Source organism: Pseudomonas sp. TE9122, assembly GCF_056278925.1.
Genome location: NZ_JBWBQI010000001.1, coordinates 1541833 through 1657175 on the forward strand (window position 1 = coordinate 1541833; position 115343 = coordinate 1657175).

Annotated in this window: 69 protein-coding genes, 8 tRNA genes and 2 pseudogenes (1 of these 79 running past the window's edge); 56 read left to right on the forward strand and 23 right to left on the reverse strand. The window is 61.6% G+C overall.

The genetic code is table 11. The annotated features are described in order from the left end of the window. Positions 1–1711 precede the first annotated feature (1711 nt). Positions 1712–2065, forward strand: a complete 354-nt coding sequence (locus ACZ9BE_RS06915) for a DUF6124 family protein (RefSeq protein WP_041479078.1) — start codon at positions 1712–1714, stop codon at positions 2063–2065. Positions 2066–2237: 172 nt separating this feature from the next. Here the strand turns inward: ACZ9BE_RS06915 and ACZ9BE_RS06920 are convergent, their stop codons facing one another. From ACZ9BE_RS06920 to inhA, 4 genes are all read right to left on the reverse strand, one after another. Next, positions 2238–2708: a hypothetical protein gene (locus ACZ9BE_RS06920; RefSeq protein ID WP_052392185.1), complete on the reverse strand. Its 471-nt coding sequence runs from the start codon at positions 2706–2708 to the stop codon at positions 2238–2240. 331 nt (positions 2709–3039) lie between these two features. Next, positions 3040–4605, reverse strand: coding sequence for a methyl-accepting chemotaxis protein (locus ACZ9BE_RS06925; protein ID WP_056784262.1), 1566 nt, complete (start codon positions 4603–4605; stop codon positions 3040–3042). A 103-nt stretch (positions 4606–4708) separates the two neighbouring features. Continuing rightward, a complete protein-coding gene (locus tag ACZ9BE_RS06930; protein ID WP_150635803.1) occupies positions 4709–5500 on the reverse strand; it encodes a CPBP family intramembrane glutamic endopeptidase in 792 nt (263 codons plus the stop codon). 209 nt (positions 5501–5709) lie between these two features. Next, the gene (inhA, locus tag ACZ9BE_RS06935; RefSeq protein WP_460093818.1) at positions 5710–6396 is read right to left on the reverse strand and encodes an isonitrile hydratase; all 687 of its coding nucleotides are present in this window, start codon (positions 6394–6396) and stop codon (positions 5710–5712) included. Between the two features lie 89 nt (positions 6397–6485). Between inhA and ACZ9BE_RS06940 the strand changes: the two genes are divergently transcribed. Beyond that, entirely contained in the window at positions 6486–7469 is a 984-nt protein-coding gene (locus ACZ9BE_RS06940; RefSeq protein ID WP_460093817.1) for a GlxA family transcriptional regulator, read from the forward strand. Here the strand turns inward: ACZ9BE_RS06940 and ACZ9BE_RS06945 are convergent. The 4 genes from ACZ9BE_RS06945 to ACZ9BE_RS06960 form a co-directional block, all read right to left on the reverse strand. Then, positions 7438–8325, reverse strand: coding sequence for an alpha/beta fold hydrolase (locus ACZ9BE_RS06945; protein WP_252885669.1), 888 nt, complete (start codon positions 8323–8325; stop codon positions 7438–7440). The two genes, ACZ9BE_RS06940 and ACZ9BE_RS06945, sit on opposite strands and share 32 nt — an antisense overlap. 186 nt (positions 8326–8511) lie before the next feature. Then, complete coding sequence (locus ACZ9BE_RS06950) at positions 8512–10338, reverse strand: glycoside hydrolase family 15 protein (protein ID WP_476249095.1); 1827 nt, start codon at positions 10336–10338, stop codon at positions 8512–8514. Next, positions 10331–11131, reverse strand: a complete 801-nt coding sequence (locus tag ACZ9BE_RS06955; protein WP_016773889.1) for a glucose 1-dehydrogenase — start codon at positions 11129–11131, stop codon at positions 10331–10333. Before ACZ9BE_RS06955 ends, ACZ9BE_RS06950 begins: the two co-directional genes overlap by 8 nt. A 90-nt stretch (positions 11132–11221) precedes the next feature. Then, entirely contained in the window at positions 11222–12889 is a 1668-nt protein-coding gene (locus ACZ9BE_RS06960; RefSeq protein WP_476249096.1) for a family 2 encapsulin nanocompartment cargo protein terpene cyclase, read from the reverse strand. A gap of 192 nt (positions 12890–13081) precedes the next feature. Between ACZ9BE_RS06960 and ACZ9BE_RS06965 the strand changes: the two genes are divergently transcribed. Both ACZ9BE_RS06965 and ACZ9BE_RS06970 read left to right on the forward strand, forming a co-directional pair. Further along, the gene (locus ACZ9BE_RS06965; protein ID WP_476249097.1) at positions 13082–14254 is read left to right on the forward strand and encodes an MFS transporter; all 1173 of its coding nucleotides are present in this window, start codon (positions 13082–13084) and stop codon (positions 14252–14254) included. Positions 14255–14336: 82 nt separating this feature from the next. Beyond that, positions 14337–14594 (forward strand): hypothetical protein, encoded by a 258-nt coding sequence (locus ACZ9BE_RS06970; protein WP_476249098.1) that lies wholly within the window; start codon positions 14337–14339, stop codon positions 14592–14594. Here the strand turns inward: ACZ9BE_RS06970 and ACZ9BE_RS06975 are convergent. Next, on the reverse strand, positions 14572–15705 hold the full coding sequence (locus tag ACZ9BE_RS06975) for a cupin-like domain-containing protein (protein ID WP_476249099.1): 1134 nt from the start codon (positions 15703–15705) through the stop codon (positions 14572–14574). The two genes, ACZ9BE_RS06970 and ACZ9BE_RS06975, sit on opposite strands and share 23 nt — an antisense overlap. A gap of 135 nt (positions 15706–15840) precedes the next feature. Here ACZ9BE_RS06975 and ACZ9BE_RS06980 point away from each other — a divergent pair, with 135 nt between their 5' ends. The 6 genes from ACZ9BE_RS06980 (at position 15841) to ACZ9BE_RS07005 (ending at position 42373) form a co-directional block, all read left to right on the forward strand. After that, positions 15841–16581, forward strand: a complete 741-nt coding sequence (locus ACZ9BE_RS06980; RefSeq protein WP_252879774.1) for a thioesterase II family protein — start codon at positions 15841–15843, stop codon at positions 16579–16581. Positions 16582–16620: 39 nt separating this feature from the next. Then, a complete protein-coding gene (locus ACZ9BE_RS06985) occupies positions 16621–17604 on the forward strand; it encodes a TauD/TfdA family dioxygenase (protein ID WP_476249100.1) in 984 nt (327 codons plus the stop codon). 187 nt (positions 17605–17791) lie between these two features. Then, complete coding sequence (locus tag ACZ9BE_RS06990) at positions 17792–21193, forward strand: amino acid adenylation domain-containing protein (RefSeq protein WP_476249101.1); 3402 nt, start codon at positions 17792–17794, stop codon at positions 21191–21193. Beyond that, entirely contained in the window at positions 21190–29013 is a 7824-nt protein-coding gene (locus ACZ9BE_RS06995; protein ID WP_476249102.1) for an amino acid adenylation domain-containing protein, read from the forward strand. The genes ACZ9BE_RS06990 and ACZ9BE_RS06995 overlap by 4 nt, the downstream gene beginning before the upstream one ends. 13 nt (positions 29014–29026) lie before the next feature. Further along, positions 29027–41341, forward strand: coding sequence for a non-ribosomal peptide synthase/polyketide synthase (locus tag ACZ9BE_RS07000; RefSeq protein WP_476249103.1), 12315 nt, complete (start codon positions 29027–29029; stop codon positions 41339–41341). 69 nt (positions 41342–41410) lie between these two features. Further along, positions 41411–42373, forward strand: a complete 963-nt coding sequence (locus ACZ9BE_RS07005; RefSeq protein ID WP_476249104.1) for an alpha/beta hydrolase — start codon at positions 41411–41413, stop codon at positions 42371–42373. Between the two features lie 870 nt (positions 42374–43243). Here the strand turns inward: ACZ9BE_RS07005 and ACZ9BE_RS07010 are convergent. The 5 genes and pseudogenes from ACZ9BE_RS07010 to pvdM all read right to left on the reverse strand — a co-directional run bounded on the left by ACZ9BE_RS07010 (position 43244) and on the right by pvdM (position 51175). Further along, positions 43244–45729: pseudogene (locus ACZ9BE_RS07010) on the reverse strand (TonB-dependent siderophore receptor). Between the two features lie 115 nt (positions 45730–45844). Further along, entirely contained in the window at positions 45845–47494 is a 1650-nt protein-coding gene (locus ACZ9BE_RS07015; protein WP_476249105.1) for a cyclic peptide export ABC transporter, read from the reverse strand. A 109-nt stretch (positions 47495–47603) separates the two neighbouring features. Further along, complete coding sequence (gene pvdO / locus ACZ9BE_RS07020) at positions 47604–48491, reverse strand: dihydropyoverdine dehydrogenase (protein ID WP_122747133.1); 888 nt, start codon at positions 48489–48491, stop codon at positions 47604–47606. A gap of 36 nt (positions 48492–48527) precedes the next feature. After that, complete coding sequence (gene pvdN, locus ACZ9BE_RS07025; RefSeq protein WP_476249106.1) at positions 48528–49814, reverse strand: pyoverdine-tailoring periplasmic protein PvdN; 1287 nt, start codon at positions 49812–49814, stop codon at positions 48528–48530. Further along, a complete protein-coding gene (gene pvdM / locus ACZ9BE_RS07030) occupies positions 49811–51175 on the reverse strand; it encodes a pyoverdine-tailoring dipeptidase-like protein PvdM (RefSeq protein WP_095179475.1) in 1365 nt (454 codons plus the stop codon). The genes pvdN and pvdM overlap by 4 nt, the downstream gene beginning before the upstream one ends. Positions 51176–51382: 207 nt before the next feature. Here pvdM and pvdP point away from each other — a divergent pair, with 207 nt between their 5' ends. Beyond that, the gene (pvdP, locus tag ACZ9BE_RS07035; protein WP_476249107.1) at positions 51383–53008 is read left to right on the forward strand and encodes a pyoverdine maturation tyrosinase PvdP; all 1626 of its coding nucleotides are present in this window, start codon (positions 51383–51385) and stop codon (positions 53006–53008) included. A 580-nt stretch (positions 53009–53588) separates the two neighbouring features. On the opposite strand, the gene ACZ9BE_RS07040 is transcribed toward pvdP, so the two are convergent. From ACZ9BE_RS07040 to ACZ9BE_RS07050, 3 genes are read right to left on the reverse strand one after another with little or no spacing between them, the layout of a single operon-like run. Then, positions 53589–54983 (reverse strand): efflux transporter outer membrane subunit, encoded by a 1395-nt coding sequence (locus ACZ9BE_RS07040; RefSeq protein ID WP_476249108.1) that lies wholly within the window; start codon positions 54981–54983, stop codon positions 53589–53591. A 7-nt stretch (positions 54984–54990) separates the two neighbouring features. Then, a complete protein-coding gene (locus ACZ9BE_RS07045; RefSeq protein WP_095179478.1) occupies positions 54991–56961 on the reverse strand; it encodes a MacB family efflux pump subunit in 1971 nt (656 codons plus the stop codon). After that, positions 56962–58125 (reverse strand): efflux RND transporter periplasmic adaptor subunit, encoded by a 1164-nt coding sequence (locus ACZ9BE_RS07050; protein ID WP_095179479.1) that lies wholly within the window; start codon positions 58123–58125, stop codon positions 56962–56964. Positions 58126–58404: 279 nt separating this feature from the next. Between ACZ9BE_RS07050 and ACZ9BE_RS07055 the strand changes: the two genes are divergently transcribed. From ACZ9BE_RS07055 to ACZ9BE_RS07105, 11 genes are all read left to right on the forward strand, one after another. Further along, positions 58405–58887: a sigma-70 family RNA polymerase sigma factor gene (locus ACZ9BE_RS07055; RefSeq protein ID WP_041478511.1), complete on the forward strand. Its 483-nt coding sequence runs from the start codon at positions 58405–58407 to the stop codon at positions 58885–58887. 133 nt (positions 58888–59020) lie between these two features. Next, a complete protein-coding gene (locus ACZ9BE_RS07060) occupies positions 59021–60358 on the forward strand; it encodes a lysine N(6)-hydroxylase/L-ornithine N(5)-oxygenase family protein (RefSeq protein ID WP_041478512.1) in 1338 nt (445 codons plus the stop codon). Between the two features lie 675 nt (positions 60359–61033). Continuing rightward, entirely contained in the window at positions 61034–63733 is a 2700-nt protein-coding gene (gene mgtA, locus ACZ9BE_RS07065) for a magnesium-translocating P-type ATPase (RefSeq protein WP_476249109.1), read from the forward strand. Between the two features lie 230 nt (positions 63734–63963). Next, positions 63964–64398 carry an ANTAR domain-containing protein gene (locus ACZ9BE_RS07070; RefSeq protein WP_041478514.1) on the forward strand — a complete coding sequence of 145 codons (435 nt, stop codon included), beginning with the start codon at positions 63964–63966 and terminating at the stop codon, positions 64396–64398. 125 nt (positions 64399–64523) lie between these two features. Then, positions 64524–65156, forward strand: coding sequence for a response regulator transcription factor (locus ACZ9BE_RS07075; RefSeq protein ID WP_076567062.1), 633 nt, complete (start codon positions 64524–64526; stop codon positions 65154–65156). Between the two features lie 10 nt (positions 65157–65166). After that, positions 65167–68373 (forward strand): transporter substrate-binding domain-containing protein, encoded by a 3207-nt coding sequence (locus tag ACZ9BE_RS07080; RefSeq protein ID WP_476249110.1) that lies wholly within the window; start codon positions 65167–65169, stop codon positions 68371–68373. 158 nt (positions 68374–68531) lie between these two features. Beyond that, positions 68532–69398: a pirin family protein gene (locus tag ACZ9BE_RS07085; RefSeq protein WP_476249111.1), complete on the forward strand. Its 867-nt coding sequence runs from the start codon at positions 68532–68534 to the stop codon at positions 69396–69398. A gap of 330 nt (positions 69399–69728) precedes the next feature. Further along, a complete protein-coding gene (locus tag ACZ9BE_RS07090; RefSeq protein ID WP_476249112.1) occupies positions 69729–71171 on the forward strand; it encodes a mechanosensitive ion channel domain-containing protein in 1443 nt (480 codons plus the stop codon). An 83-nt stretch (positions 71172–71254) separates the two neighbouring features. Next, on the forward strand, positions 71255–72049 hold the full coding sequence (xth, locus tag ACZ9BE_RS07095; RefSeq protein WP_476249113.1) for an exodeoxyribonuclease III: 795 nt from the start codon (positions 71255–71257) through the stop codon (positions 72047–72049). A gap of 100 nt (positions 72050–72149) precedes the next feature. Further along, positions 72150–72983, forward strand: coding sequence for an arylamine N-acetyltransferase family protein (locus tag ACZ9BE_RS07100; protein WP_476249114.1), 834 nt, complete (start codon positions 72150–72152; stop codon positions 72981–72983). Between the two features lie 278 nt (positions 72984–73261). Next, positions 73262–74785 carry a nucleobase:cation symporter-2 family protein gene (locus ACZ9BE_RS07105; protein ID WP_024012376.1) on the forward strand — a complete coding sequence of 508 codons (1524 nt, stop codon included), beginning with the start codon at positions 73262–73264 and terminating at the stop codon, positions 74783–74785. Between the two features lie 113 nt (positions 74786–74898). Here ACZ9BE_RS07105 and ACZ9BE_RS07110 read toward each other — a convergent pair. Beyond that, positions 74899–74974: transfer RNA gene (locus ACZ9BE_RS07110), tRNA-Asn, on the reverse strand. Between the two features lie 219 nt (positions 74975–75193). On the opposite strand from ACZ9BE_RS07110, the gene ACZ9BE_RS07115 reads away from it, so the two are divergent. Then, the gene (locus tag ACZ9BE_RS07115; protein WP_024012377.1) at positions 75194–75424 is read left to right on the forward strand and encodes a hypothetical protein; all 231 of its coding nucleotides are present in this window, start codon (positions 75194–75196) and stop codon (positions 75422–75424) included. On the opposite strand, the gene ACZ9BE_RS07120 is transcribed toward ACZ9BE_RS07115, so the two are convergent. Then, the gene (locus tag ACZ9BE_RS07120) at positions 75421–75621 is read right to left on the reverse strand and encodes a hypothetical protein (protein WP_041478524.1); all 201 of its coding nucleotides are present in this window, start codon (positions 75619–75621) and stop codon (positions 75421–75423) included. The genes ACZ9BE_RS07115 and ACZ9BE_RS07120 overlap by 4 nt on opposite strands. Positions 75622–75848: 227 nt before the next feature. Continuing rightward, on the reverse strand, positions 75849–77045 hold the full coding sequence (locus ACZ9BE_RS07125; protein WP_476249115.1) for an amino acid aminotransferase: 1197 nt from the start codon (positions 77043–77045) through the stop codon (positions 75849–75851). A 337-nt stretch (positions 77046–77382) separates the two neighbouring features. On the opposite strand from ACZ9BE_RS07125, the gene uvrB reads away from it, so the two are divergent. The 13 genes from uvrB to ACZ9BE_RS07190 all read left to right on the forward strand — a co-directional run bounded on the left by uvrB (position 77383) and on the right by ACZ9BE_RS07190 (position 89198). Then, positions 77383–79398: an excinuclease ABC subunit UvrB gene (gene uvrB / locus ACZ9BE_RS07130; protein ID WP_016773919.1), complete on the forward strand. Its 2016-nt coding sequence runs from the start codon at positions 77383–77385 to the stop codon at positions 79396–79398. A gap of 277 nt (positions 79399–79675) precedes the next feature. Beyond that, on the forward strand, positions 79676–81157 hold the full coding sequence (gltX, locus tag ACZ9BE_RS07135) for a glutamate--tRNA ligase (RefSeq protein ID WP_476249116.1): 1482 nt from the start codon (positions 79676–79678) through the stop codon (positions 81155–81157). A 188-nt stretch (positions 81158–81345) separates the two neighbouring features. Then, positions 81346–81421: transfer RNA gene (locus tag ACZ9BE_RS07140), tRNA-Ala, on the forward strand. A 79-nt stretch (positions 81422–81500) separates the two neighbouring features. Beyond that, a tRNA-Glu gene (locus ACZ9BE_RS07145) sits at positions 81501–81576 on the forward strand. A gap of 53 nt (positions 81577–81629) precedes the next feature. After that, positions 81630–81705, forward strand: a tRNA-Ala gene (locus ACZ9BE_RS07150). Between the two features lie 80 nt (positions 81706–81785). Next, positions 81786–81861 (forward strand) — tRNA-Glu (locus ACZ9BE_RS07155). Positions 81862–82043: 182 nt separating this feature from the next. Beyond that, complete coding sequence (locus ACZ9BE_RS07160) at positions 82044–82583, forward strand: TetR/AcrR family transcriptional regulator (protein ID WP_041478525.1); 540 nt, start codon at positions 82044–82046, stop codon at positions 82581–82583. Positions 82584–82613: 30 nt separating this feature from the next. Further along, entirely contained in the window at positions 82614–83447 is an 834-nt protein-coding gene (locus ACZ9BE_RS07165) for an alpha/beta fold hydrolase (RefSeq protein ID WP_315436077.1), read from the forward strand. Positions 83448–83493: 46 nt separating this feature from the next. Then, positions 83494–83937: an acyl-CoA thioesterase gene (locus tag ACZ9BE_RS07170; RefSeq protein WP_016773923.1), complete on the forward strand. Its 444-nt coding sequence runs from the start codon at positions 83494–83496 to the stop codon at positions 83935–83937. 175 nt (positions 83938–84112) lie between these two features. Next, entirely contained in the window at positions 84113–85072 is a 960-nt protein-coding gene (locus tag ACZ9BE_RS07175; RefSeq protein ID WP_150635758.1) for a tRNA dihydrouridine synthase, read from the forward strand. 119 nt (positions 85073–85191) lie between these two features. Further along, complete coding sequence (locus ACZ9BE_RS07180) at positions 85192–85638, forward strand: Hsp20 family protein (RefSeq protein ID WP_016773925.1); 447 nt, start codon at positions 85192–85194, stop codon at positions 85636–85638. A 195-nt stretch (positions 85639–85833) separates the two neighbouring features. Beyond that, a complete protein-coding gene (locus ACZ9BE_RS07185) occupies positions 85834–86529 on the forward strand; it encodes a DUF1266 domain-containing protein (protein ID WP_056784370.1) in 696 nt (231 codons plus the stop codon). Next, complete coding sequence (locus tag ACZ9BE_RS07190) at positions 86526–89198, forward strand: DUF805 domain-containing protein (RefSeq protein ID WP_476249117.1); 2673 nt, start codon at positions 86526–86528, stop codon at positions 89196–89198. The genes ACZ9BE_RS07185 and ACZ9BE_RS07190 overlap by 4 nt, the downstream gene beginning before the upstream one ends. On the opposite strand, the gene ACZ9BE_RS07195 is transcribed toward ACZ9BE_RS07190, so the two are convergent. From ACZ9BE_RS07195 to ACZ9BE_RS07205, 3 genes and pseudogenes are all read right to left on the reverse strand, one after another. After that, positions 89195–90886 (reverse strand): Hsp70 family protein, encoded by a 1692-nt coding sequence (locus ACZ9BE_RS07195; protein WP_476249118.1) that lies wholly within the window; start codon positions 90884–90886, stop codon positions 89195–89197. The genes ACZ9BE_RS07190 and ACZ9BE_RS07195 overlap by 4 nt on opposite strands. A 94-nt stretch (positions 90887–90980) precedes the next feature. Further along, positions 90981–94259: a PAS domain S-box protein gene (locus tag ACZ9BE_RS07200; protein ID WP_476249119.1), complete on the reverse strand. Its 3279-nt coding sequence runs from the start codon at positions 94257–94259 to the stop codon at positions 90981–90983. Between the two features lie 63 nt (positions 94260–94322). Beyond that, positions 94323–95214 (reverse strand): annotated as a pseudogene (locus ACZ9BE_RS07205) (LysR family transcriptional regulator). 139 nt (positions 95215–95353) lie between these two features. Here ACZ9BE_RS07205 and leuC point away from each other — a divergent pair. The 20 genes from leuC to ACZ9BE_RS07305 form a co-directional block, all read left to right on the forward strand. Then, entirely contained in the window at positions 95354–96784 is a 1431-nt protein-coding gene (leuC, locus tag ACZ9BE_RS07210) for a 3-isopropylmalate dehydratase large subunit (RefSeq protein ID WP_041478531.1), read from the forward strand. 2 nt (positions 96785–96786) lie between these two features. Next, positions 96787–97431, forward strand: a complete 645-nt coding sequence (leuD, locus tag ACZ9BE_RS07215; protein WP_256811258.1) for a 3-isopropylmalate dehydratase small subunit — start codon at positions 96787–96789, stop codon at positions 97429–97431. A 132-nt stretch (positions 97432–97563) separates the two neighbouring features. Next, the gene (locus tag ACZ9BE_RS07220; protein ID WP_476249120.1) at positions 97564–98331 is read left to right on the forward strand and encodes a class I SAM-dependent methyltransferase; all 768 of its coding nucleotides are present in this window, start codon (positions 97564–97566) and stop codon (positions 98329–98331) included. A 55-nt stretch (positions 98332–98386) separates the two neighbouring features. Next, positions 98387–99469 (forward strand): 3-isopropylmalate dehydrogenase, encoded by a 1083-nt coding sequence (gene leuB, locus ACZ9BE_RS07225; RefSeq protein ID WP_016773933.1) that lies wholly within the window; start codon positions 98387–98389, stop codon positions 99467–99469. A gap of 66 nt (positions 99470–99535) precedes the next feature. Further along, complete coding sequence (gene asd / locus ACZ9BE_RS07230; protein ID WP_016773934.1) at positions 99536–100648, forward strand: aspartate-semialdehyde dehydrogenase; 1113 nt, start codon at positions 99536–99538, stop codon at positions 100646–100648. 245 nt (positions 100649–100893) lie between these two features. Further along, positions 100894–101904 (forward strand): aspartate-semialdehyde dehydrogenase, encoded by a 1011-nt coding sequence (locus tag ACZ9BE_RS07235; protein WP_041478533.1) that lies wholly within the window; start codon positions 100894–100896, stop codon positions 101902–101904. A gap of 209 nt (positions 101905–102113) precedes the next feature. Further along, positions 102114–104765 carry a motility hub landmark protein FimV gene (locus tag ACZ9BE_RS07240; RefSeq protein ID WP_476249121.1) on the forward strand — a complete coding sequence of 884 codons (2652 nt, stop codon included), beginning with the start codon at positions 102114–102116 and terminating at the stop codon, positions 104763–104765. Positions 104766–105031: 266 nt separating this feature from the next. Next, on the forward strand, positions 105032–105856 hold the full coding sequence (truA, locus tag ACZ9BE_RS07245; RefSeq protein ID WP_016773937.1) for a tRNA pseudouridine(38-40) synthase TruA: 825 nt from the start codon (positions 105032–105034) through the stop codon (positions 105854–105856). Between the two features lie 64 nt (positions 105857–105920). After that, entirely contained in the window at positions 105921–106553 is a 633-nt protein-coding gene (locus ACZ9BE_RS07250; protein ID WP_056784388.1) for a phosphoribosylanthranilate isomerase, read from the forward strand. Positions 106554–106751: 198 nt separating this feature from the next. Next, the gene (gene accD / locus ACZ9BE_RS07255) at positions 106752–107672 is read left to right on the forward strand and encodes an acetyl-CoA carboxylase, carboxyltransferase subunit beta (RefSeq protein ID WP_016773939.1); all 921 of its coding nucleotides are present in this window, start codon (positions 106752–106754) and stop codon (positions 107670–107672) included. Continuing rightward, entirely contained in the window at positions 107669–108976 is a 1308-nt protein-coding gene (gene folC / locus ACZ9BE_RS07260) for a bifunctional tetrahydrofolate synthase/dihydrofolate synthase (protein ID WP_476249122.1), read from the forward strand. Before accD ends, folC begins: the two co-directional genes overlap by 4 nt. Further along, positions 108960–109637: an SPOR domain-containing protein gene (locus tag ACZ9BE_RS07265; RefSeq protein WP_476249123.1), complete on the forward strand. Its 678-nt coding sequence runs from the start codon at positions 108960–108962 to the stop codon at positions 109635–109637. Before folC ends, ACZ9BE_RS07265 begins: the two co-directional genes overlap by 17 nt. 98 nt (positions 109638–109735) lie before the next feature. Next, complete coding sequence (locus ACZ9BE_RS07270; RefSeq protein ID WP_016773942.1) at positions 109736–110296, forward strand: CvpA family protein; 561 nt, start codon at positions 109736–109738, stop codon at positions 110294–110296. Positions 110297–110337: 41 nt separating this feature from the next. Beyond that, positions 110338–111843 carry an amidophosphoribosyltransferase gene (gene purF, locus ACZ9BE_RS07275; RefSeq protein WP_016773943.1) on the forward strand — a complete coding sequence of 502 codons (1506 nt, stop codon included), beginning with the start codon at positions 110338–110340 and terminating at the stop codon, positions 111841–111843. A 71-nt stretch (positions 111844–111914) separates the two neighbouring features. Next, on the forward strand, positions 111915–113126 hold the full coding sequence (locus ACZ9BE_RS07280) for an O-succinylhomoserine sulfhydrylase (protein WP_016773944.1): 1212 nt from the start codon (positions 111915–111917) through the stop codon (positions 113124–113126). Then, positions 113123–113899: an SDR family oxidoreductase gene (locus ACZ9BE_RS07285; RefSeq protein WP_476249124.1), complete on the forward strand. Its 777-nt coding sequence runs from the start codon at positions 113123–113125 to the stop codon at positions 113897–113899. The genes ACZ9BE_RS07280 and ACZ9BE_RS07285 overlap by 4 nt, the downstream gene beginning before the upstream one ends. A 166-nt stretch (positions 113900–114065) precedes the next feature. After that, positions 114066–114141, forward strand: a tRNA-Val gene (locus tag ACZ9BE_RS07290). 55 nt (positions 114142–114196) lie between these two features. Continuing rightward, positions 114197–114273, forward strand: a tRNA-Asp gene (locus ACZ9BE_RS07295). Between the two features lie 93 nt (positions 114274–114366). Continuing rightward, positions 114367–114443 (forward strand) — tRNA-Asp (locus ACZ9BE_RS07300). A 490-nt stretch (positions 114444–114933) separates the two neighbouring features. Beyond that, a protein-coding gene (locus tag ACZ9BE_RS07305) for a xanthine dehydrogenase family protein molybdopterin-binding subunit (RefSeq protein ID WP_056784400.1) crosses the window boundary here: on the forward strand, positions 114934–115343 show its start. Its footprint extends 2422 nt past the window's final position; the window shows 410 of its 2832 coding nt (coding positions 1–410); its start codon is at positions 114934–114936; its stop codon lies beyond the right edge, outside the window.

Here is a 115343-nt window from a genome sequence, read left to right on the forward strand (position 1 = left end):
GCGAGCCTGCTCGCGAAGGCGGCCTGACAGCCGACCTGATTCTTCCTGATGTACACCGCGCTCCTTGTAGAAGTGAGCCTGCTCGCGATGGCGGTCTCCCAGTCGACCAATCTCTACCGTTTGGACCAAATCCCTGTGGGAGCTGGCTTGCCAGCGATGGCGACCTCCAAGCCGACCAATCCCCCACTGATGTACCCGATCCAAATGTGGGAGCGAGCCTGCTCGCGAAGGCGGCCTGACAGCCGACCTGATTCTTCCTGATGTACACCGCGCTCCTTGGAGAAGTGAGCCTGCTCGCGATGGCGGTCTCCCAGTCGACCAATCTCTACCGTTTGGACCAAATCCCTGTGGGAGCTGGCTTGCCAGCGATGGCGGCCTCCAAGCCGACCAATCCCTCACTGATGTACCCGATCCAAATGTGGGAGCGAGCCTGCTCGCGAAGGCGGCCTGACAGCCGACCTGATTCTTCCTGATGTACACCGCGCTCCTTGGAGAAGTGAGCCTGCTCGCGATGGCGGTCTCCCAGTCGACCAATCTCTACCGTTTGGACCAAATCTCTGTGGGAGCTGGCTTGCCAGCGATGGCAGCCTCCAAGCCGACCAATCCCCCACTGATGTACCCGATCCAAATGTGGGAGCGAGCCTGCTCGCGAAGGCGGCCTGACAGCCGACCTGATTCTTCCTGATGTACACCGCGCTCCTTGTAGAAGTGAGCCAGCTCGCGATGGCGGTCTCCCAGTCGACCAATCTCTACCTTTTGGACCAAATCTCTGTGGGAGCTGGCTTGCCAGCGATGGCAGCCTCCAAGCCGACCAATCCCTTACTGATGTACCCGATCCAAATGTGGGAGCGAGCCTGCTCGCGAAGGCGGCCTGACAGCCGACCTGATTCTTCCTGATGTACACCGCGCTCCTTGTAGAAGTGAGCCAGCTCGCGATGGCGGTCTCCCAGTCGACCAATCTCTACCGTTTGGACCAAATCTCTGTGGGAGCTGGCTTGCCAGCGATGGCAGCCTCCAAGCCGACCAATCCCCCACTGATGTACCCGATCCAAATGTGGGAGCGAGCCTGCTCGCGAAGGCGGCCTGACAGCCGACCTGATTCTTCCTGATGTACACCGCGCTCCTTGTAGAAGTGAGCCAGCTCGCGATGGCGGTCTCCCAGTCGACCAATCTCTACCTTTTGGACCAAATCTCTGTGGGAGCTGGCTTGCCAGCGATGGCAGCCTCCAAGCCGACCAATCCCATCACTGATGTACCCGATCCAAATGTGGGAGCGAGCCTGCTCGCGAAAGCTCCCTTCCAGACGACATCAAACCACCTGCCTGTCAGAGGCAATCTCTGAACTTAAACATCATCAAATACCAATGTTTAAACTACACGACCCGTTACGCCATCCCGGCTACAACTCCTTGCGCCATTGCCTACGCCTACGCCAGAATCCGCCGGCTTACGCGCCATGAGGTTGGCTATATCGTTTCTCGGTCACTGACAGAAAGCAGTGATCGGGTTTGGTAGCCCGTCTGTAATGGCCGTATGTCTACGCCTTCAGACCGTCCTTTTTTTAGGGGCATGGTTATATGGTGGTCATGCGTGGGGCTCGTTCGCGAGCGCCGGGTTCCTATTGCAGCCGGTCTACCAACCCGCGTATGGCCGCCACCCTCGTTTGGTAGCGAAGGTGATGGCTCCTTCAGTCTGCGATAGGAGTTTCATCATGTTCAAAGTCACCCCCAACCCGCCACCCCCCCACGACCGCGCTCTCGATCCGCAAAAAATCCAGGAAGCCACCGACCGCGCCCTCGATTACTACCTCAAACCCGAAGATCTGGCCGCTCCACCAAGCTCTCCAAAATATCGCCCGATCTATGTCGTGGACCCCACGCTGGATGACGAAACCCTGTTGGTCGAGGCCTGCGAGTCGCTTTCATACGCGCATGCCATGGCCGGTAACATCGCCAACTCGATAGGCGGCCCGGAACGCAAACCACTGCTGGCGCTGCAACAGGTGATCATGCTCAACGAGCTGTTGGTCAATCGACTGCTGGACAAGCTCAAGTTGCCTCAATAATTTCGCTGGCTGTTATGGCCTCTTCGCGAGCAGGCTCGCTCCCACAGGGGATTGGTGTCTGGCACCTAATCTGTGATCACCGCAGATCCAATGTAGGAGTGAGCCTGCTCGCGAAGCGCCATACGGCTAAAAGTGCGGGGATGCAATCTGATCGAAACGTTGTCGCGAAAAATCACAAATCATCCCTAAGCAAGTTGAAAGTACCTATAGGCTGCGTTCGGTATCCATGGCTTTTGAACTTTGCTTCAAATGTACCTTTAGCAATCCCCTTGGTGGGATGGATGTCGATAGTGACCGTGGCTTCATCAGCATCAACATAAGTAAATCCATAAAACCCAGAGGGTCCAGGTGACGAGTGGCCGTGCTGGAATGTCAGCCCGTCTTCCAACGTATAAGTTTTATGGAACGGGGCGTCACTGGTATAGGGGATCGAGAAAGAGTAGAGAAAGATGTTCTTCTCCTCCAGCGTTCCTGTGGACCCTGAGATTGACCAGCTCTTTTCGCCCGTCGGAATAAAATGACGTAGCTCAAAAGAAATTATAGTGGCCGTGGTTTCAGGGTTGGTGCCGAATTGCCAAGTGAAGACATTAGACTGTTTTGCAATGGCACCTGGTTTTGGGATGAGGATGCTATGTTTACTCATTTTTTAGCTCCTTGGTCATATCGTGATAACAATGAAAACCATCTGTTCAACGATTTATAGATATGCCCCTGAAGCTTGAATGTCTACTGTAAGACCTGACAGTAGACATACGCTGTGTTCTGTGGATTTTCGCCAGGATTTCCGAATGTGCAGCGCAAAACTTTCTGATGAAGTTCAATATTAGATGTCTCGGTTTGGCAGGCGGCGCAATGCATGACTGAACTACTCAAGCACAGTCTCAATCTACTCAAATCCTATTGAGTAGTTCATTGACACAACAAAAAACCCGGAAGGCTCACGCCATCCGGGTTTTTTCATTCCAGCCTTCCAATCAGCGGTTAAACCGCGCCACCAACGAATACTGCGTGTTGGCCGTCTTCGTCAGTTCTTCACTGAGCAACGCCGAGTTGTGCGCTTGTTCCGAGGTCTGATCCGCCAGTTCCGAAATATTGCTGATGTTGCGGCTGATCTCTTCAGCCACGGCACTTTGCTCTTCGGTCGCGGCGGCGATCTGGGTGGTCATGTCGGTGATGTTGGCCACCGCTTCGCTGATGCCGACCAGTGCCTGATCCGCTTCCAGGACCCGCGCCACGCCTTCTTCAGCCTGGCGATGCCCGGCTTCCATGGTTTGCACGGCGCTGGAGGCAGTCTGCTGCAACTTGGCGATCAGGGCGTGAATCTGCCCGGTGGATTCGCTGGTGCGTTGCGCCAGTTGGCGGACTTCGTCAGCCACTACCGCAAAACCACGGCCCATTTCACCGGCACGCGCTGCTTCAATCGCAGCGTTGAGGGCGAGCAGGTTGGTCTGGTCGGCGATGCCTTTGATCACGTCGACCACGCCGCCGATTTCGTCGCTGTCCTTGGCCAGTTGCGTCACGGTCAGGCCGGTTTCGCCGACGACCACCGACAGGCGCTGAATCGCTTCGCGGGTTTCGCCGGCAATGTCGCGGCCGCGGCCGGTCAGGCGGTTGGCTTCCTGGGTGGCGTCAGCGGTGCGCTGTACGTGGCTGGCGACTTCCTGGGTGGTGGCGGCCATCTGGTTGACGGCGGTGGCGACCTGTTCGGTTTCCACGCGCTGGCGTTCCAGGCCGGTTGAGCTGTTGTGTGCCAGGGCGTCGGACTGCTTGGCCTGTTCGGTCAAGTGCTCGGCGGTGTCCTGCAGGCGGGTCAGGCAGGTTTTCAGGCGCGCTTCCTGGCTGAGGATCGACATTTCCAGACGCGCCTGGGCGCCACGGCTGTCGGTGTACATCTGCGCGATCAGCGGGTCGGAGGTGGTCTGTTCGGCCAGGCGCAGCAGGCGCTTGAGCCCGCGTTGCTGCCATTGCAGGCCCATCAGGCCCAACGGCACCGAAAGACCGGCGGCGAGGGCGAAGCCCCACTGCGAGTTCAGCGTCGCGCCGATCATGAAGCTCAGCTGGCTGACCAGAATGAACGGCAGCCAGTCCTGCAGGAGCGGCAGCCATTTGTCCGTCGATGGAATCGCCGACTTGCCCTGGTTGATGCGTTGGTAGAGCGCTTCGGCGCGGCGGATCTGTTCGGCGGTGGGCTTGACGCGCACCGACTCGTAACCGATCACCTGGCTGCCATCGAACACCGGTGTGACATAGGCGTTAACCCAATAGTGGTCACCGGATTTGCAGCGATTCTTGACGATGCCCATCCATGGCAAGCCTTGTTTCAGTGTGCCCCACATGTGCGAGAACACCGCCGATGGCACGTCAGGGTGGCGGACCAGATTGTGCGGCGCCCGGATCAGTTCCTCCCGCGAAAACCCGCTGATCTCGACAAAGTCGTCGTTGCAGTAGGTGATCACGCCCTTGGCATCGGTGGTGGAAATCAACCGTTGCTGAGCTGGAAAGGTCCGCTCGCGTTGTGTAATGGGCTGGTTGTTACGCATGGTTTTTCAATCCGCAAGGCTTTGAATGGTTGTCGGCGCCGACAGGTTTTTTATTGAAGTTTTTTTTCAGATTTAAGTACGCCGTCGCAAAACCGCGCTTGCGTCAACTGGCCAGCATCGGATAGGTGAACAGGCCGAAGTGCAACAGGTTCAGGCCGAAATGGGTGGCGATCGCCGCGCCCAGTCCGCCGAAACGGTAGGCCAGACCATAGCCGACCCCGGCCAGTCCCGCCAGCAACACCCAGGTCCAGCCAGCGCCGGCATGCACCAGACCAAACAACAGCGAGGCCAACAGCAGCGCGAGGTTGTCGCCGTAGGGCAGGTGCTTGAGGCGACGGCTCAGCCCGCCCTGTATATAGCCGCGAAACAGCGCTTCCTCGACCAGCGTCACCAGCAGCAGATTGTTCAGCACCCACAGCCAGGCCTGATCCGGCCATTTCGGTGCCCAGGCGATCACGCCAAGTAAAAGCGCGCCGCCGAGGGCGAGAATCGCGCACAGCGTCAGGGCGAGGGCGGTGGCATAGACCGTCAGGCGCAACGATCGCCGCGCGACGATCCACGGACAAACCAGCAGCAACCAGAAGCCCACCAGCGGTTTGTCGAGATTGAAGTACATCGCGAACGGCACGGCGTTGTCAGTGAAACGTTGCGGATTGATCACCCGGCCGTTGGCGAAGCCCGGCAGCCAGTGCAGCGCCAGTGCCACCGCTAAAACAATGAACAGGCCATGGCCGAGCCAACGCGCGACCGGCACCTCTTGCTGACGCACGGCGAATGCGGCGAACAACAGAAGCCCGACGGAGATCAACGCCAGCCAACCGAGCTGGCCGTAGCTCAGGGCCAGTCCGTAACCGAGGCCGAGCAGCGCGAGATAGAGCCAGGGCAGCGCCTTCATCGAAAGTCCTTGTGCGAGATTTCTGGAAGGGGCTTTCTACACGGGCGAGGGAGGTGGGACAAGTGAAGGTGTGGCAGTCATGCCAGACACAAATCAAATGTGGGAGCGAGCCTGCTCGCGAATGCGGTCTTCCAGATGACGTCACTGGCGCCTGACACTCCGCCTTCGCGAGCAGGCTCGCTCCCACAGGTTTTGCATTCGGCTGGATATCAGCGCAGGCCCAGTTTGGCCGCTGCGCGTTCGGTAATCTCGGTACGCAGCTTCAACGACGGCGCCACGCGCAACCGCGCTTCATCGACCACCGCACTCGGTGCCACGTCCGGGCTGCCGGCATTGAACGGCGGTGCCGGGGCATATTCCAGTTGCAACTGCACCAGTTGCGCCGTGTCGGCATCGACCAGTTCCGCCGCCAGCACCAAGGCGAAATCGATCCCGGCGGTGATTCCGCCACCGGTAAACAGATTGCCGTCGCGTACCACCCGATCTTTCACGGCAATCGCGCCCAGCGTCGGCAGCAACTCGTGATAGGCCCAGTGCGTAGTCGCGCGCTTGCCCTGCAGCAGGCCAGCCGCGCCAAGCACCAGCGAGCCGGTGCACACCGAGGTCACGTAACGTGCCTGGGCGGCCTGGCGTTTGATGAAGTCCAGCGTCTGCTGATCTTCCATCAACGGCCCGACGCCGCCACCGCCGGGTACGCAGATTACGTCCAGATCCGGGCAATCCTCGAAAGTTGTAGTCGGTTTCAGCAGCAGCCCGGTGCTGGATGTCACTGGCATCAGATCCTTCCAGATCAGGTGGATCTGCACGCCGGGCAACGAGGCGAGGACGTCGTAGGGGCCGGTGAGGTCGAGTTGCTGGACCTGCGGGAATAACAGAAAACCGATCTGCAGCGTCATCGTTCTTGCTCCGTTGAAAGAAGTGGACGACTTCACTGTAGGCGGGTAGGTTCTGGCGCATACGCCAATCACCCCACGAATTACGCCAAATGCCCAAATCCATTCACGTCCTCGCGTTTGCCAATATGCAGATTCTCGATGTCACCGGGCCGCTGCAGGTGTTCGCCTCGGCCAACGATCTGGCTCGCCAGCGCGGTTTGCCCACACCCTATGCGCCGAGCGTGATCGCCAGCGGCGGCGGGGCGGTGATGTCATCGGCGGGGTTGGCGGTGCTGGCCGAACCGTTGCCGCAGACGCCCAGCGATACCTTGATCATTGCCGGTGGCTGGGGCATTTATCCCGCCGCCGAAGACTCGCAACTGGTTGATTGGGTGCGCGAGCACGGCACTCACTGCCGGCGCGTGGCTTCGGTATGCACCGGGGCCTTTCTGCTCGCGGCCAGCGGCTGGCTTGATGGTCGCCGCGTGGTCACGCACTGGACGCGCTGCGAGCAACTGGCCGCGAAGCATCCGAATCTGCACGTGGAAGCCAATCCGATTTTCATCAACGACGGCCCGGTGTGGACTTCCGCCGGGGTCACGGCCGGTATCGATCTGGCGCTGGCCATGGTTGAAGAAGACCTCGGCCGCGACATCGCCCTCGACGTCGCCCGGCACTTGGTCGTCTTCCTGAAACGCCCGGGCGGGCAGTCGCAGTTCAGCGTGACGCTGTCGCTGCAACAACAGGGCAACCGCTTCGATGAACTGCACGCCTGGATCGCCGAGAACCTGACCTGCGACCTCGGCATCCCGACCCTCGCCGAACAGGCTGGCATGAGCGAACGCAGCTTCATCCGCCACTACCGCGCCGATACCGGCCAGACCCCGGCGCGGGCGATCGAATTGATCCGCGTCGAAACCGCGCGGCGACTGCTCAGCGATACCGGTTTGCCGGTGAAACGCATCGCCGCCAATTGCGGGTTTGGCAGCGAAGAGACGCTGCGGCGCAGTTTTCTGCGAGCGATTGGCGTGACGCCGCAGGCTTATCGGGAGCGGTTTTCGGTCAGCGTTGCAGCAGATCCAGTATTGCCTTGAGGGTTTCCTGCGGCGCTTCTTCGGGAATGTTGTGGCCGACACCCGCGAGCACGCGCCGCTCATAAAAGCCGCTGAAATGCTCGGCATCTTCATCAATCAGCGAAGGCGGGCCGACGCCATCATCGCCACCGCACAGCGAAATGCTCGGTACGCGGATCACCGGCTGTGTGGCCAGCGCTTCTTCCATCCACTCCAGGGCTGGATCGCCCGGGGCGTAGCCGAAGCGATGCCGATAGGAATGAATCACCACGTCGACAAAGTCAGGATTATCAAAAGCGCCAGCGGTCAGCGGGTAGCGTTCGTCCTTTCGCGCCCATGTCGGCGACCACAGCCGCCAAAGCAACTGACACAACGCCCGGCGATTCTGCTTAAGTCCTTCGACGCCACGCGGCGTGTGGAAGTAGTACTGATACCAGAGCCGATGCTCGTCTTCCGGGTCCAACGGCTGGTTCGCATGGGCGATGTCCTGCACGAGGTAGCCGTCGCCGCTGACCAGTCCGCGCACCCGCGCCGGAAACAACGCCGCGACAATACACGCTGCCCGACCGCCCCAGTCATAACCGCAAAGCGTGGCCTGTTCGATGCCCAGCGCATCCATCAGATCGAGCAAGTCCTGCGCCATCGCAGCTTGCTGACCGGAGCGCAGGGTTTGCGCACTGTTGAACCGGGTCGGCCCGTAACCGCGCAAGTACGGCACGATGACGCGGTAGCCTCGCGCGGCCAGCGCCGGGGCGACTTCGTCGAAGGTGCGCGGGGAATAGGGGAAGCCGTGGAGCAGAATTACCGGGGCGCCGTTGTTCGGACCGTGCTGTTCGTAGGCAATGGTCAGGGTTGGGGTAAGAACGCTCTCGATCATGACGAACCACTCCGTTTGAATCGTATTCAGACACTCTGGATCTGCGAACGGAATGCGGGTCACCGCTGCGCAGGTTTCACCATGAATATGGGCCTGAGCCAGTTGTCTGGCATGCAGGCCCGTTGTGGAAACATACCTGTCGATCAGAGATCGGTCTGACAAGCGCTGGCGAAAAAGCGCTCAACGCTACGGCTGCCAGGAACTCTTCTCGCCACTCAGCTTGCGATCAAGAAAACTCGCCGCACTGATCAACGCCAGATGCGTCAGCGCTTGCGGCGTGTTGCCCAGGTGCCGCCCATGGCTGTCGAACTCTTCGGCGTACAGCCCAAGCGGATTGGCATATCGCAACAATTGCTCGAACTCCAGGTGGGCTTTTTCCACCTGGCCGGCGCGGGCCAGGCATTCGACGTACCAGAACGAACACGCGGCGAACGCGCCTTCGGTGCCGCTGAGGCCATCGATGTTGGCGTCTTCGTTGCGATAGCGATAGACCATGCCGTCACGCACCAGGGTTTTTTCGATCGCTTCCAGAGTCGACAGCCAGCGCGGATCCTTGGCGCTGACGAAGCGCACCAGCGGCATCAGCAGCATCGAGCCATCCAGTGCGGTACCGCCCTTGTACTGGACGAAATGCCCGCGTTCTTCGTCCCAGAAGTTTTCCCAGATGTCGGTGTAGATCGCTTGCCGGGTGTCATCCCAACGGGCGAACGGCGCCGGCAGCGAACGCTTGGAAGCCAGACGGATCGCCCGGTCCAGCGCCACCCAGCACATCAGCCGCGAGTGCAGGAAATGATGAGTCTCGCCGCGCATTTCCCAGATGCCGACATCTTCGCTCTGCCAGTTTTCGCAGACCTGATCGACCACTTCGCCGACATGCCGCCAGCCTTCGTGGGAGATCGCATCACCGTACTTGTTGACCAGATACACCGCGTCCATCAGCTCGCCGAAGATGTCCAGTTGGACCTGATCGTAGGCACCATTGCCGATGCGCACCGGTTGCGCGCCGCCGTGGCCGGCCAGATGCGTCAGTTCGGTTTCCGGCAATTCCTGCTGGCCGTCGATGGCATAGAGGATGTTGAGTTTCATCGGTTTGCCGCAGCAATCGCTGACCCGTCCGCGCAGCCATTGCATGTAATGGTTGGCCTCATCGACGAAGCCCAGGCGCATGAACGCGTAAACGGTGAACGAGGCATCGCGGATCCACGTGTAGCGGTAATCCCAATTGCGCTCGCCGCCGGGAGTTTCCGGCAGGCCGAAGGTGGCGGCGGCGAGAATCGCACCGTGGCGACGCGAGGTCAGCAGTTTCAGGGCGAGGGCGGAGCGATTGACGATTTCCCGCCAGCGCCCGCGATAGTTGGATTGGCCGATCCAGCCGCGCCAGTATTTCAGGGTGCGCTGCATGCACAACTCGCCGGCGCCTTCGGCAAAACGCGGATCGTCGCTGCCGCCGAGCATGAATGCGGCGGTTTCATTGTGCTTGAGGGTGAACTGCGCGACGGCCGCTTGCGCATCGATCTGCATTGCCTGATCTGAAGCCAGGCGTATCGACGGCTGGCCAGCGGCGTGGAACGTTACGTCTTTTTCGTCCATTTCTGCCCGGGTGTCGGCGCGGCCGTAGTCGTGGCGCACCGCGCAACGCAGATTGAACGTTGCCGAACCGCTGACCACGCGCACCCGGCGCATCAGCAGCGGCAGGGCGTCGACATCGTCACCGATGGGCAACAGATCGGTGATTTCCACCACTGCGTGTTCGCTTAGCCAACGGGTCTGCAAGACGTTGGTGTCGGGCAGATAAATCTGTTCCCGGCGCGCATCCGGCAAGTCTGGCGCGAGCTGGAAAATCCCTGCTTGCGGGGTGTCGAGCAGCGAGCAGAAGATCGTCGGGCTGTCGAACTCCGGCCAGCAGAAAAAATCCACGCTGCCCTTGTCATTGACCAGTGCGGCGCTGCGCATGTCGCCGATGATGCCGTGGGCACCGATGGGACTTTGTTGTTCCACTTTAGGCTCAGCCATTGCCGCGAAACTCCGGATAGAGGCTCATCCCGCCATCGATGAACAGGGTGGTGCCGACGATGTAATCGGACAGGTCGGAAGCGAGGAAAACCACTGCGTTGGCGACATCCTCGACATCGCCGATGCGCCCGTACGGAATCAGCTCAAGAAGTTTGTCGCCGGCCGCGCCTTCAGTGGCTTCTGTGTTGATAGCCGTGCTGATCGCACCGGGCGCGATGCTGTTGATGCGGATGCGCTGGTGGCTGACTTCCTGGGCGAGGCTCTGCATCAATTGATCGACGCCGCCCTTGGACGCCGCGTAATTGACATGCCCGGCCCATGGAATGCGCTGGTGCACCGAACTCATGTGAATGATCTTGCCCGCCGCGCGCGACACGCCTTCGCGCACGCCCTGACGCTGGAAAATCCGCAACGCCGCCCGTGCGCAGAGGAACTGCCCGGTGAGGTTGACGCCGATCACCGTGTTCCAGTCGTCGAGGGTCATGTCCACGGCGGCAGCGTCTTTTTGCAGACCGGAGTTGGCCACCAGAATGTCCAGCGAGCCGAAGGCTTCGACGGTCTCGGCGAACAGCCGCTCGACATCTTCTTCTTTCGAAACATCGGCGCCGATAGCGAGGGCCTTGCCGCCCTCAGCGTTGATTTGCGCGGCCAGTTCTTCGGCAGGTTCGGCGCTGCTGTTGTAGTTGATCACGACCGCAGCACCGGCCGCAGCGAGTGCTTTAGCTGCGGCATGGCCGATGCCGGAGCTGGCACCCGTGACCAGCGCCACCTGATGAGCGAGGGAAATCTGCATGACGATTCGCGCCTTGGTTCAAGAGACTTAAGTAGCTGACTGATGGCCCGTGGCGAGAGTTCATCTGCAACCATGAAAAGTTCGCCAGCTTCAGACCTGATAGCGGCCACTGCTGCGATGCCATTCGACGTTGCCGGCCAGCCAGCTCTTGAGTCCGCGCAGGTAGCGTTGGAGTAGCGGCGAGGCGTGCGGCAATACCGCCCGTTCTGCCGCCTCATACAGATGCATGATGTCATCGTGAACGGCAGCACTTTGCGCCATGGCCTGCGCGGGGGAGCAGCCCTGTTCTTGGATCAGCAACAAAGGCAGGTTGAAATCGCCGATACCGGCCTGCTGTTCCTTCAGCGCGGAAAACAGATCATTGGCAATGATCGTGGCGCTGGCGGCCAGCGCCGTGACGCGCCTCACCTCAGGTGCGCTGTATTCATTGGCGGGCAATTCATACCCGCCGATGATGTCGATCAGCGACAGGCACGGCAGAAAACTGTTGACCTGACGTTGAGCCAGATATTCCCAGAGCGCGGGCGTTAGCCCTTCGATACGCCAGGCCGCTTCGGCGGTCATGGTGACGAACATGGCAATGATTTCATGGCGTACGCGGGCAACCTGCGCCGCGGTCGCGAGTGTCTCGACCCGCCTCAGATAAGCACGCAGCGCGACCAGCACCGGATCGCTGTTCAAGGCCTGCTCAAGCCCCGGGCGGAACCGTGCGCTCAGGTAAACCGGTTCCAGCGCCGCCAGCGCCAGGGAGAGGCGCGGCCCGACCATTCTCGGCTCGGACCCGGTTCGCTCATCGTCGCAGTAGTAGTCGTCCACGGCGAACAACGCGGCGAAACATTGCGCCGCGAGCAACAGCCGATCGGGCTCATCGGTGTCGGTATGACAGAGCATGGCGAAGCGACCGAAACCCATGGCGCGGACTTTGTCGAGTTGGCCCGGAAATATCCCGACCTTCTCGATCCATGGCATGAGCAGATCATCCACCCCCCTGGCCAGCGCCCCGTCGACCCGAAACGGCGCCGGACAATTCAGCGGCGGGACGCCCCAGGATGATCCTGTCTTCGCACCAGAAAGGCTTGGCATTGATCGTGCCGCTGAAGCTTTACGGACGGACTCGAACCACTGCCGGACACCCTCTATACCGAACTGTTCGACCATCCGGCGAAACCAGATCGTGAACATGTCGGGTGTGTGTTCGATCTGCTCGGCGACCTCCTCCAGCGACAGCCACTGCCAACTTTCGGCTTCCTCGGGATTGGCTACCGGATCGGTCTGGCTGATGCCGGCAAACACATGGTCGAATTCATGCTCGATGAGCTGATCGGAGACCTGTTCGTGGTAGAGCATCGAGGCAACTTTCTGCAATTTGCAGCTCATGCCCATTTCTTCCTGCAATCGGCGGTTGGCAGCCACCGCCGTTCGTTCGCCTTTGAGTGGATGCCCGCAGCAGGTGTTGGTCCATAATCCGCCGGAATGATATTTGCCGAACGCGCGTTGCTGCATCAGCAGCCGTCCTTGTGGATCAAACAGCAGAATCGAAAACGCACGATGACGCAGCCCTTGGTGATGCACCTGCATCTTGGGGGCTACGCCGGTCTGGCGATCCGTTGGTGAGACGAGAATCAGCTGTTCTTCCATGGCGGGGCTCCCGAGCGTGTGCGCTAGCGGATGGTGGCCAAGAGCAGTTGCCTGTTCGTCCAGGTGAACTGCGCAGTTGAGCGAAGGCGTTATGAGAACTCCGGTGACCAGAAAAGACACCTGTCAGATCTGACAGGTCTGCGCGATTTTCGACAGATGGTCATGTGATTTCAGAGGTTGGCGGGATGCTCAATTGGAGGATTGAAGCGCAGATTGCAGAGTTGTACACCTTCACACTCCACCAACAATTCCCCGCTTCCCCGACCCCCCGACGCTATGGCAACGTGGCGGCCCCTGATGAGGCTGCAGTTCATGGCAAACCCCTACCGCGAGTTATTCACTGCCCCCGGCGCACGCAATTTTGTCCTGGCCGGGATGATCGCGCGCATGCCGATTTCGATGACCGGCATCGGCGTTATCACCATGCTCTCGCAACTCAAGGGCGGCTATGCTTTGGCCGGTGCGGTGGCGGCGACCTTTGCCTTGGCCACGGCGTTTTGCGCGCCGCAGGTATCGCGGTTGGTGGACCGTTATGGGCAGGGGCGGGTGCTGCCGATCGCAGCGCTGACCGGTGGCGGCGGGTTATTGATGTTGCTGCTGTGCACGCGTTTGCAGGCGCCGGACTGGACGTTGTTCGTGTTCGCCGCGCTGGCCGGGTGCATGCCGAGCATGTCGGCGATGGTGCGCGCGCGCTGGACCGAGATCTACCGTGGCCAGCCGCAATTGCAGACGGCGTATGCGCTGGAGTCGGTGCTCGACGAAGTGTGTTTTATCGTCGGGCCGCCGCTGTCAGTAGGCTTGTCGGTTGCGGTGTTTCCCGAGGCCGGGCCGCTGGCGGCGCTGTTGGCCTTGGCCATTGGCGTGACGGCGTTTGTCGCCCAGCGCAGCACCGAGCCACCGGTGCACGCGCAGGAGTCGCAGCATCAGGGCTCGATCATTCGCTCGACCGACGTGCAATGGCTGCTGGCGTTGATGCTGGCGATGGGCGTGATCGTCGGGGTGATTGATGTGGTCAGCGTCGCCTTCGCTCAACATCAGGGGCAGCCGGCAGCGGCGAGTATTGTTTTGTCGGTATACGCGATCGGCTCATGCCTGGCCGGCATCGCCTTCGGTGCGATGCGTTCGAAACTGCCGCTGCCGCGCCTGTTTCTCTACGGCGGCGTGGCGACGGCAGTGACCACGCTGCCGCTGCTCTTGGCGAGCAACATCCTCGGCTTGTCGATCGCGGTATTTATCGCCGGACTGTTTTTTTCGCCGACGTTGATTGTGGCGATGGCGCTGATCGAACGCATCGTGCCACCTGCAAAACTCACCGAAGGCCTGACCTGGCTGGTGACCGGGCTGAGCATCGGCGTGGCGATCGGCGCCGCCGGTTCCGGCGCGCTGGTCGATGCGTTTGGCGCGCGCAGCGGCTTCTGGCTGGCGATTGCGGCGGGGGCGGTGGTGCTGATTTCCGCGTTTCAAAGTTTCCGTCACTTGAAATAACAGTCCTGTTGTAGGAGCTGACGAGTGCAACGAGGCTGCGATCTTTTGACTTTGACTTTGACTTTGACTTTGACTTTGGATTTTGAGGATCAAGATCAAGATCAAGATCAAGATCAAGATCAAGATCAAGATCAAGATCAAGATCAAGATCAAGATCAAGATCAAGATCAAGATCAAGATCAAGATCAAGATCAAGATCAAGATCAAGATCAAGATCAAGATCAAGATCAAGATCAAGATCAAGATCAAGATCAAAAGATCGCAGCCTCGTTGCACTCGTCAGCTCCTACGCTCCTACGCTCCTACAGGAAATGGGGTTACCAGCCTCGGCCGGAGTTGACCCAGAAGTTGACGGATAGCGACGTCGACACCGACTCCACCTGATGGAACCAGCCCTCGGGCAGGAACAGCAGATCCCCAGCCTCCAGCGTTACCCGCAAAAACGTCACCTCCCGCGCTGCCGGGAAGCGCTCATAGTCCGGCGCATCGGGGTTGAAATCGCAGCCATCCAGACCACCCTTGGGCGCGGTCGACCAGGTGCCCAGCGCTTCGCGGTGATGCGGCGCGGCAAGGGTGAATTTTTTCTGCCCCCAGACCTGCGCGAAGAGATTGTCGGTGTCATCGCGGTGCAACGGCGTCAGCGTGCCCTTGGGGCCGATCCAGATGCGTGGCGGGATGAACAGCGACGTGTCGAAGTAGGGCGGGTACTGGATCTGCTGCAACAACTGCGCTGGCAGGATGTTGTTGCCCATGTACGCCGGCGGCTCGCCGTCCGCGCCTTTGACTGCCGGGCTGTCCAGCGAGGCGATGAACTCGGCCATTGAGGTCGAGCGGAAATCACGCTCGGTGGAAAACGTCTTCTTCACATAATCGCCATGGCGGGTGATGCCCTGCAGTTCAGCGAAATGCACCAGCGACTCCTCGCGGCTCAGGCTGAACAATGGCCAGTCGCGCAGGGCATTGCTGATCACCAATGGAATGCCGTTGGGCAGATAACGGGTTTCGAATTCGTGCCGGCTCAACCCTTCGCGCGCACGGCGTTCGACGCTGGTCTGCCGAGGCAGCGCGGCAGTGAGCTTTTCGCTGAAGCGCGGTGGCGTCGGGTAGCGCTTGTTCATGTCAACCTTTTCCACCGTGCCGCCACCCTGGCGAGCGTGGTCGATGATCTGCGGCAACATCGTCGCCAGGCCCATGTTGCCGCCAATCTTCAGGCGACCGCTGGCGAACAGTTCCTCGACATTGACCACGCCGGCCATGATCCCCAAAAAATCCTTTTCCGCGACTTCGATGGTCACGTCCGGGCTGGGGTGGCGACCGGCTGCCGTGCGCTGGCTGGTCTTGATGTCATACCAGTACGCCTGTTGCGCACTGAAGATGAACTGGAAAACCCCCTCGATGCCGACCGCGCCGGCGTTGGCGAACAACTTGCCCAGAATGCTCTGCAGGTCCACGGTGATTCCTCGCGATTGTTGTTTTTTTCCTGAACAGGCAACGAGCGGCTGGCGGGGTAATTTAGCGACCGGGCGACTAATTTGTCCGGCCAGTGATCCGTCTTTCTTGCAGACACATTTTTCAAGGAAAGCGCGGTGACCAAGCTGACATTGCTGTGCCTGCCCTATTCGGGCGCCAGCGCCATGGTTTACAGCCGCTGGCGGCGTCAACTGCCGACGTGGCTGCAATTGCAACCGGTGGAACTGCCGGGACGTGGCGCGCGGTTCGATGAACCGCTGCAAACCGACATGCGCGCACTGGCGCGGCAACTGGCGCGCGAGCACAAGCCGGGGTTGCAAGGCCCGTATGCGTTGTTCGGGCATAGCCTCGGTGCGTTGCTCGCCTGCGAACTGGCCCATGCCTTTCGCGAATTGGGTGTGCCGGAGCCGCTGGCGCTGTTCGCCTCCGGCACCGCCGCACCGTCCATGCGCAGCGATTACGACCGCGGCTTTGCCGAACCGCGCAGCGATGAGGAACTCATCGAACAGTTGCGCACCTTTCAGGGCACCAGCGAAGAAATCCTCGCCAATCAGGAATTGATGAGCCTGACCCTGCCGGTGCTGCGCGCCGATTTCATGATGTGCGGGCGCTTCACGCCTGCCGAGCGGCCCTCGCTCAATTGCCCGGTGCACGTGCTCGGTGGCAAGGAAGATCGCGCCACCACCGAACAATTGATCGGCTGGAGCAAAGAGACCCTGGGCAGTTTCTCGGTGGACATGATGACCGGCGGGCACTTCTTCATTCATGAGCACGAAGCGCGGGTCATTCGCACGATCAAGACGCATCTGGAAGTGCATCACCGGCGCCATGCGCAGGCCGCGCAACCGGCGTTCTGAGACGCGACTCATCTATCACGCATATTCAGGAGGCCAGTCATGGCTGTTGCTCTGGGATTTTCCGTTCGGCCATTGCTGCCGCAGCGCGGACGCTTGCCGCTGTTGATCGAGGCGAGCGATGCCGACACTGATCTGTTGGCGGTATTCGATGAATTGAAGGAGCTGGTCGACGAGCATCTGCTGCGTGACGGTGGGGTGCTGTTTCGCGGTTTCCGCCTCGACGGCGCCGAGCAGTTTCGCCAGTTTGCCGCGAGTTTCGGCCATCCATTGCTCAACTACGAGTTCGGCTCGACGCCGCGTACCAACGTCACCCAAGGCGTGTACACCTCCACCGAATACCCGGCGCACCAAAGCATTCCGCTGCACAACGAGCAGGCCTATTCCCGCGACTGGCCGATGAAGATCTGGTTCTACAGCATGATCGCTGCCAGGTCCGGAGGCGAGACGCCGATTGCCGACAGCCGCGAAGTGTACCGGCGCATCCCCGTGGCGATCCGCGAGCGGTTCGTCAGCAAAGGCCTGATGTACGTGCGCAACTTCGGCAATGGCCTCGATGTGGCCTGGGAAGACGTGTTCAACACCGAAGACCGCGAAGTCGTCGAGGCCTACTGCAAGGCCCACGGCATTGTCTGCGAGTGGAAGGACGACGGTGAGCTGCGCACGCGCCAGACCTGTCAGGCGGTGGCGGTGCACCCGGTCACGGGCGACCACGTCTGGTTCAATCAGGCGCACCTGTTTCACATCTCCAACCTGCCAGCGGACGTGCGCGAAAGCTTGCTCGACATCGTCGACGAAGAAGACCTGCCACGTAACGTCTACTACGGCGACGGCTCGCCGATCGAAGACGAGGTGCTGGCTCAGATTCGTGCGGTGCTCGACGACTGTGCGATCAGTTTCCCCTGGCAGGAAGGCGATGTGTTGATGCTCGACAACATGCTCTCGGCTCACGCGCGCTCACCGTTCGAAGGGCCGCGAAAAGTCATCGTGGCGATGGCCGAGGGGCATTCGCAGGACGCGCGCTGACCTGTTCGCAACTCTTCAACTCAAATGCCGAATCCGGGCCTGTACCGGCTTCGGCATTTGTCTGTCTGGCCTTTGAACCGTCGGGCCGTGATTGCCGCTGGCGCGCTAAATCATCGCGCGGGCCATTCGTTCTTGTTGATACGACCGGGTCTCCAGGTCACGCCGCCGATCAGCAAGGACTCCACGCATGAATGCCGCAGACGCACAGAAACTAGCCCGCCGCTTTATCGAATTGCCCCAGGACAAACGCCGTCTGTTCCTCGCCGGCATGGCCCGCGAAGGCATCGATTTTGCGCAGTTGCCCATGACCGCCTGCGACGGCATCGCCGAGCGAGACGGCCTGTCTTACGCGCAACAGCGCATGTGGTTTCTCTGGCAACTGGAGCCGACCAGCGCCGCCTACAACCTGCCGATGGCGGTGCGTCTGGATGGTGAGTTGCAAGTCGAGGCACTGGAGCAGGCCTTCAGCCGTCTGGCGGCGCGCCACGAATGTTTGCGCACCACCTTCGGCCAGGATGGCGAGCGGGCCTTCCAGCGTGTGGCCGAACCTCAGCCTCTGAAACTACCCGTGACTGACCTGAGCGAGTTGCCCCAAGCCCGGCGCTGGCCGCTGGCGCAGCAGCACATGATGGCCGAGGCGACGCAGGCCTTCGACCTGCAGAATGGCCCGCTGCTGAGTCTGCGTCTGTTGCGCCTGGCCGAGCAGGAACATGTGTTGCTGCTGACCTTGCATCACATCATCGCCGACGGCTGGTCGATGAACATTCTGATCGACGAATTCATGCGCACCTACGACGCGTTGGCCGCCGGGCGTGAACCGACGCTGGCGCCCTTGACCGTGCATTACCGCGACTATGCGCTGTGGCAGCGCAGCTGGCTGGAGGCCGGTGAGCGCGAGCGGCAATTGGACTACTGGCGCACGCAACTGGGCGACGAACATCCAGTGCTGGAATTGCCCACCGATCGCGCCTATCCGGCGCAGTCCAGTCATCAGGGCGCACGCCTGGAAACGGTGATCGACGCAGCCCTGCGCGAAGAGCTGAAAAACCTTGCCCAGCGTCAGGGCGTAACCTTGTTCGTGGTGTTGCTGGCAGCGTTCAAGACCCTGTTGCATCGCTACAGCGGCCAGACCGATATTCGTGTCGGCGGGCTGATCGCCAACCGCACCCGCAGTGAAACCGAAGGGTTGATCGGCTTCTTCGTCAACACCCAGATTCTGCGCAGCGTGGTCACCGCACAAACGCCCTTCACCGAGTTGCTGCAGAACCTGCGCCAGGCCGCCCTCGGCGCCCAGGCCCATCAGGATCTGCCGTTCGACGCCCTGATCGAAGCCCTGCAACCGGCGCGCAGCCAGAGCCACAATCCGCTGTTCCAAGTGATGTTCAACCACCAGCCGCTGGTCACCGATCTGCACCAGGCGCAACTGGCCTCGGGTTTGCGCGTGGGCTATTTGAGCGAGGAGCAACTGGCCGGCAGCGGCCGGCAACATGCGGCCACCAGTGACCTGATGCTCGACACTCGCGAGGAGGGCGAGCAACTGTTTGCTGCCTTCACTTACGCCACGGATATTTTTGATGCTTCAACCATCTCCGCGCTGGCCGGGCATTGGCGCAACATTCTCCAGTCGGTGTGCCGCGATCCGCAGCAGTTGATCGGCGAAGTGGCGATGCTCGCCGACAGCGAACGCCACGGGTTGATCCAGGCCACCGCGCCAGCGCCTCGTTTCACTAGCGTGCAAAGCCTGTTCGAAGCGCAAGTAGCACGCACTGGGCAAGCGCCGGCGGTGCGGTTGGCCACAGCGCCTGCGCCGGCATTCAGCTACGACGAACTCAACACCCGCAGCAATCGTCTGGCCCATCAGTTGCGCGCACAGGGTGTCGGCCCGGACGTGCTGGTCGGTGTTGCGCTGGGCCGCTCGCTGGAACTGGCGGTGGCGCTGCTGGCGGTGCTCAAGGCCGGCGGCGCCTATGTGCCGCTGGATCCGCAGACGCCGGCCGAACGCTTGCGCCATGTGCTCGCTGACAGTGGTTTGCAACTGTTGCTCGGCGACCAGCAAAGCCTCGCCAGCCTGCCGCCGCTCGACGGCATCGAATGCCTGTGTCTGGAGCAATTGCCCGCCAGCGAACAGAGCGACAATCTGCCGGTCACGGTCGAAGCCGACAACCTCGCTTATGTGATCTACACCTCGGGTTCCACCGGGCGGCCGAAAGGCGTGGCGGTCAGTCATGGCGCGCTGAGCGAGTTCATTGCCCGCGCCATCGATTACAGCGATCTGCGCGAAGGCGACCGTGTTCTGCAATTTGCCACCAGCAGTTTCGACGGTTTCGTCGAGCAGTTTTTCCCGCCGCTGTGCCATGGCGCCAGCGTGGTCATGCGCGATGCGCCGTTGTGGGACAGCGCGACGCTGCATCAGGTGATCATCGATCAGGGCATCACCCTGGCCGATCTGCCAGCGGCTTATTGGTATTGGCTGGTGCAGGAATACGCGGCGAAACCGCCGGCAAGTTTCGGCGCGCTGCGGCAGATTCACGTCGGCGGCGAAGCCATGGCGGTGGACGGTTTGCGCTTGTGGCAACAGGCCGGGCTCGTCCATGTGCGCCTGCTCAACACCTACGGCCCGACCGAGGCCACGGTGGTCTCGACGATTCATGACTGCACCGCGCTGACCGCGCAGGACGTGTCGTGGCGCGGCATGCCGATCGGCAAGCGCCTGGCGGCGCGGCGTCTGTACGTGCTCGACGATGATCTGAACCTGCTGCCGCAAGGCGCGGTGGGCGAGTTGTACATCGGTGGACCGGGTCTGGCGCGCGGTTATCACCGCCAACCGAGCCTCAGCGCCGAGCGTTTCATTGCCGACCCGTTTGCCGACGGCCAGCGCCTGTATCGCACTGGCGACCGTGCGCGGCTGCGCGGCGATGGCGCGCTGGAGTATGTCGGCCGGGTCGATCATCAAGTGAAGATTCGTGGCTTTCGCATCGAACTGGGCGAGATCGAATCGCGCCTGCAGCAATGTCCGGGCGTTCGCGAAGCGGTGGTGCTGGCGGTGCCATTCGCGGGTGGAGCGCAACTGGTCGCTTACGTGGTGACAGAACCTGCGGTGCTCGCCAGCGCGGCGACGCAAGCGGCATTCCGTCAGCAGACCCGCGCTGCGCTGCAAGCCAGCCTGCCGGATTACATGGTGCCGGGGCATCTGCTGTTGCTGGCGAACCTGCCGCTGACGCCGAGCGGCAAGCTCGACCGCAAGGCCTTGCCGACGCCGGATCCTGCGCAGTTGCAGGGCGATTACCGCGCCCCGCAATCGCCGGCCGAGCAGTGTCTGGCGCAGGTCTGGGCCGAGGTGCTGCACGTGCCGCGTGTGGGCCTGGACGATCACTTCTTTGAGCTGGGCGGCCATTCGTTGCTGGCCGCGCAGGTGATTGCCCGGGTCAAGGAGCAGATGGGCGTGGTGCTGCCGCTGCGCAGCCTGTTCGAAAAACCGCTGCTGGCGGATCTCGCCGAGGTGCTCGGGCAACTGGCCGAGGCGAGCGGCGACGACGACTGGTCCGACCTGGATCAGTTCATGAATGCTTTGCAAGGAGAAGAAGTATGAGCGGCACGATGGCGGAACGTATTGCAAAAAGGTTCGTCGGCTTGCCGCTGGAACAGCGTCGGCTGTTTCTGGCCAAATTGCGCGAGGAGGGCAAGGATTTCAGCCTGTTGCCGCTGCCGGTCAGCCGCCACGACTGTGCGCAGGTTCCCCTGTCGTTCGCCCAGCAGCGCCTGCTGTTTCTCTGGCAACTGGAACCGCACAGCGCCGCATACAATATGGCCGCTGGCTTGCGTCTGAAAGGCCGGCTGGATGAGTCGGCCCTGAGCCGCTCGTTCGATCATCTGCTGGCGCGCCATGAAGTGTTGCGCACGGTGTTTCACACCGACGGCGATCAAGCGCATCAGCTGATTCTCGAGCAACAAAGTATTGCGCTGGAACGCTTCGATCTGACCGACGTCGCCGTGCAAGAGCGCGAAAAAGTGCTCGCGCAACACGTGCAAGACGTCACCGCGCAACCGTTCGATCTGCGCCACGGCCCGTTGCTGCGCGCCAGCCTGTTTGCTTTGGCCGACGATGAGTTCGTGCTGGTGGTGAGCATGCATCACATCGTCTCCGATGGCTGGTCGATGGACGTCATGGTCAAGGAATTCGTGCAGTGCTATCAGGCGTTCAGCTTGCAGCGCGAGCCGCAATTGCCGGCGCTGCCGTTGCAGTACGCCGACTATGCGATCTGGCAGCGGCGCTGGCTGGAGGCCGGCGAGGGCGAACGCCAGCTCGACTACTGGCGTCAGCAACTGGGCGACGAGCATCCGCTGCTGGAAGTGGCAGCGGACTTTGCCCGACCACCGACCCAGAGCTTCGCCGGGCAGACCCTGAGCTTTGATTTCGGCACCGACCTGTCGCAACAGCTCAACGTCTTCGCCCGCAGCCAGGGCATCAGCCTGTTCATGCTGGTGCTGGCCGGGTTCTCGCTGTTCCTTTCGCGTCTGGCCGGCGAGCGCGACATTCGTGTCGGCGTGCCGAATGCCAACCGTGGCCGCGCCGAAGTCGAAGGGCTGATCGGTTTCTTCGTTAACACTCAGGTCCTGCGCTGCCAGGTCGATGAGCGCGGCAGCTTCGCCGATTTGCTCGCGCAGGTGCGTGAAGCGGCGTTCGGCGCGCAGGCGCATCAGGAATTGCCGTTCGAGCAACTGGTCGACGAATTGGTCGCCGAACGCACCCTGGGCCACAACCCGCTGTTCCAGGCCAAATTCAACCAGAACGTCGGCATGCAGAAACAGCGCTCGATGGCCTTGCCCGGCCTGACCGTCAGCGAATACCCACTGGCCAAGGACGGCACGCACTTCGATCTGGCCCTGGACATTACCGACGACGGCGCACTGATCCACGGTCAGATGACCTATGCCAGCGATCTCTATCAGGCGGAAACGGTCGCCGGTTTTGTGCCGATGTTGCTGGATCTGTTTGCACAGTTGCTCGACTCGCCGCAGGCGCCACTGCACACCGTGGCCACGCGGCAGCCTGCTGCGCTTGCCATTCACCGCGAACCGGCGTTGACGGTGTTGCAACACTGGGCGCGTGAAGTGGCCCGGCAGCCGCAGGCGCTGGCCGCTCGGGATCTCAAGCAAACGGTGACTTTCCAGGCGCTGGATGAACAAGCCAACCGTCTCGCCCATTATTTGCGTGCGCAGGGCGTCAATGTCGGCGAACCGGTGGCCGTACTGCTGGAACGTTCGCTGGACTGGCTGACTTGCCTGCTGGCGATTCTCAAGGCTGGCGCGGTGTACATGCCGCTCGACGTCAAGGCGCCAAGCGCGCGCCTGAAGCAGATGCTCGGCGCTGCCCAGGCGCGGGCGCTGATCGGTGCTGAAGGCGACGCACGGCTCAGCGAACTGGCGGCTGAGGGCTGTCAGGGTCTGGAGTTTGCACCAGGGCAATGGCACTCGCTGCCGACGTCCGCGCCTGAGCTGACGCTGTATGCGCAGTCGCCGGCCTACGTGATTCACACCTCCGGTTCCACCGGGCAACCCAAGGGCGTGCTGGTCAGCCACGGCGCGCTGGGCAGTTATGTGCGCGGTGTACTCGAGCGTCTGGCGCCGGCGCCCGAGGCGAGCATGGCGCTGGTCTCGACCATCGCCGCCGACCTTGGCTTCACCGTGCTGTTCGGCGCGTTGTGCTCCGGTCGTTTGCTACATGTGCTGCCAGAAGAACTCGGCTTCGACCCGGATCGTTTTGCCGAATACATGGCCCGCCATCGCGTTGGCATGTTGAAAATCGTCCCCGGGCATCTCGCCGCGCTGTTGCAGGCGGCCAAGCCTGCCGATGTGCTGCCGGAACACGCACTGATCGTCGGCGGCGAAGCCTGTTCGCCGGCGCTGGTCGAGCGCGTTCAGCAACTTAAACCGGGCTGTCGCCTGATCAATCACTATGGCCCTAGCGAAACCACCGTGGGTGTGCTGACCCATGAGGTCGAAGAACTCCCCGCCCAGGCGCGTAGTGTTCCGATCGGCGCAGCGCTGGCCGGTGCCCATGTCTATGTGCTCGACGATGTGCTCAACCCGGTAGCCGATCAGGTCGCCGGTGAGCTGTACATCGGCGGCGACAGCGTTGCCCTTGGTTACCTGAATCAGCCGGCGCTGACCGCCGAACGCTTCCTGCCCGACCCGTTCGGCGCAGCGGGCGCGCGGGTCTACCGCAGCGGCGACCGGGTCCGGCGCAATCGCGAGCAGGCGCTTGAGTTCATCGGTCGTGCCGACGATCAGGTCAAAGTTCGCGGCTACCGTGTGGAGCCTGCGGAAGTCGCGCGGGTGTTGCTCAGCCTCGATGACGTCAGCGAAGCCGCCGTGCTCGCGCTGCCACTGGATGACGATCCGGCGCGCCTGCAACTGCTGGCATGGTGCGTGCCGGCAGTGGGCGCGAAGGTGCAGGCGCAGGATCTGCGCGAGCAATTGCAGGCGCGGCTGCCGGATTACCTGGTGCCGGCGCAGTTAGTGTTGCTGGAAAAGCTGCCGCTGACCGCCAACGGCAAGCTCGACAAGCGTGCGTTGCCAGTGCCCGGGGTGGTCAGCCAGCAGTTCGTCGCGCCGGTCGGTGAGATCGAGGAGAAACTCGCCGCGATCTGGGCCGAGGTGCTCAAGCTCGAAAGGGTCGGCAGCAGCGATAACTTCTTCGAACTGGGTGGCGACTCGATCCTCAGCTTGCAGATCATCGCCCGGGCCAAGCGCCAGGGCATCAAGCTCAGCCCCAAGCAGTTGTTCGAAAAACAGACCATCGGCCAACTGGCTGCCGTGGCCAAACTGATCGAAGCCAAACCGGCTGCCGTCGCGGCACCAGTGGCACGCGGGCCGTTGCCGTTGCTGCCGATCCAGGTGCGCTTCTTCGAGACGCCGATTGCCCAGCGTCAGCACTGGAATCAGTCGGTAATGCTGCAACCGACCCTGGCGCTGGACGCCGTGCATTTGCGCAAGGCGCTGGCGACGTTGGTCGAACAGCACGAAGCGCTGGCCTTGAGCTTTGTGCAGTCGGGCGATCACTGGCAGGCACTGCCGCAGCCGCAGGGTGATGCCGAATTGCTCTGGGTACGCGAGCTGGACAGCCTCGATGCCTTGCCGGCCGTGGCCGACGCGGCGCAGCGCAGCCTGGATTTGCAACGCGGGCACTTGCTGCGCGCGGTGCTGGTCAACCTGCCGAACGCCGAGCAGCGTTTGTTGCTGGTCATCCATCACCTGGTGGTCGATGGCGTGTCGTGGCGCATTCTGCTCGAAGACTTGCAGCAGGCTTACCTCGCATGGGCGGCGGGGACGGCGCCTGTGTTGCCGGGCCAGAGCAGTTCGCTGCACAACTGGGCCGAGCAGTTGCACCGTTATGCACAGAGTGAAGCGCTTGCCGGCGATCGCGATTATTGGCGCCAGACTCTGGCGGCGGAAGACGCGGCACTGCCACAAGATTTCGCCGAGGACAGCCAGACCCGCGCCCATGCTGCCCGCGCCAGTACGCGCCTGAGCCAGACATTGACCGACAAACTGCTGAAAGTCGCCCCGGCGGCCTACCGCACGCAAATCAACGACCTGTTACTGACCGCATTGGCGCGGGTGTTGTGTGACTGGAGCGAGCAGCCTTCGGTGTTGATCCAGCTCGAAGGCCATGGTCGTGAAGACCTGTTCGACGACATCGACCTGAGCCGCACGGTCGGCTGGTTCAGCAGCCTGTTCCCGGTGCGCCTGACCCCGCAGGCCAATCCCGCTGCGTCGCTGTGCGCGATCAAGGAGCAACTGCGCGCCGTGCCGGGCAAAGGCATCGGTTATGGCGTGCTGCGTTACCTCACGCGTGCTGCCGAGTTGCAGACGCTGGCGCAACCACGGGTGACCTTCAATTACCTCGGTCAGTTCGACGGCGCGTTCAGCGCTGAGCAGGGCGCGTTGTTCTTGCCAAGCAGCGACGGCACTGGCGCCAATCAGGATGGGCAAGCGCCGCTGGGCAATTGGCTGAGCGTCGACGGACAGGTTCTCGGCGGTGAGCTGGAACTGACCTGGACCTTCGGCAGCGGCATGTACCGCGCCGAGACCATCGAGGCGTTGGTCGAGGCTTATCGCCGCGAACTGCAACGCCTGGTCGAACATTGCTGCGCGAGCGGCGCAGGTGGCGTGACTCCTTCGGATTTCAACCTCGCCAACCTGACCCAGGCGCAGCTGTCGGCATTGCCGATGGCGCCGCGTGACATCGTCGATCTGTACCCGCTGTCGCCGATGCAGCAGGGCATTCTGTTCCACAGTCGTAACGAGCCGGACAGTCCGGCTTACACCAATCAGCTGCGCGTCGACGTCGAGCAGCTCGACGCCGAGCGCTTCCGCCAGGCCTGGCAGCAGACTGTTGATGCTCACGATATTCTGCGCACGGCGTTCGTCTGGCCGCAGGATGCCGCCGCGCCGGTGCAGGTGGTCCGCAGCCGTGTGCAGATGCCGTGGCAAGTGCAGGACTGGCGCGGTCGCGCCGGTCTTGATTCAGCACTTGATCATCTCGCCACTGAAGACCTGCACAACGGTTTCGATCTGCTCGACGCACCGCTGTTGCGCGTGACGTTGGTGCGCACCGATGAGCACACTCATCACCTGATCTACACCTGCCATCACATCCTCATGGACGGCTGGAGCACTTCGCAGTTGTTCGGCGAAGTGCTGCAACGCTACGCCGGCATCACGCCGAGCGCAGGGCAGGGGCGTTATCGCGATTACATCGAATGGCTCGGCCAGCGCGATCAGCAGGCCAGTCGGCAATTCTGGAGCACGGCGCTGGCGGATCTCGAAGAGCCGACGCGACTGGCCAGTGCCATGCCGGTCAGGCACGCGGCTAGCGGCTATGCCGATCACGAGCATGTGTTCAGCGAACCGCTGACCGCAGAACTGAACCGCTTCGCCCGCGAGCAGAAAGTCACCCTTAATACGCTGGTGCAAGCGGCGTGGCTGTTGCTGTTGCAGCGCTACACCGGCCAGGATCACGTGGCGTTCGGCGCGACGGTCGCCGGACGGCCGACGGATTTGCCGGGTGTCGAGCAGCAGATCGGTCTGTTCATCAACACCTTGCCGGTGGTGGCGGCGCCATCGCCGGAGATCGGCGTCAGCCAATGGCTGCAACAGGTGCAAGACCTCAACCTGGCCTTGCGCGAGCACGAACACACGCCGCTGTATGACATTCAGCGCTGGGCCGGGGCGGGTGCCGGCGCGTTGTTCGACAGCATTCTGGTGTTCGAAAACTACCCGATGGCCGAGGCCTTGGCTCAGGGTCCGCAGACCGGCCTGAAATTCTCGGCGATCCGCCGTCAGGAGCAGACCAATTATCCGCTGACCCTGGTGGCGATCACCGGCCGTGAGCTGAGTCTGGGCGTGAGTTACGATCAGGCCAGTTTCGACGCTCAAGCGATCAATGCGTTGAGTGCGCAGTTGCAAGGCCTGCTCGAGCAGTTCCTCGCCGACGCCACGCAGCCGCTGGGGGCGCTGCAACTGCTCGCCGAGCCACAACGGCAACAAGCGATCGAGTGGGGCAAGGCGCCGGTTACCACGCCGGATCAACGCACGGTGCTGGCGCACATTGCCGCGCAAGTGCAACGTCAGCCGCAGGCGAACGCGGTGCTGTTCGCTGAGCAATCCATCGCTTACCAAAACCTCGACACCCGGGCCAATCGTCTGGCGCACAAGCTGCAAGGCATGGGCGTCGGGCCGGAAGTGCGCGTCGGCGTGTGCATGCGCCGCACGCCGGACATGCTGGTCGGCTTGCTGGCGATCCTCAAGGCCGGTGGCGCCTACGTGCCGCTCGATCCGGATTACCCGCAGGAACGCTTGCTGCACATGCTCGACGACAGCCGCGCCGCTGTTTTACTCACTGAGCCAGCGGCCTTGGCGATGCTGCCCGAAACCTTGAGTGCGCAGGTGCTGCTGGTGGACGAGAACGTCGCCAGCGAATACCCGGCGACTGCGCCGCTGGTTAACCTCGCGGCTGAAAATCTGGCGTACGTGATCTACACCTCCGGTTCCACCGGCAAGCCGAAAGGCGTAGCGATCAGCCACGGCAATCTGTCGGCGCTGATTCAGTGGTCAGCGGGTGTCTATCGCGAAGAACAATTGCGCGGTGTGCTGGCCTCGACCTCGATCTGCTTCGATCTGTCGGTGTGGGAAATCTTCGTCACGCTGGCCTGCGGAGGCTGTCTGGTATTGGCCGACAACGCTCTGGCGCTGGCGGATTTGCCGGCGCGCGAGCAGGTCACCCTGATCAACACTGTGCCGTCGGCGATTGCCGCGTTGCAACGGGCCGGGCAGATCCCGACTTCGGTCGGCACCATCAATCTGGCCGGCGAGCCGCTCAAGCAGAGTCTGGTCGACAGCCTCTACGCCAGCACTCAGGTGCAGCAGGTCTACGACCTCTACGGGCCGTCGGAGGACACCACTTATTCAACCTTCACCCTGCGCACGCCGCAGGGCCGGGCGAACATTGGCCGGCCACTGGACGACACCGTGGCCTACCTGCTCGACAGTCAGTTGCAGGCGCTGCCCGAGGGCGTGGCGGCCGAGCTGTATCTGGCGGGTGCCGGGGTGACGCGCGGCTATCTGCGCCGCGCCGCGCTGACCGCCGAACGCTTTGTGCCGAATCCTTACGCGAGCAACGGCGAGCGCCTGTACCGCACCGGCGATCTGGTGCGCCAGGGCGACGATGGCAACATCGAGTACATCGGTCGCGCCGACCATCAGGTGAAGATTCGCGGTTTCCGCATCGAACTCAGCGAGATCGAAGCGCGCCTGCTGGAACTCGACGATATCGGCGAAGCGGTGGTATTGGCGCAGGACGGCGCCGCTGGCAAACACCTGCATGGCTACCTCGTCGCCGCGCCGGAAAGCGAGCGGTCGACGCTGGCCGAGCGGGTACGCAATGCCTTGGCCAGTCGCTTGCCGGCGCACATGCTGCCGGGGCATCTGCACCTGATCGATGCGATCCCGCTGACGCCCAACGGCAAGCTTGATCGCAAGGCGCTGATGGCGTTGGGCGAGAGCCCGACGCAGGAGCAATACCAGGCACCGCAAAGCGACTTGCAGTGGGAGGTCGCGACGATCTGGCAGCAAGTGCTGGAAGTCGAGCGGGTAGGGCTGGCGGACAACTTCTTCCAGCTCGGCGGCCATTCGTTACTGGCGACGCTGGTGGTGACCCGGGTGCAGGAGCGTCTCGGCGACAAGGTGCCGCTCAAGGCGCTGTTCGAAACCGACACCCTCAAGGATTTCTGCGCGCGGATCGAAGCGCTGCGCGTCGAAATGTCGCCCGTTCAGGATGAATTGGCTAAATCACTGGAGGCCCTCAAACGTCTATCCCTCGATGATCTGGAAAAACTGATTTCTTGAGAGGGAAAAACGCGTGCAAGAGTTAATCGAGTCGGTAGGACAACTTTCGGCTAAGCAAAGAAAGGCTCTGGCGGTTCTGCTCAAGCAGAAAGGCGTCAACCTCTTTGACATTGCCCCGGTTTTCAAGCGCACGGCTGAAGAGCCGTTGCTGCTGTCCTACGCTCAGCAGCGCCAGTGGTTCCTCTGGCAGTGGGCACCGCACAGCGCGGCCTACAACATTCCGACGGCCCTGCGCTTGCAGGGGCCGCTGGATGTGCCGGCACTGGAACGCAGCATTGCGGCGCTGATCGAACGCCACGAAACCTTGCGCACGGTGTTCTCTCAAGACAGCGCGCAACCCTTGCAAGTGGTCCTGCCCGCAGGACCTTTTACCCTCGATATTCACAACCTGAGCGCTGAACTGGCGAATGACCCGGAGCACTCGATCGAGGCTTTCGTCCAGACCCAGAGCCAGAAGACTTTCGACCTGCAGCACGGCCCGTTGCTGCGTGCCGCGCTGCTACAGGTCAACCCCGCTGAGCATGTGCTGGTGCTGACCCTGCATCACATCGTTTCCGATGGCTGGTCGCTGCAAGTGATGATCGAGGAACTGGTGCAGCTCTATGCCGGTTTCAACCTCGGTCACGACGCTGGCCTGCCGGCGCTGCCGATTCAATACGCCGATTACGCCTTGTGGCAGCGCCAGTGGATGGAGGCCGGTGAGCAGGAGCGCCAACTGGCCTACTGGCAGGCCAAGCTAGGCGGCGAACAACCGGTGCTGGAACTGCCGCTGGATCGCCCGCGCGCGGTGGAGCAGAGCTTCGCCGGCGCCAGCCACAACCTGATTCTCGACCCGGCGCTGAGCCATGCCCTCAAGGCCTTTGCCCGGCAGGAAAACGTCACCCTGTTCGTGTTGCTGCTGGCTTCGTTTCAGGCCTTGCTGCATCGCTACAGCGGGCAAAGCGACATCCGTGTCGGCGTGCCGGTGGCCAACCGTGGCCGGGTGGAAATCGAGCGGCTGATCGGCTTCTTCGTCAACACCCAGGTGCTCAAGGCGGACATCGACGCAGAGCTGCCGTTTATCGAGCTGCTGCGTCAGGTCAAACAGACGGCGCAGGAGGCGCAGGCGCATCAGGATTTGCCCTTCGAGCAACTGGTCGAAGCGCTGGAACCGGGCCGCAGTCTCAGCCACAGTCCGCTGTTCCAAGTGATGTTCAACCACCAGGCCGAGCGCCGCGCAAGCGTCGCCACACGCCTGAACGGCCTGAACATCGAACCGCTGGAATGGCAGAGCCAGACCGCGCAATTCGACCTGACCCTCAACACCACCGAACAGCTTCACGGCATCGAAGCGGTGCTCAAGTACGCCACTGACCTGTTCGACGCAGCGACCATCGAGCGCCTGGCGCAACACTGGACCGCGCTGTTGCAGGCGATCGTCGCCGAGCCGACCCGGCGCATCGGCCAATTGCCGATGCTCGACGCCGGCCAGCAGCAACAGCTGTTGGCGCAATGGAATCCGTCGCTGATCGAACAACCGCTGACCCAGTGCATCCAGCAAGCCATCGAGGCCCAGGCCGAGCGGCATGCCGATGCGGTGGCCGTGACCTTCGCAGGACAACGCCTGACCTACGCTGAACTCAATCGCCGCGCCAACCTGTGGGCGCATACGCTGCTCGAGCAGGGCGTCGGCCCGGACGTGCGCGTCGGCGTGGCGGTGGAGCGTTCGCTGGACATGATCGTCGCCATTCTCGCGGTGCTGAAAGCGGGCGGCGCCTATGTGCCGCTGGACCCGAGCTACCCGGATGACCGCTTGAGCTACATGATCGACGACAGCGGTATTCGATTGCTGTTGACCCAGGGCCATTTGCTCGGGCAATTGCCGCTGCCGCCGGGGCTGATCTGCCTCGATCTGAATCAGGCGCCGGAGCACGGCATCGCAAGCAACCCGCCATGCCTGACCACGCCGGACAATCTGGCCTACGTCATCTACACCTCCGGTTCCACCGGCAAACCCAAGGGCGCGTTGCTGCCGCACGGCAACGTGATGCGCCTGTTCAGCGCCACCGCGCACTGGTTCGATTTCGGCGCGCAGGACAGCTGGACGCTGTTCCATTCCTACGCGTTCGACTTTTCGGTGTGGGAGATTTTCGGCGCGCTGTTGTACGGCGGCAAACTGGTGGTCGTGCCCCACGATGTCAGCCGTTCGCCAGAGGATTTCTACACGCTGCTGTGCGATGAAAACGTCACGGTGTTGAACCAGACGCCGTCGGCATTCAAGCCGTTGATGCAGGTTGCCTGTGAATCTGCGCGCAGCAATACCCTGCGTTACGTGGTGTTCGGCGGCGAGGCGCTGGAAGTACAGAATCTGCGCCCGTGGTTCGAACGTTTTGGCGACCGCGCGCCGACGCTGATCAACATGTACGGCATCACCGAAACCACCGTGCACGTGACCTACCGGCCATTGTCGCTGGCGGATCTGCACAGCAATCACAGCAGCCCGATCGGCGCGCCGATTGTCGACCTGTCGTGGTACTTGCTCGACAGTTCGCTCAACCTGGTGCCGCAAGGCTGCATCGGTGAGTTGTACATCGCTGGCGCCGGTCTCGCTCGTGGTTATCTGAATCAGGCTGGCATGAGCGCTACCCGCTTCGTGCCCGACCCGTTCAACCGCAAGGCCGGCCAGCGTCTGTACCGTACCGGCGACCTTGCACGCCTGCGCGGCGACGGGGTGATCGAGTACATCGGTCGTATCGACCACCAAGTGAAGATCCGTGGTTTCCGCATCGAGCTCGGTGAAATCGAAGCGCAACTGCTCAAGCATCCACAGGTGCGCGAAGCGGTGGTGCTGGCGGTGGACGGCCTCAGCGGCCAGCAACTGGCGACTTGGGTCGTGCCGGTTGAGACATTGAACGCGGACGAGCAGGGCGCGCTGCGTGATTCGATCAAGCTGCACCTGCGCGAAACCCTGCCGGATTATATGGTCCCGGTCAGTTGGGCGTTCCTCGACCGACTGCCGCTGACCGCCAACGGCAAGCTCGATCGCAAACAACTGCCGCAGCCGGACGTTGCGCACGTGCAAGAGGCCTACGCCGCGCCGCGCAGCGAACTGGAACAGCGTCTGGCGGAGATTTGGCAGGACGTGCTCAAGGTCGAACGGGTCGGGCTTCACGATAATTTCTTCGAGCTGGGCGGCGATTCGATCATTTCGATTCAAGTGGTCAGCCGCGCGCGGCAGGCCGGCATTCGCTTTACGCCCAAGGACATTTTTCAGCATCAGACCGTGCAGCGCTTGGCCACCGTGGCGCAGCAGAGCGACGCGGTGCAGACGGAGCAGGGCGAAGTGCTTGGCGACGCGCCGCTGACGCCGATCCAGCAGTATTTCTTCCACAGTGACATCCCGGCGCGGCATCACTGGAACCAGTCGATCCTGCTGACCCCGGCGAAAACCCTGCAAGCCACTGCGCTGCAACAGGCCCTGGCGCAGGTGCAAAAACAGCATGACGCCTTGCGTCTGCGTTATCGCCATACCGAGCAGGGCTGGCAGCAAAGCCACGGCGCGGCGGATCAGCCACAAGACTTGTTGCGCAGCTTTACGCTGGACGACAGCGCGGCACTGCCAGCGCTGTGCCTGGACCTGCAACGCAGCCTCGACCTGCACAACGGCCCGCTGATCCGCGCGGCGCTGGTCGATATGCCGGACGCCAGTCAGCGTCTGCTGCTGGTGATTCATCACCTGGTGGTCGATGGCGTGTCGTGGCGAATCCTGCTCGAAGACCTGCAAAGCGCCTATCAGCAGATCAGCAGCGGACAGAGCGTGCATCTGCCGGCCAAGACCAGCGCGTTCAAGGACTGGGGTTTGCGCCTGCAAGAACATGCGCGCAGCGCGGCGCTGGGCAGCGAACTGAGCTACTGGCGCGAACAGTTGCGCGACGTTCCGCTCGGTTTGCCGCTGGATAATCCGCAGGGCCAGTTGAACAACCGCTTCGAACGCAGCGTCGACACGCGGCTGGACGCCGAACGCACTCGCCAGCTGCTGCAACAGGCCCCGGCGGCCTACCGCACTCAGGTCAACGACCTGCTGCTGACCGCACTGGCGCGGGTGCTCTGCGAGTGGACCGCTAGCGACAGCACGTTGGTGCAGCTCGAAGGCCATGGCCGCGAAGACCTGTTCGATGACATCGACTTGAGCCGCACCGTGGGCTGGTTCACCAGCATGTTCCCGGTGCGCCTGACGCCAAACGCCAGTCTGGAAAGCTCGATCAAAGGCATCAAGGAGCAACTGCGCGCGATCCCGAACAAGGGCATCGGCTTCGGCTTGCTGCGTTATCTCGGTACCGCCGAAGCACAAGCGGCGCTGCGTGAACTGGCGCAACCGCAGGTGACGTTCAACTACCTCGGCCAGTTCGATAGCAACTTCGACGAAGACGCCTTGTGGCGGCCGGCCACCGAAGACAAGGGCGCCGGTCAGGACGCAAATGCGCCGATGGCCAACTGGCTGACCATCGATGGTCGGGTTTATCAGGGCCAGTTGAGCCTGACCTGGACCTACAGCAGCGACGTTTTCGAAGAGGCGACCATTGTCGGTTTGGCCCGCGCCTACGAAGTGGCGCTGAGCGAATTGATCGACCACTGCCTTAGTCATTCCGGGGGGCTGACTCCGTCCGACGTGCCGCTGGCCGGTTTGTCCCAGGCGCATCTGGACAGCCTGCCGATTGCCGCCCAGCGCATCGAGGACATTTATCCGCTGGCGCCGATGCAGCAGGGCATTCTGTTCCACAGCCTGTACGACGCGGACGCCAGCGCCTACGTCTATCAGATGCTGCTGGACATCGACGGCCTCGACGTCGCGCGGTTCCAGCAAGCCTGGCAGCGCGTGGTCGATCGCCATGAAGTGCTGCGCGCCGGTTTCATCTGGGGCCGCGATGGCCTCGATGCGCCGTTGCAGGTGATCCATCGCCAACTGACCCTGGAAATGCCGGAAATCGATGTGCGCGATGCCGCCGATCTGCCTGCAGTGCTTGAAGCACGGGCGCAGGCCGACCGCGAGCGTGGCTTCGATCTGCAGAATCCACCGTTGTTGCGCCTGTGCCTGCTGCGCACTGCTGACGATCGCCATCGGCTGATTTTCACCTGTCACCACATTCTCATGGATGGCTGGAGCAACTCGCGGATGTTCGGCGAAGTGCTGCAGGATTACGCCGGCCAGCCGGTGCCGAGCGCACAGGGCCGCTATCGGGATTTTCTGGTCTGGCTGCAAGGCCAGGACAAGGCTGCCGCGCAGAACTTCTGGCGCGGGCAACTGGCCGAACTCGACGAGCCGACCCGACTGGCCTCGGCCTGCCACGGACGCACCGTGCCGGGGCCGGGCAAACAGATGCATCGTCTGCATTTCGATGAAGCGTTGACCCAGCGTCTGAACAGCTTCTCCCGTCAGCAACAGGTGACCCTCAACAGTCTGGTGCAGGCAGCGTGGCTGCTGGTGTTGCAGCGCTATACCGGCCAGGCCACCGTGGCGTTTGGCGCCACGGTATCCGGGCGTCCGGTGGATTTGCCGGGCATCGAAGAACAGCTGGGGCTATTCATCAACACCTTGCCGGTGATCGCCAGCCCGCAGGCCACCCTCAGCGTCGGCGACTGGGTGCGCAGCGTGCAGGACAAGAACCTGCTGTTGCGCGACTACGAACAGACGCCGTTGCAGGACATTCAGCGTCTGGCGGCGTTGAGTGGCGAAGCGTTATTCGACACTTTGCTGGTGTTCGAGAACTACCCGGTGTCCGAAGCGCTGGAGGCCAATCCGGGCGGGCTGCGCTTTTCCGGTCTGGAGCATCGCGAGCAGACCAACTACGGCCTGACCCTGATCGCTGGTGCCAGCGAAGTGCTCAACCTCGATTTCAATTACCTCACCGAGCACTTTGCCGAACGCAGCGTGTTTGCTCTGGCGGCGCATTTGCGTGAAGTGCTCGAGCAATTTATCGCAGCGCCGCAGCGGGCACTCGGCGAGATCGGTCTGCTGCCGCTGGCCGAGCGTCAGACGCTGGCGCAGTGGAACGACAATCACGCGGCTTATCCGGCCGAGCGGCTGATCTCGCAGAGCTTTGAAGCAAGGGTCGCAGCACATCCGCAGGCACTGGCGTTGAGTCATGCCGGCGTGGCCCTGAGCTATGGCGAACTGAACCTGCGGGCGAATCAGCTGGCCCGGCATTTGGTGACGCTGGGTGTCACCGCCGAAGTGCGCGTCGGCGTGGCGCTGCCGCGTTCGGCGGAACTGGTGATCGCCCTGATGGCGGTGCTCAAGGCCGGCGGCACCTACGTGCCGTTGGACCCGGACTACCCGGCCGACCGCGTGGCCTACATGCTCGATGACAGCCAGGCGAAAGTCTTGCTGACCCAGCAAGCGTTGCTGGCGCAACTGCCGTCCAGCGAAGCCCACGTGGTGCTGGTCGAGGCCGGCGGTGAGGCGTTCGCCGCGCAAGCGCCGGACAACCTGCCGGCGCGCGCCGACTCGGCCAATCTGGCCTACGTGATCTACACCTCCGGTTCCACCGGCAAACCGAAAGGCGTGGCCATCGCCCATCGCAACGTACAGGCGCTGATTCACTGGTCCGCCGAGGTCTACAGCGAGGACGATCTGCAAGGCGTACTGGCCTCGACGTCGGTGTGCTTCGACCTGTCGGTGTGGGAGATTTTCGTCACCCTGGCGCGCGGCGGGTCCATGGCCATGGCGCGCAATGCCCTGGAGCTGGCGGACTTGCCCGAGCGTGATCAGGTGCGCCTGATCAACACCGTGCCATCGGCGATTGCCGCGCTACAACGCATCGGCCAGATCCCGCCGGGTGTGCGCATCATCAATCTGGCCGGCGAGCCGCTCAAGCAGGCGCTGGTCGACACCTTGTACCGCGAGACTTCGGTTGCCCACGTTTACGATCTGTACGGGCCGTCCGAAGACACCACGTATTCGACCTGGACCCGCCGCGAACTCGGCGGCCAGGCCAATATCGGCCGGCCACTGCGCAACACCACCGCGTACCTGCTCGACGGGCAATTGCAGGCAGCTCCGCTCGGCATCGCAGCGGAGCTGTATCTGGCCGGTGAGGGCATCACCCGTGGCTATCTGTTGCGCCCGGGCCTGACCGCCGAGCGCTTCGTGCCCAACCCGTTGGCGAGCAACGGCGAGCGCATGTACCGCACCGGCGACCTGACGCGTTTCATGGACGACGGCCGTATCGAATACGTCGGCCGCATCGACCATCAGGTCAAGGTGCGCGGCTTCCGTATCGAACTGGGGGAAATCGAAGCGCGTCTGCTGGCCCAGGCCAGTGTGCGCGAAGGCGTGGTGCTGGCGGTGGACGGCGTGGGCGGCCAGCAACTGGTGGCTTATGTGGTACCGGCCGAGGCTGATCAAAGCCCCGCGCAACTGGACGCGCTGAGTGCTGAGTTGCAAGCCGCGCTCAAGGCGCATCTGCCGGACTACATGGTGCCGGCGCAGTGGCTGTTCCTCGAACAGTTGCCGCTGACACCCAACGGCAAACTTGATCGCAAGGCCTTGCCGGCACCGGATGCCAGCCAGGCACAACGCGATTACGTCGCGCCATCGACGGCGCTGGAGCAGCAACTGGCCGAGGTCTGGCAGGACATTCTGAAGATCGAGCAGGTCGGCGTGACCGACAACTTCTTCGCCCTCGGCGGCGATTCGATCATCTCGATTCAACTGGTCAGCCGCGCGCGGCAGCAGGGCATTTGCTTCACGCCCAAAGACCTGTTCCAGCAGCAGACGGTGCAGAAACTGGCCGCAGTGGTTTCGCTTGAAGACGCGCAATCCGCCAGCGTCAGCGACTACCCGTTGGCGCAACTGGATCAGGCGCAGCTCGATGCCTTGCCGGTGCCGGCGGAACTGATCGAAGACGTCTATCCGCTGTCGCCGATGCAGGAAGGCATGCTCTTCCACACCCTGTCGGATAACGGCAGCAGCCTCTACGTGCAACAGGTCAGCCTGCCGATCAAGGGCCTCGACGTGGAGCGTTTCCGCCAGGCCTGGGAATTCATCATTGTCCGTCAGGCAATCCTGCGCACCAGTTTCCATTGGCAGGATGGGCTGGCCAAGCCGCTGCAGGTAGTGCATCGCCAAGCGCCGTTGCAGATGCAGGTGCTCGATTGGCGTGGGCAGGACTGCAGCGAGGCGGCGATTGCCGAATTTGCCAGTGCCGACCGCGCGCTGGGCTTCGACTTGTCCGAGGCGCGTTTGCAGCGGGTGACCCTGCTGCAGCTGGGCGACGAGCAGTACCAGATGATCTGGACCAGCCACCACATTCTGATGGATGGCTGGAGCAGTTCGCGGTTGTTCGGCGAGGTCTTGCAGTTCTATTCCACGGGCCAGGTGACTGGCGAAAACGGCCGCTATCGCGACTTTATTGCCTGGTTGCAGGCGCAGGATCAGGATGCCCAAGAGCTGTTCTGGAAGGCGCGTCTGGCGGTGGTCAACGAACCGACCGCGCTGAGTCAGGCGATGCACCCGCGCCACAGTGCCGACGTTACCGGTCACGATGCGCTCTATTCAAATTGGGACAAGGCGCAAACCGCGCGCCTGCTGGAGTTCTGTCGCGATTTGCGCATCACCCCCAACACGCTGATTCAGGGCGCGTGGCTGCTGCTGTTGCAACGCTACACCGGCCAGCAGACGGTGACCTTCGGCGCCACCGTGTCGGGGCGCCCGGAAAGTCTGCCGAACGTCGGCAACATGCTCGGCCTGTTCATCAACACCTTGCCGATCATTCAGACGCCGCAGGCCGATCAGCGCCTGGCCGACTGGCTGGGCGAAGTGCAGGCCTACAACCTCGACATTCGCGATTACTCCCAGGCACCGCTGGCCGATGTGCAGCGCTGGTCGAACCTCGGTGGTCAGGCGCTGTTCGACAGCATCGTGGTGTTCGAGAACTTCCCGATCGACGAGCGCTTGCAGGAAGAAACCGACACAGAGCTGACCTTCGGCAAATCCATCGGCCACGGCGTGACCAACGTGCCGATGGACCTTGCGGTGATGCTCGGCGATGAATTGTCGATCGAGTACCTGTACCTGCGCAGCCACTTCAGCGCCGAGGCGGTGCAAGGCATTCGCCTGACCCTGGAAAACACCCTCGCGGCGATGATGGCCGCGCCGTATGAGCGGCTGGGTAACTTGCAGCGTCTGTCCGCCGAGCAATGGCAAGCGGCGCAGACCTGGAGCGCCGAGCCTTCCCACCGCCACGCGCCGCAGTTGCTGCCGGAGCTGATCAGTCGTCATGCGCAACAGCAACCCCACGCGATCGCAGTGCAATGCGCCGGCGAGAGCCTGACCTACGCAGAGCTGGAGCGGCAGGCCAATCGACTCGCGCAGTGCCTGATCGCGCACGGCGCCGGGCCGGAAGTGGTGATCGGCGTGGCGTTGCCGCGCTCGCTGGAAATGCTGGTGAGCTTCCTCGCCGTGCTCAAGAGCGGTGCGGCGTACGTACCGCTGGACATCGATTACCCGCCGGAGCGTCTGGCGTACATGATCGAAGATTCGCGCATGGCCCTGCTGCTGACGCAAACCAGCCTGCGGGCGACGTTACCGGCGCCGCATGGCGTGTTGCGTCTGGAAATCGATCAACTCGATCGCAGTCTTTACAGCGATGCCGCACCGGTCTGCGATGTTCACGAGCAGAGCCTGGCGTATCTGGTTTACACCTCCGGCTCCACCGGACGGCCGAAAGGCGTGGCCGTCACCCAGGGACCGCTGAGCATGCACTGCCAGGCCATCGCTGAGCTGTACGAAATGGACGCGAGCAGTTGCGAGTTGCACTTCATGTCCTTCGCTTTCGACGGCGCTCACGAACGCTGGCTGAGTACGCTGTACAGCGGCGGTCGTCTGGTGATCCGCGACGGTTGTTTGTGGACGCCGGAGCAGACCTATCAGGCCCTGCACGATTACGGCGTGACCATCGCTTGTTTCCCGCCGGCCTATCTCAAGCAACTGGCCGAGTACGCAGCCGCCAGCGGCATTGCGCCGCCGCCAGTGCGCATCTACTGCTTCGGTGGCGATGCGGTGCCGGAGCAGACTTTCGAACAGGTGAAAGCGGCGTTGCGTCCGCAATACTTCACCAACGGCTACGGCCCGACCGAAACCGTGGTCACGCCGATGCTCTGGAAAGTCGCCATCAGCCAGCAGTGCGAAGCGGCATACGCGCCGATCGGCCGCGCGGTCGGTGCGCGTTCGCTGTACGTGCTCGACGACGATCTGAATCCGCTGCCGCCGGGTTTCGCCGGTGAGTTGTACATCGGCGGTTACGGCGTCGCTCGCGGTTACTACGGCCGCCCCGATCTGACCGGCGAGCGCTTCGTGCCCAACCCGTTTGCCCCTGGCGAGCGCCTGTACCGCAGCGGCGATCTGGTGCGTCGTCGCCCGGACGGGGTGGTCGATTACGTCGGGCGCATCGACCATCAGGTCAAGGTCCGTGGCTTCCGCATCGAGCTAGGCGAAGTCGAGGCCAGCCTGCGTCAGTTGCCGGCGGTCAGCGATGCGCTGGTGATTGCCCGCGACAATGCCTCCGGCAAGCAACTGATCGGCTACGTGGTCACCGCCAGCGGTGAAGACATCGGCGATGCACTCAAGGCCGGGCTGCGCGCTTCGCTGCCGGAATACATGGTGCCGGCGCAGATCGTCTGCCTCAGCGCGTTCCCGGTCACGCCCAACGGCAAGCTCGATCGCAAGGCCTTGCCGGAGCCGGAGTTCAAAAGCGACGAATATGTTGCCCCGCGCACCGAGCAGGAACGCCTGCTGGCGGAAATCTGGGCGCAGGTGTTGCAGGTCGAGCAGGTCGGTATCAGCGATAACTTCTTTGAACTGGGCGGCGATTCGATCCTCAGCCTGCAAGTGATCTCGCGGGTGAGAAACCACCCGACCCTGCAGATGGAGCTGAAGCTGCGTGATCTGATGCGCTATCAAACCATCGCCGGCATCGTCGAGCAGCAAGTGGCGAAGGAGGGCGCCGGGCAAGCGTTGCCGGACCTGACTCAGGTTGCTGCAGAGGGTGCGTTCAATTTGCTGCCGATCCAGCAATGGTTCTTCGCCGAAGGCATGGCCGAGGCGCATCACTACAACCAGTCGTTGCTGCTCAGCGCACGTCAGCCGCTGGATCTCGATGCCCTGGAACAGGCGCTGGGCTTGATCGAACAGCATCACGATTCGTTGCGTCTGCGTTTTTCCAATGACGGCGGGCGCTGGTTGCAGCGCTATAGCACCAGCGCGTCCGACGAGGCTGTGCTGTGGCGCCGTGAAGCGCAAAACAGCGAAGAGGTCGAAGCCTTGGCCAACCTCGCGCAGCGCAGCCTCAAACTCGATGACGGGCCGGTCTGGCGGGTCATGCATGTGGCCTTGCCGGATGGCCAGGCGCGGTTGTTGGTGGTGATTCATCACCTGGTGGTCGACACCGTGTCGTGGCGGATTCTGCTCGACGATCTGAAAGTCGCTTATGAGGCGTGCGTGCAGGGGCTGGCGCCGCAACTGCCGATTCGCACCAGCAGCTATCGTTCGTTTGCCGAGGCATTGCAGGCGCAGGCCCCAGTGATTGCCGAGCAGGAATTGAGCTATTGGCTGGAGCAACTGGATCAGCCCGGCGTTGATCTGCCGTGCGACAACCCGCGCGGCAAGAACCTCGTGCGGCAACAGGCGCAGGCACGGCTCAAGCTGTCCCGCGAGCACACCGAACAACTGCTCAAACAGGCCCCGGCGGTGTACGGCACGCAGATCAACGACTTGCTGTTGTCAGCGCTCAGCCGCGCCCTGTGCCGCTGGAGCCAGCAACCGTCGGCGTTGATTCTGCTCGAAGGGCACGGGCGCGAAGACCTCTTCGAATCGATCGACCTGAGCCGCAGCCTCGGCTGGTTCACCAGCATGTTCCCGGTGCGTTTGCGCCCGGACAGCGATGACATCGGCCAGTCGATCATCGATGTGCAGGCGCAACTGGCGGGCGTACCGCAGAAGGGCATCGGCTATGGCGTGCTGCGTCATCTGGCCGGGCCGGAAATCTCGGCGCAACTGGCTGCATTGCCGCAGGCACGGGTGACGTTCAACTACCTCGGGCAGTTCGACCAGAGCTTCGATGAACAGGCGTTGCTGGTGCCGGCACTGGAAGAGACCGGCGACAACTACAGTCTCAAGGCGAATCTGGGCAACTGGCTGGAAATTGTCGGCCAGGTCTATGACGGGCAACTGGCCTTGCGCTGCATCTACAGCAGCCAGCGTTACCGCGCCGGCACCATGGATGCGCTGATGAGCGATTACCAGCGCGAGCTTGAAGCGTTGATCGAGCATTGCATGGCGCGGGTGGGTTGATCGCCCGGTCTTTTGCGCGGGCGCTGCCCAGGCGCGCCCGTCTTATTGCGGATACAAGGATTTTTAACAATGTCGTTACACCCTGATCTGGAAGCTTTCCTTGACCTCGCTCAAGACAGCCAGGACGCCGGCCTGCCGGCCATGCACCAACTGACCCCGAGCGAGGCCCGCGCCACCTTCGAGCAGACCACCGCGCAACTGCGCTGGCCGGCGCCGCAGGATGTTGAAGTCACCGAGATCGAAACACAGGCCCGTGACGGTGCGGCGCTGGCGTTGCGTTTGTATCGGCCCAACGGTATTGAATCGCCGCTGCCGGTGCTGGTGTATTTCCACGGTGGCGGATTTGTGGTCGGCAGTCTGGATTCCCACGACGGCGTCTGCCGCGAGTTTTGCCAGCGCACGCCGTGTGCGGTGCTCTCGGTCGGTTATCGACTGGCGCCGGAGCATCGCTTTCCGACGGCGCTGGAGGATGGCGAGGACGCTTTGGCCTGGCTGGCCGAACAGGCTGTGAGCCTCGGCCTGGATGGTTCGCGCGTTGCGTTTGGTGGCGACAGCGCCGGCGCCACGTTGGCGACGGTGCTGGCGATTCAGGCAGTGCGCTGGCCGCACACGGTGGCTATCGCGCCCAAGGTGCAGTTGTTGTGTTATCCGGTGACCGATGCTTCGCGGGTGCATGATTCGCGGCTGTTGTTTGGTGAGGGGTATTTGCTCGAGAACGACACGCTGGAGTGGTTTTATCAGCACTATGCGCGTGGGCCGGAGGATTATCTGGATTGGCGTTTTTCGCCGTTGCTGGCGGAGGATCTGCGTGGGGTGGCGCCGGCCATTGTCGTATTGGCCGGGTTTGATCCGTTGCTGGATGAGGGGCAGGCTTATGTCGACAGGCTGCGTGGGCAGGGGGTTGAGGTCGAGGTCGAGGTTTGTGCCGGGTTGACTCATGATTTGTTGCGGTTGGGGACGGTGGTGCCTGGGGTTCTGGAGGTTTATTCGCGGGTTGGTGGGGCGCTTGCGCGGGTTTTTTGGATGGGGTGAATATCCGTTTTTTTTGGTGTTGCTGCTGGCGGTTTCGCCCTTACGGCGACTTACTTTTTTACAAGCGCCTAAAAAAGTAAGCAAAAAACGCTAGCTCCTGCGTTCGGCCCTCGCAGGCTCGGGTTCTTTCGCTCCGGGATCGATCCGGGCGCAGCGGCTCCGGTTTGCTTCGCTGCACCTACACTCGCTGTGTACGACTGCGTCGTACGGTCGCTGCGCTCCCACGCCCGGATCAATCCCTCCACTCAGCCTTCCGACGTCGCCGGTGGATCAAGATCAAAAGCACTCGAGCTAACGCTCATTGTTGAGTGGTGAAAAGCGTGTGGTCTGCTTTGGATCTGTGTTGGATTCGCCCCTCACCCCAGCCCTCTCCCGAGGGAGAGGGAGCCGATTTGCGGGCTTTCCAGAATCTGCATTCGACTCGATATCGCAAGTCGGCGTATTTCGCCTGAACACCTCGGTCAGTCCCCTCTCCCTCCGGGAGAGGGCTAGGGTGAGGGGCTTTTGCTCTGGCTCTTGATCTTTTGCCCCTTCGGCAGGCTTCGTTACGGGATCGATCCGGGGGTGGGAGCGCAGCGACCGTACGACGCAGTCGTACACAGCGAGTGTAGGTGCAGCGAAGCCAACCGGAGCCGCTGCGCCCGGATCGGTCCCGTAACGAAGGTACCCCGAGCCCCAGCGAGCGGGCCGTACGCCGGGGCAAAGCCTTTTTGGTTACTTTTCGCTGGGCCGGCATTCCGGCGTTTGGAAAAAGTGACCCGCCGTAAGGGCGGAACCCTAAGTAGCCTTCACCGCAGCAACGGATATGCCCCCCAATCCCAAAAACCAAAAAGCCCCGCCAAAGCGGGGCTTCCACACAACTAAGAGCAATCAGAAATCAGCCTTCACCGACATCACAAAATTGCGCGGATCCCCGTAGAAGTTACCGAACCCCTCGGTACCAATAGTCGCGTAATAACGCTTGTCGAACAGGTTATTGCCGTTCAACGCCACCGACCAGGTGTCATCGATCCGATAACCAATGCGACCGTTCCAGACCGCATAACCCGCGCCATCGACATTGTCGCCGCCCAGAGGCGAAACCCGGTAGGTGCCCGTCTGCGCATTGACCCCCGCACCAATCGTCACACGGTCCAGCGGCCCGCTCAGGGCGTAATCACCCCAGACGCGCAACAGGTGACGCGGCACGTAGGAGTTGTAGACCGCGCCATCCTGAGTAGCATCGGCGTCTTCCAGCACTTTGGTCTGGGTGTAGGTATAACCGGCCAGCAATTGCAGGCGGTCGATCACTTCACCGCTGACTTCAGCTTCAAAGCCCTGGGCGCGGACCTTGCCGGAGTTGATCTGGCACGAACTGTCTTCGCACCGCAGGTCATCCTGGGCCGCATCTTTCTGGATGGTGCGGAACAGGTTGAACGTGGTGTTCAGACGACCGTCGTACCACTCACCCTTGATCCCCAGCTCGTAGCTCTGGCCAATCAGCGGCTTGAGCGTGCTGCCGTCGATGGTTTTGTACGAGCCTTGCGGGGTGAAGATGTCGGTGTAGCTGGCGTAGGCGGTCAGGTTGTCGTTGAGGTCGTAGAGCAGGCCGGCGAACGGCGTGACCTGGCCGGTTTCGGTGGACTGGGTGTTGACCTCGGTGCCTTCGCCACGGAAGTACTGCACCGAGTCAGTGTCGGATTTGTACCAGCTGACCCGACTGCCGAGTACCAGCGTCATCGGGTCGGCGAGTTTCAGGCGGGCGATCGAGTAAGCGCCGTATTGCTTGATGTGCATGTCCACCGCGGGCCGCCACGGGAGGCGTTGGCCAGGTAGTAGCTTTCATCCGGCTGCGGGATGTTGTGGTTCGGGTTGAACACGTTCTGGCGCTGTGGCAATGCCGCCACCGCGTAGAAGTCGTCCTTGTGCGAACGGCTGGCGTTGGCGCCGACGATCAGTTCGTGCTGCTGGCCGAAGGCGTCGAATTTGCCATCGACGTAGGCATCGAAGCCGTAGTCGCGCTGATCGTAATCATAGGTACTGCCAAGCATCAGCGTGTTGGTGGCGGTGGCGCCCAAGGGCACTGTGCCGCTCGGGAAGGAATATTCCATGTCCTGAGTGTTGCGCGAGTACACGCCGGCGACTTTCAGCGACCAGTCGTCGTTGAACTGGTGTTTGACGTCGGCGAAGTAGGTGGCGCGTTTGCTGCGCTGGTTGTTCCACGAGGTGTTCAGGCAGGTGGAGCGTTTCAGGTGCAGGTCGGAGCCGTCGGCGTAGCGCGGCAGGCCGCCCCAGCACGGGGTGGCGTCGACGTCTTCATAGGCCATGCCCAGACCGAGGGTGGTGTCGGGGCTGAGGTCGAAGTCCAGGGCGCCGTAGTAGATCTGGTCGCGGCGTTCAGCCACGTCGTAGAAATACTTACGGGTCTGCTGGGTCACCACGGCGCGGCCACGGACAGTGCCGGCGTCGTTCAGCGGGCCGCCGGTGTCGACCTGGCCGCGGTAGTTGTCCCAGGTGCCGGCCGATAGCGACAGTTGCGTGTGCGGGGTGTCCTGGCCGCGCTTGCGCACGAAGTTGACGCCGCCGGCGGTGCCGCCCGCGCCCTTCATCATGCCGGCCGCGCCGCGGAGGATTTCCACGCGGTCATAGATGGCCATGTCGCTGTTGAAGCTGTCCGCCTGCACGTAGCTGCTGCCGATGTCCAGCGGCACGCCGTCGTACTGGTACTGGCCGGTCATGCGGAAACCGCGCGAGTAGAAATATTTGCCGCCCATTGGCGAGTCGTAGACGGTGATGCCCGGGGTCTTCTCCATCACCTGTTCGATGGTGTTGAGGTTCTGGTCGTCGAGCATCTTGCGGGTCATCACCGTGACCGACTGCGGCGTTTCCTTCAGCGAGTGCACGCCCTTGCCGATGGTCACGCCGCCGGTGGTGTACGAGTTGCTGCCTTCGGTGGTGGCGCCGAGGCGGTTGGCGTTGACGTTGGTCGGCGCCAGTTCCATCGCGCTGCCGCTGGTGGCCGCGCCGAGCACGGTGACGGTGTTGCCGTCACGCTGATAGCGGATGCCGGTGCCGCTGAGCATCGCCTTCAGCGATTCGTCGTCCTGGTAGCGGCCTTTGAGGGCGCTGGAGCGCAGGCCTTGCAGGCTTTCCGGGCTGTAGATGATTTGCAGGCTGGTCTGCTGACCGAGGGTTTGCAGGGCCTGGGCCAGCGGTTGGGCCGGGATGTTCAGGGTCCATTCCTGGGCCTGGACATACGGCGCTGCTGCAAGGGTCAGTGCCAGACCCAGGCCGCTACCGGCCAGGCGTGTGCGGGTCGCGCCGTGCATCAGCAGGGCTCGAGTCAGAGGGCGAAGCATGAAACGGGATGCGGACATGAGGTTAAGACCTTGGCAGGTATAGTTGTTAATGGTTCTTATTCATCTCATTAAGACGAGGAAGCCGCGGCAAACCGGAAAAGTTTTTTCTCCGGCCCGGTCGCGGCTGCCTCGATCAAGCGGTTTGCAGTTCGCTTCTGACCTTGCCGGCCTCCATGCGCACCAGTTGATCGGCGACGTCGAAGTAACGGTCGTCGTGGGAAATCACAATGATGGTCTTGCCCAGACGCTTGAGGTCGGGCAGCAGCTCGGTATAGAAGATCCGCCGGAAGGTCGGGTCCTGATCCGCCGCCCATTCATCGAACACCAGCACCGGGCGCTCTTCGAGCCAGGCATTGACCAGTGCCAGGCGTTTGCGCTGGCCGGTGGACAGGTCGGTAGTGCTGAAGGCGCCGTCGCGCACGCTGACCTTGTGCGCGATCTCCAGACGTTCCAGGTAGCGGGTGGCATCCTGCGGCACTTCACGATCGCCCTGGATCAAGTCATCGAACAGGTAGTAGTCGGCGAAGATCGTCGTGAAGTTCTGCCGGTAATCATCGCGGTTGACGGCGGTGATCGGCTTGTCGTTAACGCGAATTTCGCCCTCGGTCGGCGCGTACAGGCCCAGGAGCAATTTGATCAGCGTGGTCTTGCCGCAGCCGTTCTCACCGACGATAAACACAATGTCGCCCTGTTCGATGCGCAGGTTCACCGGGCCGAGGCGGAACGGCTCGCTGCCGTCCACGGGAGGGAAGGCGTAGCGCACGTTGCGCAGTTCTAGGCTGTTGACGGCGGCCGGCTTGCCGCCCTGATCCTGCAGCAACAGGTGCGGTTCCGGTGAGGAGAACTGTTCGCTGAGTTCGGCAATGCGGCGGAAGGCAATCTGCGCGCGGCTGATGATTGGCAGGGTGCTGATCAGGTGTTCCAGCGGCCCCTTCATGTACAGCAGCACCAGAACGAAACCGCTCATCACCGCTTTGTCGGCACTCGGCCACAGCGATTGCAGGGCCAGGGCCATGCCGATGACCACGAAGAACAGCATCGAGCCAAACGACTTGGCGATGACGAAGGTGTTGATCGATCTGATCTGGGTATCGCAGATTTTCTCGGCGGTTTTCTGAATGCCGGCGACGAACATGCGCTGGCGGCGCGGGCGGTGAATGCGCAGTTCCTTGGCGCCTTCGGCAATTGCGTTGTAGTGCTTCTGCAGTTCGTCTTCGGAATCGCGCGCGGCGTAGAAACCGCGCATGCCTTTGGCCCGGGCGATGGCCTGGATGGTGGTGCCGATGGCGATGGCCACCAGCATCATCAGGAACATCGGCCACGACAGCATGGCCAGATAGCCGAGACAACCAAGGGTCACGGTCATGGAAATCGCCAGCGGCGCGAAGGCGAAGGCGAAGTCGCTGATGGTGTCGACGTCGTGGGTCAGCACCGGAATCAGGCGATGGCTGCGATAGCGTTCGATCTGGTCGATCGGCGCCGACAGGACTTTCTCCCCCAGCTCTTTGCGCAGTTTGGCGATGATGTGCTGGCCGACGTAGTTGGTGCCGATGTCCGACAGGATCGTGGTCAGCAGGGCCAGGGCACAGAGGCCGGCGAAGATCATCACCACGGTGCGGGTCAGGCCGTCATCGGAATGCAGGGCGTTGTTGATGGTCGCCAGCAGCACGGTGACGCTCAGGCCGCCGAGCATGCCGAGCACGATGGACGCCGAGACGATCAGGCGGAAGGGCTTGAGCAGGGCGAACAATTCGTTGATCGCCCCACGCGTAGGCTTGGTCATGGAGGATTCCTGCTTCGATGCGGAGGGAGTGCCGGTACTTAAGGAAAACGAATGGTCGCGGAGTTTCTTTAACCGAGCGCAGGCGTGGCTGCGCTCGTCGAGGGCGGGATCAGAGGTCGCGTACTACGCGAAAGCCCAGCCAGTCGCCCTTGCTGGTCGGCCAGCTGCTGTTGCGGTTGCCCGAGCGCGAGAAGATCGGCGCCTCGCCCCAGTCGTTGCCGCGCATGACCTGGCGTTCGCAGTTTTCCTGAGTCCATGGGCGACCGTCGGCGGGCACGCCGGAGTAGTCCGGGTGGTAGCAGTCGGCGGTCCATTCGTAGACGTTGCCGTGGGCGTCGAACACGCCAAACGCATTGGCCGGGAAGGTGCCGGCCGGCGAGGTGAAGTTGTAGCCGTCGGCTGCGCCGTAAGTGTTGGCGTGCCTGGAAATCTGGTAATCCTTGCCCTCATCGAACGGGAACGGGAAAGGCCCGGCGCTGCCGCCCCGGGCGGCGTATTCGCGGATCGATTCGCTTTGCAGGCGATAGGCGTGGCCGGTCTTTTTTGACAGCCAGTCGATGTAGCCCTGGGCTTCGGCGACGTTCATGCACACGGCCGGGTCGCGTGGCGTCTGTTTGAATTCCGGCTTGCCGGCGGTGCAACGACGGCCCGGGCGATCATCGAAGTCGTAAGGTTTGTTGCCGGTCTCGCGGACATAGGCGTCCCATTCGCCCACCAGCACCTGCGAGCGGCTGATAGCGAATGGTTTGCTGAACGTCACCGTGTGCAGCGGGCCTTCGTCGGGCTGCCGGCCGACTTCATCGTCCGGTGTGCCCATGGTGTAGCTGCCGGTCGGCAATACGACCATTTCCGGGCAGTCCTTGCAGTCCTTGAATACTTTGCCCGCAGCAGGCGCGGTCGCCGCCAGCGCGCTGCCGGGCAACAGCGCAGCGCAGAGGGCGCTTAGCGCCAGTGCGGGCAGGGCTTTGGAGAGGAGTGACGCGTGAGGCTTTTTCATGGGTCGTCTCTTTGAAAGGAAAACGGCAGTCGAGGGTCAGGCACGCAGCTTTTTGCCGAGGATGTCCATGAAGCGATCCACTTCGGCTTCGCTGTTGAGCAAGCCCGGGGCGGTGCGAATCACCGGCCCGACGTCGCGGCTGACCGCGTCGCAGATCACCCGGTTCTGCATCAGCCAGGCCGCCACTTCATCGCTGTCCTGGCCCTTGATCCGGAAGAAAGTGAAGCCGGCGGAGAACTGCGAGTCGAGCGGGGTGACCAGTTCGATGTTGCGGTGCTCTTGCAGGCGTTGCTTGAGGTAACTGTTGAGCTGATGAATGCGCGTCTGCACCTCGGCCTTGCCCAGTTGCAGGTGCAACTTGAAGGCTTCGTCCAGCGCCCAGCGATGCTCGAAGGCGTGGTAGCCGCCCGGGGTCATGATGGTCGAGAAGGCCGTGGCCTCGGAGAAGGTCGGCACGCTGGGGCTGACGTATTTCAGTTCTTCGGCGCGGCTGCAAACGATGCCGGTGCCGCGCGGGCCGAACATCCACTTGTGCGTGCCGGCGATGAAAAAGTCGCAGTTCATCTGCGGGAAACTCAAGTCGTCGACACCGAAACCGTGCACACCATCGACCACGTAAATCAGCCGATCCTTGTCGTCGCGCTGGCGGTTGTGCTCGTCGACCAGCCGCGAGATGTCGCTGATCGGCAGCTTCACGCCGCTGCCCGAATGCACCCAGGTCATGCCCAGCACACGGGTTTCGGGGCGGATGTTGCGATTGATCGTGTCGAGCACCTGATCCAGAGAAATGCTCTGCGGGGTTTCGAACAGCTTGAGTTTGCGCACGCGCGTGCCGTCACGACGGCTGCGGAAATCGAGAATGTTGCGCGTCGAATAATGCTCGTGAACCGTGGTGAGAATTTCCTGGTCCGCGCGCACCTGTACGCTGCCGTAGATCATCGCCAGGCCTTCGGTGGTGCTGCCGGTCAGGGCGATCTGCGCCGGTTTGGCTTGCAGGTACTGGCCGGCCCAGTGGCGCACGTTTTCTTCGCGCTTCTCGGTGACGCCCAGATCCCAATCCATCGCCAGACCCGGATTCAGATCCAGCGCCGCGCGATGGCGCTCGATCGCTTCGCGCACCGGTTTCGGATGCGAGGTGACGAGGAAATTGGCGAAGTGAATCGCTTGGGGATCCTGATCGAACATTTGACGCAATTGCGCCCATTTGTCTCGCGACGCAGTCGGCACGGCAGCGATGGCCGCCGGAGCACTCAGGCTGGCGCCCAGGGGCAGGGCGGCGGCGAGCAGGCTGGCCTGCTTGAGAAAAGTGCGACGATCGGTCATGGCCGGGCCACCTCCTGGCGTGACGCCAGCGCCGGTTTCGCGGCTTTTTGCACCTGATCCCAAACGCGCATGAAGTTGCCGCCCCAGAGCTTGGCGATATCCGCTTCGGAGTAGCCGCGCTGCAGCAGTTCGGCGGTGACGTTGCGAATCTCGCCGACGTTTTCCCAGCCCTTGATGCCGCCGCCGTCGTTGAAGTCCGAGGCAATGCCGACGTGGTCGATACCGATCTTGCGCACTGTGTAATCGATGGCGTCGCCGAAGTCCTTGAGGGTGGCTTTCGGTTCCTCTTCAAGGATCGCGTAGAGGCCGCTGGCGTATTGGCCGAGCTTCTGTTCCGACCAGGCGGTGATGATCGGATCGCCCGGCATCAGCGCCATGGCCAGGTTGGGCAGTGGCGGCAGATCGAAGCGCGCACGTAGCGCATTGAGTTTGTCCTGCGTGCCCTGGGTCAGCGGTTTCAGGTATTGCGAGAAGGCGACGACTTGTACCACGCCGCCACTGTTCTTGATCAGTTGCAGTTCTTTGTCGCTGAGGTTGCGCGGGATATCCACCGCCGCCCGGGGCGCCGAGTGCGAGGCCACCAGCGGTGTGCGGCTCAGTTCGGCGACTTGCTCAAGGGCCTTGGTCGACATTTGCGACACATCGATGATCACCCCCAGATCGTTCAAGCGCTGCACCGCTTGTTTGCCGATGTCCGACAGACCATCGAGGGCGTCGGGCGAATCATTGAAAAACGGCAGCGGCCGCGACGAGTCGGCCCAGCTGTTGTTGCCGATGTAACTGAAACCGAACATGCGCATGCCGCGCCCGGCCCACAGGTCGAGCTTGCTCAGGTCATTGCCCAGCGGGTAGGCGTTGAGCATGCTGATGAAAATCGCAAACTTGCCTTCGCCGTGCAGGCGGCGGAAATCATCTGGCGTGTAGGCGATGCCGGCCTGATTGGGGAAGTCGCGGACGATCCCGGAAATGATCTTGTAGCGCACCTCCTGCTGATTGCGCGCTTCTTCGACAAAACCCTCGGTGGGACGGTGCGGGGCGTTCGGGCCGTTCCACATTTCCGGCCAGCCGAACACCGTCAGCGCCGCGCCGGACAGGCGTCCGCGATTGGCCTTGATGAGGTCGAACTGGCCCGAGCCATCCTTGTCGGCTTCGTGGTCGTGGCTGCCGAAACTCAGCGGCACGGTGATGTGGCTGTCGAACGACAGCAGGCGATCCTGCAACTCCGTCGCCTGTTTCATCACCTTCACCGGATAGCCGGGGTTGTTCCAGTAATCCCAGGCCAGAAATCCTGCGCCGGCACTGATCGCCAGGGCCAGCGGCAGGCCGATGAATAGAGCCTTTTTCCAACGCGGTTTTGTCATTGCCATCTCATTCAGGTTCGCCGTCGAGGTACAGGCGCAGGGGCCTTTGCTATCTGGGAAGAACGAGTGGCTGCACGGCTAATTTAGGTGTGCGTTACAAATGCCCGGCAGCGGCGCAGGGATGTTTTGCCGGCGGCGTAAATTTCCCCGCCGAGCAAACGTTCTAGCTTGGATAAAGCCTGCTTCATGGCTGACACAGGTAGGGCAATGACGATCTCTCGACGCTGGTTCATGGCGGGCATGGCACTCACGGGCGCCGCGCTGCCTGCCGCTTTTTATGCACATCGTGAATTGACCCGCGAGGAGTTTCCGATCACCCCGGGCGAGGCCACGGTCGATCTGGCGGACACCGCCGGGCAACAGCTGGCGGACAATTTGCGTGGGGTCTGGGACATTCGCTTTACCGGTGCGGCGGCCGGGCTTGATGGTTTGCCGGCGCAAGGCCTGGAGCTGTTTCTCGACATCGCCCATCGTGGGCGCGGCCTGCGCGGTTATCTCGACACCGGCACCAATCTGCGTGCCGAAGGGCCTGTGCGTTATCAAGTGATTGGCGATCTGGCACCGGGCAACGGCGCCGAGATGTATTGGCGCCTGCTGCGCACCGATGAGCCGCTGGCGCCACCGGTGTATGAATTAAAAGTCAGACTGGATGAGGTCTGGGCGGCGTTCGGCAATGCCGGCAGCGCCACGTTCACCGGGCAGGTACTGCGCCTGGACCGGCCGTTGGCCTTGCCCGAGCTGGACAACCAGTTCATCGCCATCAAACGACGTTTTCCCGAGGCCCGTGAACGCACCGGTCTGAATCCGCAACTGTTGGCCTGGCTGGTGGCGCCCGAGCATCGGTTGTTCCACCAGCTCTGGCACGCCACCCGCGACAAGTGGCACAAGCTCTCGGAGAAAAAACGCGAAGCGCTGCGCGGCATCGGCTGGCAGCCCGGGCCGCGTGACAAGGAGCGCGACGCCCGTGGGCCAAGCAAGGATCGCAATGGCTCGGGTGTGGATTTTTTCTTTATGCATCGGCACATGCTAGGCATCGCCCGTTCGATGCAGGATTTGCCTTCCTGGCCGGCGTTCCCGCAGCCGCAGCCTGAGCTGGAACGGGACCGACAGGGATTCGCCCGCTATTTCGACAATCACGACGGCAATTCCCTGCCGCCGACCTGGCTGGCCGAGGGCGATGACGAGTACACCAAGTGGGTCAGCGACATCAAAGCGGCGGAGACTTTCCAGAGCAATTTCCTGGTCTGGGAATCGCAGTACCGTGACCCGCGTTATTTGTCGAAATTGACCCTTGGCCAGTTCGGTTCGGAAGTCGAACTGGGCCTGCACGACTGGCTGCACATGCGCTGGGCTTCGGTGGCGCGTGACCCATCCAACGACATTCCAGTGCCGATGGCGCGCGATCAGGCAGACTTCGCTGCGCGCTGGTATGCGCCGGAAAACGACTTTCTCGGCGACCCGTTTTCCTCCCATGTGAATCCGGTTTTCTGGCGTTTCCATGGCTGGATTGATGATCGCCTGGAAGACTGGTTCCGCGCCCATGAACGTTTTCACCCGGGCGAAGTGAGTCGTTTGGAAGTCAACGGCGTTCCGTGGTTTGCACCGGGACGCTGGGTGGAAGTCGCCGACCCCTGGCTCGGCCCCGACACCCACGGCTGCAGCACCGTGCCCGGGCTGCAAGTCGGACGCTCAGTGGAGATGGACCCGGAGACCATGAAGCTGGCGCTGCGTATCACTTTTGGCGACGAAGACAACATGACCGAGCTGTTCCGCAAAGTGCCACAGCGCCCTTGGTATGCGCGACACCTGAAGGTCAAGGGCCGACAGCTCTAGATTGGTTCAAACACACACACTCTCTGAATTGGTCGCAATCCCTTGTAGGAGCGAGCTTGCTCGCGGAGGCTTTTTTGGGGGCGGTGGGGGCATTTTGAGTGAGTACATATCCATCGCTGCGGTAACGACTACCTAAGGTTTCGCCCTTACGGCGACTCACTTTTTTTACAAACGCCTAAAAAAAGTAAGCAAAAAAACGCTTGCTCCTGCGTTCGGCCCTCGCAGGCTCGGGTCCCTTCGCTGCGGGATCGATCCGGGCGCAGCGTTTCCGGTTTGCTTCGCTGCACCTCCTTCCGCTGTGTCTGGCTGCGCCAGACGGTCGCTGCGCTCCCACGCCCGGATCAATCCCTCCGCTCAGCCTTCCGACGTCGCCGGTAGATCAAGATCAAAAGCACTCGAGCTAACGCTCATTGTTGAGTGGGGCGGCTTCGCCGCGGGCAGCTGCGCTGCTTTGCTTTTCTGTGGGAGCGAGCCTGCTCGCGATAGCGATCTCAAAGATACGAATGAACAGCAGATTTACCCTGATCCCTGTGGGAGCTGGCTTGCCAGCGAAGGCGTCAGTTCAGTCGACGCATCGCCCTCAGATCACTTCCCAACCACCCCCCAACGCTTTGTACAAGGCAATGCTCGCCTGCAAGCGCGACAGGCGCAGTTGCACGTTCAGGTCTTGCGCCGCATACAGCGTGCGCTGAGTTTGCAGGACGGTGAGCAGGTCTTCGGCGCCGGCCTGGTAGCGGCTCTGGGCGATGTCGAAAGCGGTCTGTGCCTGGTTCAGTTCTTCGCTTTGCCATTGCCGTTGTTCGTCGAGGCCGCGAATGCTGCTGAGGGCTTTTTCGACGTCGGCGAAGCCGTTGATGATTGCCCCGCGATAGGTCTCCAGCAGTTCATCCTGCCGCGCCTTGGCCTTGTCGCGTTCGGCGCTGAGGCGGCCGTTGTTGAAGATCGGCGCGGTCAGCCCCGAGGACAGGTTGTAGAACGTCGTGCGCAGCAGGTCGGCGGCAAGGTCGGCGCCGCTGCCGAGGCTGGCGGTCAGGGTGATTTTCGGCAGCATCGCGGCGCGGGCGACGGTGACATCAGCCTGCGCCGCCGCCAGTCTGGCCTCGGCGCTGGCAATGTCCGGGCGGCGACTGAGCAAGTCGCTCGGCACGCCACTGGCGATGTCCGGCCAGTGCAATTGGGCGAAGGATTGCTCGGGCAACGGCAACGCTTGCACCGGTTGGCCGAGCAGGGCGGCGAGGCTGATCAGTGCTTCGCGGGCCTGTTGTTGCACCAGCGGTAGGCGACGCTGTTGTTCCGCCACCAGGCTTTTCTGCTGGGCCAGTTCCAGCGCGGTGGCGCTGCCGGCGTCGAAACGGGTCTGCACCAGATGCAGCACGTTCTGTGCATTGGCCAGATTGAGTTCGGCGATGCGCGCCTGCTCACGCAGGGCCAGGGCCTGGGTGTAACTGTTGGCGACGCCGCTGAGCAAGGTCAGCTCGACGGTGGCGCGGTCGAACTCGCTGGCCTGCACACCGAACAAGGCACTGTCGCGCGCGGCACGCTTGCCGCCCCAGAAATCGATTTCGTAACTGGCGCTGAGCTCGGCGTCGTAATAATCCAGCGAGCGATTCTCGGGACTGACATCCAACTGGCTGTAGCCCTTGCCGTGGATCAGTTTCTGCCGGTTGGCGTTCAGCCCGGCCTTGAGTTCGGGCAGCAGCGGGGCGCCGGCAATGGTTGCGCTGGCCTCGGCCTGTCTGACCCGTGCCACGGCGGCGGCGAGGTCGTAGCTGCCCAGCCGCGCCTGTTCCACCAGCCGCTCCAGCTCGGGGCTGCCGAATTGCGTCCACCATTGCCGATTGCTCTGCAGCGCGCCGGGGGTGTCGGCGGACTGCCACGCGCTCGGTGGCTGCACGCCGCTGTCGAGGCGCGGCGCCGGGCTGCTGCAGGCTGCCAGCAACAGGCTGGCGGCGAGGAACGTCAGTCGCACTTTCATAGGTCGATCATTCACTGGTAAGGGCCGTGACCGGGTCAAGCCGGGCAGCTTTGCGGGCCGGCATGAAGCCGAAGATGACACCGGTGACCAGCGCACAGGCAAACGCACCGATCACCGCCAGCGCTTGAAAGGCGATCGCCACGCCACTGAGCAACAACACGCCGCCGACCAGCAGCGCCAGGCCGATTCCGGCAATTCCGCCGACCACCGAGAGCATCAAGGCTTCAGTGAGAAACTGACGGAGGATGTCGCGCTGACGGGCGCCGGTGGCCATGCGAATACCGATCTCGCGGGTACGTTCGCGCACGGTCATGAGCATGATGTTCATCACGCCGATACCGCCGACCAGCAGGGAAATCGCCGCAATCGCCCCCAGCATCAGCGACAGCGTGCCTTGCGTGCGCGCTTCGGCCTGGATCATCGCGGCATTGTTGGTCAGCTCGAAATCCTTCTTGCCGTGGTGTCGACGCAACATCGCCTGTTCGATGGCCTGTTCGGCGTCCTTGACCTTGCGCGCGTCCTTGGCGGCAATCACCACGTATTGTGGATTGCGGCTGCCGAACAGGCGCGTGCTCGCCGCCGAGTAGGGAACGGCGATGCGGTTGTCGCTATCGGAGTCGCCGGAGCTGGCGCCTTTTTCCGCAAGCACGCCGAGGATCTGGAACGGCACGTTTTCGATGAGGATGTATTGACCGATGGGGTCGGCGACATCCTTGAGCAACTTGTCGCGAACCTTGGTGCCGATCACCGCGACGGCGGCGGCGCTGTCCTCGTCGGCCTGGGTGAAGTAGCTGCCCTGAATCACCGGCCAGTTGAAAATCTGCGGAAAGTTGGTGTCATTGCCGCCGACGTAACTGCTGTGGTCGGCGTTGCCAAAGCGCACCCCGGCGGTCGAGCCGTTGACCGGCATGATCCGTTCCACCTGGGGCAGGGTGGACAGTTCGGCAACGTCGTCGAGGGTGATGATGCCCTCCGGCGTACGCGGGTTCGGCGCCGAGCCGCTGAGGTAAATGATGTTCGAGCCGAACGCGCCCATTTGTGCCATGACCTGACGCTTGCTGCCCTCGCCGACGGCGAGCATGACCACCACCGAGGCCACGCCAATGACGATGCCCAGCAGGGTCAGCGCCGTGCGAAAGCGGTTGATCCACATCACCCGCCACGCCGCTTGTACAGCGTCGAGCAGTTCACCTTTCCAGGCGCCGGTCTGGTTGCTGCCGCTGCTCAGGCGCTGGCGCAGGTCGACCGCTTGCAACGCCCCGGGATTGGCCGCGGGCGGCGCGCACGCGTGCTCGGCGCTGTCGCTGATGATCAGGCCGTCGCGGATTTCGATGATGCGTTTGGCCCGTTGCGCCACTTCGCGGTCGTGGGTGATAAGGATCACCACATGGCCCTGATCGGCGAGTTCGTCGAGCAGGGTCATCACTTCAGCGCCGCTGTGGCTGTCGAGGGCGCCGGTCGGCTCGTCGGCGAGGATGATGTGGCCGCCGTTCATCAGCGCACGGGCAATCGACACCCGCTGTTGCTGGCCGCCGGAAAGTTGGTGCGGACGATTGCCGGTGCGAGTGCCGAGACCGAGACGTTCCAGCAGCGCGTGAGCTCGGGCATGGCGCTCGGCGGCCGGGGTGCCGGCATAGATCGCTGGCATCTCGACGTTTTCCTGCGCCGAGCCGGACGGGATCAGGTGATAGCCCTGAAAGACAAACCCGAACGCTTCGCGGCGCAGCCAGGCCAGTTCATCACTGTCCAGATGAGCGACGTTTTCCCCGGCGAAGCGGTATTCGCCGCTGGTCGGTCGGTCGAGGCAGCCGAGGATGTTCATCAGCGTCGATTTGCCTGAACCGGAGGCGCCGACAATCGCAACGAATTCGCCGGCGTGGATCGACAGATCGATCCCGCGCAGCACCTCCACCAGTGGGCTGTCATCACCGCCGTAGGCTTTGCGGATCTGCCGCAGGTCGATCAGGGGCGTGTGCATTCAGCCTCCATGACCAGTGGCCGGCGCGCTGAGAACATGCTCGCCCTCGGCCAGACCTTCCAGCACCTGGGTGCGCAGGCGATCGTTGATGCCGGTGCGCACTTCCCGCGTTTGAATATCACCGTTGGCAGCGACGATCTGCGCCCGCTGCCACTGCGGACGCGAGCCCGGTTGCAGGGCAGCAGTCGGCACGGTCAGGGTGTCTTGCGCCTGTTCGGCGACGAAGAACACCTGGGCGGTCATGTCGGTCATCAGGCTGTGATCGGCGTTGTCGACGTCGAGCAGCACGGTATAAAGAACCACGCGTTCGCTGCCGCTGCGACCACTGGTAGGGCTGCCGCCCTGATTCTGTTCAAGCGGACGTGGTGGCACCGGCAGGATCTGCCGCACCGTGCTGCTCCAGCGCCGAGTGCCACCGCTGAGGGTGGTGAAGTAAGCGGTCATGCCCGGTTTGACGTGGCCAATGTCGGCCTCCGAAACTTCGGCCCATACCGTCATCGGCGACAGTCGGGCGATGCGCAGGATCAGCGGGGTCTGTTGCTGCGCGTTGAGGGTCTGGCCTTCGCGCGCACCGACGGCGACCACGGTGCCGCTCATCGGCGCGTAGATGCGCGTGTAACCGAGCTCCGCTTCGTCGCTGCGCAGGCTGGCCTGGGCCTGGCGGATCTGCGCCTGGAACATGTCGATGCGCGCCTGGGTTGCGCGAACCTCGGCGCGGGCGGTCTGCACGTCTTCCTCGCGGGTGGCGCCACCGGCGGCGAGTTTCTGCTGGCGCTGGTATTTCTGCTGCGCCAGATCGTGCTGGGCGCGTTGCTCCTGCAACTGCGCCTTGAGGTTTTCGATGGAAAAGCGCCCGGCATCGAGCTTGGCTTTCTGTGTCGACGGGTCGATTTCCACCAGCAACTGGCCTTCCTTGACCGTATCGCCAGCCTCGACGTGAATCTTCTGAATCTGCCCCGAAGCCTGCGCCCCGACATCCACATAGCGGCGCGGCTGCAAGGTACCGAGCGCCGTCACGCTGTTTTCGATATCGCCCCGGCTGACCTGCACAGTGGCAACGGCGTCGCGACCGGGTGGCAAAACCTGCCAGGCAGCAACGGCGATCACGGGAATCAGACAGAGGGCGGCAAACAGCGCGCGACGGGCGGGGCGGGGACGATTCATGCAGGGTTCCGGCCAGTGGTTGCGGCCCGTCGCAAGGCACGACAGACACAGGGGCTGTCCTGTAAACGAGGCATGGGCGACGGAATTTAGCCGCAGACACATCGAGTTACCGTAGCCGGGCGACGACTATTTGTCCGGGATATGGAATCAACTCTTTAAATCTATATGAGAATTACTATAAATTACGCACCTCAAGTTGCCACTATCTTGCTACTGCGTGACTCGCAGGTCTGATCAGTGCGCTCAAGGACAGAAACGGCATCGATGCGGTCGGGAGTCATGTTGGAAAACTACTATCGTGAGCTGGTGTGTTTCCTCAACGCCAGACTGGGCAACCGTCAGGTCGCCGAGGATGTGGTGCATGACGCCTACGTACGCGTGCTGGAGCGCTCCAGCGAGGTGCCGATCGAACAACCACGGGCCTTCCTTTATCGCACCGCGTTGAACCTGGTTATCGACGATCACCGTCGCAACGCGCTGCGTCAGGTCGAATCGCTGGACGTGCTCGACAACGAAGAGCGCTATTTCACCCCGTCCCCCCACGGCACCCTCGATCACGGCCAGCGTCTGGAAATGCTCCAGCGCGCACTGGCCGAATTGCCGCCGCTGTGCCGCGACAGTTTTCTGCTGCGCAAGATCGAAGGCCTGTCCCATCCGGAAATCGCCCAGACCCTCGGCATCTCACGGGCGCTGGTGGAAAAACACATCGTCAACGCCATGAAACATTGCCGCCTGCGCATCCAGCAATGGGATGGCCAGTGAGCCGCGCCGGTTAAATTTCCTCTCATCGTCCTCGTTCCTACTCAACAGACGACCTGCTGACCTGATTCAGGCCGGTCAGGCCACCCAGGCTTTATTTCCCCGCGTTGAGGGGTTCATCCAGAGGACACTGGAAATGACACAGGCAATTGCATCGCCCATCGTTCACGACCTGATCGGCGTCGGTTTCGGCCCTTCGAACCTGGCACTGGCCATCGCCCTGCAAGAGCGCGGCCGGATCCAGGGCGAACTGGATGTGCTGTTCCTCGACAAGCAGGCCACTTACAGCTGGCACGGCAACACCTTGTCGACGCAGAGCGAGTTGCAGATTTCCTTCCTCAAGGACCTGGTGACCCTGCGCAATCCGACGAGCCCGTACTCGTTCGTCAATTACCTCAAGCACCACGGGCGTCTGGTCGACTTCATCAACCTCGGCACCTTTTATCCATGTCGCATGGAGTACAACGACTACCTGCGCTGGGTGGCCGGGCAGTTCACCGAGCAGAGCCGTTACGGTGAAGAAGTGCAGTTCATCGAACCGGTGTTGCACAACCAGCAGGTTGAAGCGTTGCGGGTGATTTCCCGGGGCAGCGACGGCCAGCAATTCGTGCGTACCACACGTTCGGTGGTGGTCAGCGCTGGCGGCACACCGCGCATTCCAGAGGCATTCAAGGCACTGAAGGGCGATCATCGGGTATTCCACCATTCGCAATACCTGTCGCAAATGGCCAGACAGCCTTGCGTGAACAATCAACCGATGAGCATCGCCATCATCGGAGGCGGACAGAGCGCGGCGGAAGCCTTTATCGATCTGAACGATTCATTCCCGTCGGTGCAGGTCGACATGATCCTGCGCGGCTCGGCCTTGAAGCCTGCGGACGACAGCCCGTTCGTCAACGAAGTGTTCTCGCCGGAATTCACTGATCTGGTGTTCCAGCAGAACAGCGTCGAGCGCGAGCGTCTGGTCAACGAGTACCACAACACCAACTATTCGGTGGTCGACATCGACCTGATCGAACGCATCTACGGCATCTTCTACCGGCAGAAGGTTTCCGGGATTGCCCGTCATGCGTTCCGCACCCTGACCACCGTCGAGAGCGCCACTGCCACGGCAAACGGCATCGAACTGGCCGTGCGCAACAACGCCACCGGGGAAGTCACGGTGCGAATCTATGACGCCGTGGTGCTGGCCACCGGTTACGAGCGCCAGATGCACCGCAAGTTGCTCGCGCCGCTGGAGGAATATCTCGGCGAATTCGAAGTCGATCGCAACTACAAACTGATCACCGACGAGCGCTGCAAGGCCGGCATATATATGCAGGGCTTCTGCCAGGCCAGCCATGGCCTGAGCGATACGCTGCTGTCGGTGCTGCCGATTCGCGCCGACGAAATCGCTGGCTCGCTATACGAGCATGGCAAACAGCGCGGGCACAGCCGCTCGGTGGCGGAGTTGCTGTTGGCGACTGCCAGCTGAGTTCTGCGGCGCCTGTCACACCGCTTTCGCGAGCAGGCTCGCTCCCACAATGGTTCTGTGAACGCAGGGCAAAATGTGGGAGCGAGCCTGCTCGCGAAGGGGCCATGGAAAGCCCCACATATGATCGTTCCCACGCTCTGCGTGGGAATGCAGCCGGGACGCTCCGCGTCCCTTTCAGAAGCCGAACGCGGAGCGTCCGATGAGGCGTTCCTACGCTGAGCGTAGGAACGATCGCGGGGAAATTCTGAACCCTTCCTGAACACCCCCCACATTCCCCGAAAACACCTCTTCCAGCCGTTTCGCTGCGGGCGTAAGCTGCGCGCGTTTTCATCAATTGCGGAGACCCACAGTGGGTACTTGTTCGAGTGACAGTTGTCGGCCGGTCTCGATCACCGGCAGATTCTCGGCAAGATAACGCGCAGCCTTTCCCTGCCGTTGTCTCGCCGTAACAGCGAGCAGCGGCATCCCGTGCACGGCCAGTTCTGGATCGTGTCTCGACGTCCTTCTCATCGACGCTGAACCAAGCGTGATGGCGACCTCAGTCGTCATCGCAGCCTATCGACACGCCTGTCGTTCCCGACCGGCGCGCCACGCCTTGCCGTGCCGGTTGTCCCGGTGCCAGGGCGCGGCGGTACCTGCTCGACGGTTTCCCGGCTGACCACAGGGGACACAGCCATGAAACTCACGCTCAAGGAATTTTTCGCAGGCTTTCTGCGCAGCCGCCACATCGCCCGGCACTTCCGTCGTCTGGCGTTGCTGGATTCGATCAACGACACCAGGGTCAGCCGTGAAGTGCCGCCGACGCTGGCCAGTACGCTGGTGGCTGCGGCCCATGCCGACAGCGCCGCGTTGCTGTCGTCGTTGGGCACGCACGGCGAGGGGCTCACCGAGGTCGAAGCCGATGCACTGCGTGCGCAACACGGCCTCAACGAAGTCGAACACGAGCAGCCGCTGCCGTGGTGGACCCATCTGTGGCACTGCTACAAAAATCCGTTCAACCTGCTGCTGACCTTGCTCGCGGTGATCTCCTGGCTGACCGAAGACCTCAAGGCGGCCGTGGTGATTTTCTCCATGGTGGTGCTGTCGACGCTGCTGCGCTTCTGGCAAGAGAGCAAATCCAATCAGGCCGCCGATGCGCTCAAAGCCATGGTCAGCAACACCGCCACGGTGCTGCGCCGCGATGGCCCACGCCGGGAGCTGCCGATCAGGCAACTGGTGCCCGGCGATCTGATCGTACTCTCGGCCGGCGACATGATTCCCGCCGATTGCCGCGTGCTCAGCGCCAAGGACCTGTTCGTCAGCCAGGCAGCGATGACCGGTGAATCGATGCCGGTGGAGAAATTCACCCGGTACACCGATCGCGACACGCGTAACTCGCTGGAGCTGGACAACATTCTGTTCATGGGCACCAACGTTGTCTCCGGCAGTGCGATTGCGCTGATTCTCACCACCGGCAACAGCACCTATTTCGGTGCGCTGGCGCAACGGGTCGGCGCGACGGACCGCGCGGTGACCTCGTTCCAGCAGGGCGTCAACAAGGTCAGCTGGCTGCTGATCCGCTTTATGTTCGTCATGGCGCCACTGGTGCTGTTCATCAACGGTTTCACCAAGGGCGACTGGACCGAAGCGCTGCTCTTCGCGCTGTCGATTGCCGTCGGCCTGACTCCGGAAATGCTGCCGATGATCGTCACCTCGACCCTGGCCAAAGGCGCCGTGTTCCTGTCGCGCAAAAAAGTCATCGTCAAACGCCTCGACGCGATCCAGAACTTCGGCGCCATGGACGTGCTGTGCACCGACAAGACCGGCACCCTGACTCAGGACAAGATCTTTCTGGCGCGTAATGTCGACGTCTGGGGTGAGGATTCTGACGCTGTGCTGGAACTTGCCTACCTCAACAGCTACTACCAGACCGGCCTGAAAAACCTGCTGGATGTCGCCGTGCTCGAACACGTGGAAGTCCATCGCGAACTCAAGGTCGGCAGCGTGTTTCGCAAGGTCGATGAGATCCCGTTCGACTTCAATCGCCGGCGCATGTCGGTGGTCGTGGAGCGCCGCGGTCAGCCCCATCAATTGATCTGCAAAGGCGCGGTGGAAGAAGTGCTGGCGGTGTGCAGCCGGGTGCGTCACGGCGAAGTTGATGAGGCTTTGAGCGATGAATTGCTGGCGCGGATTCGCCAGGTCACCGGAGCCCTCAACGCTGAAGGTCTGCGCGTGGTGGCGGTCGCGGCTCGCTCAATGGCAGAAGGGCGCGAGACTTACAGCCTGGCTGATGAACAGGAACTGACGCTGATCGGTTACGTGGCGTTCCTCGATCCGCCGAAGGAAAGCACCGCGCCAGCGCTCAAGGCCTTGGCCGAGCATGGCGTGGCGGTCAAGGTGCTGACCGGCGACAACGAGCTGGTGACGGCGAAAATCTGCCGCGAGGTCGGCCTCGCGCAACAGGGTTTGCTGCTGGGCAATGACATTGAGCGCATGAGCGATGCTGAGCTGGCAATGGCGGTCGAGACGACCAACGTCTTCGCCAGACTCACGCCGTCGCACAAGGAGCGCATCGTCCGTGTGCTCAAGGGCAACGGCCATGTGGTCGGGTTCATGGGCGATGGCATCAACGACGCGCCGGCGCTGCGCACCGCCGACATCGGCATTTCCGTGGACAGCGCGGTGGACATCGCCAAGGAAGCGGCGGACATCATCCTGTTGGAAAAAAGCCTGATGGTGCTGGAGGAGGGCGTGCTCGAGGGGCGGCGCACCTTCGCCAACATGCTCAAGTACATCAAGATGACTGCCAGCTCCAACTTCGGCAATGTGTTCTCGGTGCTGGTTGCCAGCGCGTTCATCCCGTTCCTGCCGATGCTGCCGATGCACCTGCTGGTGCAGAACCTGCTCTACGATATTTCGCAGATCGCCATTCCGTTCGATAACGTCGACGACGAGATGCTGAAACGGCCGCAGCGCTGGCAGCCGGCTGACGTCGGGCGCTTCATGCTGTTCTTCGGCCCGATCAGTTCGATCTTCGACATCACCACCTTCGCCTTGATGTGGTACGTGTTCGACGCCAATACCCCGGATCACCAGACGCTGTTCCAGTCCGGCTGGTTCGTGGTCGGGTTGCTGACCCAGACGCTGATCGTGCACATGATCCGCACGCCGAAGATTCCGTTCCTGCAAAGCCGCGCCGCCATGCCGCTGATGGTGATGACGGCGATTATCATGGCAGTCGGCATCTTCCTGCCCATGGGCCCGCTGGCGCATTACTTCAAGTTGCAGGCATTGCCGTCGCTGTATTTCGCGTTTCTGCCAATGATTCTGCTCGCGTACATGGCCCTGACCCAGGCAGTGAAGGGCTTCTACATCCGTCGATTCGGCTGGCAATAGCAGCCATGGGATGCTCTCCCCTGTGGGAGCGAGCCTGCTCGCGAAGGCGCCGTGTCAGTCAATAAATTTCTGACAGGTATACCGCCTTCGCGAGCAGGCTCGCTCCCACAGGGGATATTGATGCGTCAGGGCCGCCGGATGAATGAGCGGATTTTTAGGAAAAGTCCTACAGAGCTATCCCCGACGCTTGCGTAGTCTTGCCCTCCCCAAACCTCACCGGGAGAATGACCATGAGCAACAAAGCGTTGCGCATCCTGATCGCCGACCCGCAGCATTTTCATCGCATGAAAATCGAGCGCCTGTTCAACTCGCTCGGCTACTACCGCGTCGCCCCGGTGCAGAATCTCGGCGAATTGTTGACCCTGGTCGACTACGGCTGCGAGCCGTTCGATGTATTGGTGATCAATGCCGAGCTGGCGGCAGGCTCCCTGGATCTGTCGGGCTTTCTGCTCGATCACCCACAGGTTCGCCACGCTCTGATCTACAACGAACCGTCGGCGCCCTTGCTGGCGGTTGCGGGGTTTGCTCAGGAAAACGCGCAGATCAGCCCGACGCCATTGCCAAATTCACAGCTCATCGGGCAGGTGATGGCGAGAGTCGAAGCTTGCGACGAACGCCAGGCACCGCCCGACTCTCACGCGTCGTTGCGCCATGCCAATGCATAAAAAACCACTCTGCACAACTGTCAGACCTGACAGGTGATTCTCTTGCTCATCCATGTAACAGTGCCGGCGCAGCCACCGACTCCGGGACAGACTGTTGCGGTGTCTTCGATTTTGCAGGAGTACCAATGAAGTCAGCGCTGATCGTCGATGATCACCCAGTCGTGCGCGCGGCCATTCGCATTGTCCTGCAGGCTCAAGGCTTCACGCAGATTCATGAAGCGTCCAATGGCAATGAAGTCGTGCCGTTGATTTGCGCGCATGATCCGCACCTGGTCGTGCTCGATCTCGGCTTGGGGTCCATGGACGGGCTGGAAGTGCTGGCGCGAATCCAGATCAAAGCGCCGACGGCACGCTGCCGGATCCTGGTGTTCAGCATGCATGAGCCCACGCATTACCAGGAGCGCTGTCTGCGCGCGGGCGCGCGGGGTTACGTGACCAAGAGCAATCATCTGACGCTGCTGCACGACGCTATCAAGGCGCTGATGTCCGGCCACACCTATTTCTCTGCGTTGCCCAATACCAGCGGTCTGTACAACGCGGTGCAACGCACTGAACAGGAGCTGATCGCTCAGCTGTCCGATCGAGAGTTATGCATTTTCGTGAACCTGGCGTTGGGCAAACCAAACAAAGCCATCGCCCAGGAGATGCACCTGAGTCACAAGACCGTCAGCACCTACAAGACCCGCATGATGGCGAAACTTGGCCTGGGTTCGCTGGTGCTTCTGCGTGAGTTTGCCAAGCGCAATCACTTGATCTGAGTACCTCGACATGACGCAGGGGCTGCGGGTTTTGGGGATTTGGCTGGGGCTTGCCGCCTCGGTCTGGGCGAATGACCAACCGCAGACGCTGGAGGTGCTGGCGCGCCTCGAACCGGGGGGTATCCAGGTCCGCCTCGATGATCGGGAACGCCAGTGGCTGCGTGAGCATCCAGTCTTGCGCATGGGCATCTCCGGCCCGGATTACCCGCCCTTCGAAATCACCCGCCAACAGCATGAGCTGGAAGGGCTGACCGCCGATTACGCCGACCTGATGGCGCAACTGCTCGGCATCAGGATCGAAGTGCGGCGTTTCGCCGATCGGCCGGCACTGATGGCCGCACTCAAGCGCGCCGACGTTGATCTCTTGGGCACCTCGAACAGTTTCGAAGCGGCGGATCCGGCCTTTGTTCTGTCGCGGCCGTATGCTGAAGATCAGCCGATGCTGGTCACCCGCCACGACGAGAAGCTGACCGCCGACCTGACGGCCAAACGCATCGCCATGGTCGAGGATTACCTGCCACTGGCCCATGTTCAGGCGTTCTACCCCGGCGCCCACGTGCAGCTTTATGCTTCGGCCATGGATGCACTCGGCGCGGTCGCCTTCGGTGCCGACGACGTGTACCTGGGCGACTTCATCAGCGCCAATTATCTGATCAACACCAACTATCGCAACGACCTGCAATTGGCCGGGCCGTCGGGGCTTGATGCCAATCCGTTCGCCTTTGCGTTGTTGCGCAGCGATGTGGTGCTCAAACGCATCGTCGACAAGGCCTTGCTGGCCGTGCCCATGGAACGTCGGCATCTGATCGAACAGCGCTGGAGTGTCGGCCTTGCCGAGATGGCCGAGCAGTCCCGGGTACAGCTCAGCGCCGCTGAACAGCAGTGGCTTGATCTGCACCCGGTGGTGCGGGTGGGCGCGGTCGAAGACTTCGCGCCGTTGGCGTTTTTCGATGCCGATGGACGCTTCAACGGCCTGGCAGCGCAGTTGTTGAGCCTCATCGCCCAGCGCAGCGGGCTGCATTTCGAGATCGTGCGTGGCACCTCGTTGAACGATCAGTTCGAGCAGCTCCAGGCGGGTGAACTTGATGTCCTGCCGGTAGTGACGCCGAGCACCGAGCGGGAAGCGCAGCTGCAATTCACTCGCGCCTATCTGAACAATCCGTTCGTGCTGGTCAGTGCGGCGAACGGGCCACATCCATTGCCGCTCGACGACCTGGCGGGCAAACGCCTGGCCATCTATCGCGGCCACCCGTTGCGCGAATACCTGCTGCAACGCGTGCCCGGACTACGTCTGGTCGAAGTCAAAAGCCCCGCCGAAGGCATGGCGCTGATTGCCCGAGGACAGGTCGACGTAACGGTGAGCTCGTTGCTGGTGGCGCGTTTTCTGATTGCCCGGCAGTACCGCGATCGCCTGCGAATTACCGGCACCGTTGGCGATCAGCCGGCGCGCATCGCATTGGCCACGGCGCCGCAATCGGCATTGCTGCACTCGATCCTGAACAAGGCGTTACTGAGCATTGCGCCGCAGCAAATGGATGAACTGGTGGAGCGCTGGAGCCACGATGTAGTGGTCGAGAACAGCTACTGGCTGCGCCACCGTCAGGAGATTCTGCTTGGTTTCGCCAGCGCAGCTGCCTTGCTTCTGTTGGCACTGCTGTGGATTGGCTGGCAGCGCCGGCAGATCCACCAGCGTCAGCAATGGTTGCTGCAACTGCAACAGGCCAAGGACGCGGCGGACGAAGCCAGTCGGGCCAAGAGCACTTTTCTGGCGACCATGAGCCACGAGATCCGCACGCCGATGAACGCCCTGATCGGCATGCTCGAACTGGCCCTCAAGCGCGCAGAGGAGGGCGTGACCGATCGACTCGCCATTCAGGTGGCGTCGAATGCCGGCCAGCAATTATTGGCGTTGATTGGCGACATTCTCGATATCGCTCGTATCGAATCGGGGCATTTGTCCCTCGCGCCCGAGCGGGCCAACCTGCGGGAGACGGTGTCGTCGGTATGTCGGGTGTTCGAAGGGCTGGCGCGGCAGAAACGGCTCTTGTGGCGCATCGAACTTGATCCGCGCGCCGACGTGGATGTGCTGGTCGATCCGACGCGCTTCAAACAAGTGCTGTCCAACCTGTTGAGCAATGCGATCAAATTCACCCAGTCAGGTGACGTCAGCCTGCGACTGCAGATCGTTGCGATATCGCACGAGCAAGTGAGTGTGCAAGTGCTGATCGAAGACAGCGGCATCGGTATAAGTGCTGAAGATCAAAAGCGCCTGTTCAGCCCGTTCGTTCAAGCGAGCAATAGCCTTCAAGCGGCGCGCAGCGGTTCCGGCCTGGGGTTGGTGATCAGCCGTAACCTCTGCGAAATGATGGGCGGCACGCTGGGTCTCGATAGTGATCTCGGGCAAGGCACGCGAGTAAAAATCAATATCCAGTTGCCGCTGCTGACGTCGGTGACGACCACACTGGCAACGCACGAGGCGGCAGCCGCGACGTCTGCATTAAGCGTGTTGGTGGTGGACGATCACCCGGTCAACCGCTTGCTGATGTGCTGGCAATTGAGCGAACTCGGGCATCACACGGTAGATGTGGGCGATGGCGAACAGGGGCTGGACCGCTGGCGAACCCAGGCCTTCGATGTGGTGATCACCGACTGCAACATGCCGCGACGCAATGGCTATGAACTGGCACAGGCGATTCGCAACGAAGAAGCCGCCAGCGGCCGCAGGCCCTGTCTGATCCTCGGTTTTACGGCCAACGCGCAGATCGAAGAGCGCCTGCGCTGTCTGGATGCCGGCATGGACGGCTGCCTGTTCAAACCGATTCGCTTGCATGATCTGGCTGAAGCCATGAACGGCGCCCGCCGTTGCGAGCTTCACGAAGATGAACCGCCTGGCGCCGAGTCGGTCGAGATTGACCTAAGTGCCCTGGAGCAGATGGCCGGGACCGATCACTCGTTGATCGAGCGTTTGCGCAAGGAAGTCGGCAACAGCCTGCGTGATGATCTCCAGGCTCTGGATCATATCCACGTCGGCGACCGCAACGGCCTGCGTGAGCTGGCCCATCGCATCAGGGGCGGCGCGCAAATGGTCGGCGCTGCGCGGGTTGTTGCGGCGTGTGCAGATCTGGACACGGCGTGCCGAGACGGTGATAACGCGTTTATCGAGCGTGCCATCGGCAAGCTGCGCGACGCCATGCACGGCCTCGCACGGTGCCTCTGAACCAATGCAGTCTGCTGTGGGAGCGAGCCTGCTCGCGAAATGCGCGCTGCTGACCCAATTGTTCTGCACATGGAACACTCAAGCCGGTTTTCACCGTCTAGTCGAATATTCGATATGCCTTTAGGCTTAATCCAATGCATTTACCCATTGGAGACCCCATGAAAAACATCATCGGCATTTACACCAGCCCGCGCGGCCATTGGGTCGGCGATGGTTTCCCGGTGCGCACACTTTTCTCTTACGACAACCTGGGCAAGCACATCAGCCCGTTTTTGCTGCTCGATCACGCCGGTCCCGCCGAATTCACCCCGACCACCGAACAGCGTGGCGTCGGCCAGCACCCGCACCGTGGTTTTGAAACCGTGACCATCGTTTACGACGGCGAAGTGCAACACCGCGACTCCACCGGCAGCGGCGGCATCATCGGCCCGGGCGACGTGCAGTGGATGACCGCAGCGTCCGGTATCCTCCATGAAGAGTTTCATTCGGAGAACTTCGCCAGAACCGGCGGCAAGCTGGAAATGGTCCAGCTGTGGGTCAACCTGCCGGCCAAGGACAAAATGGCCGCGCCGGGTTACCAGACCATTCTCGACCGCGACATTCCGAACATCGCGCTCAAGGACAACGCCGGCAGCCTGCGTCTGATCGCCGGTGAATTCGACGGGCACACCGGACCTTCGCGCACCTTCACGCCGATCGACGTCTGGGATCTGCGCCTCAATGCCGGCAAGTTGCTGACGCTTGATCTGCACGAAGGACGCAATACCGCACTGGTGGTGCTGAAAGGTTCGGTGCAGGTCAACGGTGCGGAATCGGTAGGGGTCGGGCAGTTGGCGCTGTTCGAACGCGACGGTGATCGACTCACTCTCCAGGCCAGCGAAGACGCGGTGGTATTGCTGCTCAGCGGCGAGCCGATCGACGAACCGATCGTCGGCCATGGCCCGTTCGTGATGAACACCGAGCAGGAAATTCATCAGGCCTTCGCCGACTTTCAGTCCGGGCGTTTTGGCCGGATGCACGCCTGATCCCGAGCTTTACTGGCAACTGAAACTCCCCTGTGGGAGCGAGCCTGCTCGCGAATGCTCTGATTCAGTCGAAGAGGTAGTGACTGACAGGACGCCTTCGCGAGCAGGCTCGCTCCCACAGGTTTTTCAGCGTCTGATCGTTCCCACGCTCTGCGTGGGAATGCAGCCGGGGACGCTCCGCGTCCCACATCTTCAAGATCGCAGCCTTCGTCAGCTCCTACAGGGTTTCGCAGTGTTTTCAAGCGGCGGTTCATCCGCCGAAATCAATTGCTCCTACACTGTGCCAATCTGTGCGATCTTCTCGCGATTGGCCTTTGTCGGAGTTGTTTGATGCTGTCTCTGCTGACCGAACACCCGTTGTTTAGCGCGTTGATCCTGATCCTGCTCGATCTTGGCCTGTGGCGGCTGATCAGCTCTCGTGGCAGCGAATGGAAGCTGCTGGTGCGGGTGCTGATTTTCGCCCTGTTCAGCATGGTGCTGTTCAACGAAGGCCTCAACCCGATGGAGCCGGCGCCGTGGGCCGACAACGTGCCGCTGCATCTGGCAGCGACCGGGTTGCAGATCGGCTGGTGGCTGTTTGGTGCACGCACCCTGACGGTGTTGATCGGCGCGGTGATGATGCAGCGGGTCGGCCACACCGGCCGGCTGTTGCAGGACTTGCTCGGCGCGGTGATTTTCCTCATCGCCATCATTGCGGCGCTGGCGTACGTGCTCGATCTGCCGGTCAAAGGCGTGCTGGCGACGTCCGGCGCGTTGGCGATCATTGTCGGTCTGGCCTTGCAGAGCACGTTGAGCGACGTGTTCTCCGGCATCGTCCTCAACACCACCAAGCCCTATCAACTCGATGACTGGATCTCCATCGACGGCACCGAGGGCCGCGTCACCGACATCGACTGGCGCGCCACGCGTCTGCAAACCAGCCAGGGCAGCATGGCCGTGATACCCAACTCGCTGGCGGCGAAAGCCAAAATCATCAACTTCAGCCGACCGAGCAATATGTTCGGCGTTTCCGTCAGCGTGCCTGTCAGCCCCCATGCCCGGCCCAGCTCAGTGATCGAGGCGCTGGAGCGGGCAATGCAGGGTTGCCGGCAATTGCTCGACACGCCGGCGCCGAGCGTATCGTTGAAGAGTTCTGCCAGCGGCGGCGCGGAATACGAAATCAGTGGATTTGTCGCCTCGATGGGCGAGAAGCGCGTGGTGCGCAATCAGTTGTTCGACCTCGCTTACCGGCATTTGCAGGCCTCCGGCGTCAACCTGCTGTCGAGCAACGAGACCAGCGTCGCACCGCAGTTGTCGCGGCCACGGGCGCTGCTGGAAAGCTCACCGATCTTCTCGACTCTACGCGAGGAAGAAAAAGACACCTTCAGCCAGAACATGACCCTGCAAACCTTCCGCGCCGGCGAAACGATTCTGGCGGGCGGGGAGGTCAGCGATCATTTGTTCATCATTGAATCCGGCGTGGTGTCGGTGACGCTCAAGCGCCATGGTGCACCCCTGGAATCCGGGCGCATGGGGCCGGGCGAGGTGATCGGCGAGGCCGGGATTCTTTCCGACACCGCGCTGCCGGCGGATTTTTCCGCGAAGACTTTCTGCGCCCTGTATCGCATCGAGAAGTCCTACCTGAAACCGTGCCTGGACGCGCGCCATGACATCCATGATGCGATGCAGGCGTTGCTCGATTTCCGCCTGCACAAGGCGCAGTCGCTGACCGAGGACGCGCCCGTGGTCGCGCCGAAAAGAGGCTTCCTGCAATGGCTGCGTAATCGCGTCTGAGCTGTCGCATTGTCATTCGATGCAACCTGCGCGGCGTTTTCAGGGTCACAATTTGCAATCCCACCGGGCAGGAGTTGCAGACGATGAAAAACCTGCGAATCGCCACCTTCAACGTCAACGGCATGCGCGCGCGGCTGCCGAATCTGCTGGAATGGCTCAAGCGCGACCAACCGGACATCGTCTGCCTGCAAGAGCTCAAGTCGGTGGACAGCGCATTTCCCGCCGCCGAACTGGAGGCCGTCGGTTACGGCGCGATCTGGCAGGGCCAGGCGTCATGGAATGGCGTGGCGATTCTGGCGCGTGATGCGCAGCCGCTGGAGAGTCGACGCGGTTTGCCCGGCGATCCCGATGACACGCACAGCCGCTATATCGAAGCGGCGGTGCACGGTGTGCTGGTCGGTTGCCTGTATCTGCCCAACGGCAACCCGCAGCCGGGGCCGAAATTCGATTACAAACTGGCCTGGTTCGAGCGTCTGATCAATTACGCCAAAGACCTGCAAGGCAGCGATCACCCGGTGGTGCTCGCCGGTGACTTCAATGTCGTGCCCACCGACATGGACATCTACAACACGCGATCCTGGCTCAAGGATGCTTTGTTGCAACCCGAAAGCCGCGAGTGCTATCAGCGCCTGCTGGGCCAGGGCTGGACCGATTCCCTGCGCCACGTGTATCCCGAAGAACGCATCTACACCTTCTGGGATTATTTCCGTAACCATTGGCAAACCAACTCCGGCCTGCGCATCGACCACCTGCTGCTCAACCCGGCATTGAGCCCGTATCTGCACGATGCCGGCGTCGACGCCTGGGTGCGCAACGAACCGCACGCCAGCGACCATGCACCGACATGGATTCGCATCGCTTCGCGGAAAAAGCGCTGAGCGGGCGATTGGCGAAATCAATTGTCGGAAGCCGTGCCTGATCCCGTATACAGGGCAATATCCACGCAGTGTTCTGCGGCCCATGCATAAGGATCGAGCAATGAGTGCGCTACGGCTGAGCAATACCAATCTGTATCTGCAACGTTTGGGTTTCGATGCGCCGCCGCCACCGACACTGGATACGTTGCGTCAGTTGCAACTGCGCCATACCGCCGAATTTGTTTTCGAAAATCTGGCTACGATCATGGGTGAACCGGTGTCGATCGACCTGGACTCCATCGAAAGCAAGGTGCTGCAGCAAGGGCGGGGCGGCTACTGCTACGAACTCAACCATTTGTTTTATGCGCTGCTGCTTGAATTGGGCTTCGACGCGCGGGCGATCAGCGGGCGCGTCGTGATGAATCAACCGGAAGGCAGCTGGACGGCGCGAACCCATCGTTTGAGCCTGGTCACCATCGACGGCACTCGCTACATCGCCGACGTCGGCTTTGGCGGCATGGTGCCGACCGCACCGCTGCTGCTCGACAGCGAAGGTGAACAACCGACTCCGCATGAGCTTTACCGCATCGACAAGCACGCCGATGGCTACCTGCTGCGCGCCCAGGTCGCAGGCGAGTGGCGGCCGATGTACCTGTTTGATCTGCAGCGCCAGGAAGACATCGATTACACCGTCGGCAACTGGTACGTCTCGACGCATCCCGAGTCACCTTTTGCCCAGCGCCTGATGCTGGCGCGCACCGGCGCTGGCTGGCGCAAAACCCTGAACAACGGCAGTTTTGCCATTCATCACATGGGCGCGGACAGTGAGCTGCGCGAGGTGGCGGATGTCGACGAGCTGATGAAATTGCTGCGGCGTGAGTTTGATCTTCAAGTGCCTGATTCACCGCGTGTGCGGCAAGCGCTGGCTCGGGTAATCGCGCCAGCCTCCATCTAAGGCTTTACATCAGGCTCCAATACGCGACGGATCTCCCCGATTGCCGCTGAAAGAGCGCGACTGCACCGTCGGTCGCCTTGAACACTTCAGCCTGGTGGGCACTGGCGCGGACGCAGCGGGGATGTGTTGCCGAATTTGTTGGGGCAAGAAGCGCAGACTAGAAGGTTGGATGGCTACCTAACCATTATGTGACTGACAAGTTGTATACAACTCTATGGACATTTGTCCTGAGTATTGAATACAGTGTGCGCATAACAAAAACCAGGGAACCCCCCACCATGAAAACGCCCCATGTTTCACACCAACGGCCCGAGGACGAAAACCTCGGGGTCGGCGCGAATATGGCTTACGGCCTGCAACATGTTCTGACCATGTACGGCGGTATCGTTGCGGTGCCACTGATCATTGGCCAGGCGGCCGGTCTGTCGCCGGCGGACATTGGTCTGTTGATTGCTGCTTCATTGTTTGCGGGGGGGCTGGCGACGTTGCTGCAAACCCTGGGTCTGCCGTTTTTTGGCTGTCAGCTGCCGCTGGTCCAGGGCGTATCGTTCTCTGGTGTGGCGACCATGGTCGCGATCGTCAGCAGTGGCGGGGAGGGCGGTTTCCAATCGGTGCTGGGCGCGGTGATTGCCGCCTCGTTGATCGGCTTGCTGATCACGCCAGTGTTTTCGCGCATCACCAAGTTCTTCCCGCCGCTGGTCACCGGCATTGTGATCACCACCATCGGCCTGACGCTGATGCCAGTGGCCGCACGCTGGGCGATGGGCGGCAACAGCCACGCGCCGGACTTCGGCAGCATGCAGAACATCGGTCTGGCAGCGGTGACGCTGGTGCTGGTGTTGCTGCTGAGCAAGGTTGGCAGCGCGACCATTTCTCGGCTGTCGATTCTGCTGGCCATGGTCATCGGCACGGTGCTGGCGGTGTTCCTCGGCATGGCGGATTTCTCCAGTGTCACCACCGGTCCCATGTTCGGCTTCCCGACACCGTTCCACTTCGGCATGCCGACCTTCCATTTCGCCGCGATCCTGTCGATGTGCATTGTGGTCATGGTGACGCTGGTGGAAACCTCGGCAGACATCCTTGCCGTGGGCGAAATCATTGACACCAAGGTAGATTCCAAACGCTTGGGCAACGGCCTGCGCGCCGACATGCTGTCGAGCATGTTTGCGCCGATCTTCGGTTCGTTTACGCAAAGTGCTTTCGCGCAAAACGTCGGCCTGGTGGCGGTGACCGGGATCAAGAGCCGATTCGTGGTGGCCACCGGCGGTCTGTTTCTCGTCGTCCTCGGGCTGCTGCCGTTCATGGGCCGGGTGATTGCCGCCGTGCCGACTTCGGTCCTTGGCGGCGCAGGGATCGTGCTGTTCGGCACCGTGGCGGCGAGTGGCATTCGCACGTTGTCGAAGGTGGACTACCGCAACAACGTCAACCTGATCATCGTCGCCACTTCGATCGGTTTCGGCATGATCCCGATCGCAGCGCCGAACTTCTACGATCACTTCCCGAGCTGGTTCGCGACGATTTTCCATTCGGGCATCAGTTCGTCGGCAATCATGGCGATCCTGCTCAACCTGGCGTTCAACCACTTCACGACCGGCAACTCGGATCAACAGTCGGTGTTCGCCGCAGCCGAAGAGCGCACGCTGCGTTATCGCGATCTCGCCGCGCTGCGTGAAGGCGATTACTTCAGCGACGGCAAGCTGCATGATTGCGATGGCAAGGAAGTGCCGGTGATCGAGCCGGATGACCATGATCATGGCCACGGCGCGCCAAAGGTGCAGGTGAAAAGCAGCGAACATGTCTGACTGCTGCGTCTGAAACAGGAAAGGCCGATCTGCCCAAACAGATCGGCCTTTTGGTATTTTTAATGCGCCCACAAAAAAGCCCCTGAACCTTGCGATTCAGGGGCTTTGCTATTTGGCTCCACAACCTGGACTCGAACCAGGGACCCAGTGATTAACAGTCACTTGCTCTACCAACTGAGCTATTGCGGAATTGGTGCGTATGTTACTGATTCAAAAAGAGAAGTCAAGCATCGCCTGGTAATTTTTGCGATTCATGGGGACGGACGGCATTTTGTCAGCGATTGGCGGTTACCAGAAAGACTTCAGAGGTCTACCATGGCAGCCCGGAAGTGGTCACACGCGCTACCGGCCATTCGCCGCAAAGGTACGCGCCATGACTCAAATCACCCGTAACATCGAGGTGCTCGCATGAGCACTGCACAGATCAGCCTGCCCAAAGGGATCGGCCCGCACGCCGAAAAACTTTTCGATGCAATCACCGGGGCAAGTACTGCCGAAGAATTGAACCGCGCCGGCGGCAAGGCCGAAGGTTTCGTCCTCGGTCTCGAAAGCAGCAAGGCCATCAAAAGCCAGGTCGCCGAATCGCTGTATGTGATTTACGACGATGCCGCCACCCAGCGCTCGGCTGAACTGGCTTAACTGCCGAAAGTAATCGTGCCGAGCATCAGCTTGGCATAGACCGCTGTCGCCGCCAGTTGCACCAGCCACAGGGCCAGGCCACCGAGGAATACCCCGGTGGCGACTTGCAGCACCAGGCTCTTTTCACGCTTGGCCGGAGCGCGCGGGATGAAATCATCCAGGTCGTCACGGTCGGCGCGCAGGTTGTCGTTTTTCATGTGGGTTCTCTTCAAAAATCTCGGGTGTACACAAAACCGGTAGGAGCTGCGGAACGCTGCGATCTTTTGATCTTGATCTTGGAAACAAGATCAAAAGATCGCAGCCTCGTTGCACTCGTCAGCTCCTGCGCTTTGAATTGTGTGCAGTCTAGAGGTTGCACGGCGGTTCCAGGGACAAATAAAAACGGGAAGCCCAAAGGCTTCCCGTTTTTCATCGCGCGGCGAAATCAGATGACCTGAACGATCGCGTCCGTCACAGCCTTGATGTTGCTCTGGTTCAGCGCAGCCACGCAGATGCGGCCGGTGTCCAGGGCGTAGATGCCGAACTCGTTGCGCAGGCGATGCACTTGTTCAGTGGTCAGGCCGGAGTAGGAGAACATGCCGCGCTGACGACCAACGAAGCTGAAATCGCGGCCCGGGGCTTTTTCCGCCAGCAGGGCAACCATCTGCTCGCGCATGCCGCGAATGCGCAGGCGCATCTCGGCCAGCTCGGCTTCCCACTGTGCGCGCAGTTCCGGGCTGTTCAGCACCGCAGCAACAATGCTGGCGCCATGGGTCGGCGGGTTGGAGTAGTTGGTGCGGATCACGCGCTTGACCTGCGACAGCACGCGCGCGCTTTCTTCTTTCGATTCGCTGATGATCGACAGTGCGCCAACGCGTTCGCCGTACAGCGAGAACGATTTGGAGAACGAGCTCGAGACGAAGAAGGTCAGGCCGGATTCGGCGAACAGGCGCACAGCGGCGGCGTCTTCATCGATGCCGTCGCCGAAACCCTGGTAAGCCATGTCGAGGAACGGCACGTGACCTTTGGCCTTGACCACTTCCAGTACCTTGTTCCAGTCCGCCGGGGTCAGGTCGACGCCGGTCGGGTTGTGGCAGCAAGCATGCAGGACAACGATCGAGCCGTTCGGCAGGGCGTTGAGGTCGTCGAGCATGCCGGCACGGTTCACGTCGTGGGTGGCAGCGTCGTAGTAACGATAGTTCTGCACCGGGAAACCGGCGGTTTCGAACAGCGCGCGGTGGTTTTCCCAGCTCGGATCGCTGATCGCCACGACGGCGTTCGGCTGCAGTTGCTTGAGGAAGTCGGCACCGATTTTCAGTGCGCCGGTCCCGCCGACGGCCTGAGTGGTGATGACGCGACCGGCGCTGATCAGCGGCGAGTCGTTGCCGAACAGCAGTTTCTGCACGGCCTGGTCGTAGGCAGCGATGCCATCGATCGGCAGGTAACCGCGCGAAGCGTGTTGCGCGACGCGAATCGTCTCGGCTTCGATCACCGCGCGCAGCAGTGGAATTCGCCCCTCTTCGTTGCAATACACGCCCACGCCCAGGTTGACCTTGGTGGTCCGGGTATCGGCGTTGAATGCTTCGTTGAGGCCCAGGATTGGATCGCGGGGTGCCATTTCGACAGCGGAGAACAGGCTCATTATTACGGTGGCTCTGAATGGAGAGTGGAGGGACGTGTAGCGCTCCAGCCGAATGCACTAGAGCGGTGCACAAACGGGGAGCTAGTATAGAGGCCATCACCGCGCAATGGCGACAGGCGAATCGGCTTTTGGGGTAAGTTTTTCCGATTATTTCTGGACCGTTAGTCGATTGACTTTGTCAGACTCTTTACCGGATGTAGGACGTTTGCCTTGAAAGGTCAGGCAATCGCCACCACATTCAGCACAATCCAGGTTTTTTCTTGCGCGACATCGGTCGTTTGCGGTCGTCCTCGTGGTGCTCCGTCTGACGCGGAGCGCCGCGAATCCAGAGGTGTGTATGTCGGAATTCCAGCTAGTCACCCGCTTCGAGCCTGCCGGCGATCAGCCGGAAGCCATTCGCCAGTTGGTTGAGGGCATTGACGCCGGGCTGGCGCACCAGACATTGCTCGGTGTGACCGGCTCGGGCAAGACCTTCAGCATCGCCAACGTCATCTCCCAGGTACAGCGTCCGACGCTGGTTCTGGCGCCGAACAAGACCCTGGCCGCGCAGTTGTACGGTGAGTTCAAGGCGTTCTTTCCGAACAACGCCGTTGAATACTTCGTTTCCTATTACGACTACTACCAGCCCGAAGCCTATGTGCCGTCGTCCGACACCTTCATCGAGAAGGACGCGTCGATCAACGACCACATCGAGCAGATGCGACTGTCCGCGACGAAAGCGTTGCTGGAGCGCAAGGACGCGATCATCGTCACCACGGTGTCGTGCATCTATGGTCTGGGCAGCCCGGAAACCTATCTGAAAATGGTCTTGCACGTTGATCGCGGCGACAAGCTCGATCAGCGCGCGCTCCTGCGGCGCCTGGCCGATCTGCAATACACCCGCAACGACATGGATTTTGCCCGGGCGACGTTCCGCGTGCGCGGTGATGTGATCGATATCTTCCCGGCGGAATCCGATCTGGAAGCGATCCGCATTGAGCTTTTCGACGACGAGGTCGAGAGCATTTCCGCGTTTGATCCGCTGACCGGTGAAGTCATCCGCAAGATGCCGCGCTTCACTTTCTATCCGAAGAGCCACTACGTGACGCCTCGGGAAACCCTGCTCGACGCCATCGAAGGCATCAAGGTCGAATTGCAGGAGCGCCTCGAATACTTGCGCAGTAACAACAAACTGGTGGAGGCCCAGCGCCTGGAGCAGCGCACCCGTTTCGACCTCGAGATGATCCTCGAACTGGGTTACTGCAACGGCATCGAAAACTACTCGCGCTACCTTTCCGGGCGTCCATCCGGCGCGGCGCCACCCACGCTTTACGACTATCTGCCTGCCGACGCCTTGCTGGTGATCGACGAATCCCACGTCAGCGTGCCGCAGGTCGGCGCGATGTATAAGGGCGACCGTTCGCGCAAGGAAACCCTCGTTGAGTACGGCTTCCGCCTGCCTTCGGCGCTGGACAACCGGCCAATGCGTTTCGACGAGTGGGAAGGGGTCAGCCCGCAGACCATTTTCGTTTCGGCGACCCCCGGCAACTATGAAGCCGAGCACGCCGGGCGCGTGGTCGAACAAGTGGTGCGGCCGACCGGCCTGGTCGACCCGCAGGTTGAAGTGCGGCCGGCACTGACTCAGGTCGATGACTTGCTCTCGGAAATCACCAAGCGCGTGGCGATCGAAGAACGTGTGCTGGTCACCACGCTGACCAAGCGCATGGCCGAAGACCTGACCGATTACCTCGCCGACCACGGCGTGCGCGTGCGTTATCTGCACTCGGACATCGATACCGTCGAGCGCGTCGAGATCATCCGCGATTTGCGCCTCGGCGTGTTCGATGTGCTGGTCGGGATCAACCTGCTGCGTGAAGGCCTCGACATGCCGGAAGTGTCGCTGGTGGCGATTCTCGATGCTGACAAGGAAGGCTTCCTGCGTTCCGAGCGCTCGCTGATCCAGACCATCGGCCGCGCGGCGCGTAACCTCAATGGCCGGGCGATTCTCTACGCCGATCGCATGACCGGTTCGATGGAGCGGGCGATTGGTGAGACCGAGCGCCGTCGCGAGAAGCAGATCGCTTTCAACCTTGAGAACGGCATCACCCCGAAAGGTGTGATCAAGGACGTCGCCGACATCATGGAAGGCGCCACCGTACCGGGCTCGCGCAGCAAGAAGCGCAAAGGCATGGCCAAGGCCGCCGAAGAGAACGCCAAGTACGAAGCCGAACTGCGCTCGCCAAGCGAAATCACCAAACGCATCCGCGCGCTGGAAGAGAAGATGTACCAATTGGCGCGGGATCTGGAGTTTGAAGCGGCGGCGCAGATGCGTGACGAGATTGCCAAACTGCGCGAACGATTGCTTACGGTTTAAGGGATCGTTCCCACGCTCTGCGTGGGAATGCCGCCCGGGACGCTCTGCGTCCCATCGCTCGCGTGACGCAGAGCGTCACAGGATGCTTTCCCACGCAGAGCGTGGGAAAGATCATTGTGTATCTCTGTAAGAGCGAGCCTGCTCGCGAATGGCCTTCACACCATCCGAAGGGCTTAGGGCATCTGGCTTAAATACCCTGCCCGCTGGAGCGGGGCGGGTGTCGCCTGTTACCATTCGCCGCTTGATTGTTCTGCTCTTCATTTTTTCGAGACAAGCCATGACCACCGTCCGCACTCGCATCGCGCCATCGCCTACCGGGGACCCCCACGTAGGTACCGCTTACATCGCATTGTTCAACTACTGCTTTGCCAAGCAGCATGGCGGTGAGTTCATCCTGCGCATCGAAGACACCGATCAGTTGCGTTCGACCCGCGAGTCCGAACAGCAGATCTTCGACGCCCTGCGCTGGCTCGGCATCGACTGGAGCGAAGGCCCGGACGTCGGCGGCCCGCACGGCCCGTATCGGCAGAGCGAGCGCGGCGACATCTACCAGAAGTACTGCCAGCAACTGGTCGACATGGGCCATGCGTTCCCGTGCTTCTGCACCGCTGAAGAACTCGATCAGATGCGCGCCGAGCAAATGGCCCGTGGCGAAACTCCGCGCTACGACGGCCGCGCGCTGCTGCTGTCGAAGGAAGAAGTCGCGGCGCGCCTGGCCGCTGGCGAACCGCACGTGATCCGCATGAAGGTGCCGAGCGAAGGCGTCTGCGTGGTGTCGGACATGCTGCGTGGCGACGTCGAGATCCCGTGGGATCGCATGGACATGCAAGTGCTGATGAAGACCGACGGCCTGCCGACGTACTTCCTCGCCAACGTCGTCGACGATCACCTGATGGGCATCACCCACGTGCTGCGTGGCGAAGAATGGCTGCCATCGGCACCGAAACTGATTTTGCTGTACGAATACTTCGGCTGGGAACAACCGGAGCTGTGCTACATGCCGCTGCTGCGTAACCCGGACAAGAGCAAGCTGTCCAAGCGCAAGAACCCGACCTCGGTGACGTTCTACGAGCGCATGGGCTTCATGCCGGAAGCGATGCTCAACTACCTCGGGCGCATGGGCTGGTCGATGCCGGACGAGCGCGAGAAGTTCTCGCTGCAGGAAATGGTCGACAACTTCGACCTCAAGCGCGTTTCCCTCGGCGGGCCGATCTTCGATATCGAGAAGCTGTCGTGGCTCAATGGCCAGTGGCTGCGCGATCTGCCGGTGGAAGAGTTTGCCGCCCGCGTGCAGAAGTGGGCGTTCAATTCCGACTATATGATGAAAATCGCGCCGCACGTTCAGGGCCGTGTTGAAACGTTCAGCCAGGTCGCACCGCTGGCGGGGTTCTTCTTTGCCGGCGGCGTGAATCCGGATGCCAAGCTGTTTGAGTCGAAAAAGCTCTCCGGCGATCAGGTTCGGCAGTTGATGCAATTGATCCTGTGGAAACTGGAAAGCCTGCGGCAGTGGGAGAAGGACAGCATCACCGCGACGATCCAGGCGGTGGTCGAGTCCCTCGAGCTGAAACTGCGCGATGCGATGCCGTTGATGTTTGCTGCGATCACCGGGCAGGCCAGTTCGGTGTCGGTGCTCGATGCGATGGAAATCCTCGGCCCGGACCTGACCCGTTTCCGTCTGCGCCAGGCGATTGACCTGCTGGGCGGCGTGTCGAAGAAAGAAAACAAGGAATGGGAAAAGCTCTTGGGCGCCATCGCCTGATTGCTTTTGCTTCTCTGCAGGACTGCCGAAGGCTGCGATCTTTTGATCCTGCCTTCGGCGTTTCTCCCGAATTTACGGGGGAGGGCGGTAAGTGATTGTTATCCCGGCAAAAAATTTTGAAATTTTTCAAAAATAAGTTTGACAGGCTTTCGATACGCCCTTAAGATTCGCCCCGTCCTCAGCGATGAGGGGCTATAGCTCAGCTGGGAGAGCGCTTGCATGGCATGCAAGAGGTCGACGGTTCGATCCCGTCTAGCTCCACCAATTTACACTTCGAGGTCTGGCCACACCGGCCTTGAAGCGATCAACACTCAGCGTTGATCAGTTGTATAGAAGGGTTTGCGTCCCCTTCGTCTAGTGGCCTAGGACACCGCCCTTTCACGGCGGTAACAGGGGTTCGAGTCCCCTAGGGGACGCCAGTTTTACAGAAGTGATGTTGCAAGAGATCACTCCGCCGCGAGGCGAAAAATCCGGGGCTATAGCTCAGCTGGGAGAGCGCCTGCATGGCATGCAGGAGGTCAGCGGTTCGATCCCGCTTAGCTCCACCAATTTTACAGTTCAAGGTCTGGCCACACCGGCCTTGAATCGATCAGCTCTCAGCACTGATCAGTTGTATAGAAGGGTTTGTGTCCCCTTCGTCTAGTGGCCTAGGACACCGCCCTTTCACGGCGGTAACAGGGGTTCGAGTCCCCTAGGGGACGCCACGATTACCCGCTCTGCGGGATTTTATAAGGGTCATTCAATTATTGAATGGCCCTTTTGTTTGTCTGGCGTTTGGCCAACTCTCCTTTTTCCTTACACTGTGCTTCAGACCAGCGGTCATATTCATGACTTGCGGAATATTATTATGCGAATAATATTCTAGTCGTAATATTCGGAGGCAACGATGAATGATAAAAAAGCTCAAACCCGCGAACGCATCCTCAAGGCTGCCAGCGCCGCATTGATTCAACGCGGCCCGGCAGACCCGAGCGTGGGTGAAGTGATGGGCGCCGCCGGGCTGACTGTCGGCGGCTTCTATGCGCACTTCGAAAGCAAGGACGCGATGATGCTCGAGGCGTTCAAACAGCTGCTGGGCCGCCGTCGCGACCTGATTGCCGATATGGACGCCGATCTGACCGGCGAAGAGCGTCGCGCTTTGGTGGCTGCGTTCTACCTGTCACGCAAACACCGGGATTCCAGCGAGGCCGCATGCCCGATCCCGGCCTCGATTGGGGAGCTGGGGCGTTTGCCGGAGTCGTTCCGCATTGCGCTGAACGAGCATTTGGAATTGATGGTCGCGCAACTGGCGGCCAGCCCTGAAGACACCGACAAGGCTTTGGCCGATGTCGCGTTGATGGTCGGTGGTCTGGCCTTGGCCAGAGCGCTGGGTCCGGGAGATTTATCCGATCGATTGCTGCGCGCTGCCAAGTCGGCGGTGCGTTGACCTGAAGGCAACAAGCCTGAGGAGAGTGCGATGAACGCGTTGAAGTGGGTTCGTGGCGTTAACGGTACCTTGGGCTGGTTTGCACCGAAACTGGTGGCAAGCAAAATGCGTCTGGCGTTCATGACGCCCCGCGCGCTACCGCTGCGCGATTGGGAGCTGCCGCTGTTGGCCAGCTCCGAACGCATCACATTGCGCTTCGGTCTGTCGGCGCTGCGTTGGGGCCAAGGTCCTGCAGTGTTGCTGATGCATGGTTGGGAAGGGCGGCCAACGCAATTCGCTTCGCTGATAAACGCTTTGGTTGATGCCGGCTATACCGTCGTCGCGCTCGATGGCCCGGCCCACGGTCGCTCCCCTGGGCGAGAAGCCAATGTAGTGCTGTTCGCCCGCGCCATGCTCGAAGCCGCTGCCGAATTGCCGCCGCTGCAAGCGGTTATCGGCCATTCCATGGGCGGCGCCAGCGCGATGCTCGCCGTGCAATTGGGGCTGCGCACCGAAACCCTGGTCAGCATCGCCGCACCGTCGCGCATCCTCGGCGTGCTGCGCGGTTTCGCGCGCATGGTCGGCATGCCGCCGCGCGCGCGTTCGGCGTTCATTCGTCAGGTCGAGCAGGACGTCGGCATGCGCGCCGCGACGCTGGACGTGGCCCACTATCAACTGGATATGCCCGGCCTGATCGTGCATGCCGAGGACGACAATTTTGTCTCGGTCAAAGAATCGCAATTGATTCACGAAGCCTGGTTCGACAGCCGCCTGCTGCGCCTCGAAAGCGGCGGCCATCAACGCGTGCTGGCCGACCCTCGAGTGATTGATGGCGTGTTATCACTGCTCGCCGGTCGCAGCCTTCAGGCGCGCCAATCGGCCTGAGCTCCGTTACACTGCCCCGGTTGAATACTTTGACCGGGAGTGGGGCATGGGCTGGGATCGGGCAACGCCGTTTACCATTGATCTGCAAGTAGGCGCCGAAGACATCGACGGGCTCGGGCACGCCAATAACGCGGTGTACGTGACCTGGCTCGAGCGCTGCGCCTGGCGCCATTCGCAGCGCCTCGGCCTGGACCTGGTCGAATACCGGCGTCTGGACCGAGCAATGGCCGTTGTCCGCCATGAAATCGATTATCTGGCCGCCGCCTATGAAGGCGATGAACTGCAACTGGCGACCTGGATCGTCGATTGGGATCAGCGCCTGAAAATGACCCGGCATTTCCAGCTCAAACGCCCCAGCGACAACGCCACCCTGTTGCGCGCGCAGACCACATTTGTGTGCATCGAACTGTCGACCGGCAAGCCCAAGCGTATGCCGGCGGAATTTATCGAAGGCTATGGCCCGGCGATCCAGATTGCAGAAGCCATGTGAATCTCACCCTGTGGGAGCGAGCCTGCTCGCGAAAGCATCGCGTGAGTTACGCATGCGTCAACTGACAGACCGCCTTCGCGAGCAGGCTCGCTCCCACAGAGATATGTGTAGTTCTGCGGATTTGTGCGATATCCAGTAAACTGCCGCACGTTTTTTCTTCAAGTAGTGTTTCCCCATGCAAATTGCTCTGGCGCCCATGGAAGGGTTGGTCGACGACATCCTGCGCGACGTGTTGACCCGCGTTGGCGGCATCGATTGGTGCGTGACCGAGTTCATTCGGGTCAACGACCAGTTGCTCACGCCGGCCTATTTCCACAAGTTCGGCCCCGAGCTGCTCAACGGCGCTCGCACCGCGTCCGGCGTGCCGCTGCGCGTGCAATTGCTCGGTTCCGATCCGGTGTGCCTGGCGGAAAACGCGGCGTTGGCCTGCGAGCTTGGCTCGGAAGTGATCGACCTCAACTTCGGCTGCCCGGCCAAGACCGTCAACAAATCCCGTGGCGGCGCCGTGCTGCTCAAGGAGCCGGAGCTGCTCAACCAGATCGTCGAGCATGTCCGTCGCGCCGTCCCGGCGCACATCCCGGTCACCGCGAAAATGCGCCTGGGTTTCGACAGCCCGGACGGCTCGCTGGTCTGCGCCACGGCACTGGCCGAAGGCGGGGCAGAGCACATCGTCGTACATGCGCGGACGAAAATGGACGGCTACAAACCGCCGGCGCATTGGGAGTGGATCCCGCGTGTGCAGGATGTGGTCAAGGTCCCGGTCTTCGCCAACGGGGACATCTGGAGCGTCGAAGACTGGCGCCGTTGCCGCGAAATCAGTGGTGTCGAAGACATCATGCTCGGTCGGGGGCTGGTCTCCCGCCCGGATCTCGCTCGGCAGATCGCTGCGGCGCGCGCTGGCGACGAGGTCGTCGAGATGACCTGGGCCGAGCTGATGCCGCTGATTCAGGACTTCTGGCTGCAGGCCAAGGCGCAGATGACCGCACGCCAATCGCCCGGTCGCCTCAAGCAATGGCTGGCCATGCTGACGCGCAACTACCCGGAAGCTGCCGAGCTTTTCACCGTTCTGCGCCGTGAAACCGAGCCGGATCAGGTCTCGCGCTTGCTCGGATTGCCGCTCGTCGAAGCCGCATAAAAAATCTCAAAATATTCTCTTGAAATCAAAACAGCGGTCCCTATCTAAGGGTTACGCGATGCCGAATTCGGGTCGCGGAGACACAAAACCTTGCTGATTGTTTTCAGGAGATTTGAATCATGAGTACTGCATTTTCTCTCGCGCCACTGTTCCGTTCCTCGGTAGGTTTCGACCGTTTCAACGACCTGTTCGAAACCGCCCTGCGTAACGAGCCAGGCAGCAGCTACCCACCCTACAACGTCGAAAAACACGGTGATGACCAATACCGTATCGTCGTCGCGGCCGCCGGTTTCCAGGAAGAAGACCTGGACCTGCAAGTCGAAAAGGGTGTGCTGACCATCAGTGGCGGCAAGCGTGACACTGACGAGAGCGTCACGTTCTTGCATCAAGGCATCGCCCAGCGAGCCTTCAAGCTGTCGTTCCGTCTGGCCGATCACATCGAGATCAAGGACGCTGCGCTGCGCAACGGCCTGCTGAGCATCGACCTGCTCCGTGTGATCCCGGAAGAAGCGAAAGCCAAGCGCATCCCGATCAATGGAGCGCAGCAGCCGGCGCTGCAGCATTGATTCATGTGCTGACACACAATCGCCCGAATCGGCGATAAGCCGCTGAACGAAAGGCCCCGATACGTCGGGGCCTTTTTTGTGCGCGCAAAGAAAGCCGACGCAACGTTTGCTGCTGGCTTTGTGGCTCTTTACAATCCGCGCCATCAAGGCCAGCCCCCCCCCCCTTAATTCCCGCTGGCCCCGGAGCCTTTGTTCATGGACGAAATGGAACAGCGCTGGCTATACGCGCTTTCTGCGCCTTTGGTCGCCCTCAATCCCGACGCCGATTACACCGCACCCACCTATTGCTTTGACCTCAAACATGTCGATGTCGAAGGTGGTTGGGGCATCACTACGCGCGAACAGCTGTTGGACATGCTGCGTACTGCCGATGACGGCCACGCTACGCAGTTGAACGAAGCCTATCGGCAGTGGCAGAGGTGTCTGCCGTCCGAATGGCAGGCCTTGCTCGCAACACTCGACACTCGCCAGCGAGCTTTCTACGAATTCGCCAGTCGCACATTTGGCGAGTGCGGTTCAGGTGGCATCCGTGCCTGGGACCTTGGTCGCATGGGTTTTCTGCTGCGTTCTGCAGTGCTGCACGGCTGGATTGATCTCACCGAAAGCCTTTGGCTGCATGGTCGCATGGCGGCACGCGCGCGCTACTACTACGACAGTTGGACGAGCTACCTTAACGGCTTTGTCTTCGGCAAAGCCTTCTGGCATTGCCTGGGCAACAAGGATGAAGAGCTGGAGCACGAATATGACCGGCAAGGCGATTACATAGGCACCACCGTGGTCATCAGAAAGCTTGATCGTGATGCGCGCGCGCTGTTCGCACAACTGCCTTGGGACATGCCCTTGTATCCACCCGAGCGGCCTGATTCGCTAGGGGAGTTCGACTGGTCATGAGCTGCTGGATTCGCTTGGGTATCGAGCCCACCAAAGACAACGACGTCATTCGCGGCGCCTATCGCGCACGCTTGCCGCAGCACCATCCGGAAACCGATCCGGAAGGTTTTCAGGCGCTGCGTGAGGCTTATGAGCTGGCATTACGCTTTGCCCGCGAGGAAGCCGGGGAGCCGGATCAACCGGTTGCCGATGAGATCAGTCCTGCCGATCAGACGATGGCCGACTTTGAAGCATTGCTGCTTGATCCAGCGCGTCGCTTCCAACCGGTGGCCTGGCAGGCATTCAACCTTGAGCTGGACCGCCTGCCGCTGGAGGTGCTGGACGAAGTTTGCTGGCCATTGCTGCGCGAGTTGCTCGACGCCGGCCCGATTTCCCATGTCTGCGCCCGTTTGTTGGCCCAGCGCCTGGGCTGGGCGAGCCGCATGCTGGATCTGGATTTCGACAACGCACGGCATGTCGACGAGTTTTTGCAGCGGATCAGCGCGGCGGATCCGTTCGACACCTCGTTGATGAGCCATTGGCCCGCTGTCGCGCAGTTGGAAACTCTCTGGTATGTGCGAACCCTGAATCACCTGCACCGAGAGGCGTCGCTCGACGACTACCGTCATTTCGCCGGCCTGCACACTTGCATCCCCCTGCCTGCTGATGACGGGTTATTGCAACGCCTGGCCATACAGTTCAGTCAGGCTGATATCGCCAACAAAGACTTTCTCGACATTATCAGCGAGCAGCATCGGCTTGCGCCTGAAGATGTCGACTGGCTGTATCTGTTGGCCTGTCAGCGCAGTGCGCTGGGAATGGAAGAGTTGGCACTGCAGGCATGGGTGCGGCTCTGGCGCGAACATCAGCATCCGAAAGCGGCGACGTGGTTACTGGCGTTGTGCGCGCGACATCAGCCTCAGCGCCTGCCGCTGCTGATTCAGGCCTTTGATCGTCTGGAAAACTTCCGCGACTGGTCCGAGGATCTAGGTGATGTCACTCAAGAGTACGGCAGTCCATCACAGCGCCCGGAAACACTCGGGCGTTGGTTCAGGGCCAAGCAGCTCGAGTTGCAGGACATTGCCGGTGCATTTGTCGAATGGCGTGTCAGTGGTGACGAGTTGCCGTTGTTGGCGGCGCTGATCATTGACAGTGATGACCGTCCGTTGCAAACGCTCTACCAGCATGCCTGGGCTTTGCACCGTGGTGATGTGCCATTGCTGCGACGCATCATGCAGGCATCCGAGCCGGGGGATGTGCTCGATCAACTGGTGCTGGAAGGCTTGCAGTATCAGGCCGGGCAGCAGATCTGCTGGTTGACCCGAGCGCCGATTCCTCAGGCCCTGGAAGCGTTTCTGGCCAGCGACTCGGCATCGACACTGCCGTCGGCGCTGGAAAAGGGCGAACCGCTTGAGCTCAGTCTGCTGTGGATGCGCCGTTTGCGTGCTTACGACGCCCGATCGCTGGCGCGGCTTGCCGAAGCGTTCAGTCTCGACAAGCGTGACGAACGGCTTGCGGGGCTCAAGTTGCAAGCGCAACTGGCCGCGCAAGGCATGCTGCTTCCGGCCGTCGATAGCTACTCTGATGTCTGGGAATGGCATCGTCAGGCGATTTACCTGCTGGCCACCCTCGACGATCCGACGCGTTGGCTGGGCGCGCAATCGGGACACTGCGTCGACGCCATGAGCATTGCGCGTGAACACCCCTTGGCCCGTTTGCAGCCGCTGCTCTGTCGCCTGAGTCGCGAGCAGGGCAGCGCCAGTGGCCTGCTCGGCTGGCTGCAAGCGGCGGATCCGGTGCACTCGCTGCTCGCGCGCAAGTTGTTCAGTGTGCATGAGGCGCTCGATAGCACTCGGCTGTTGGGTAATGACCGTTTGTTCGAGTGCATGCGCAGCGACATCTCCAGCTTCAACGAAGATTTGCTCGGGCGCATGCTCTTGGGTGGAGTCCTTTACCACGATCCGTTGCTCACTGCGCAACAGCGTAAATACCTGCTGGAAAGTATCACCGAGGTGGTCAATCCACAGGACTGGTTCGACGGCTTCCGTCACAGTCTGATCAAGGGTGAGCCTGTTCACCCGCCCCGTGAGGCTCTCGCGGAGGAGGGTGTCAGCGACGCCTTTTACCTGGCGCTGGATGTGCTGAAGGATCTGGTGCGTTTTGGCAATCTGGGCTTGCCAAGGCAGAAGGTTCTGTTACGCATGCAGCGGGCCAAGGATGACTCGGAAAATGGACTCGGTTTGCGCTTCGCATTCAGTGCATTGCTGTCGTGGTCTGAGCGTTTGCTGTTAGCCAAGGCAACGACCCGTCCAACCCCCGCCGCTGCGTTCTGGAGCCTGGGTACCCGGCTGGGGCGCGGGGCGTTTATCTGGCAGGTCATTGGCGCGTTGCTGGTGACGCCCGTGGCGGCGTTGCTCAGCGGTACGCCCGTATCCGGCATCGTCGTGTTGCTACTGGGCCTGGCGTTTCTGCTCGGTGCGGTCCTGCGCCGTTTGCATGACATGGGGCGGGGCATTCCGATGTTGCTGATTTTGGTAATGCTGTCGCCGGTATTGCCGTTTCTGCCGCTGATACTGTTCGGTTTTCCCGGAGAGAAGCTGCCCAATCGTTATGGCGTGCCACCGGACAGTGGCGGTGAAGATACCTTGTCCGGTGGTTTGCAGGCGACCTTACGGCGACTTATCGGCTAGAGGCGTAACTCATCCAGAACCTTGTTGAGTTGTGAGCGGTGGCTGGCGATTTCTTCCGATCGCTGGTCGCCCAGCACCGTGGTGAAACTGTCCAGCCAGTCGGCAATCCGCTGGCGTTCTTCGCCCAGACTTTGCGTCCACGCCCGTTCCAGTCGAGCCAGCAGGGTTCGATTCGGCAGAGTGTCGCGGGGGTGAATTTTCAGCGTACTCAAGCGTTCATGACTGGTTTGCCGCGATTGCGCATCGAGTCCGGTCGGGCTGCGGTCAATGCTGTGGCTGTGGCGTTCGCCCGTCCTTGGCAGGGTGACGTCAACTTCGAGCAAACCGTTGATGTCATAACTGAACCGCACATCCAGCGCCTGGATATCATCGCTCGGCGTCAGCGTGACATCGAAAGCATCGATAAAAATGTTGTCGCGTACCCACGGACGTTCGCCCTGATAGACCGCAATACGGATGACTTCCTGTCGTGGAGATGTCGTGTGGTAACGCTCCACCCTTGAGGTCGGGATGATGGTGTTGCGCTCGATGATCGGCGAGAACGCGCCACTGACGCCTTCGCCACGATTGGTCGAAATCCCCAGCGTATACGGACAGACATCCGTCAGAATCAATTCCTCGACCGCACCGTCCCGCGCCTTGCATGCCGCCTGCGTCGCCGCCCCCAGCGCCACGATAGTGTCTGGATCAAGATGCCGATAAGGCAGGCGTCCAAACAACGTGGCGACCATTTGCTGTACCGCCGGCATGCGCGTGGCGCCACCGACCAGCACCAGGCTGTCGAGGTCGCGCGGTTTCAGTCGGGCATCGCGCAGAGCCTGTTCGATTGGCGCGCGCAAGCGGGCCAGCAACGGCTCCCATATTTTCACTGCAGCGGCTTCATCCAGTTCCCATTCGAATGTCTGCTCGGCATGCCGCCAGCTCAACTGCTGCGCGCCTTCGCCGAGTTTGCATTTCAGCTGTTCGAGGGCATCACCGAGGCTGGCCATGGCTTGTGCATCGATCGTTGAGGGGGTGAGTTGCCAATTTTTCAGGCAGGCCTGCAACAGGGCTGCGGTGAAGTCTTCGCCGCCAAGAAAGTTGTCGCCAGTGGAGGCGTGCACTTCGATCAGCGGCAATGCGTATTCGAGCACGGTGACGTCGAACGTGCCGCCGCCGAGATCGAAAATCAGCGTGCGTTCGAACTTCTGTTCGTGCAGGCCGTACGCCATGGCCGCAGCGGTCGGTTCGTTGATCAGGCGCGTCACGGACAGCCCGGCCAGTTCGGCGGCGAACAAGGTACGCTTGCGCTGCTCGTCACTGAAATATGCCGGTACGGAAATGACCGCTTCTGTGACCGCCTGGCCGAGAAAGGCTTCCGCGTCTTGCTTGAGGGAGCCAAGCACCAGCGCCGACAACTCTTCCGGGCTGAACTGGCAAGAGCCGAGCTGGATTTGCCTGTCGCTGCCCATGAAGCGCTTGAACGCGGCGGCAGTGCGTTCCGGGTGCGTGGTCAGGCGGGCGCGGGCGGCTTTGCCGACCAGAATCGTGTCGTCTTCATCAAGGCTGACCACCGACGGTGTCAGCACATCGCCGAGGGCGTTGCGGATCAGTTCGGCGCGGCCTTCACGCCAGACGGCGATCAGGCTGTTGGTGGTGCCAAGGTCGATGCCCAGCAGGGCCGGGCGGGGAAGGGATGCATCCTGCATGGTTGATCTCGAAGCGGCGCAAAAAACGCGACCCTACAGGCTGAGGCAAAGCGTGGCAATTGTTGCTCTGTTGCCAGTCTGTGCGGCGGCCGGTTCAGGGCAGCAGTTTTTTCAGATCCTCCAACCCCACCGGCCGGCTGTGCAGATAGCCCTGATACAAATGGCACTCCAGCCCCTGCAAAAACGCCAGTTGCGCGGGCGTCTCCACGCCCTCGGCAATCACTTCCAATTCCAAGCTGTGGGCCATCGCGACAATTGCGCGAATGATCTCTGCAACATTGGAGTCAGTGGTTGCATCGCGGATGAACGACTGGTCGATCTTCAGGGTGTCTACCGGTAGCCGCTTCAAATACGTCAGCGATGAATAACCGGTGCCGAAATCGTCCATGGCGAAGCTCACGCCGAGCTTTTTCAGGCGGCGCATTTTGCTGATGGTGTCTTCCAGATTCTGGATGACGATGCCTTCGGTGATTTCCAGTTTCAGCAGCGAGCAGGGCAGGCCGTGGCTGGTCATGCTGTGTTCGATGCGTTCGACGAAATCGTTCTGGCGGAACTGCCTCGGGCTGATGTTCACGCACAGGCTGAAGTTGAGCGGGTCGACCAGTTTCAACGCGATCAGTTGTTTGAAGGCGTTGCAGGCTTCATCGAGGATCCAGGTACCGACTTCGAGAATCAGGCCGCTATCTTCCAGCACCTTGATGAACTCGGTAGGCGATTGCGCGCCAAGTTCAGGATGGTTCCAGCGCACCAGGGCTTCGGCGCCGATGATGCGGTTGTCGCGGGCATCGACCTGTGGCTGAAAATGCACGTTGAACTCGCCGCGCGACAGCGCAAGACGCAGGTCGGTCTCCATGCGCAGGCGTTCGCTGGCCGCTTTCTGCATGGTGTTGTGATACATCTGCGTGGTGTTGCGCCCGGAATCCTTGGCCCGGTACAGGGCGATGTCGGCGCGTTTGAGCAGGTCGGTCGGGGTCGAACCGTGATCGGGAATCAGCGCCACGCCAATGCTCGGCGTCACTTGCAGGCGCTGGCCATCGAGGAACATCGGCTCCGAAAGCAATTCGCGAATGGTGTCGGCCAGCGCGCGCACTTGTTCGCTGACCTCACTGCGCGAACCTTCGAGGCCGCTGAGCAACACCACGAACTCATCGCCACCGAGGCGCGCCACCGTGTCTTCCATGCGCACGCTGGCTTCGAGCCGCGCGGTGATGATTTTCAGCACGGTGTCGCCGACCGGGTGACCGAGGGAATCGTTGATGTGCTTGAAGTGATCGAGGTCGAGAAACAGCAAGGCGCCGCGCAGATTGTGGCGCTTGAGCAGGGCGATCTGCTGACTCAGGCGATCCATCAGCAAGGCGCGGTTGGGCAGGTTGGTCAGCGGGTCGTGATAGGCCAGGTGACGAATCTGCGCTTCGGCGTTCTTCAACAGGCTGACATCGCGCGCGGTCAGCAGCAGGCACGCGGTTTCATTGAGGGTGATCGGCTCGACCGAGACTTCCACCGTGAGCAATTCGCCGCGCTTGTTGCGCCCGAGCATTTCCTGATGATGCACGCGGCCCTTGATCTGTAACTCGGCGAGTAAGGTCGAGCGCTGTTTCTCTTCGGCCCAGATCCCCACCTGATAAACGGTTTTGCCCACCACTTCGTCAGCGCGGTAGCCGGTGAGGCGACAGAAACCGTCGTTGACCTCCAGATAACGCCCGGTGTCGCGCTCGGTGATGGTGATGGCGTCGGGGCTGGAGTGGAACGCCTTGGCGAATTTTTCTTCGCTGGCCTTCAGCGCTGCTTCCGAGCGTTGTTGCTGGGTGATGTCGCGCAGGGTGGTGACGATGCACGGCTGATCGCCGACGCTGATCTGCCGGCTGGAAATCACGCAGGTCAGCGACTGGCCGTCCTTGTGCTGGACGAGAATGGCCACGTTGCTCAGGCCTTGTTCGCGAATCACCCGTTCGATGCGTTGCAGGCTCTTTGCCGAGGCGTCCCACAGGCCGATTTCCTCGGCGGTGTGGCCAATCACATCGGCGGCACTCCAGCCAAAAGTCTGGCTGAAGCTCGAATTGATCTCGATGAATTCCCCGGTTTCCTGGCGCGTCACGCAGATCGGATCGGGGCTGACCTGAAACAGCGTGGCGAATTTCTCTTCCGAGGCTACCAGCCGCTGCTCGCGCTCGACCTGATCGGTGATGTCCAGCAACGTGCCGGCCATGCGCAGCGGCGCGCCGTTGTCGTCGCGATAGAGACGCGCGCGGCTTTCCAGATAGCGCGAGCTGCCGTCGGGCAATTGCACGCGATAGGTCAGTTGATAATTGCCGGCCGGACCTTCGCGCAGGCTGCGGTAGGCGTCGCGCATGCTGTCGCGCTCCTCGCCCGGCACGCCTTCGAAAAACTCCTCGAATGATTCATGAAATGGAATCGGCTCCAGCCCGTGCAATTGCGCAGCGCGCGCCGAGCCGTAGAGCATGCCGCTGGGGATGTGCCAGTCCCAGGTGCCGAGTTGCGCCGAGTCCAGCGCCAGGTCGAGGCGTTCCTGGCTGTCCTTCAAGGCCAGTTCGGCGGCTTTGCGTTCGGTGGTGTCGAGGAACGTGCTGAGCAGATAGGGCTGGCCTTCGAGCTCGACCTTCTGTGCACTGAGGATGCCGTCGTGCACCTGGCCATTGCTGGCGCGAAACTGCACTTCCATGCTGATCAGTTCGCCCTTGGCTTTGGTTTTCTTCACCAGTTCGGCGCGTTGCTCTGGGTGCACCCACAGGCCCAGTTCCAGGGTGGTGCGGCCGATTGCGCTTTGCACCGGCCAGCCGAACAGGCTTTCGAAATACTGGTTGGCCTCGCTGATCAGACCGTCATCCTGACGGGTCAGCAGAACCATGTTCGGGCACAGGTGGAAAAGTGTCGCGAAACGTTTCTCCGAGCTGCTCAGGGCCTGCTCGCGCTGGCGTTGGTGGGTGATTTCGCGAATCACCCCGATCATTCGGGGCCGGCCGTTCTTGTCTGGCAGCAGGCTGCCGCTGATCTCCAGCCAGTGCAGGCTGCCGTCGGGCCAGCGAATACGGTGATGCATCGCCTGCTCCAGCGGGGCGCCGGCGATCACCGCGTGGAAAGCACGCACGGTTTTCGCACGGTCTTCCGGCGGCAACAGGTCGAGGTATTCCAAATCGGCGGGTAATGGCTGCCGTGGATCGAAACCGAACAATGCCTGAGTGCCCCGCGACCAGCTGATCTGCCCGCGCTCGATGTCCCAATACCAGGCACCGAGCCGCGCGCCGTTGAGCGCGGCGAGCAATTGCGGCGCGCTTTCCCAGCTCTGCTCGGAATGGCGCGGATCGACAGCCTGGATTCGCGGCATCGGCGGAGTTCGGTCAACAGATTTCGGCATTGTCAGCGGGCCTTGAGCTGAGTGGCGTGAGGCACAGGAGCGGCTCTATAGGAGTAGCACAAGTCAGGCCGGGATCCCTGGCCGATCGATTTGTGCATCCAGCAGGGCCATGAAGGCGCGTGCTGCATTCGATAGCGTCCGTTCGGTGTGCAAGATATAGCCTAGCTGGCGAGTGAGCTGTATGCCCGGCAATGCGATGCTTGCCACTTGTTCGTCGAGCATGGTGCGCGGCAGCACGCTCCAGGCCAGGCCGATGGAGACCATCATCTTGATGGTTTCCAGATAGTTGGTGCTCATGGCGATGTTCGGCGTCAGGCCCTGGGCTTCGAACAAACGCTGGACGATGTGGTGGGTAAACGTGTTGCCGCCGGGGAAAACCGCCGGATGACCGGCGATGTCCGCCAGACTGACGGCGCCGTTGTTGATCAGCGAATGCTCCGGGGCGACGACGAAATCCAGCGGGTCGTCCCACACCGGCGTGGCTTTGACCAGGGTGTGCGGCTCTGGCGCGAGGGTGATGACCGCCAGTTCTGCGCGGCCGTGGAGAATTTCCTCGTAGGCCACTTCCGAATCAAGGAACTGAATATCCAGCGCAACCTGTGGGTAGCGGCGGGTGAACTCCCTTAATAGAGGCGGCAAGCGGTGCAGGCCGATGTGGTGACTGGTCGCCAGCGTAAGGCGGCCGCTGACTTCACCGGTCAGGTTGGTCAGGGCGCGGCGGGTGTCGTCGAGCACATTGAGAATCTGATAGGCCCTTGGCAGCAGGGCGCGACCCGCCTCGGTCAGACCGACTTCGCGACCTAGTCGATCAAACAGGCGCACTTTCAATTGCTGCTCAAGCCCGGCGATGCGCTTGCTGATCGCCGGTTGTGTCAGATGAAGGCGTTCGCCGGCGCCGGGAGAAGCTGCCGGTCTCGGCGATGGCAATAAAAGCATTCAGGTTAGCCAGATCCATGTCGCATTCCAGTTGGTTATCCAAAGCATAAAAAATATGAATTTGAGTTATTTAATCTAACCCCATAGGATCGGCCTCACAAGCCAAAGGGTTATTGATAAGCCCAGGGCATAGAAACAAGCTGATGAGGAACCGTCTGATGGCCGGCAAAACGCTCTACGACAAGCTCTGGGATTCGCATTTGGTCAAGCAGCGCGACGATGGCTCGGCGCTGATCTACATCGATCGTCACATCATCCACGAAGTGACTTCGCCGCAAGCTTTCGAAGGCTTGCGTCTGGCCGGGCGCAAGCCTTGGCGCATCGATGCCAACATCGCGACCCCGGACCACAACGTACCGACCACTCCGGAGCGCAAGGGCGGGATCGAAGCCATTGCCGACCAGGTCTCGCGTTTGCAGGTGCAGACCCTCGACGACAACTGCGATGAATACGGCATCGTCGAATTCAAGATGAACGACGTGCGTCAGGGCATCGTTCACGTGATCAGCCCGGAGCAGGGCGCGACCCTGCCGGGCATGACCGTGGTTTGCGGCGACTCGCACACCTCGACCCATGGCGCATTCGGCGCGTTGGCCCACGGCATCGGCACATCCGAGGTCGAGCACGTGCTCGCCACGCAGTGCCTGGTGGCCAAGAAAATGAAAAACATGCTGGTGCGCGTCGAAGGCCAATTGCCGTTCGGCGTGACCGCCAAGGACATTGTCCTTGCGGTGATCGGCAAGATCGGCACCGCCGGCGGTAACGGCCATGCCATCGAGTTTGCCGGCAGCGCGATCCGCGATCTGTCCGTCGAAGGCCGCATGACCATCTGCAACATGTCCATCGAAGCCGGCGCCCGCGTGGGCCTGGTGGCGGCAGATCAGAAGACCATCGACTACGTCAAAGGTCGTCCATTCGCGCCGAAGGGCGAGCAGTGGGACATGGCCGTCGAAGCCTGGAAAGACCTGGTTTCCGATGCCGATGCCAAATTCGACACCGTGGTCGAGCTCGACGCCGCGCAAATCAAGCCGCAAGTCAGCTGGGGCACTTCGCCTGAGATGGTTTTGGCTGTTGATCAGAACGTGCCGGATCCGGCCAAGGAAATGGATCTGGTCAAACGTGACTCGATCGTTCGCGCCTTGAAATACATGGGTCTGACCGCCAATCAGGCGATCACCGACATTCAGCTTGATCGCGTATTCATCGGTTCCTGCACCAACTCGCGCATCGAAGACTTGCGCGCCGCTGCGGTCATCGCCAAGGGCCGCAAGGTCGCCTCGACCATCAAGCAGGCGATCGTTGTGCCGGGCTCGGGTCTGGTCAAAGCGCAGGCTGAAGCCGAAGGGCTGGACAAGATTTTCCTCGAGGCCGGTTTCGAATGGCGCGAGCCGGGTTGCTCGATGTGCCTGGCGATGAACCCGGACCGTTTGGAGTCCGGCGAGCATTGCGCCTCGACTTCCAACCGTAACTTCGAAGGCCGTCAGGGCGCCGGTGGCCGTACCCACTTGGTCAGCCCGGCCATGGCGGCAGCAGCAGCGGTGAACGGCCGTTTCATCGACGTTCGTGAATTGATCCAAGGAGCACAGTAAAGATGAAGGCATTTACTCAGCACACTGGTCTTGTCGCGCCTTTGGATCGTGCCAACGTCGACACCGATCAGATCATTCCCAAGCAGTTCTTGAAGTCGATCAAGCGCACCGGTTTTGGTCCGAACCTGTTCGACGAGTGGCGTTATCTGGATGTCGGCCAGCCGTACCAGGACAACTCCAAGCGCCCGCTGAACAAGGATTTCATCCTCAACGCCGAGCGTTATCAGGGTGCCAGCGTATTGCTCGCCCGCGAGAACTTCGGCTGCGGCTCGAGCCGTGAACACGCGCCGTGGGCGCTGGAAGAGTACGGTTTCCGCAGCATCATCGCGCCGAGTTACGCCGACATCTTCTTCAACAACAGTTTCAAGAACGGCCTGCTGCCGATCATTCTCAGCGATGCAGAAGTTGATGAACTGTTTAAGCAGGTTGAAGCCGAGCCGGGTTATCAATTGCAGATCGACTTGCAAGCGCAGACCGTGACCCGCCCGGATGGCAAGGTGTACAGCTTCGAGATCGATGCGTTCCGCAAGCACTGCCTGCTCAACGGTCTGGACGATATCGGCCTGACCTTGCAGGACGGCGATGCGATTGCGACGTTCGAGGCCAAGCATCGAGTTAGCCAGCCGTGGTTGTTTCGCGACGCGTGATTCGAGATTGATGTAGTCAGGGCTGGCCCCTTCGCGAGCAGGCTCGCTCCCACCTTGGAATGCATTCCCCTGTGGGAGCGAGCCTGCTCGCGAAGACGGCAGCGCAAACAACATAGATACCAGGATGTGCCCATGACCAGCACCGCCCAACACACTCAGGTCGTACAAAAGCAATTCGGTGAACAGGCCGCCGCCTACCTGAGCAGCGCCGTTCACGCTCAAGGCACCGAATTCGCATTGCTACAGGCTGAGCTGGCCGGGCAGGGCGAGGCTCGTGTGCTGGACTTGGGTTGCGGCGCAGGCCATGTCAGTTTCCATGTCGCTCCATTGGTCAAGGAGGTGGTGGCTTACGACCTGTCGCAGCAAATGCTTGATGTGGTTGCCGGCGCTGCCGTCGATCGCGGCTTGAGCAATATCATTACCGTCAACGGTGCTGCCGAGCGTTTGCCGTTCGCCGATGGCGAGTTCGATTTTGTGTTCAGCCGCTATTCGGCGCATCACTGGAGCGACCTCGGTCTGGCCTTGCGCGAAGTGCGCCGGGTGCTGAAGCCGGGCGGGGTGGCGGCTTTCGTTGACGTGTTGTCACCGGGCAGTGCGTTGTTCGACACTTACCTGCAAAGCGTCGAAGTGCTGCGCGACACCAGCCATGTCCGCGACTACTCCGCCGCCGAGTGGCTGCGCCAGGTCAGCGAGGCCGGTCTGCATGTGCGCAGCACCACCCGGCAGCGCCTGCGTCTGGAGTACAGCAGTTGGGTCGAGCGCATGCGCACACCTGACGTGATGCGCGCGGCGATCCGCCAGTTGCAGCAGTCGATGGGCAACGAAGTGCGTGAGTATTTTGAGATAGATGCCGACGGCTCGTTCAGTACCGATGTGATCGTGCTGATGGCCGAGCGATAGGAATTTTTCCCGGCGCGCCGTTCACTGGCGCACCGCTTGAAGACACGAGGAAAGCATGAGCAAGCAAATTCTGATTCTCCCGGGTGACGGTATTGGTCCGGAAATCATGGCCGAAGCGGTCAAGGTGCTGGAATTGGCCAATGACAAGTACAGCCTGGGCTTCGAGCTGAGCCACGACGTGATTGGCGGCGCGGCCATCGACAAGCATGGCGTGCCGCTGGCCGACGAAACCCTCGATCGCGCCCGCGCCGCCGACGCCGTGCTGCTGGGCGCGGTCGGTGGCCCGAAATGGGACACCATCGAGCGTGACATTCGCCCTGAGCGCGGTCTGCTGAAAATCCGCGCGCAACTGGGCCTGTTCGGCAACCTGCGCCCGGCGATCCTCTATCCGCAACTGGCCGACGCGTCGAGCCTGAAACCGGAAATCGTTGCCGGCCTGGACATTCTCATTGTCCGTGAGCTGACCGGCGGCATTTACTTCGGCGCGCCGCGTGGCACCCGTACGCTGGACAACGGCGAGCGTCAGTCCTACGACACGCTGCCGTACAGCGAAAGCGAAATCCGCCGCATCGCCCGTGTCGGTTTCGACATGGCCATGGTTCGTGGCAAGAAGCTCTGCTCGGTGGACAAGGCCAACGTCCTGGCATCCAGCCAGTTGTGGCGCGAAGTGGTCGAGCAAGTGGCCAAGGATTACCCGGAAGTCGAACTGAGCCACATGTACGTCGATAACGCCGCCATGCAGTTGGTGCGCGCACCCAAGCAGTTCGACGTGATCGTCACCGACAACATGTTCGGCGACATCCTCTCCGACGAAGCGTCGATGCTCACCGGCTCGATCGGCATGCTCCCTTCGGCCTCCCTGGACTCCAATAACAAGGGCATGTACGAGCCGTGCCATGGTTCGGCGCCGGACATTGCTGGCAAAGGCATTGCCAACCCGCTGGCGACGATCCTGTCGGTATCGATGATGCTGCGTTACAGCTTCAATCTGCACGACGCTGCCGATGCCATCGAAAAAGCCGTCAGTGTCGTGCTCGATCAGGGCTTGCGCACTGGCGACATCCACTCGGCCGGTTGTACCAAAGTCGGTACGCAGGAAATGGGCGACGCAGTAGTCGCCGCGCTGCGGAATCTGTAATCTCTCGGGCCCGCTGCGAAATTCAATACAAAGCAGCGGCCCACTTTTCAAGAAGGTGTAGTTGCGATGAAACGTGTAGGTCTGATCGGTTGGCGCGGGATGGTCGGTTCCGTGCTCATGCAGCGGATGCTGGAAGAGCAGGATTTCGATCTTATCGAGCCGGTGTTTTTCACCACGTCCAATGTCGGTGGCCAAGGCCCGTCCGTGGGCAAGGACATTGCTCCGCTCAAGGACGCTTACAGCATTGACGAGCTGAAGACCCTCGACGTGATCCTGACCTGCCAGGGCGGCGACTACACCAGCGAAGTATTCCCCAAGCTGCGCGAAGCCGGCTGGCAGGGTTACTGGATCGACGCGGCGTCGAGCCTGCGCATGAACGATGACGCGGTGATCATTCTCGACCCGGTCAACCGCAAGGTCATCGACCAGCAGCTGGACGCGGGCACCAAGAATTACATCGGCGGCAACTGCACCGTCAGCCTGATGCTGATGGGTCTGGGCGGTCTGTTCGAGGCCGGTCTGGTCGAGTGGATGAGCGCCATGACCTATCAGGCGGCCTCCGGTGCCGGCGCGCAGAACATGCGTGAACTGATCAAGCAGATGGGCGCGACCCACGCCGCTGTCGCCGATCAACTGGCCGATCCGGCCAGCGCGATCCTCGACATCGACCGTCGCGTGGCCGAAGCCATGCGCAGCGACGCGTACCCGACCGAAAACTTCGGCGTACCGCTGGCCGGCAGCCTGATCCCATGGATCGACAAGGAACTGCCGAACGGCCAGAGCCGCGAAGAGTGGAAGGCCCAGGCCGAGACCAACAAGATCCTCGGTCGCTTCAAGAGCCCGATCCCGGTCGACGGCATCTGCGTGCGCATCGGCGCCATGCGCTGCCACAGCCAGGCGCTGACCATCAAGCTGAACAAAGACGTACCGATCGCCGATATCGAAGGGCTGATCAGCCAGCACAACCCTTGGGTCAAGCTGGTACCGAACAACCGCGAGATCAGCATGCAGGAGCTGAGCCCGACCAAGGTCACCGGCACCCTGAATGTACCGGTCGGTCGTCTGCGCAAGCTGAACATGGGTTCGCAATTCGTCGGCGCCTTCACCGTCGGCGACCAACTGCTGTGGGGCGCGGCCGAACCGCTGCGCCGCATGCTGCGGATCCTGCTGGAGCGTTGATCGCTTGAAGCATTGAAGAAGCCCGTGCCTTGAAAGAGGTGCGGGTTTTTTTATGCCAAGGATTTCTCCGGTGTCTGTACTGCCTTTTTCGCGAGCAGGCTCGCTCCCACATTGAAATGCGGTCCCTGTGGGAGCGAGCCTGCTCGCGAAAGGGCCGGTCCAGCCGCCGCAAATCCTGCAGAAATTGCCTGTGCGCCACCCACCCGGTAAAGTGCCGCTCCCCCCGTTTTGCCAGAGGTAGCTCCATGACCCAGACTTTCGATATCGCCGTTATCGGCGCCACCGGTACTGTCGGCGAAACCCTCGTACAGATTCTCGAAGAACGCGACTTCCCGGTCGGCAACCTGCACCTGCTGGCCAGCAGTGAATCGGCCGGCAGCTCGGTGCTGTTCCGCAACAAAAACGTCCGCGTGCGCGAGGTCGACGAGTTCGATTTCAGCAAGGTCAGACTGGTGTTCTTCGCCGCCGGCGCTGCGGTGTCGCTGAGCTACGCCGCTCGCGCCCATGCTGCCGGTTGCTCGTTGATCGACTTGTCCGGCGCCTTGTCCACCGATCAGGCGCCACAGGTGGTGCCGGAGGCCAATGCCGATATTCTCGCCAGTCTGAAAAGCCCATTCCAGGTCAGCAGCCCAAGCCCGTCTGCTACGACGCTTGCGGTGGTGCTGGCGCCGCTGCTCGATCTGCTCGATCTGCAATACGTCAACGTCACCGCCAATCTGGCCGTTTCGGCGCAAGGCCGCGAGGCGGTCACCGAGCTCGCGCGGCAGACCGCCGAGCTGCTCAACATGCGTCCGCTGGAACCGACGTTCTTCGACCGGCAGATGGCCTTCAACCTGCTGGCACAAGTCGGTACGCCTGATGCGCAGGGCCACACGCTGCTGGAAAAACGATTGGTTCGAGAGCTGCGCCAGGTCCTGGCGAAACCTTTATTGAAGATTTCTGCCACTTGCGTTCAAGCCCCGGTGTTTTTTGGCGATAGCTTTAGCGTGACCTTGCAGTCAGGCAGCGCTGTTGACCTGGAAAAGGTCAACGCAGCGCTTGAGGCTGCACCGGGCATCGAGCTGGTCGAGGCCGGCGATTATCCGACCGCGGTCGGCGATGCGGTGGGGCAGGACGTGGTCTACGTAGGCCGCGTGCGGACGGGCGTCGACGACCCGGCGGAACTAAATCTTTGGCTGACGTCAGATAACGTACGCAAAGGCGCGGCGCTCAACGCCGTGCAACTGGCTGAGTTGTTGATAAAAGACCTGCTGTAAAAGATACTTGGCAACAATTTGTCGACTGATTCTAGGTGAGCGCTATGCTTGCCCGAAGCGCGTCGATGACGAGTCACCCTCCGGGACTTTCCGGGGCAGCACCGAAATGATCGCGCGCGGCGACACCCGTCGTCGCGCGCAATGCCTTACGGCAGCGGTATTCAAAAGCTTCTCGCTGGCCGAGGAACGTTCAAACAAAGGATGAGGCTATGGTTCAAGTTCGCAAACTGGTGTTAGCAATAGCGGCCGCCTCGGCGCTGTCCTCCGGTATGGCGCATGCCCTCGGGCTCGGGGAGCTGACCCTGAAGTCGACCCTGAACCAGCCGTTGGTGGCTGAAATCGAGCTGCTCGACGTCAAGGATCTCACCGCCGCCGAGGTGGTGCCGAGCCTGGCTTCCCCTGAAGATTTCGCCAAGGCTGGCGTTGATCGTCAGGCTTTTCTCAATGACCTGACGTTCACCCCGGTACTCAACGCCAGCGGCAAAAGCGTGTTGCGCGTGACCTCGAGCCAACCGCTGTCGGAACCGATGGTGAAGTTCCTCGTGCAGGTGATGTGGCCCAATGGCCGCCTGCTGCGTGATTACAGCGTGCTGCTCGATCCGTCGAAGTTCTCGCCGCAGACCGCAGACGCCGCCGCGCAACCGGCGCCGTCGCAGACCATCACTGCGCCCACCACTGGCGCCACCCATCGCAATCAATACACCACCACGCCGCGCGATACCCTGTGGGAAATCGCCGCGAAGGCGCGCAACGGCGGCTCGGTGCAGCAGACCATGCTGGCGATTCAGGCGCTCAATCCGAATGCCTTTATCGACGGCAACATCAACCGTCTGAAAACCGGCCAGGTGCTGCGTCTGCCGGACCCGGTACAAAGCACAGCGCTGCCGCAGTCGGCTGCCATTGCTGAAGTGGCGGCGCAGAACGAAGCCTGGCGTCAGGGCCGTCGTTATGTAGGCAAGCCTGGCACCGGTCAGCAGCAGCTGGATGCGACCAATCGTGGCCGTGGCAATACCGGTGCAGCGGCCAACACCCAGGACAATCTGAGCCTGGTCTCGGCGGAAAGCGCCAAGCCCGGTGCGAAAGGCCCGGCCGGCGACGCCAAGGCGCTGAGCAACAAACTGGCAATCACTCAGGAAAACCTCGACACGACCCGTCGTGACAACGAGGAACTGAAAAGCCGCATGGCTGATCTGCAGAGCCAGTTGGACAAGCTGCAAAAGCTGATCGAGCTGAAGAACAATCAACTGGCGAAGATGCAGGCCGACGGCGCCGGCGCTGCGCCTGGCGCCACTGCTGCTGTGCCGCCGGTACCGGCGATCACTGCCGAACTGGCCGCAACACCGCCAGCCACTCCGGCCGACGCCGCACCGACTCCAGAGTCAGCCATCGCGCCGCCAGCGGAAACCCCGGTTGAGCCGGTCGTCGAGCCGGTGGTCGAAACTACGCCGCCTGCTGCCGCCGATGACGACAAAGCCTTCAATGAGCTGCTGACCAATCCGATCCTGCTCGGCCTGATCGGCGGCGGTGCGGTGGTTCTGCTGCTTCTGCTGTTGCTGCTGGCACGTCGCCGCAAAGCCCAGCAGGAAGCCGAAAAGCACCTGCGCATGGCCCGCGCTCTGGCTGAAGAGCAAGAGTTCTCCGCTGAGCAGGATCTGCCGGAAAGCAGCTTCTCCGGCTTGGAAACCCCGGCAGCCAGCGTCAAGCTCAACACGCCAGCTCCGGCACCTGCGCCAGCCCCTGCACCGGTCGTCACTCCGGTGGTGATGGCTGCGCCGATTGCCGCACCACTGGTGGCCCCGGCCGGCGAACGCTCTGATGATGTGCTCGACAAAGCGCAATCGCACATCAATGCCGGCCGCCTTAATCAGGCCGCTGCGCTGCTGGAAGAGGGCGTCAGCCTTGAGCCGGAACGCAGCGATCTGCGCCTGAAGCTGATGGAAGTCTACGGTCAGCAGGGCGACCGCGATGCGTTCGTTGCGCAAGAGCGTCAACTGGTGGCCAATGGCGATAACTTCGCCAAGGTCGAAGCGCTGAAAAGCCGCTTCCCAGCCATGGCTGTCGTCGCTGCCGGTGGGCTGGCAGCTGCCGCCGTCGCTGCCGAACTGGACGCGCAGTACGTCAAGGAATTGCTGCAAGACGAGCCGCAAGCGCCCGAGGCTGCCGCTGACGATCTCGACACCGCGTTCGATTTGAGCCTGGACGACCTCGACAACATCACCCCGGTCGATCCTGCGCCAGCGGTCGAGCCAGAAGCGCCTGTCGAGCTCGACGCATTTCCGGCCGAAGACGATCTGAGCTTCGCTTCGGTGCTGCAAGAGCAGACCGAGATGAAAGACAATCTCGACGATCTGTCGGACTTCGATCTGGACATGGATCTGGGCGCCGAACCATCGCCGGCCACGTTGGCTGAAGATGACTTCCTGCTGGATCTTGACGACGGCGTGAAGGACTTGCCGCCGGTCGAGACGCCGGTAGTTGCTGACGTGCCGCAGGACGATCTGGAACTCCCAGCCGATTTCGACCTGTCGCTGGCCGACGAAATGGACACCAACCCAGCCGCCGAGCCGGATGCTTTCGCGGCCGAGCTTGACGACGTCAATGCCGAGCTGGATCGCCTGTCGCAAAGCATGGCCGAACCGAGCTTCACCGAAGCGGACGCAGCGTTGGGTGATGACCTGGGTGAAGATGATTTCGACTTCCTCGCCGGCACCGACGAAGCAGCGACCAAACTCGATCTGGCCCAGGCTTACATCGACATGGGCGACGCTGACGGTGCGCGTGACATCCTCAACGAAGTGTTGACCGAGGGTGACGAGAAGCAGCGGGGCGAGGCCAAGGAAATGCTTTCCAACCTGGCGTAAGTTCAGCGGTAAACAACAAGCGGCAGCCCGGTGGGGCTGCCGTTTTTGTTTGTGCCGGATTCGGCGGTGTTTGATCGATTGCTTTCGCGAGCAGGCTCGCTCCCACAGGGGGGCGCATTGCAAATGTGGGAGCGAGCCTGCTCGCGAAGGGGGCGGTACTGCCGATAGAGAACTCTGGCATCCCCGGCCCACCGCCTTATAATGCCCGCCTTTGCAAATCAGCAGGCTGTCCCACCTTGGCAAACATAGATAACCCGGTCGCCGAAATGGCGCCCGACGGCTTTTACCGCGTCGCGCTGGGCGTTGAGTACAAAGGCTCGCGCTACAGCGGCTGGCAACGGCAACTGACCGGAGTGGCGACTGTGCAGGAAGAGCTTGAAAAAGCCCTGTCGAAAGTCGCCAATTCGCCGGTTTCCCTGCAATGCGCCGGGCGTACCGATGCCGGCGTGCATGCCTGCGGCCAAGTGGTGCACTTTGACACCCAGGTTGATCGCTCGCTGAAAGCCTGGGTCATGGGCGCCAACATCAATCTGCCCCACGACATCAGCGTCAGTTGGGCCAGGGTCATGCCGGCACATTTTCATGCTCGGTTCAAAGCCATTGCCCGGCGTTATCGCTATGTGATCTACAACGATCAGATCCGCCCGGCGCACCTCAATGAAGAAATCACCTGGAATCACCGTCCGCTCGACGCCGAGCGTATGGCCGAGGCCGCGCAGTACCTGATCGGTACCCACGATTTCAGCGCATTCCGGGCCGGTCAGTGCCAGGCAAAGTCGCCGATCAAGAAGATGCATCACCTGCGCGTGACCCGTCACGGCAAGATGATCGTGCTCGACATTCGTGCCAACGCGTTCCTGCATCACATGGTGCGCAATATCGCCGGTGTGCTGATGACCATCGGTGCCGGTGAGCGTCCGGTGGAGTGGATGAAGGAAGTGCTGGAAAGTCGCGAGCGTCGCTCCGGCGGGGTCACGGCGCATCCGTACGGGCTGTATCTGGTGCAGGTCGAGTATCACGACGAATTCCCGTTACCCGAGCGCTTTATCGGGCCACATTTCCTTACGGGTTTCTCCGAACTTGACGGCTGACGCCCTCGGGCGCTTTTGTTACCATCCGGGACGTTTTCGGATTTTGCCTTGAGGTTTTCCTGACATGTCAGCTGTTCGCAGCAAGATCTGCGGCATTACCCGCATCGAAGATGCGCTGGCCGCCGTCGAAGCCGGTGCCGACGCGATCGGCCTGGTGTTTTACGCCAAGAGTCCGCGAGCGGTGAACGTGCAGCAGGCGCGGGCGATCATCAAGGCGCTGCCGCCGTTCGTTACCACCGTGGGGCTGTTCGTCAATGCCAGCCGTTGCGAGCTCGGAGAAATCCTCGATGCGGTGCCGCTGGATCTGCTGCAGTTCCATGGCGACGAAAGTGCGGAGGAGTGTGAAGGCTGGCATCGTCCGTACATCAAAGCGCTGCGGGTCAAGGCGGGTGATGACATTGCTGCTGCCTGCGATGCCTTTCCCGGCGCCAGTGGCGTACTGCTCGACACCTATGTCGAAGGGGTGCCCGGTGGAACCGGCGAGGCGTTTGACTGGTCACTGATTCCGCAACACTTGAGCAAACCGCTGATTCTGGCCGGCGGCCTGACGCCGGAGAACGTTGCCGACGCGGTAGCACGGGTCAAGCCCTACGCGGTGGATGTCAGCGGCGGGGTAGAAGCGAGCAAAGGCATCAAGGATCACCACAAGATTCGCGCATTCATCAACGCGGTGCGCGGCAATACATCGTCGATGTGACGGCTGGCAGTCTGCCGCCGTCCATCAATGCACTTGCACAAAGCAGGCGCGGCTGAGGGTTGCTGAATCGTCGCAGGTCATGTTCCGCGCTGACCGCCACTGTTCGGCAACCATCGCCACACACATGAATTTAGCTCAAGGGCATACGCGGGGCTGCGAACCAGAGCGTTCGGGCCGCCGGTACTGGAGAAAGAAAGCATGAGCAACTGGTTAGTAGACAAACTGATCCCTTCGATCATGCGCTCGGAGGTCAAGAAGAGCTCGGTGCCTGAAGGTCTGTGGCACAAATGCCCGTCCTGCGAGGCGGTGTTGTACCGTCCGGAGCTGGAAAAGACCCTGGACGTTTGCCCCAAGTGCAACCATCACATGCGCATCGGCGCACGTGCCCGCATCGACATTTTCCTCGACCCGGAAGGCCGCAACGAACTGGGTGCTGACCTGGAGCCGGTTGACCGTCTGAAATTCCGCGACGGCAAGAAGTACAAGGACCGCTTGGTCGCTGCGCAGAAGCAGACCGGCGAGAAAGATGCGCTGATCTCGGTCAGCGGTACCTTGCTGGGCATGCCGGTAGTGGTTTCGGCATTCGAATTCAACTTCATGGGCGGTTCCATGGGCGCCATCGTCGGTGAGCGCTTCGTTCGCGCTGCCAACTACGCACTGGAAAACCGCTGCCCGATGATCTGCTTCGCCGCCTCCGGTGGTGCACGCATGCAGGAAGCGCTGATCTCGCTGATGCAGATGGCCAAGACTTCGGCCGTACTTGCGCGTCTGCGTGAAGAAGGCATTCCGTTCATCTCCGTACTGACCGACCCGGTCTACGGCGGCGTTTCCGCCAGTCTGGCGATGCTTGGCGACGTCATCGTCGGCGAGCCGAAAGCCCTGATCGGCTTCGCCGGTCCGCGGGTGATCGAGCAGACCGTGCGCGAGAAACTGCCGGAAGGCTTCCAGCGCAGCGAGTTCCTGCTGGAGCACGGCGCGATCGACATGATCATTCACCGTCAGGAACTGCGTCCGCGTCTGGGTAACCTGCTGGCACAGATGACCGGCAAGCCGACGCCGAAGTTCGTCGCCGCGCCGATCGAACCGATCGTGGTGCCGCCGGTGCCTGCCAACGTATGACCCAGCGCACCCTTGGTGAATGGCTCGCCTACCTTGAGCAGTTGCATCCGTCGGCCATCGACATGGGCCTGGAGCGTTCGCAACAGGTAGCGTCCCGCATGGGGCTGGGCCAGCCGGCGCCTCGGGTGATCACGGTCACCGGCACCAACGGCAAGGGCTCGACCTGCGCGTTCGTGGCTTCATTTCTGCGTGCGCAGGGCCTGAGCGTTGGTGTCTACAATTCTCCGCACCTGCTGCGTTACAACGAGCGGGTGCAGCTCGACGGCGTCGAAGCCACTGACGCGCAGCTCTGCGAAGCCTTTGCTGCGGTCGAGGCGGGCCGCGGCGAGACTTCCCTGACTTACTTCGAAATGGGCACTCTGGCAGCGTTCTGGCTGTTCCAGCAGGCGGCGCTTGACGCTGTGGTGCTTGAAGTCGGGTTGGGCGGGCGTCTGGATACCGTCAATGTAGTCGATGCCGATATTGCGCTGGTCACCAGCATTGGCGTCGATCACGCCGATTATCTGGGCGATACCCGCGAATCCGTGGCCTTCGAGAAGGCCGGAATTTTCCGCCAGGGCAAGCCTGCTCTGTGTGGCGACCTGAATCCTCCGCAACCACTGCTCGACAAGGCGCACGAACTGGCTTGCCCATTCTTTCTGCGTGGACGCGATTTCGATCTCGGCATCACTGACCAACACTGGCAATGGCGCGGCACCGATGCCCTGGGCCAAGTGGTCGAGTTGCGCGACTTGCCGCTGCTCGATCTGCCGATGGAAAACGCCGCGCTGGCGCTGCAAGCCTATCTGCTGACAGGTTTGCCGTGGAATGCCGAACAGATTGTCGCGGCGTTGCAGGCGACGCGCGTGGTCGGACGCCTCGATCGTCGTTCGTTCGAATGGAACGGCAAGCGCCTGAACATGTTGCTGGATGTTGGTCACAATCCTCATGCCGCTGAATATCTCGCTCGGCGTCTGGCTGCGCGGCCCCCGGCGGGCAAGCGCCTGGCGGTATTCGGCCTGCTGGCGGACAAGGATCTGGATGGTGTTGTTGGCGAATTGAATGCTAGTGTCGCGCATTGGGCTGTCGCGCCGCTGGATTCGCCGCGCGCGCGTCCCGTAGCTGAACTTGAGGCAGCGCTGCAGAACCTTGGTGCTTCGGTTACGTCTTACGCCAGCGTGGCGGCCGCTCTGGAAGGGCAGTGCGCTATAGCAACCAGTGACGACGAGATTCTGTTGTTCGGATCATTTTATTGTGTCGCCGAGGCCCTTGAATGGCTGGCCCGGCGCTCCACGGAGGAAGCGGCAAATGGCTTTGCTGGATAAAGCGTACAAGCAGCGCATGGTTGGCGCGCTGGTGCTGGTGGCGCTGGCGGTGATCTTCCTGCCGATGCTGTTTTCCCGTCAGGACGAGCAGCGTCAGGTGACCGTCGAGGCCCCGGCTGCGCCTCAGCCTTCGGCCATGCCGCAGGTGCAAATTGACCCGGTGGCCGTGCCTGAGCCGCAGGCCTTGCCGCAAGAGCCTGTGCCAACGGACGAAGAGGTCGCTGAAGAAGCGGTGCCTGCGGCCCCGGTTGCTCCGGCTGCTCCGGCTGCACCGGCTGCGCCAGCACCGACCATCCCTGCGCAGATAGCCCGTCCGGCAACGCCGCCACCGGTGGCCAAGCCGATTCCGGCGCCGGCTCAGCCGATCACATCCGCAACCAGCAAGCCTGACACCACGCAGAGCCGCGTCGATGCCAACGGTCTGTCGGTGAGCTGGTCGGTGCAACTGGCCAGTCTGTCGAGCCGCGCCAGCGCCGAGAGCCTGCAGAAGAACCTGCGCAGCCAGGGTTATAACGCCTACATTCGTTCTGCCGATGGCAAGAATCGGGTGTTCGTCGGTCCGCTGATCGAGCGTGCCGAAGCCGATCGTCTGCGCGATCTGCTGAGTCGTCAGCAGAACCTCAAGGGCTTCGTTGTCCGTTTTCAGCCTGAACGTGGCTGAAATCTATCACCTCGATTGAAAAGCACTGACAATCGCAGCTTACCGACAGCCATGCGCTCTGCTAAAATGCGCCGCCTTATTCGTCTGTAGGCTGCACTGTGCCATTTACCTGGGTTGACTGGGCGATCGTTGCAATCATCGCCATCTCCGCTTTGATCAGTCTGAGCCGCGGCTTCGTAAAGGAAGCTTTATCGCTGCTGACCTGGATCATCGCAGGAGCGGTTGCCTGGATGTTTGGTGGCTCACTGTCCGAGTACCTCGCCGGATACATCGAAACCCCATCGGCTCGCGTGATCGCGGGCTGTGCCATCATGTTTGTCGCCACACTGATCGTGGGCGCAATGATCAATTATCTTATCGGCGAGTTGGTTCGCGTCACCGGGTTGTCCGGGACCGATCGATTCCTCGGCATGGCCTTCGGCGCAGCGCGTGGCGTGTTGCTGGTGGTCGTGGCGGTCGGGCTGTTGAGCCTGGGGCCGGTACAGCAGGACGGGTGGTGGAAAGAATCACAGCTCGTGCCCAAGTTTCTATTGGTCGCCGACTGGTCCAAAAACCTGATACTGGGGTGGAGCAGTCAGTGGCTTGCCAGCGGAATCAGCGTACCCGCTGAGATTCCGTTCAAGGAGCAGCTCTTGCCGACGGCGAAAACGCCTCAGTGAGTGTTGTTCAGTTCAGATCCATTAAGTAGGGGTTGCGTCGCATGTGTGGCATCGTCGGTATCGTCGGTAAGTCGAACGTCAATCAGGCGCTGTATGACGCGCTAACCGTGCTCCAGCACCGCGGCCAGGACGCTGCCGGTATCGTGACCAGCCATGATGGCCGGTTGTTCCTGCGCAAGGATAATGGCCTGGTGCGTGACGTGTTCCAGCAGCGTCACATGCAGCGTCTGGTCGGCCACATGGGTATCGGCCACGTCCGTTACCCGACTGCCGGCAGCTCGACGTCGGCCGAAGCCCAGCCGTTCTACGTCAACTCGCCGTACGGCATCACTCTGGCGCACAACGGCAACCTGACCAACGTTGAACAGTTGGCTAAAGAGATCTACGAATCCGATCTGCGTCACGTCAACACCAGCTCCGACTCGGAAGTGCTGCTCAACGTGTTCGCCCACGAGCTGGCCCAGCGCGGCAAGCTGCAGCCGACCGAAGAAGACGTGTTCGCCGCCGTGACCGACGTGCACAACCGTTGCGTTGGTGGTTACGCCGTTGTGGCGATGGTCACCGGTTACGGCATCGTCGGTTTCCGCGATCCGCACGGCATCCGCCCGATCGTGTTTGGCCAGCGTCACACCGACGAAGGCGTCGAGTACATGATCGCCTCGGAAAGCGTTTCGCTGGACGTGCTCGGTTTTACCCTGATTCGCGACCTCGCGCCGGGTGAAGCGGTCTACATCACTGAAGACGGCAAGTTGCACACCCGTCAGTGCGCAACCAACCCGTCGCTGACGCCGTGCATTTTCGAACACGTCTACCTCGCGCGTCCGGACTCGATCATCGACGGCGTGTCGGTGTACAAAGCACGTCTGCGCATGGGCGAGAAGCTTGCCGAGAAGATCCTGCGCGAGCGTCCTGAGCACGACATCGACGTGGTCATCCCGATTCCCGACACCAGCCGTACCGCTGCGCTGGAACTGGCCAATCACCTGGGCGTGAAATTCCGCGAAGGTTTCGTCAAGAACCGTTACATCGGTCGCACCTTCATCATGCCGGGCCAGGCTGCGCGCAAGAAGTCGGTACGCCAGAAGCTCAATGCCATCGAGCTGGAATTCCGTGGCAAGAACGTCATGCTGGTCGATGACTCGATCGTGCGCGGCACCACTTGCAAGCAGATCATCCAGATGGCCCGCGAAGCCGGCGCGAAAAACGTCTACTTCTGCTCGGCGGCACCTGCGGTGCGCTTCCCGAACGTGTACGGTATCGACATGCCGAGCGCCCACGAACTGATCGCGCACAACCGTTCGACTCAGGACGTGGCCGACCTGATCGGTGCAGACTGGCTGATCTATCAGGATCTGCCTGACTTGATCGAAGCGGTCGGCGGCGGCAAGATCAAGATCGAGCACTTCGATTGCGCAGTGTTTGACGGCAAGTACGTGACCGGTGACGTCGACGAGGCTTACCTGAACAAGATCGAGCAGGCGCGCAACGATGCCTCGAAGGTCAAGACCCAGGCAGTCAGTGCGATCATCGATCTGTACAACAACTGAGTTTTCACCGGCCCTGAGGGGCCGGTTTTGTATCTGATATTTATTGTTCGAGAACAGCAAGGAGAGACAGCATGAGTCAGGAATGGGATGCCGGTCGGCTGGACAGCGACCTCGAAGGCGTAGCGTTCGATACCCTGGCCGTCCGTGCCGGTCAGCACCGCACGCCGGAAGGCGAACACGGTGACCCGATGTTCTTCACCTCCAGTTACGTGTTCCGCACCGCTGCCGATGCAGCGGCGCGCTTTGCCGGCGAAGTGCCTGGCAACGTCTATTCGCGCTACACCAACCCGACCGTGCGCGCGTTCGAAGAACGCATTGCCGCGCTGGAGGGCGCCGAGCAAGCCGTCGCCACGGCAACCGGCATGGCCGCGATCATGGCGGTGGTGATGAGCCTGTGCAGTGCTGGCGATCATGTGCTGGTGTCGCGCAGCGTGTTCGGCTCAACCATCAGCCTCTTCGAGAAATACTTTAAACGCTTCGGCGTCGAAGTCGATTACGTCCCGCTGGCCGATCTGTCAGCCTGGGACGCGGCGATCAAGTCCAACACCAAACTGCTTTTTGTCGAATCGCCGTCCAACCCGTTGGCCGAGCTGGTGGATATCGCCGCGCTGGCAGAAATCGCGCATGCCAAGGGCGCGCAGCTGGTGGTCGACAACTGCTTCTGCACCCCGGCGTTGCAGCAGCCGCTGAAGCTCGGCGCGGACATTGTCGTGCACTCGGCGACCAAGTTCATCGACGGTCAGGGTCGCTGCATGGGCGGCGTTGTCGCCGGTCGCGGTGAACAGATGAAAGAAGTGGTGGGTTTCCTGCGGACCGCCGGGCCGACCCTCAGCCCGTTCAACGCGTGGATCTTCCTCAAAGGCCTCGAGACCCTCAATCTGCGCATGAAAGCGCATTGCGCCAACGCTCAGGCGCTGGCCGAATGGCTGGAGCAGCAGGACGGCATCGAGAAAGTCCATTACGCCGGCCTCAAGAGCCATCCGCAGCACGAGTTGGCCCAGCGCCAGCAGAAGGGTTTTGGTGCGGTGGTGAGCTTCGAGGTCAAGGGCGGCAAAGAAGGCGCCTGGCGCTTTATCGATGCCACGCGGTTGATTTCGATCACCGCCAACCTTGGCGACAGCAAAACCACGATCACCCATCCTAGCACCACCTCCCACGGCCGTCTGGCGCCGCAGGAGCGTGAAGCGGCGGGGATTCGCGACAGCCTTATCCGCGTGGCGGTTGGTCTGGAAGATGTCGCTGACCTGCAGGCTGACCTGGCGCGCGGTCTGGCGGCATTGTGATCGAGTTGTCCACACCGGCGGCCAATACCCATGGCCGCGTGGCGCTGGTCACTGGCGCTGCACGCGGTATCGGCCTCGGAATTGCCGCCTGGCTGATCAGCGAAGGCTGGCAAGTGGTGCTGACCGATCTTGATCGGGTGCGTGGTTCGAAAGTGGCGAAGGTGCTCGGCGAAAACGCCTGGTTCGTCGCCATGGACGTCGCCGAGGAAAATCAGGTCGCACTGGGCGTGGCCGAGGTGCTGGGGCAGTTTGGTCGCCTTGATGCGCTTGTGTGCAACGCGGCGGTGGCCGATCCGCACAACATCACCCTGGAAAGCCTCGATCTGGCGTATTGGAATCGGGTGCTGGCGGTGAATCTGAGCGGGCCGATGTTGCTGGCCAAGCACTGTGCGCCTTATCTGCGTGCGCACAACGGTTCGATCGTCAATCTGGCCTCGACCCGTGCGCGACAGTCGGAGGCGGACTCCGAGGCGTATGCGGCGAGCAAGGGTGGGCTGTTGGCGCTGACCCATGCGCTGGCAATCAGCCTTGGGCCGGAAATCCGCGTGAACGCAGTCAGTCCTGGCTGGATCGATGCGCGTGATCCCTCGGTGCGTCGCGCCGAACCGTTGGCCGATGCCGATCACGCCCAGCATCCGGCGGGCAGGGTGGGGGCGGTGGAAGACGTGGCGGCGATGGTGGCGTGGTTGCTGTCGCGCAATGCGGGATTTGTCACCGGGCAGGAATTCGTCGTCGATGGCGGCATGACCAAGAAGATGATCTACACGGAATAACAAGCGAAGCCGCGTCCTGTGGGAGCGAGCCTGCTCGCGAATGCGGTCCATCGGTCGATGGCTTCTTCAGGAATGAAGCAATTTCGTCTTTTTCAGAAAAACTCCAATCCTGCTATTGACTTAGCTTCGCCACCTGCGTAAATTTCGCGGCCTCGGAGATGCAAACGGGTGATTAGCTCAGCTGGGAGAGCGTCTGCCTTACAAGCAGAATGTCGGCGGTTCGATCCCGTCATCACCCACCACTCCCGAGAAGCTTGCGCAAGCAAGAGAGTAGGCTGAAAGTGCCTGCACCGACGCGCAGCGGTAGTTCAGTCGGTTAGAATACCGGCCTGTCACGCCGGGGGTCGCGGGTTCGAGTCCCGTCCGCTGCGCCATATTTTACGAGTCAGATTCATCTGATTCGCGATTGCAAGGCACCGAAGCCGGCAATCAAAACGAGTTACTTGAGCGCAAGCTCAAAGCGATACGCAGCGGTAGTTCAGTCGGTTAGAATACCGGCCTGTCACGCCGGGGGTCGCGGGTTCGAGTCCCGTCCGCTGCGCCATATCTGTTTCAAGGACCACTGAACGCCTTGAAGCGCCGAAATCAGCCATTGGCTGAATCGGATCGATAGCAAAGACCCTGGTCGAAAGACCGGGGTTTTTTGTGTCTGAAATTTGGTTATTCCTCATTCCTCTCTCCTTAAGTCCATGCGAATCCCTGTGGGAGCGAGCCTGCTCGCGAAAGCGCCGGCACGTTCAAAATCTGTATTGCCTGGAAAAACGTTTTCGCGAGCAGGCTCGCTCCCACATAGGCACGCTCTGTTATCTCGGCAGATCGGATGCGGTGCTACGTCGCATTGATTTTTTGATTATTTAGTCAGGTTTTTGTAACTGGTTGTTTGCTGTGGGCGCAGAAACCTTTAAAGTTAACCTTTCGGTCAGCTTTGCACTGTCAACACAGCTCTTTGCTTCGCCAGAAAGAGCTTCTGCACGACTCGAGATCCCCAGTAGATAACCACAAGGGCGGACCTATAACCGCCCAGAGGATGATCCATGTCCAACCGTGAAATATCCCGGCGCTCGTTCCTCCAGGGCGGGCTGGTGGCGGGTGTGAGCGTTACGCTTACGCCGCTCAGCAGTCAGGCGCTGGCTGCCTTGATGGAAAACAGCGTCACCGTGCCCTCCGAGAAATGGCTCGGCAATAACGGCAAGGCCCGTCAACGCAACGATGCCTTGTCCAAGGTCTGCGGCAGCAAGGTGTTTGCCCGCGACATCCGCGCCAAGGACATGCCTGGCTGGCCTGAGCAACAAGGCCACGCCATGCTGCTGAAAACCATCAAGGCCGACCATATCTACGCAGGTTACGACCTGTCGTGGCTCGGCGCCGATCTGCAGCCGGACCGCATCGTCACCGCTGCCGATCTGGACAAGGACGGTATCCACTTCCCCGAAGAGCACGCGCC

What these genes read in the sequence shown, in the direction of transcription:
- ACZ9BE_RS06915 (WP_041479078.1), top strand. Translation starts at nt 1,712, where the DNA reads ATGTTCAAAGTCACCCCCAACCCGCCACCCCCCCACGACCGCGCTCTC.
- ACZ9BE_RS06920 (WP_052392185.1), bottom strand. Translation starts at nt 2,708, where the DNA reads ATGAGTAAACATAGCATCCTCATCCCAAAACCAGGTGCCATTGCAAAA.
- ACZ9BE_RS06925 (WP_056784262.1), bottom strand. Translation starts at nt 4,605, where the DNA reads ATGCGTAACAACCAGCCCATTACACAACGCGAGCGGACCTTTCCAGCT.
- ACZ9BE_RS06930 (WP_150635803.1), bottom strand. Translation starts at nt 5,500, where the DNA reads ATGAAGGCGCTGCCCTGGCTCTATCTCGCGCTGCTCGGCCTCGGTTAC.
- inhA (WP_460093818.1), bottom strand. Translation starts at nt 6,396, where the DNA reads ATGACGCTGCAGATCGGTTTTCTGTTATTCCCGCAGGTCCAGCAACTC.
- ACZ9BE_RS06940 (WP_460093817.1), top strand. Translation starts at nt 6,486, where the DNA reads ATGCCCAAATCCATTCACGTCCTCGCGTTTGCCAATATGCAGATTCTC.
- ACZ9BE_RS06945 (WP_252885669.1), bottom strand. Translation starts at nt 8,325, where the DNA reads ATGATCGAGAGCGTTCTTACCCCAACCCTGACCATTGCCTACGAACAG.
- ACZ9BE_RS06950 (WP_476249095.1), bottom strand. Translation starts at nt 10,338, where the DNA reads ATGGCTGAGCCTAAAGTGGAACAACAAAGTCCCATCGGTGCCCACGGC.
- ACZ9BE_RS06955 (WP_016773889.1), bottom strand. Translation starts at nt 11,131, where the DNA reads ATGCAGATTTCCCTCGCTCATCAGGTGGCGCTGGTCACGGGTGCCAGC.
- ACZ9BE_RS06965 (WP_476249097.1), top strand. Translation starts at nt 13,082, where the DNA reads ATGGCAAACCCCTACCGCGAGTTATTCACTGCCCCCGGCGCACGCAAT.
- ACZ9BE_RS06985 (WP_476249100.1), top strand. Translation starts at nt 16,621, where the DNA reads ATGGCTGTTGCTCTGGGATTTTCCGTTCGGCCATTGCTGCCGCAGCGC.
- ACZ9BE_RS06990 (WP_476249101.1), top strand. Translation starts at nt 17,792, where the DNA reads ATGAATGCCGCAGACGCACAGAAACTAGCCCGCCGCTTTATCGAATTG.
- ACZ9BE_RS06995 (WP_476249102.1), top strand. Translation starts at nt 21,190, where the DNA reads ATGAGCGGCACGATGGCGGAACGTATTGCAAAAAGGTTCGTCGGCTTG.
- ACZ9BE_RS07005 (WP_476249104.1), top strand. Translation starts at nt 41,411, where the DNA reads ATGTCGTTACACCCTGATCTGGAAGCTTTCCTTGACCTCGCTCAAGAC.
- ACZ9BE_RS07015 (WP_476249105.1), bottom strand. Translation starts at nt 47,494, where the DNA reads ATGACCAAGCCTACGCGTGGGGCGATCAACGAATTGTTCGCCCTGCTC.
- pvdO (WP_122747133.1), bottom strand. Translation starts at nt 48,491, where the DNA reads ATGAAAAAGCCTCACGCGTCACTCCTCTCCAAAGCCCTGCCCGCACTG.
- pvdN (WP_476249106.1), bottom strand. Translation starts at nt 49,814, where the DNA reads ATGACCGATCGTCGCACTTTTCTCAAGCAGGCCAGCCTGCTCGCCGCC.
- pvdM (WP_095179475.1), bottom strand. Translation starts at nt 51,175, where the DNA reads ATGACAAAACCGCGTTGGAAAAAGGCTCTATTCATCGGCCTGCCGCTG.
- pvdP (WP_476249107.1), top strand. Translation starts at nt 51,383, where the DNA reads ATGACGATCTCTCGACGCTGGTTCATGGCGGGCATGGCACTCACGGGC.
- ACZ9BE_RS07040 (WP_476249108.1), bottom strand. Translation starts at nt 54,983, where the DNA reads ATGAAAGTGCGACTGACGTTCCTCGCCGCCAGCCTGTTGCTGGCAGCC.
- ACZ9BE_RS07045 (WP_095179478.1), bottom strand. Translation starts at nt 56,961, where the DNA reads ATGCACACGCCCCTGATCGACCTGCGGCAGATCCGCAAAGCCTACGGC.
- ACZ9BE_RS07050 (WP_095179479.1), bottom strand. Translation starts at nt 58,125, where the DNA reads ATGAATCGTCCCCGCCCCGCCCGTCGCGCGCTGTTTGCCGCCCTCTGT.
- ACZ9BE_RS07055 (WP_041478511.1), top strand. Translation starts at nt 58,405, where the DNA reads ATGTTGGAAAACTACTATCGTGAGCTGGTGTGTTTCCTCAACGCCAGA.
- ACZ9BE_RS07060 (WP_041478512.1), top strand. Translation starts at nt 59,021, where the DNA reads ATGACACAGGCAATTGCATCGCCCATCGTTCACGACCTGATCGGCGTC.
- mgtA (WP_476249109.1), top strand. Translation starts at nt 61,034, where the DNA reads ATGAAACTCACGCTCAAGGAATTTTTCGCAGGCTTTCTGCGCAGCCGC.
- ACZ9BE_RS07070 (WP_041478514.1), top strand. Translation starts at nt 63,964, where the DNA reads ATGAGCAACAAAGCGTTGCGCATCCTGATCGCCGACCCGCAGCATTTT.
- ACZ9BE_RS07075 (WP_076567062.1), top strand. Translation starts at nt 64,524, where the DNA reads ATGAAGTCAGCGCTGATCGTCGATGATCACCCAGTCGTGCGCGCGGCC.
- ACZ9BE_RS07080 (WP_476249110.1), top strand. Translation starts at nt 65,167, where the DNA reads ATGACGCAGGGGCTGCGGGTTTTGGGGATTTGGCTGGGGCTTGCCGCC.
- ACZ9BE_RS07085 (WP_476249111.1), top strand. Translation starts at nt 68,532, where the DNA reads ATGAAAAACATCATCGGCATTTACACCAGCCCGCGCGGCCATTGGGTC.
- ACZ9BE_RS07090 (WP_476249112.1), top strand. Translation starts at nt 69,729, where the DNA reads ATGCTGTCTCTGCTGACCGAACACCCGTTGTTTAGCGCGTTGATCCTG.
- xth (WP_476249113.1), top strand. Translation starts at nt 71,255, where the DNA reads ATGAAAAACCTGCGAATCGCCACCTTCAACGTCAACGGCATGCGCGCG.
- ACZ9BE_RS07100 (WP_476249114.1), top strand. Translation starts at nt 72,150, where the DNA reads ATGAGTGCGCTACGGCTGAGCAATACCAATCTGTATCTGCAACGTTTG.
- ACZ9BE_RS07105 (WP_024012376.1), top strand. Translation starts at nt 73,262, where the DNA reads ATGAAAACGCCCCATGTTTCACACCAACGGCCCGAGGACGAAAACCTC.
- ACZ9BE_RS07115 (WP_024012377.1), top strand. Translation starts at nt 75,194, where the DNA reads ATGAGCACTGCACAGATCAGCCTGCCCAAAGGGATCGGCCCGCACGCC.
- ACZ9BE_RS07120 (WP_041478524.1), bottom strand. Translation starts at nt 75,621, where the DNA reads ATGAAAAACGACAACCTGCGCGCCGACCGTGACGACCTGGATGATTTC.
- ACZ9BE_RS07125 (WP_476249115.1), bottom strand. Translation starts at nt 77,045, where the DNA reads ATGAGCCTGTTCTCCGCTGTCGAAATGGCACCCCGCGATCCAATCCTG.
- uvrB (WP_016773919.1), top strand. Translation starts at nt 77,383, where the DNA reads ATGTCGGAATTCCAGCTAGTCACCCGCTTCGAGCCTGCCGGCGATCAG.
- gltX (WP_476249116.1), top strand. Translation starts at nt 79,676, where the DNA reads ATGACCACCGTCCGCACTCGCATCGCGCCATCGCCTACCGGGGACCCC.
- ACZ9BE_RS07160 (WP_041478525.1), top strand. Translation starts at nt 82,044, where the DNA reads ATGAATGATAAAAAAGCTCAAACCCGCGAACGCATCCTCAAGGCTGCC.
- ACZ9BE_RS07165 (WP_315436077.1), top strand. Translation starts at nt 82,614, where the DNA reads ATGAACGCGTTGAAGTGGGTTCGTGGCGTTAACGGTACCTTGGGCTGG.
- ACZ9BE_RS07170 (WP_016773923.1), top strand. Translation starts at nt 83,494, where the DNA reads ATGGGCTGGGATCGGGCAACGCCGTTTACCATTGATCTGCAAGTAGGC.
- ACZ9BE_RS07175 (WP_150635758.1), top strand. Translation starts at nt 84,113, where the DNA reads ATGCAAATTGCTCTGGCGCCCATGGAAGGGTTGGTCGACGACATCCTG.
- ACZ9BE_RS07180 (WP_016773925.1), top strand. Translation starts at nt 85,192, where the DNA reads ATGAGTACTGCATTTTCTCTCGCGCCACTGTTCCGTTCCTCGGTAGGT.
- ACZ9BE_RS07185 (WP_056784370.1), top strand. Translation starts at nt 85,834, where the DNA reads ATGGACGAAATGGAACAGCGCTGGCTATACGCGCTTTCTGCGCCTTTG.
- ACZ9BE_RS07190 (WP_476249117.1), top strand. Translation starts at nt 86,526, where the DNA reads ATGAGCTGCTGGATTCGCTTGGGTATCGAGCCCACCAAAGACAACGAC.
- ACZ9BE_RS07195 (WP_476249118.1), bottom strand. Translation starts at nt 90,886, where the DNA reads ATGCAGGATGCATCCCTTCCCCGCCCGGCCCTGCTGGGCATCGACCTT.
- ACZ9BE_RS07200 (WP_476249119.1), bottom strand. Translation starts at nt 94,259, where the DNA reads ATGCCGAAATCTGTTGACCGAACTCCGCCGATGCCGCGAATCCAGGCT.
- leuC (WP_041478531.1), top strand. Translation starts at nt 95,354, where the DNA reads ATGGCCGGCAAAACGCTCTACGACAAGCTCTGGGATTCGCATTTGGTC.
- leuD (WP_256811258.1), top strand. Translation starts at nt 96,787, where the DNA reads ATGAAGGCATTTACTCAGCACACTGGTCTTGTCGCGCCTTTGGATCGT.
- ACZ9BE_RS07220 (WP_476249120.1), top strand. Translation starts at nt 97,564, where the DNA reads ATGACCAGCACCGCCCAACACACTCAGGTCGTACAAAAGCAATTCGGT.
- leuB (WP_016773933.1), top strand. Translation starts at nt 98,387, where the DNA reads ATGAGCAAGCAAATTCTGATTCTCCCGGGTGACGGTATTGGTCCGGAA.
- asd (WP_016773934.1), top strand. Translation starts at nt 99,536, where the DNA reads ATGAAACGTGTAGGTCTGATCGGTTGGCGCGGGATGGTCGGTTCCGTG.
- ACZ9BE_RS07235 (WP_041478533.1), top strand. Translation starts at nt 100,894, where the DNA reads ATGACCCAGACTTTCGATATCGCCGTTATCGGCGCCACCGGTACTGTC.
- ACZ9BE_RS07240 (WP_476249121.1), top strand. Translation starts at nt 102,114, where the DNA reads ATGGTTCAAGTTCGCAAACTGGTGTTAGCAATAGCGGCCGCCTCGGCG.
- truA (WP_016773937.1), top strand. Translation starts at nt 105,032, where the DNA reads ATGGCGCCCGACGGCTTTTACCGCGTCGCGCTGGGCGTTGAGTACAAA.
- ACZ9BE_RS07250 (WP_056784388.1), top strand. Translation starts at nt 105,921, where the DNA reads ATGTCAGCTGTTCGCAGCAAGATCTGCGGCATTACCCGCATCGAAGAT.
- accD (WP_016773939.1), top strand. Translation starts at nt 106,752, where the DNA reads ATGAGCAACTGGTTAGTAGACAAACTGATCCCTTCGATCATGCGCTCG.
- folC (WP_476249122.1), top strand. Translation starts at nt 107,669, where the DNA reads ATGACCCAGCGCACCCTTGGTGAATGGCTCGCCTACCTTGAGCAGTTG.
- ACZ9BE_RS07265 (WP_476249123.1), top strand. Translation starts at nt 108,960, where the DNA reads ATGGCTTTGCTGGATAAAGCGTACAAGCAGCGCATGGTTGGCGCGCTG.
- purF (WP_016773943.1), top strand. Translation starts at nt 110,338, where the DNA reads ATGTGTGGCATCGTCGGTATCGTCGGTAAGTCGAACGTCAATCAGGCG.
- ACZ9BE_RS07280 (WP_016773944.1), top strand. Translation starts at nt 111,915, where the DNA reads ATGAGTCAGGAATGGGATGCCGGTCGGCTGGACAGCGACCTCGAAGGC.